At 67.0% G+C, this 112,402-nt stretch carries 105 protein-coding genes, 1 tRNA gene, 1 pseudogene and 1 riboswitch (1 of these 108 cut by a window edge); of the genes and pseudogenes, 62 read left to right on the forward strand and 45 right to left on the reverse strand.

The genetic code is table 11. The features are described from left to right. The 3 genes from J3367_RS05725 to J3367_RS05735 all read left to right on the forward strand — a co-directional run. Nucleotides 1–630, forward strand: the 3' end of a protein-coding gene (locus tag J3367_RS05725; protein WP_024350957.1) for a TRAP transporter permease. It extends 1,572 nt beyond the left edge of the window; only the last 630 of its 2,202 coding nucleotides appear in the window; its start codon lies beyond the left edge, outside the window; the stop codon is at nt 628–630. Continuing rightward, on the forward strand, nt 627–1,043 hold the full coding sequence (locus tag J3367_RS05730; RefSeq protein ID WP_051141597.1) for a DUF1850 domain-containing protein: 417 nt from the start codon (nt 627–629) through the stop codon (nt 1,041–1,043). Before J3367_RS05725 ends, J3367_RS05730 begins: the two co-directional genes overlap by 4 nt. Before the next feature lie 486 nt (nt 1,044–1,529). Further along, entirely contained in the window at nt 1,530–1,931 is a 402-nt protein-coding gene (locus J3367_RS05735) for a DUF805 domain-containing protein (RefSeq protein ID WP_024350955.1), read from the forward strand. Nucleotides 1,932–2,428: 497 nt separating this feature from the next. On the opposite strand, the gene betA is transcribed toward J3367_RS05735, so the two are convergent. Both betA and betI read right to left on the reverse strand, forming a co-directional pair. Continuing rightward, complete coding sequence (gene betA, locus J3367_RS05740) at nt 2,429–4,132, reverse strand: choline dehydrogenase (RefSeq protein ID WP_024350954.1); 1,704 nt, start codon at nt 4,130–4,132, stop codon at nt 2,429–2,431. After that, complete coding sequence (gene betI / locus J3367_RS05745) at nt 4,129–4,734, reverse strand: choline-responsive transcriptional repressor BetI (RefSeq protein ID WP_024350953.1); 606 nt, start codon at nt 4,732–4,734, stop codon at nt 4,129–4,131. The genes betA and betI overlap by 4 nt, the downstream gene beginning before the upstream one ends. Before the next feature lie 205 nt (nt 4,735–4,939). Between betI and J3367_RS05750 the strand changes: the two genes are divergently transcribed. Continuing rightward, nucleotides 4,940–6,541 (forward strand): bifunctional metallophosphatase/5'-nucleotidase, encoded by a 1,602-nt coding sequence (locus J3367_RS05750; RefSeq protein ID WP_024350952.1) that lies wholly within the window; start codon nt 4,940–4,942, stop codon nt 6,539–6,541. Between the two features lie 71 nt (nt 6,542–6,612). Continuing rightward, a complete protein-coding gene (locus J3367_RS05755; protein ID WP_024350951.1) occupies nt 6,613–7,188 on the forward strand; it encodes a DUF2585 domain-containing protein in 576 nt (191 codons plus the stop codon). Between the two features lie 81 nt (nt 7,189–7,269). Here the strand turns inward: J3367_RS05755 and J3367_RS05760 are convergent, their stop codons facing one another. Further along, nucleotides 7,270–8,334, reverse strand: a complete 1,065-nt coding sequence (locus tag J3367_RS05760; RefSeq protein WP_024350950.1) for a fatty acid desaturase — start codon at nt 8,332–8,334, stop codon at nt 7,270–7,272. Nucleotides 8,335–8,554: 220 nt separating this feature from the next. After that, the gene (locus tag J3367_RS05765) at nt 8,555–9,808 is read right to left on the reverse strand and encodes an ROK family transcriptional regulator (protein WP_024350949.1); all 1,254 of its coding nucleotides are present in this window, start codon (nt 9,806–9,808) and stop codon (nt 8,555–8,557) included. Between the two features lie 263 nt (nt 9,809–10,071). On the opposite strand from J3367_RS05765, the gene J3367_RS05770 reads away from it, so the two are divergent. The 3 genes from J3367_RS05770 to J3367_RS05780 all read left to right on the forward strand — a co-directional run bounded on the left by J3367_RS05770 (nt 10,072) and on the right by J3367_RS05780 (nt 13,069). Further along, nucleotides 10,072–11,100 carry a sugar ABC transporter substrate-binding protein gene (locus tag J3367_RS05770; protein WP_024350948.1) on the forward strand — a complete coding sequence of 343 codons (1,029 nt, stop codon included), beginning with the start codon at nt 10,072–10,074 and terminating at the stop codon, nt 11,098–11,100. Nucleotides 11,101–11,213: 113 nt separating this feature from the next. Beyond that, on the forward strand, nt 11,214–12,284 hold the full coding sequence (locus J3367_RS05775; protein WP_009211325.1) for an ABC transporter permease: 1,071 nt from the start codon (nt 11,214–11,216) through the stop codon (nt 12,282–12,284). Continuing rightward, the gene (locus J3367_RS05780) at nt 12,281–13,069 is read left to right on the forward strand and encodes an ATP-binding cassette domain-containing protein (RefSeq protein WP_024350947.1); all 789 of its coding nucleotides are present in this window, start codon (nt 12,281–12,283) and stop codon (nt 13,067–13,069) included. The genes J3367_RS05775 and J3367_RS05780 overlap by 4 nt, the downstream gene beginning before the upstream one ends. A gap of 30 nt (nt 13,070–13,099) precedes the next feature. Here J3367_RS05780 and J3367_RS05785 read toward each other — a convergent pair whose 3' ends face one another. The 6 genes from J3367_RS05785 to J3367_RS05810 form a co-directional block, all read right to left on the reverse strand. Beyond that, the gene (locus tag J3367_RS05785) at nt 13,100–13,912 is read right to left on the reverse strand and encodes a hypothetical protein (protein ID WP_421460414.1); all 813 of its coding nucleotides are present in this window, start codon (nt 13,910–13,912) and stop codon (nt 13,100–13,102) included. 63 nt (nt 13,913–13,975) lie between these two features. Beyond that, nucleotides 13,976–14,824: an ABC transporter permease gene (locus J3367_RS05790; protein WP_024350945.1), complete on the reverse strand. Its 849-nt coding sequence runs from the start codon at nt 14,822–14,824 to the stop codon at nt 13,976–13,978. Beyond that, entirely contained in the window at nt 14,821–15,609 is a 789-nt protein-coding gene (locus tag J3367_RS05795) for an ABC transporter ATP-binding protein (protein ID WP_024350944.1), read from the reverse strand. Before J3367_RS05795 ends, J3367_RS05790 begins: the two co-directional genes overlap by 4 nt. A gap of 133 nt (nt 15,610–15,742) precedes the next feature. Beyond that, a complete protein-coding gene (locus J3367_RS05800; protein ID WP_244495427.1) occupies nt 15,743–16,354 on the reverse strand; it encodes a hypothetical protein in 612 nt (203 codons plus the stop codon). 67 nt (nt 16,355–16,421) lie between these two features. Continuing rightward, a complete protein-coding gene (locus J3367_RS05805; protein WP_024350942.1) occupies nt 16,422–17,396 on the reverse strand; it encodes a YVTN family beta-propeller repeat protein in 975 nt (324 codons plus the stop codon). Between the two features lie 409 nt (nt 17,397–17,805). After that, complete coding sequence (locus J3367_RS05810; RefSeq protein WP_024350941.1) at nt 17,806–18,045, reverse strand: sulfurtransferase TusA family protein; 240 nt, start codon at nt 18,043–18,045, stop codon at nt 17,806–17,808. Nucleotides 18,046–18,214: 169 nt separating this feature from the next. Between J3367_RS05810 and J3367_RS05815 the strand changes: the two genes are divergently transcribed. Beyond that, nucleotides 18,215–19,516, forward strand: coding sequence for a GGDEF domain-containing protein (locus J3367_RS05815; protein ID WP_024350940.1), 1,302 nt, complete (start codon nt 18,215–18,217; stop codon nt 19,514–19,516). A gap of 51 nt (nt 19,517–19,567) precedes the next feature. Here J3367_RS05815 and J3367_RS05820 read toward each other — a convergent pair whose 3' ends face one another. Next, nucleotides 19,568–20,509 carry a hydroxymethylglutaryl-CoA lyase gene (locus J3367_RS05820; RefSeq protein WP_421460420.1) on the reverse strand — a complete coding sequence of 314 codons (942 nt, stop codon included), beginning with the start codon at nt 20,507–20,509 and terminating at the stop codon, nt 19,568–19,570. 309 nt (nt 20,510–20,818) lie between these two features. Here J3367_RS05820 and J3367_RS05825 point away from each other — a divergent pair, with 309 nt between their 5' ends. From J3367_RS05825 to J3367_RS05835, 3 genes are read left to right on the forward strand one after another with little or no spacing between them, the layout of a single operon-like run. Further along, complete coding sequence (locus J3367_RS05825; protein ID WP_024350938.1) at nt 20,819–21,589, forward strand: DeoR/GlpR family DNA-binding transcription regulator; 771 nt, start codon at nt 20,819–20,821, stop codon at nt 21,587–21,589. Continuing rightward, nucleotides 21,589–22,353, forward strand: coding sequence for a triose-phosphate isomerase (locus J3367_RS05830; protein WP_024350937.1), 765 nt, complete (start codon nt 21,589–21,591; stop codon nt 22,351–22,353). Before J3367_RS05825 ends, J3367_RS05830 begins: the two co-directional genes overlap by 1 nt. 14 nt (nt 22,354–22,367) lie before the next feature. Continuing rightward, nucleotides 22,368–22,829, forward strand: a complete 462-nt coding sequence (locus J3367_RS05835; RefSeq protein ID WP_024350936.1) for an RpiB/LacA/LacB family sugar-phosphate isomerase — start codon at nt 22,368–22,370, stop codon at nt 22,827–22,829. Nucleotides 22,830–22,874: 45 nt separating this feature from the next. On the opposite strand, the gene J3367_RS05840 is transcribed toward J3367_RS05835, so the two are convergent. From J3367_RS05840 to J3367_RS05880, 9 genes are all read right to left on the reverse strand, one after another. Further along, a complete protein-coding gene (locus tag J3367_RS05840) occupies nt 22,875–24,620 on the reverse strand; it encodes a glycerol-3-phosphate dehydrogenase/oxidase (protein ID WP_024350935.1) in 1,746 nt (581 codons plus the stop codon). A gap of 165 nt (nt 24,621–24,785) precedes the next feature. After that, nucleotides 24,786–25,247: a 6,7-dimethyl-8-ribityllumazine synthase gene (locus J3367_RS05845; RefSeq protein ID WP_421460425.1), complete on the reverse strand. Its 462-nt coding sequence runs from the start codon at nt 25,245–25,247 to the stop codon at nt 24,786–24,788. 83 nt (nt 25,248–25,330) lie between these two features. Beyond that, nucleotides 25,331–25,477, reverse strand: a riboswitch (FMN riboswitch). Between the two features lie 140 nt (nt 25,478–25,617). After that, complete coding sequence (locus J3367_RS05850) at nt 25,618–26,571, reverse strand: carbohydrate kinase family protein (protein ID WP_024350933.1); 954 nt, start codon at nt 26,569–26,571, stop codon at nt 25,618–25,620. Between the two features lie 16 nt (nt 26,572–26,587). Continuing rightward, the gene (locus J3367_RS05855; protein ID WP_024350932.1) at nt 26,588–27,649 is read right to left on the reverse strand and encodes an ABC transporter ATP-binding protein; all 1,062 of its coding nucleotides are present in this window, start codon (nt 27,647–27,649) and stop codon (nt 26,588–26,590) included. Between the two features lie 42 nt (nt 27,650–27,691). After that, nucleotides 27,692–28,762: an ABC transporter ATP-binding protein gene (locus J3367_RS05860; protein WP_024350931.1), complete on the reverse strand. Its 1,071-nt coding sequence runs from the start codon at nt 28,760–28,762 to the stop codon at nt 27,692–27,694. Nucleotides 28,763–28,767: 5 nt separating this feature from the next. Beyond that, nucleotides 28,768–29,052, reverse strand: a complete 285-nt coding sequence (locus J3367_RS05865) for a hypothetical protein (protein WP_024350930.1) — start codon at nt 29,050–29,052, stop codon at nt 28,768–28,770. 2 nt (nt 29,053–29,054) lie between these two features. Beyond that, nucleotides 29,055–29,882, reverse strand: coding sequence for a carbohydrate ABC transporter permease (locus tag J3367_RS05870; RefSeq protein ID WP_024350929.1), 828 nt, complete (start codon nt 29,880–29,882; stop codon nt 29,055–29,057). Further along, nucleotides 29,879–30,814 carry a carbohydrate ABC transporter permease gene (locus J3367_RS05875; protein ID WP_009211305.1) on the reverse strand — a complete coding sequence of 312 codons (936 nt, stop codon included), beginning with the start codon at nt 30,812–30,814 and terminating at the stop codon, nt 29,879–29,881. Before J3367_RS05875 ends, J3367_RS05870 begins: the two co-directional genes overlap by 4 nt. Nucleotides 30,815–30,889: 75 nt before the next feature. After that, nucleotides 30,890–32,383, reverse strand: coding sequence for an ABC transporter substrate-binding protein (locus tag J3367_RS05880; RefSeq protein WP_024350928.1), 1,494 nt, complete (start codon nt 32,381–32,383; stop codon nt 30,890–30,892). Nucleotides 32,384–32,549: 166 nt separating this feature from the next. Between J3367_RS05880 and J3367_RS05885 the strand changes: the two genes are divergently transcribed. Together J3367_RS05885 and dhaL are read left to right on the forward strand one after the other, a co-directional pair. Beyond that, entirely contained in the window at nt 32,550–34,631 is a 2,082-nt protein-coding gene (locus J3367_RS05885) for a bifunctional sugar-binding transcriptional regulator/dihydroxyacetone kinase subunit DhaK (protein WP_081651922.1), read from the forward strand. A gap of 39 nt (nt 34,632–34,670) precedes the next feature. Continuing rightward, nucleotides 34,671–35,309: a dihydroxyacetone kinase subunit DhaL gene (gene dhaL, locus J3367_RS05890; protein WP_024350927.1), complete on the forward strand. Its 639-nt coding sequence runs from the start codon at nt 34,671–34,673 to the stop codon at nt 35,307–35,309. A gap of 30 nt (nt 35,310–35,339) precedes the next feature. Here dhaL and J3367_RS05895 read toward each other — a convergent pair whose 3' ends face one another. After that, nucleotides 35,340–35,978, reverse strand: a complete 639-nt coding sequence (locus tag J3367_RS05895) for a response regulator (RefSeq protein WP_024350926.1) — start codon at nt 35,976–35,978, stop codon at nt 35,340–35,342. After that, on the reverse strand, nt 35,975–37,330 hold the full coding sequence (locus J3367_RS05900; RefSeq protein WP_024350925.1) for an ATP-binding protein: 1,356 nt from the start codon (nt 37,328–37,330) through the stop codon (nt 35,975–35,977). Before J3367_RS05900 ends, J3367_RS05895 begins: the two co-directional genes overlap by 4 nt. 205 nt (nt 37,331–37,535) lie before the next feature. On the opposite strand from J3367_RS05900, the gene J3367_RS05905 reads away from it, so the two are divergent. From J3367_RS05905 to J3367_RS05935, 7 genes are read left to right on the forward strand one after another with little or no spacing between them, the layout of a single operon-like run. Next, nucleotides 37,536–38,555, forward strand: a complete 1,020-nt coding sequence (locus J3367_RS05905; RefSeq protein ID WP_051141596.1) for an AAA family ATPase — start codon at nt 37,536–37,538, stop codon at nt 38,553–38,555. Beyond that, nucleotides 38,555–39,493, forward strand: coding sequence for a DUF58 domain-containing protein (locus J3367_RS05910; RefSeq protein WP_024350923.1), 939 nt, complete (start codon nt 38,555–38,557; stop codon nt 39,491–39,493). The genes J3367_RS05905 and J3367_RS05910 overlap by 1 nt, the downstream gene beginning before the upstream one ends. Further along, entirely contained in the window at nt 39,477–39,908 is a 432-nt protein-coding gene (locus J3367_RS05915) for a hypothetical protein (RefSeq protein WP_024350922.1), read from the forward strand. Before J3367_RS05910 ends, J3367_RS05915 begins: the two co-directional genes overlap by 17 nt. Further along, on the forward strand, nt 39,905–40,867 hold the full coding sequence (locus tag J3367_RS05920) for a VWA domain-containing protein (RefSeq protein WP_155898477.1): 963 nt from the start codon (nt 39,905–39,907) through the stop codon (nt 40,865–40,867). The genes J3367_RS05915 and J3367_RS05920 overlap by 4 nt, the downstream gene beginning before the upstream one ends. Beyond that, complete coding sequence (locus J3367_RS05925) at nt 40,864–41,790, forward strand: vWA domain-containing protein (protein ID WP_024350920.1); 927 nt, start codon at nt 40,864–40,866, stop codon at nt 41,788–41,790. The genes J3367_RS05920 and J3367_RS05925 overlap by 4 nt, the downstream gene beginning before the upstream one ends. Continuing rightward, nucleotides 41,790–42,431 carry a tetratricopeptide repeat protein gene (locus J3367_RS05930; protein ID WP_024350919.1) on the forward strand — a complete coding sequence of 214 codons (642 nt, stop codon included), beginning with the start codon at nt 41,790–41,792 and terminating at the stop codon, nt 42,429–42,431. The genes J3367_RS05925 and J3367_RS05930 overlap by 1 nt, the downstream gene beginning before the upstream one ends. Further along, nucleotides 42,425–43,645, forward strand: coding sequence for a BatD family protein (locus tag J3367_RS05935; RefSeq protein WP_024350918.1), 1,221 nt, complete (start codon nt 42,425–42,427; stop codon nt 43,643–43,645). The genes J3367_RS05930 and J3367_RS05935 overlap by 7 nt, the downstream gene beginning before the upstream one ends. 90 nt (nt 43,646–43,735) lie before the next feature. Here J3367_RS05935 and J3367_RS05940 read toward each other — a convergent pair whose 3' ends face one another. From J3367_RS05940 to J3367_RS05980, 9 genes are all read right to left on the reverse strand, one after another. Continuing rightward, nucleotides 43,736–44,911 (reverse strand): class I SAM-dependent methyltransferase, encoded by a 1,176-nt coding sequence (locus J3367_RS05940; protein ID WP_155898476.1) that lies wholly within the window; start codon nt 44,909–44,911, stop codon nt 43,736–43,738. Between the two features lie 242 nt (nt 44,912–45,153). After that, nucleotides 45,154–46,497 (reverse strand): MFS transporter, encoded by a 1,344-nt coding sequence (locus tag J3367_RS05945; protein WP_081651919.1) that lies wholly within the window; start codon nt 46,495–46,497, stop codon nt 45,154–45,156. Further along, on the reverse strand, nt 46,494–47,543 hold the full coding sequence (locus tag J3367_RS05950; protein WP_024350915.1) for a helix-turn-helix domain-containing protein: 1,050 nt from the start codon (nt 47,541–47,543) through the stop codon (nt 46,494–46,496). Before J3367_RS05950 ends, J3367_RS05945 begins: the two co-directional genes overlap by 4 nt. A gap of 150 nt (nt 47,544–47,693) precedes the next feature. Next, nucleotides 47,694–48,119: a hypothetical protein gene (locus J3367_RS05955; RefSeq protein WP_155898475.1), complete on the reverse strand. Its 426-nt coding sequence runs from the start codon at nt 48,117–48,119 to the stop codon at nt 47,694–47,696. 49 nt (nt 48,120–48,168) lie between these two features. Next, nucleotides 48,169–48,591, reverse strand: a complete 423-nt coding sequence (locus J3367_RS05960; RefSeq protein ID WP_024350913.1) for a hypothetical protein — start codon at nt 48,589–48,591, stop codon at nt 48,169–48,171. 64 nt (nt 48,592–48,655) lie between these two features. Next, the gene (locus J3367_RS05965; protein WP_024350912.1) at nt 48,656–49,168 is read right to left on the reverse strand and encodes an SH3 domain-containing protein; all 513 of its coding nucleotides are present in this window, start codon (nt 49,166–49,168) and stop codon (nt 48,656–48,658) included. A 59-nt stretch (nt 49,169–49,227) separates the two neighbouring features. Further along, nucleotides 49,228–49,599 (reverse strand): hypothetical protein, encoded by a 372-nt coding sequence (locus J3367_RS05970; RefSeq protein WP_024350911.1) that lies wholly within the window; start codon nt 49,597–49,599, stop codon nt 49,228–49,230. 169 nt (nt 49,600–49,768) lie between these two features. After that, entirely contained in the window at nt 49,769–50,200 is a 432-nt protein-coding gene (locus J3367_RS05975; protein ID WP_155898474.1) for a hypothetical protein, read from the reverse strand. Between the two features lie 93 nt (nt 50,201–50,293). Continuing rightward, nucleotides 50,294–50,758, reverse strand: a complete 465-nt coding sequence (locus J3367_RS05980; RefSeq protein WP_051141595.1) for a DUF4087 domain-containing protein — start codon at nt 50,756–50,758, stop codon at nt 50,294–50,296. Nucleotides 50,759–51,083: 325 nt separating this feature from the next. On the opposite strand from J3367_RS05980, the gene J3367_RS05985 reads away from it, so the two are divergent. After that, nucleotides 51,084–52,361, forward strand: coding sequence for an adenylate/guanylate cyclase domain-containing protein (locus J3367_RS05985; RefSeq protein WP_024350908.1), 1,278 nt, complete (start codon nt 51,084–51,086; stop codon nt 52,359–52,361). 32 nt (nt 52,362–52,393) lie between these two features. Here the strand turns inward: J3367_RS05985 and J3367_RS05990 are convergent, their stop codons facing one another. After that, complete coding sequence (locus J3367_RS05990; protein WP_024350907.1) at nt 52,394–53,197, reverse strand: DUF2189 domain-containing protein; 804 nt, start codon at nt 53,195–53,197, stop codon at nt 52,394–52,396. Here J3367_RS05990 and J3367_RS05995 point away from each other — a divergent pair. From J3367_RS05995 to J3367_RS06020, 6 genes are all read left to right on the forward strand, one after another. Next, nucleotides 53,185–53,928 carry an Hpt domain-containing protein gene (locus J3367_RS05995; RefSeq protein ID WP_155898473.1) on the forward strand — a complete coding sequence of 248 codons (744 nt, stop codon included), beginning with the start codon at nt 53,185–53,187 and terminating at the stop codon, nt 53,926–53,928. The genes J3367_RS05990 and J3367_RS05995 overlap by 13 nt on opposite strands. Then, on the forward strand, nt 53,925–55,976 hold the full coding sequence (locus J3367_RS06000; protein WP_024350905.1) for a hypothetical protein: 2,052 nt from the start codon (nt 53,925–53,927) through the stop codon (nt 55,974–55,976). Before J3367_RS05995 ends, J3367_RS06000 begins: the two co-directional genes overlap by 4 nt. A gap of 5 nt (nt 55,977–55,981) precedes the next feature. After that, nucleotides 55,982–57,892, forward strand: coding sequence for a glycosyltransferase family 2 protein (locus J3367_RS06005; RefSeq protein WP_024350904.1), 1,911 nt, complete (start codon nt 55,982–55,984; stop codon nt 57,890–57,892). Then, entirely contained in the window at nt 57,889–59,364 is a 1,476-nt protein-coding gene (locus J3367_RS06010) for a hypothetical protein (RefSeq protein ID WP_024350903.1), read from the forward strand. The genes J3367_RS06005 and J3367_RS06010 overlap by 4 nt, the downstream gene beginning before the upstream one ends. Before the next feature lie 82 nt (nt 59,365–59,446). Continuing rightward, nucleotides 59,447–60,391, forward strand: coding sequence for a response regulator (locus J3367_RS06015; RefSeq protein WP_024350902.1), 945 nt, complete (start codon nt 59,447–59,449; stop codon nt 60,389–60,391). Next, nucleotides 60,388–61,191 (forward strand): hypothetical protein, encoded by an 804-nt coding sequence (locus tag J3367_RS06020; RefSeq protein WP_024350901.1) that lies wholly within the window; start codon nt 60,388–60,390, stop codon nt 61,189–61,191. The genes J3367_RS06015 and J3367_RS06020 overlap by 4 nt, the downstream gene beginning before the upstream one ends. 13 nt (nt 61,192–61,204) lie before the next feature. On the opposite strand, the gene J3367_RS06025 is transcribed toward J3367_RS06020, so the two are convergent. Next, nucleotides 61,205–62,131 carry a glycoside hydrolase family 113 gene (locus J3367_RS06025; RefSeq protein ID WP_024350900.1) on the reverse strand — a complete coding sequence of 309 codons (927 nt, stop codon included), beginning with the start codon at nt 62,129–62,131 and terminating at the stop codon, nt 61,205–61,207. A 467-nt stretch (nt 62,132–62,598) separates the two neighbouring features. Between J3367_RS06025 and J3367_RS06030 the strand changes: the two genes are divergently transcribed. The 22 genes and pseudogenes from J3367_RS06030 to J3367_RS06135 all read left to right on the forward strand — a co-directional run bounded on the left by J3367_RS06030 (nt 62,599) and on the right by J3367_RS06135 (nt 87,845). Then, complete coding sequence (locus tag J3367_RS06030) at nt 62,599–63,111, forward strand: hypothetical protein (RefSeq protein ID WP_421460448.1); 513 nt, start codon at nt 62,599–62,601, stop codon at nt 63,109–63,111. Nucleotides 63,112–63,256: 145 nt separating this feature from the next. Continuing rightward, nucleotides 63,257–64,525: an ABC transporter substrate-binding protein gene (locus J3367_RS06035; protein ID WP_024350898.1), complete on the forward strand. Its 1,269-nt coding sequence runs from the start codon at nt 63,257–63,259 to the stop codon at nt 64,523–64,525. A gap of 73 nt (nt 64,526–64,598) precedes the next feature. Then, nucleotides 64,599–65,630, forward strand: coding sequence for an iron-containing alcohol dehydrogenase (locus J3367_RS06040; protein WP_024350897.1), 1,032 nt, complete (start codon nt 64,599–64,601; stop codon nt 65,628–65,630). Then, on the forward strand, nt 65,627–67,057 hold the full coding sequence (locus J3367_RS06045; protein WP_024350896.1) for an aldehyde dehydrogenase family protein: 1,431 nt from the start codon (nt 65,627–65,629) through the stop codon (nt 67,055–67,057). The genes J3367_RS06040 and J3367_RS06045 overlap by 4 nt, the downstream gene beginning before the upstream one ends. Nucleotides 67,058–67,216: 159 nt before the next feature. Further along, on the forward strand, nt 67,217–68,104 hold the full coding sequence (locus tag J3367_RS06050; protein ID WP_024350895.1) for a helix-turn-helix transcriptional regulator: 888 nt from the start codon (nt 67,217–67,219) through the stop codon (nt 68,102–68,104). A 100-nt stretch (nt 68,105–68,204) separates the two neighbouring features. Beyond that, nucleotides 68,205–69,215, forward strand: coding sequence for a branched-chain amino acid ABC transporter permease (locus J3367_RS06055; protein WP_024350894.1), 1,011 nt, complete (start codon nt 68,205–68,207; stop codon nt 69,213–69,215). After that, complete coding sequence (locus tag J3367_RS06060) at nt 69,216–70,271, forward strand: branched-chain amino acid ABC transporter permease (RefSeq protein ID WP_024350893.1); 1,056 nt, start codon at nt 69,216–69,218, stop codon at nt 70,269–70,271. Continuing rightward, nucleotides 70,268–71,047 (forward strand): ABC transporter ATP-binding protein, encoded by a 780-nt coding sequence (locus J3367_RS06065; protein WP_024350892.1) that lies wholly within the window; start codon nt 70,268–70,270, stop codon nt 71,045–71,047. Before J3367_RS06060 ends, J3367_RS06065 begins: the two co-directional genes overlap by 4 nt. Continuing rightward, entirely contained in the window at nt 71,040–73,205 is a 2,166-nt protein-coding gene (locus J3367_RS06070; protein WP_024350891.1) for an ABC transporter permease, read from the forward strand. The genes J3367_RS06065 and J3367_RS06070 overlap by 8 nt, the downstream gene beginning before the upstream one ends. A gap of 2 nt (nt 73,206–73,207) precedes the next feature. Further along, nucleotides 73,208–74,056, forward strand: a complete 849-nt coding sequence (locus J3367_RS06075; RefSeq protein ID WP_029703199.1) for a phosphoenolpyruvate hydrolase family protein — start codon at nt 73,208–73,210, stop codon at nt 74,054–74,056. Continuing rightward, on the forward strand, nt 74,056–77,274 hold the full coding sequence (locus tag J3367_RS06080) for a flotillin family protein (protein ID WP_024350889.1): 3,219 nt from the start codon (nt 74,056–74,058) through the stop codon (nt 77,272–77,274). Before J3367_RS06075 ends, J3367_RS06080 begins: the two co-directional genes overlap by 1 nt. A 1-nt stretch (nt 77,275) precedes the next feature. After that, on the forward strand, nt 77,276–77,713 hold the full coding sequence (locus tag J3367_RS06085; protein ID WP_024350888.1) for an SRPBCC family protein: 438 nt from the start codon (nt 77,276–77,278) through the stop codon (nt 77,711–77,713). 9 nt (nt 77,714–77,722) lie between these two features. After that, a complete protein-coding gene (locus tag J3367_RS06090) occupies nt 77,723–78,160 on the forward strand; it encodes an SRPBCC family protein (RefSeq protein WP_024350887.1) in 438 nt (145 codons plus the stop codon). 1 nt (nt 78,161) lies between these two features. Next, on the forward strand, nt 78,162–78,953 hold the full coding sequence (locus J3367_RS06095; RefSeq protein ID WP_024350886.1) for an FAD binding domain-containing protein: 792 nt from the start codon (nt 78,162–78,164) through the stop codon (nt 78,951–78,953). Next, nucleotides 78,953–79,432 (forward strand): (2Fe-2S)-binding protein, encoded by a 480-nt coding sequence (locus J3367_RS06100; RefSeq protein WP_024350885.1) that lies wholly within the window; start codon nt 78,953–78,955, stop codon nt 79,430–79,432. The genes J3367_RS06095 and J3367_RS06100 overlap by 1 nt, the downstream gene beginning before the upstream one ends. Beyond that, nucleotides 79,429–80,973: pseudogene (locus J3367_RS06105) on the forward strand (xanthine dehydrogenase family protein molybdopterin-binding subunit); the annotation flags it as partial. The gene J3367_RS06100 and the pseudogene J3367_RS06105, both read left to right, overlap by 4 nt. A 394-nt stretch (nt 80,974–81,367) precedes the next feature. After that, nucleotides 81,368–82,405, forward strand: a complete 1,038-nt coding sequence (locus J3367_RS06110; RefSeq protein WP_024350883.1) for a xanthine dehydrogenase family protein molybdopterin-binding subunit — start codon at nt 81,368–81,370, stop codon at nt 82,403–82,405. Continuing rightward, entirely contained in the window at nt 82,405–83,286 is an 882-nt protein-coding gene (locus J3367_RS06115) for an AAA family ATPase (protein ID WP_024350882.1), read from the forward strand. The genes J3367_RS06110 and J3367_RS06115 overlap by 1 nt, the downstream gene beginning before the upstream one ends. Then, nucleotides 83,283–84,374 (forward strand): vWA domain-containing protein, encoded by a 1,092-nt coding sequence (locus J3367_RS06120; protein ID WP_421460460.1) that lies wholly within the window; start codon nt 83,283–83,285, stop codon nt 84,372–84,374. Before J3367_RS06115 ends, J3367_RS06120 begins: the two co-directional genes overlap by 4 nt. Then, entirely contained in the window at nt 84,371–85,246 is an 876-nt protein-coding gene (locus J3367_RS06125; protein WP_024350880.1) for an amidohydrolase family protein, read from the forward strand. Before J3367_RS06120 ends, J3367_RS06125 begins: the two co-directional genes overlap by 4 nt. 23 nt (nt 85,247–85,269) lie before the next feature. Next, nucleotides 85,270–86,118: an N-acyl homoserine lactonase family protein gene (locus J3367_RS06130; protein WP_024350879.1), complete on the forward strand. Its 849-nt coding sequence runs from the start codon at nt 85,270–85,272 to the stop codon at nt 86,116–86,118. A 104-nt stretch (nt 86,119–86,222) separates the two neighbouring features. Beyond that, nucleotides 86,223–87,845: an isochorismatase family protein gene (locus J3367_RS06135; RefSeq protein ID WP_024350878.1), complete on the forward strand. Its 1,623-nt coding sequence runs from the start codon at nt 86,223–86,225 to the stop codon at nt 87,843–87,845. A 32-nt stretch (nt 87,846–87,877) separates the two neighbouring features. On the opposite strand, the gene J3367_RS06140 is transcribed toward J3367_RS06135, so the two are convergent. Further along, complete coding sequence (locus J3367_RS06140) at nt 87,878–89,503, reverse strand: pyridoxamine 5'-phosphate oxidase family protein (protein ID WP_024350877.1); 1,626 nt, start codon at nt 89,501–89,503, stop codon at nt 87,878–87,880. A 55-nt stretch (nt 89,504–89,558) separates the two neighbouring features. Continuing rightward, nucleotides 89,559–90,200: a glutathione S-transferase gene (locus J3367_RS06145; RefSeq protein WP_024350876.1), complete on the reverse strand. Its 642-nt coding sequence runs from the start codon at nt 90,198–90,200 to the stop codon at nt 89,559–89,561. A 124-nt stretch (nt 90,201–90,324) separates the two neighbouring features. Between J3367_RS06145 and J3367_RS06150 the strand changes: the two genes are divergently transcribed. Then, entirely contained in the window at nt 90,325–91,221 is an 897-nt protein-coding gene (locus J3367_RS06150; protein WP_024350875.1) for a LysR family transcriptional regulator, read from the forward strand. A 175-nt stretch (nt 91,222–91,396) separates the two neighbouring features. Here J3367_RS06150 and J3367_RS06155 read toward each other — a convergent pair whose 3' ends face one another. Further along, nucleotides 91,397–91,612 (reverse strand): hypothetical protein, encoded by a 216-nt coding sequence (locus J3367_RS06155; protein WP_024350874.1) that lies wholly within the window; start codon nt 91,610–91,612, stop codon nt 91,397–91,399. Between the two features lie 205 nt (nt 91,613–91,817). Here J3367_RS06155 and J3367_RS06160 point away from each other — a divergent pair, with 205 nt between their 5' ends. Both J3367_RS06160 and J3367_RS06165 read left to right on the forward strand, forming a co-directional pair. Next, nucleotides 91,818–92,027 (forward strand): DUF2945 domain-containing protein, encoded by a 210-nt coding sequence (locus tag J3367_RS06160; protein WP_024350873.1) that lies wholly within the window; start codon nt 91,818–91,820, stop codon nt 92,025–92,027. Further along, nucleotides 92,027–92,578, forward strand: coding sequence for a DUF488 family protein (locus J3367_RS06165; RefSeq protein WP_024350872.1), 552 nt, complete (start codon nt 92,027–92,029; stop codon nt 92,576–92,578). Before J3367_RS06160 ends, J3367_RS06165 begins: the two co-directional genes overlap by 1 nt. 235 nt (nt 92,579–92,813) lie before the next feature. Here the strand turns inward: J3367_RS06165 and J3367_RS06170 are convergent. Further along, a tRNA-Arg gene (locus J3367_RS06170) sits at nt 92,814–92,890 on the reverse strand. Between the two features lie 443 nt (nt 92,891–93,333). On the opposite strand from J3367_RS06170, the gene J3367_RS06175 reads away from it, so the two are divergent. From J3367_RS06175 to J3367_RS06185, 3 genes are all read left to right on the forward strand, one after another. Further along, a complete protein-coding gene (locus J3367_RS06175; protein ID WP_421460468.1) occupies nt 93,334–94,071 on the forward strand; it encodes a Crp/Fnr family transcriptional regulator in 738 nt (245 codons plus the stop codon). A gap of 88 nt (nt 94,072–94,159) precedes the next feature. Then, nucleotides 94,160–94,402: a DUF6894 family protein gene (locus J3367_RS06180; protein WP_421460471.1), complete on the forward strand. Its 243-nt coding sequence runs from the start codon at nt 94,160–94,162 to the stop codon at nt 94,400–94,402. 212 nt (nt 94,403–94,614) lie between these two features. Continuing rightward, complete coding sequence (locus J3367_RS06185; protein WP_421460474.1) at nt 94,615–96,321, forward strand: MHYT domain-containing protein; 1,707 nt, start codon at nt 94,615–94,617, stop codon at nt 96,319–96,321. 521 nt (nt 96,322–96,842) lie between these two features. On the opposite strand, the gene J3367_RS06190 is transcribed toward J3367_RS06185, so the two are convergent. Then, nucleotides 96,843–97,976 (reverse strand): PRC-barrel domain-containing protein, encoded by a 1,134-nt coding sequence (locus J3367_RS06190; RefSeq protein WP_421460477.1) that lies wholly within the window; start codon nt 97,974–97,976, stop codon nt 96,843–96,845. 606 nt (nt 97,977–98,582) lie between these two features. Here J3367_RS06190 and J3367_RS06195 point away from each other — a divergent pair. The 3 genes from J3367_RS06195 to J3367_RS06205 all read left to right on the forward strand — a co-directional run bounded on the left by J3367_RS06195 (nt 98,583) and on the right by J3367_RS06205 (nt 99,807). Then, on the forward strand, nt 98,583–98,975 hold the full coding sequence (locus J3367_RS06195; protein WP_421460479.1) for a PRC-barrel domain-containing protein: 393 nt from the start codon (nt 98,583–98,585) through the stop codon (nt 98,973–98,975). A gap of 83 nt (nt 98,976–99,058) precedes the next feature. Further along, entirely contained in the window at nt 99,059–99,469 is a 411-nt protein-coding gene (locus tag J3367_RS06200) for a hypothetical protein (RefSeq protein ID WP_421460481.1), read from the forward strand. Next, a complete protein-coding gene (locus J3367_RS06205) occupies nt 99,466–99,807 on the forward strand; it encodes a TSUP family transporter (protein ID WP_421460482.1) in 342 nt (113 codons plus the stop codon). Before J3367_RS06200 ends, J3367_RS06205 begins: the two co-directional genes overlap by 4 nt. A 98-nt stretch (nt 99,808–99,905) precedes the next feature. Here the strand turns inward: J3367_RS06205 and J3367_RS06210 are convergent, their stop codons facing one another. After that, nucleotides 99,906–100,688: a short-chain dehydrogenase/reductase gene (locus J3367_RS06210; protein WP_421460484.1), complete on the reverse strand. Its 783-nt coding sequence runs from the start codon at nt 100,686–100,688 to the stop codon at nt 99,906–99,908. A gap of 1,332 nt (nt 100,689–102,020) precedes the next feature. Here J3367_RS06210 and minD point away from each other — a divergent pair. Together minD and minE are read left to right on the forward strand one after the other, a co-directional pair. Continuing rightward, nucleotides 102,021–102,836 carry a septum site-determining protein MinD gene (gene minD / locus J3367_RS06215; protein ID WP_421460487.1) on the forward strand — a complete coding sequence of 272 codons (816 nt, stop codon included), beginning with the start codon at nt 102,021–102,023 and terminating at the stop codon, nt 102,834–102,836. Nucleotides 102,837–102,904: 68 nt separating this feature from the next. Next, nucleotides 102,905–103,186: a cell division topological specificity factor MinE gene (gene minE / locus J3367_RS06220; protein WP_421460816.1), complete on the forward strand. Its 282-nt coding sequence runs from the start codon at nt 102,905–102,907 to the stop codon at nt 103,184–103,186. Between the two features lie 259 nt (nt 103,187–103,445). On the opposite strand, the gene J3367_RS06225 is transcribed toward minE, so the two are convergent. The 4 genes from J3367_RS06225 to J3367_RS06240 all read right to left on the reverse strand — a co-directional run bounded on the left by J3367_RS06225 (nt 103,446) and on the right by J3367_RS06240 (nt 109,894). Continuing rightward, nucleotides 103,446–104,639 carry a GIY-YIG nuclease family protein gene (locus tag J3367_RS06225; RefSeq protein ID WP_421460489.1) on the reverse strand — a complete coding sequence of 398 codons (1,194 nt, stop codon included), beginning with the start codon at nt 104,637–104,639 and terminating at the stop codon, nt 103,446–103,448. Then, complete coding sequence (locus J3367_RS06230; RefSeq protein WP_421460491.1) at nt 104,632–106,824, reverse strand: DEAD/DEAH box helicase; 2,193 nt, start codon at nt 106,822–106,824, stop codon at nt 104,632–104,634. Before J3367_RS06230 ends, J3367_RS06225 begins: the two co-directional genes overlap by 8 nt. Further along, a complete protein-coding gene (locus J3367_RS06235) occupies nt 106,808–107,086 on the reverse strand; it encodes a BrnT family toxin (protein WP_421460494.1) in 279 nt (92 codons plus the stop codon). Before J3367_RS06235 ends, J3367_RS06230 begins: the two co-directional genes overlap by 17 nt. Nucleotides 107,087–107,161: 75 nt before the next feature. Beyond that, nucleotides 107,162–109,894 (reverse strand): class I SAM-dependent DNA methyltransferase, encoded by a 2,733-nt coding sequence (locus J3367_RS06240; protein ID WP_421460497.1) that lies wholly within the window; start codon nt 109,892–109,894, stop codon nt 107,162–107,164. A gap of 124 nt (nt 109,895–110,018) precedes the next feature. On the opposite strand from J3367_RS06240, the gene J3367_RS06245 reads away from it, so the two are divergent. After that, nucleotides 110,019–111,140 (forward strand): hypothetical protein, encoded by a 1,122-nt coding sequence (locus J3367_RS06245; RefSeq protein ID WP_421460499.1) that lies wholly within the window; start codon nt 110,019–110,021, stop codon nt 111,138–111,140. A 61-nt stretch (nt 111,141–111,201) separates the two neighbouring features. Here the strand turns inward: J3367_RS06245 and J3367_RS06250 are convergent, their stop codons facing one another. Together J3367_RS06250 and J3367_RS06255 are read right to left on the reverse strand one after the other, a co-directional pair. Beyond that, entirely contained in the window at nt 111,202–111,558 is a 357-nt protein-coding gene (locus tag J3367_RS06250) for an excalibur calcium-binding domain-containing protein (protein WP_421460500.1), read from the reverse strand. A gap of 280 nt (nt 111,559–111,838) precedes the next feature. Further along, on the reverse strand, nt 111,839–112,084 hold the full coding sequence (locus J3367_RS06255) for a hypothetical protein (RefSeq protein ID WP_421460502.1): 246 nt from the start codon (nt 112,082–112,084) through the stop codon (nt 111,839–111,841). Between the last annotated feature and the right edge of the window lie 318 nt (nt 112,085–112,402).

Consider the following 112,402-nt stretch of genomic DNA (forward strand, 5'->3'; position numbering starts at 1 on the left):
GGCATGGGCATCCCGACCATCCCCAACTACATCATCACCTCCTCAATCGCAGGCCCGGCGCTGCTCGCCCTCGGCGTGCCGCTGATCGTCTCCCACATGTTCGTCTTCTATTTCGGCATCCTTGCCGACCTGACGCCGCCGGTGGCGCTGGCCTGCTTTGCGGCCGCGCCCATCGCCAAGGCGCCGGGGCTGAAGATCTCCTTCGAGGCGGTGAAGGTCGCGCTGGCCGGCTTCGTCATCCCCTTCATGGCGGTCTACACGCCCGCTTTGATGCTGCAGGATGGCGGCCCGCTGGCCGAATCCATCGGCTACTGGCCGGCTGTCGCCTACATCGTCTTCAAGGCGTGCCTGGCCATCGGCCTGTGGGGCGCCGCGGCGATCGGCTACCTGGTCGCGCCGCTGAAATGGTGGGAGCGGGCGGTGGCGACCGTCGCGGCCTTTACGCTGATCGCCGCAATGCCCATCACCGACGAGATCGGCTTCGCCCTGGCGGCGCTGATCCTCGGCTGGCATGCGCTGCAGATCCGCCGGCACGGGCGGCCCGAGGCGGTCAACCGCACCGGCGGTGGCAGCGGGCCGGCCAAAGCCGGTGCCGCGCCCCGCGACGAGACGGTGTCGCCGGCCGAATGATCTGCATCGCCGCCGGCGCCAAGACGCTGACCCTGGCCACCACCGCCTTCTCGCTCTCCTGGACCCATTCGGTCGAGAAGACCCGCTGGGAGGAGCGCTGGGTGGCGGGGCCGCAGGGGCTGACGGTCGTCGAAGGCCGCGTCGAGGGCTCCGGCGCCGGCATGGAGCCACCGCCGGACGCCGTCCTGCGCGACGGCGCCTATGTCTACACGCCGCATCTGGCGCCGGTCCCCGAACTCGTCCTCGCCGCCTCCGGCGCCACCGGCTCCGGCTGGACGCTTTGCCCTCTCGGCGATGTCGCGGACACCCCGGACACCGACGCCTGCCTCACCCTCGGCAAAACCGCCGCCGCCCCGGTGCGGATCTCGGTGTGTCCGGCGGCCGGTGGTGAAGGCGCCGCCACGCACCGCTGACGCAGCTGCTGGAATGACGCGAACCGCCGTTTGCGGGGACAGCTTGGCGGCAAGCCGGCAGATGCCACGCCCACCATCCGCACGACGTCCTACACACGGCCCCCAACTATAACGCGCGTCATCCTCGGGCTTGACCCGAGGACCCATTCCTCTGCGGTTCGGTGTCCACTCCGTCTGAGAATAGCGATGCGGCACCGGGAACGGCATGGGTCCTCGGGTCAAGCCCGAGGATGACGACCTTGTTTGATGGAGCAGCTCTTCCGGCGAGGTCGGCAGTTGCTCGGCGCCACCACCACGCGACGCCCGACCCGAGGCGCACCAACCCCCGACGCGCGTCATCCTCGGGCTTGACCCGAGGACCCATGCCTCCGCGCTTCAGTGCCCCCTCCCTCGAAGACCAGCCCAGCGCCCAAGGTGGCGTCCCGCGTCGGGATCGGGCAGGCTGGCGATGCCGGCAACCGGCCGGCAGACGCAAGGGGGCACGCCATGTCGTTCACCGAAGCCATCCGTTCGGTCTTTGCAAATTACGCCACCTTCCGGGGCCGCGCGCCACGCTCGGAATTCTGGTGGTTCGCGCTGTTCACGCTGCTCGGCAATTTCGTCCTGGGTATCCTCGATGCGATTCTCGTCGGCCCGGCCATGGGCCTCGCGCCCTTCTCGGGCGAGGGTTACCAGCCGCTCGGTTCGATCTTCTCGCTGGCGATCTTCATCCCGTCGCTGGCCGTCTCGGTGCGCCGCCTGCACGACACCGGCCGCAGCGGCTGGTGGTTCCTAGTCAATCTGGTGCCGCTGATCGGCTGGCTGGTGTTCCTCTACTTCGCCGTCCAGCCCAGCGACGCCACCAACCGCCACGGTCCGCCGCCGTCGACCGGCGCGGTCGTGCGTTGAGGCGTGGCGATGCTTTGATGCGGTGTGTTTTGTGGATAGGGGATCTTCCGTCGAAGGATCTGGCGGCGCCACCGGGGACGGCATGGGTCCTCGGGTCGAGCCCGAGGATGACGACCTTGATTGATGAAGGCGCTCTTCTGCTGAGGTTGGCAGCTGCTCGACGCGACCACCCACGCGACGCCCGACCCAAGGCGCACCCCACCCCCGACGCGCGTCATCCTCGGGCTTGACCCGAGGACCCATTCCTCTGCGGTTCGGTGCCCACTCCGTCGGAGAATAGCGACGCGTCACCGGTGCCGGCATGGGTCCTCGGGTCAGGCCCGAGGATGACGACCTTGATTGATGAAGGCGCTCTTCCGGCGAGGTTGGCAGCAGCTCGACGCTGCCACCCGCACCACGTCAAACACGCGCACCCCACCCTCGACGACGACCTTGTTAGACGAGGTCACGGCCTCGCCGGCGCTCTCCGCACGAACATCGCCCGCCAGCCGCCCGCCCTACCGCTGGCGTTCGCGCCAGTGGGGGTCGATCCAGGGCTGCTTGTCGGGCTCGGGGGCCAGCATGCCGTCACCGAGAATGTGGTCGGCGGCCTTCTCGCCGACCATGATCGAGGGGCCGTTGAGATTGCCGTAGGGGATGCGCGGGAAGATCGAGGAATCGGCCAGCCGCAGGTTCTCGGTGCCGATCACCCGGCAGGCGGGATCGACCACCGCGTCCGGATCGTCCGGCGCGCCGAGGCGGCAGGTGCCGCAGGGGTGATAGGCGCTCTCGGCATGTTCGGCGATGAAGGCGTCGAGCTCGGCATCGCTCTGCACCGCCGCGCCGGGCTGGATTTCCGGCCCGCGATAATCGTCGAAGGCGGCCTGGGCGAAGAGCTCGCGGGTCAGCCGGATCGCCTGGCGGAACTCGGGAAAGTCGTCCGGATGCGTCATGTAGTTGAAGCGGATCGAGGGCGCAGCGCCCGGATCGTCGCTCTTCAGCCGAATCCGGCCGCGCGACTTGGAGCGCATCGGTCCGACATGGGCCTGGAAGCCGTGGCCGGGGGCCGCGGCCTGGCCGTCATAGCGGATCGCGCCGGGCAGGAAATGATACTGGATGTCGGGATATTCGATCCCCGGTGCCGAACGGATGAAGCCCGCCGCCTCGAAATGGTTGGTGGCGCCGTAACCGGTGTGCATCAGCATCCATTCCAGCCCGACGCGGCCCTTGGCGAAGAGATGCAGATAGCCGTTGAGGGTGATCGGCTGGGTGCAGGATTGCTGGATATAGACCTCCAGATGGTCCTGCAGGTTCTGGCCGACGCCGGGCCGCGCCACCCGGGTGCGGATGCCGACGCGCGACAATTCGGCCGGATCGCCGATGCCCGAATGCATGAGGATGGTCGGGGAATTGATGGCGCCGGCCGCCAGCACCACCTCGCGCCGGGCCCGCACGATGCCGGTGCGCCGGCCCCGCCGGCCGATCTCGACGCCGACGGCGCGGGTGCCCTCGAAGGCGATGCGCGCGACATTGCCATGCACCAGCCGGCAATTGCCGCGGGCCATGGCGGGACGCAGATAGGCATTGGCGGCCGACCAGCGCCGGCCGCGCCAGATCGTCTGCTGCATCGGGCCGAAGCCCTCCGGCTTTTCGCCGTTGTAATCGTCGGTCAGCGGATAGCCGGCCTGTCTGCCGGCCTCGATGAAGGCACCGTAGAGCGGGTTCTCCATGGCGCCGCGCTGGACATTGAGCGGGCCGGACATGCCGCGCCACGCCGGATCGCCGGCCGGCAGCCCGTCGGCACGGGGCTCGGTGCCGCCGCCCTCGAAGCATTCCATCCGCTTGAAATAGGGCAGGACGTCGCCGTAGCCCCAGCCCGCCGCGCCGCTCTCGGCCCAATGGTCGAAATCCTTGGCGTGGCCGCGCACATAGACCATGCCGTTGATCGAGGACGAGCCGCCGATGACGCGGCCGCGGGGCGTCGCCAGCCGGCGGCCGGCCAGCGTCTCTTCCGGCTCGGCCCGGTAGCCCCAGTCGTAGCGCGCCATGTTCATCGGGAAGGACAGCGCGCCCGGCATCTGGATGAAGGGGCCCGCATCGGTACCGCCGGCCTCGACCACGACGACGTCGTAGCGTCCGGATTCCGACAGGCGGTAGGCCAGCGCCGAACCGGCCGAGCCGGAGCCGACGACGACGTAGTCGGCTTCGTCGAGGGTCTTCATGGGGCAATCTCCGCATCGATGACCCGCTCGATCATCCGCACGGCGGCGGCGCGATCGGGCGCGGTGAGGGGTGTCAGGGCCTGGCGCAGCCAGACGCCGTCGATCATGGCGCCGGCGGCAGCGGCGACGGAGACCGCGGCGACCGGGCCGACCAGCGGCTCCAGGCCCGAGATGAGATTGGTCTCCAGCCGCCGGAAATAGACGCGCAGCAGGCGCGCCGCTTCCGAGGAGCGCCGGGCGTAGACGTAGAAGACCAGCCAGGCGCTGATCGCCTCGCGGCGGAACTGGCTTTCGTCGAAGGCCGCCTCGATCACCGCCGAGACGCGCTCGCGCGGCGTGCGCGAGGCGATCAGCCGCCGGGTGACCTCGGCGCGGAACTCGCGCAGCAGCTGGCGCATGGCGGCGATCAGCAGATCGTCCTTGGCGCCGAAATAATGGTGGGCGAGGGCGGGCGAGACGCCGGCCCGCGCCGCGATGTCGGCCATGGTCACTTCGATCGAGCCGGCCTGCTCGACGGCGCCGATCACGGCACCGATCAGCGCCTGGCGACGCTCGGTCTCGATTCCGCCACGGCCGAGGCGGGGCGTTTTCAACTGGGTCATGCCGTAAAGATAATGATGTTGATTGATCAGTCAATCAATTGTGGCGAGGTCCTTGCCCCAGAGGTGGGGGAAGCGGCTGCGGAGCCTGTCCGCCACCCTGTTCAAACCGCCTCTCCTCTGCCTATCATCACGGATGCGCGGCACGCCCTGCGATCCGCCCGGCCTACTTCGGGATCCTGGCATCCCCCAGCGAAAGAGATGTGACATGAGGCTACTGACAGGGGTCGCGGCGATCGCGCTGACGGCGGCAATGGCGGGCCCGGCGCTCGCCGATTACACGCTGACGATCCTGCACACCAACGACATGCACAGCCGGATCGAGCCGATCAACAAGTACGATTCCACCTGTTCGGCCGACGAACTGGCGGAAGCCAAGTGCTTCGGCGGGTCGGCGCGGCTCCTGTCGGGCATCCGGGCGGCGCGCGAAGCCCATCCCAACACGCTGCTCGTCGACGGCGGCGACCAGTTCCAGGGCACGCTGTTCTACACCCGCTACAAGGGCAAGGCCGCCGCCGAGATGATGAACACGCTCGGCTATGACGCGATGACCGTCGGCAACCACGAGTTCGACGACGGTCCGAAGGTGCTGCGGGCCTTCATGGAAGAGGTCGAGTTCCCGATCCTGCTCGCCAATGCCGACATCTCGGCCGAGCCGGAACTGGCCGATACGCTGAAGCCCTCGGCGGTGATCGAGAAGGACGGCGAGACGATCGGCCTGATCGGCGTGACGCCGGCCGACACCGGTGAGTTGTCGAGCGCCGGCCCCAATGTGCGCTTTTCCGATCCCATCGAGGCGGTCCGCGCCGAGGTCGACCGGCTGACCGGCGAGGGCGTGACGAAGATCGTGCTCCTCAGCCATTCCGGCTACGCCGTCGACCAGCGCATCGCCGCGGCCGTCAGCGGCATCGACGTCATTGTCGGCGGCCACTCCAACACACTCTTGTCCAACACCGACGAGAAGGCCGCCGGTCCCTATCCGACCATGGTGCCGAACCCGGACGGCGTCGACGTGCCGATCGTCCAGGCCTACGCCTATGGCAAGTATCTCGGCGAACTGACCGTGACCTTCGACGATTCCGGCGTGGTCACCGCCGCGGTCGGCAATCCGGTGATCATGGATGGCGAGATCGCCGAGGACAGCGATCTCAAGACGCGCATCGAGGAATTGGCCAAGCCCCTGCAGGAGATCCGCGAGAAGGTCGTCGGCCGCACCGAGGACCCCATCGACGGGTCGCGCGACACCTGCCGGGCGCAGGAATGCGAAATGGGCAATCTCGTCGCCGACGCCATGCTGGCCCGTGTCGCCGACCAGGGCACGGCGGTCGCCATCGTCAATGGCGGCGGCCTGCGCGCCTCGATCGACGCGGGCGAGATCACCATGGGCGACGTGCTGACGGTGCTGCCCTTCCAGAACACCCTGTCGACCTTCAAGCTGACCGGCGCCGACATCAAGGCGGCGCTCGAGAACGGCGTCTCCGAGGTCGAGGAGGGCGGCGGCCGCTTCCCGCAGGTGGCGGGTCTCAGATACAGCTGGTCGCGGGCCGGCACGCCGGGCGAGGACCGCATCCGCTCGATCGAGATCCGCGAGGGCGACGGCTACGTGCCGCTCGATCCGGAGAAGACCTATCTCGTCGTCTCCAACAATTTCATGCGCGGCGGCGGCGACGGCTATGGCGTCTTCGCCGAGAAGGGTACCGAGGCCTATGATTTCGGCCCGGCGCTGGAAGAGGTGGTGGTCGAGTATCTCGCCCGCGACAACGCCGCCTATGCCCCCTTCACCGAGGGCCGCATCACCGAGATGCAGTAGGCGCGTCCCGCGCGCCGCGCTATGGGGAAAGGGCCGGCGCCAGCGCCGGCCTTTTTGCGTGAGGGGCGTCGATGACCGAGAGACTGAACAGGATCGGCTGGATCGAGGGACTGGCCGCGCTGGCGATCGTCGTCGCCACGGCGGCGATCCTTCTGGCCATGGGCCGCACGCCGATCTGCGAATGCGGCACGATCAAGCTGTGGCACGGCGTCGTGGTCAGTTCGGAAAATTCCCAGCATCTGTCCGACTGGTACTCGCCGTCGCACCTGATCCACGGCTTCCTGTTCTTCTTCGCCGCCTGGCTGGTCCTGCGCCGCGCCAGCTTCGGCACGCGGCTCATCCTGGCGCTGGTGGTGGAATGCGCCTGGGAGATCGCCGAGAACACCGATGCGGTGATCCAGCGCTACCGCGAGGCGACGATCGCCCTCGACTATTACGGCGACAGCGTCCTGAACTCGGTGGCCGACATCGGCTTCATGGTGCTGGGGTTCTGGCTGGCGAGCCGGCTGCCGATCTGGCTGGCCGTGACCATCGCTTTGGGGCTGGAGATCTTCGTCGGCTGGATGATCCGCGACAATCTCACCCTCAATGTCCTGATGCTGCTGTGGCCGCTGGACGCGGTGAAGGCCTGGCAGGGCGGCGCCTAGGCGCGGCCGGGCAAAAGGCAGCAGTTCAGATAAGTCGGGCAGCGGCGCGTCCCTCGAACGCGCCGCTGCCATCCGTTCGTCTCAGGCCGCGGTGGCGGGTGCCGGTTCGAGCCGTGCGCCGAGCGACTTGGCGGCATCGCGGAACGACACCAGCCGGCGGGCGCTCTCGTCCCACAGGACCAGCTTCACGCAGTTGAAGCTCTGGCGAATGGTGATGCGGCCGAGCCCGTGCAGCTCGGGAAATTCGCGCAGCACCTCCGGCAGGCGGTAGAACGGCACCGTGCTCGACAGGTGATGCACGTGATGGATGCCGATATTGCCGGTGAACCAGCGCAGCACCGGCGGCAGGTCGTAATGCGACGAGCCGTGCAGGGCGGCGTGCTGGAACTTCCACTCGTCGCTCTCCGACCAGTGGGTCTCCTCGAACTGGTGCTGCACGTAGAACAGCCAGACGCCTGCCGTGGCGGCCATGAGGGTGATCGGCAGCTGCACCGCCAGGAAGGGGACGAGGCCCATCGCCCAGATCAGCAGCGCCGCCGGAATGGCAATGCCGAGATTGGTGGCGAGCGTCGAGGTCCAGGGCTGCACGCCGGCGCGCATCAGGCCGACCGGCAGGCGGTACTGGCAGATGAACAGCCATGCGGGCCCGAGGCCGAACATCACCGCCGGGTGGCGGTAGAGCCGGTAGCGGATGCGGCCCCATTTGGTCAGGGCATTATACTCGGCGACCGTCAGCGTATCGACGTCGCCGATGCCGCGCTGGTCGAGATTGCCGGTGGTGGCGTGGTGCACGGCATGGGTGCGGCGCCAGTAATCATAGGGCGTGAAGGTGACGACGCCGATGACCCGGCCGGTCCAGTCGTTGACCGCGCGGCGGGCGAACAGCGAGCCATGGCCGCAATCGTGCTGCAGCATGAACAGCCGCACCAGGAATCCGGCGGCCGGCACGGTGAGGATCAGCCCCCACCAGTGGCCGTGGGTGACCGCGACGGCGGTCAGGGCCCACAGGGCCACAAAGGGGATGGCGGTGACGGCGATCTCCCAGACGCTGCGCGCGGTATCCGGCTTGCGGTACCGTGCAAGCGCTTTGGTCCAGGAGATGGTCTTGGCGTCGGCTGCGGTGCCGACCGTATCGGTGGAGGTCAAGGAGTATCCAAGCTGGGGTGCCCTCGCCGACCGAGCGCCATCGACCGATCGCGGATCGGGCGGCTGGCGGGAAAACGAGGAGAGATGCGGGAGCGAACCGGCTCGCGCTCCTCCGAGGGCAGGGGGTATTCCCTGCTGACGTGTCTATCATCATGGCGCATTGAGGCAAGGTTGCGACGCGTCCGGCCGATCAATTTCCCCGTGACTCGTGTTGCCGCCCTCACGCTGCCTCGGCGGACAGCCCCCGGTGGTCGAGCAGGAACCGCGCGAAGAACGGCAGGCTCGCCGAGCCGATCTCGCGGGCGCTGGCGCCCATCGTCCCGGCGCGGATATCGAGGGGCGTCAGGCCCTGGCGCCTGAGCCGCACCATGGCCCGCCGGGTCGCCTCGACCAGCCGTGCCCGCACGTTCTCGGGAAAGCCGCCGTCGATGACGGCGCATTCGAAATCATAGACCGCGCTGGCGGAGACGATGGCATAGGCGAGGCCGCGCGCGGCGATGCCCAGCCAGTGGTCGAGGACGGTGCCGAGTTCGTCCCAGGCGCCGGCATCCTTCCACAGGACCAGCGGATCGCCGCCCTCGGCCGCGATCATCTTCTCCAGGACATGGATCGAGGCAAAATTGATCAGCTGCTCGAAGCCGTCCAGCCGGACGCCGGCCACCCCTTCGCGGGCGGCGCGCGGCACCGGCATCGAGCCCAGCGCGCCGGCATTGCCGGTGCGTCCCGTGACGAGGTCGCCGCCCATGACGATCCCGCCGCCGACGAAGGCGCCGACGAAGAAATAGACATAGTCCAGCGACGTCGTTGCGCCGAAGACGTTCTCGGCGGCGCAGGCCGCCGTCGCGTCATTGGCCAGATTGACCGGCAGGCCGGTGATCGCCACGAGTTCGGCGACGATGTCGACCCGGCGCCAGGCGTCCATCCGTTCGGCCGGCGCGCCGATCTCCTCGGCCCAGGACCACATTTCGTAGGGCATGGCGACGCCGAGGCCGACGATCCGCAGGCGCAGCCGGGCGTCGATCGCGCTGGCGACCCGCGGCTGCGCCGCGCGCACGAAATCGAGGACGAGGTCGACGTCCGGGTAGGCATAGGTCAACCGTTCGCGCGCCCGCACCACGCCGAGGAAATCCATCAGCACGAGTTCGACCGAGCGGCGGCCGATCTTCAGGCCGAAGGCGAAGGCCCCGGAGGGATTGAGCCGCATCGGGATCGAAGGCTGGCCGACCCGGCCGCGCCGCGGCATGTCCCGCAGCACCAGTTCCTCCGCCTCGAGCGCCCGCATGATGACCGATGCAGTCTGCGCCGAAAGGCCGGTGCGGCGGGCGATCTCGGCCTTGGCGAGCTCGCCGTGCTGGCGGATCAGGCTGAGGACGGTGCGCTCGTTATGGGCGCGCAGCCCGGACTGGTTGGATCCCCGCATGCGGCCGGAGATCGGCGGAAAGTCGGCGGGAACGCCGTCGGCCTGGGGGTCCATGCATCCTCCCTGCGTGCGCTGCGATGGCGCCGCCCGGTCGACGCGACCGTACGGCGACCCATATTCCCACATGGCGCGCAACGGCCGGAGCGTTGCATCGATCCATGCCGCCGTCAATAAATAAATCAACGTGATTTATTATCGTTGACAGCGTTCTCGGCTTGGTGTTTCGTAAGGTCGACGGGGCTGGCGAGGAGGCCGGCCCGCCGCGTTTCACGGCGCGCAATGTCGGCATCGGCCGACGGTTCTGGGAGGTTCTCAACGTGACATTCCGTACGCTACTCGCATCCACCGCCATTGTCGGCCTCGCGGCCCTCGCCACGCCGGCCGCCGCGCAGGACGCCAAGACCAGCGCCTGCCTGATCACCAAGACCGACATCAACCCGTTCTTCGTCAAGATGAAGGAAGGCGCCTCGGCCAAGGCCGAGGAACTCGGCATCGAGCTGTCCAGCTATGCCGGCAAGGTCGATGGCGACCATGAGACCCAGGTCCAGGCGGTCGAGAGCTGCATCGCGGCCGGCGCCAAGGGCATCCTGATCGCCGCCTCCGACACCAAGGCGATCACCGACGTGGTCAAGCGGGCTCGTGACAACGGCGTTCTGGTGATCGCCCTCGACACGCCGCTGGAGCCGATCGACGCGGCCGACGCGACCTTCGCCACCGACAATTTCAAGGCCGGCCTGCTGATCGGCCAGTGGGCCAAGGCGACGATGGGCGACAAGGCCGCCGACGCCAAGATCGCGCTGCTCGACCTTTCGCCGGCCGCGCCGTCGGTCGACGTTCTGCGTGACCAGGGCTTCCTCAAGGGCTTCGGCGTCGACGTGAAGGACGAGGCGACGATCGGCGACGAGGACGACCCGCGCATCGTCGGCCACGACGTGACCGCCGGCAACGAGGAAGGCGGCCGCACCGCGATGGAGAGCCTGCTCCAGAAGGATTCGGGCATCAACGTCGTCTACACGATCAACGAACCGGCCGCGGCCGGCGCTTATGAGGCGCTGAAGTCCTTCGGCATGGAGGAGAACGTCCTGATCGTTTCCGTCGACGGCGGCTGCCCGGGCGTCAAGAACGTCGAAGAGGGCGTCATCGGCGCCACCTCCCAGCAATATCCGCTGGACATGGCGGCCAAGGGCATCGAGGCGATTGCCCAGTATGCCAAGGACGGCACCGTGCCGCAGCCGACCGAAGGGCTCGACTTCTTCGACACCGGCGTCAACCTGGTGACCGATGCGCCGGTGGACGGCGTGGAGTCGATCAGCGTGGCGGAAGGCCTCGATCGCTGCTGGGGATGATGGACGAGCGGGCGGCCTTCGGGCCGCCCCTTTCCATCCCTGCAAACCCGCTTCCACCTTCGCCGAGCCGGCCCGATGCAGGGGCATGGCAGGGCCGACCGGAGTGAGACGACATGAGTGATCCGACCAGCCGGGGAGCGGATTTCGAATCCTCCCTGAAGGACAGCGACGTGACGGTCGCCGCCTTCGAGCGCCGCTCGCGCGGCCCGCTCGACGCGGCCCAGCATTTCCTTCACGGCGCACCGACCATGGTGCCGGTGATCGTGCTGCTCCTGTCGGTCGCCGTCTTCGGCGTGGTCTCCAACAATTTCTTCTCCGCCTTCAACCTGTCGCTGATCATGCAGCAGGTGGCGATCGTCGGCATTCTCGCCGCCGCCCAGAGCCTCGTCATCCTGACCGCCGGCATCGACCTGTCGGTCGCCGCGGTGATGGTGATGATCTCGGTGATCATGGGACGGCTCAGTGTCGAGGCCGGGCTGCCGGTGCCGCTCGCCATCCTCTCCGGCTTCGTCGTCGGCACGCTGACCGGCCTTCTGAACGGCATCCTGGTGACCAAGGTGCGGCTGCCGCCCTTCATCACCACCCTCGGCACCTGGAACGTCTTCCTGGCGCTGAACTATTATTTCTCCAATCGCGAGACGATCCGCAGCCAGACGCTGGATGCCGAGGCCCCGCTGCTGAAGCTGTTCGGCGAGCGCTTCAACATCGGCGGCGCGGTCCTGACCTGGGGCGTCGTCCTGATGGTCGTGATCTTCGTGGTGCTCTGGTTCGTCCTCAACCGCACCGCCTGGGGCCGGCATGTCTACGCCATCGGCGACGACAAGGAAGCGGCGGAACTGTCGGGCATCCGCACCGACCGAACGCTGATCTCGGTCTACATGGTCTCGGGCTTCATCTGCGCCCTGGCGGCCTGGGCCTCGATCGGCCGCGTCGGCTCGGTCAGCCCGACCTCCTTCTTCGAGGCCAATCTGGAATCCATCACCGCCGTGGTGATCGGCGGCATCTCGCTCTTCGGCGGACGTGGCTCGATCATCGGACCGATGATCGGCGCCCTGATCGTCGGCGTCTTCAATTCCGGCCTGCGCCTCGCCGGCGTCGACGTCCTGTGGCAGCTCTTCGCCACGGGCTGGCTGATCATTCTCGCGGTCGCGATCGACCAGTGGATCAGGAAGGTCTCCGCATGAGCACGTCCCAGACACCCGTCCTCTCGGCCCGCGGCATCGTCAAGAACTACGGCCGCGTCACCGCCCTCGATCACGCCGATTTCGATCTCTATCCCGGCGAGATCCTCGCCGTGATCGGCGACAACGGAGCCGGCAAGTCCTCGCTGATCAAGGCGATCTCGGGGGCCGTCAGCATCGACGAGGGCGAGATCCGCCTGAACGGCGAGCCGGTGCGCTTCACCTCGCCCATGCAGGCGCGCGATGCCGGCATCGAGACCGTGTACCAGAACCTCGCACTCTCGCCGGCGCTGTCGATCGCCGACAACATGTTCCTCGGCCGCGAGATCCGCAAACCCGGCTTCATGGGCAAATATCTGCGCATGCTCGACCGCACCGCCATGGAGCGGATCGCCCGCGACAAGCTCTCCGAACTCGGCCTGATGACCATCCAGAACATCGGCCAGGCGGTCGAGACCCTGTCGGGCGGCCAGCGCCAGGGCGTCGCGGTGGCGCGCGCCGCCGCCTTCGGGTCCAAGGTGCTGATCCTCGATGAGCCGACGGCGGCCCTTGGCGTGAAGGAATCGCGCAAGGTGCTGGAGCTGATCCAGGACGTGCGCTCGCGCGGCATGCCGATCGTCCTGATCTCGCACAACATGCCGCATGTTTTCGAGGTCGCCGACCGGATCCATGTCCACCGTCTCGGCAAGCGGCTCTGCGTCATCGACCCGAAGACGGCCTCGATGAACGACGCCGTGGCGCTGATGACCGGCGCCAAGACTCCGGAATCCGACATGATCGCGGCCTGACGGCCGCTACCCTCGTCGGGACGTGCAGCCCTACAGCGCGCCGGCGATGGCCCGCGCCAGCCCGAAGGCCCGCTGTTCGATCAGGATCGGCACCTCGCAGACATAGGTCAGCGACTCCCGGCGCTCGTTGAAGATGCGCGTGTCCCACAGCAGCGCCTGCCGGGCGTTCTCGATGTCGTTGTTGCTGGATGCGGGATCGCGCTGCACCTCGGCGAAGTCGGCCGACTGCGCCCGCAGCTTGGCCGCCAGCGCCTTCTGCTTGGCGCCGTAGCGCTCGATGCCGCCCATCACCTCGCTGCGCTCGTTGTTCAGCCGCGCCAGCATGTCGACGAACAGCGCGGTGGCGACGGCCTCGCGCTCGGCCTCCGGCAGGTCGGCGACATGCGCCCGGACCAGCGCTTCGGCCTCGTCCAGCGGCAGGCGGCGGGCCACCACCCGGTCGATCAGCGCCCGCATCTCGGTTGTCCGTTCGACCGTGTCGGCCAAAGCGAGATCGGGTCCCGCCCAGATCTGCGCCGGGGTGATCGATTCCACCCGCCGCTGGACGCAGGGCCAGTCGGTGGTGCCCTTCTCGCCGCCGCGCGCAAAGCTCATCGGATCGGCCGGCGCGCCGTCGCCGGCAGCCGGCTCCCCGTCCGTCTCCGCGGCGTTACCCTCCGGCGCCGCTGCATCGGCCGGCGGGGCATTGGTGGGGGCGGGGCCGGGCACGACGAAGCCCTCCGGCACGGCGCGCGGCGATGCGCCGTCCTGCGCCGCTGCGGTGCCGGCGCCGATGGCGGTCGCGAGGGCCAGCAGCGACACGGTGGCAATCGCGAAGTGACGGGCGGTGAGACGGACGAACATGGGGATCCTCCCTTTATCGCGGCGCGCAATGGCGGCCCGGCATCGGCGGCCGCCGGATGCTGCCTATTGCTGGCGCTTGCGGCTGATCAGCCCGCGCTGTGGGTCGTAGGAGATGATCGCGCCGCCGAGGAAGACGATCGTGCAGCCGACGACGATCGCCAGCGCCGGGGCGTTGAGCTGGCCGTACAGCGCGAAGCGCACCAGCTCGACGGCGTGGGTGAACGGGTTGAACAGGCAGATCTGGTAGAGCAGCGGGCTCGATTCCTGCACCCGCCACAGCGGGTAGAGCGCCGAGGAGGCGAAATACATCGGGAAGATCACGAAGTTCATCACCCCGGCGAAATTCTCCAGCTGCTGCACCAGCGACGACAGGAGCATGCCCAGCGAGCCGAGCATCAGGCCGCTGATGATCAGCGCCGGCAGCACGTAGAGATAGCCCGACCAGTGAGGCTGCACCTCCCAGAACCAGGCGATGGCGAAGAACACGTAGACCTGCAGAATGCCGACGGCGACGCCGGCGCCGAGCTTGGCGACCAGCAGGAACCAGCGCGGCAGCGGCGACACCAAGAGCGTCTTCATCGTCCCGGTCTCGCGGTCGTAGACCATCGAGAGCGACGATTGCATGCCGTTGAACAGGAGGATCATGCCGACCAGTCCCGGCGTGATGTAGACCTCGTAGAGAATATAGGTCTGGTAGGGCGCGGTGATCGACACGCCGAGCACCTGCCGGAAGCCGGCGGCGAAGATGAACAGCCACAGGAGCGGGCGCACCAGGGCCGAGACGAAGCGTTCGCGCTGATGCAGGAAGCGCAGCGCCTCGCGCCCGACGATGCCGCGCAGGCAGATCGCATAGGCCGCGAGCGGAAAGCCGCGGGCCGGCTCGCGGCCGGCCATGTCGGGCGTGGCGCTCATGGCATCGTCTCCGGTTCCACCTTCGGCGTCGCCAGCCCGGTGAGCCGCGAGAAGGCGTCGCGGATCGAGCCGGCGCTTTCCGCCGCCACGACGTCCGGCACCCGGCCTTCGGCCAGCGCCTTGCCGTGATGCAGAACGACAACCCGGTCGCTTTCGTCGATCTCGTCGATCAGATGGGTCGCCCACAGGACGCTGACGCCCTCGTCGGCGACGAGCCGGCGGACCTCGGCGACGATCTCGGCGCGCGAGCGGATGTCGAGCCCGACCGTCGGCTCGTCGAGCAGGATCAGGCGGGGCCGATGCATGAAGGCGCGCACGATCTCGACGCGGCGCAGCTGGCCGCCGGACAGGCTGCGGGCCTTGTCGCCGAGCCGGTCGATCAGCTCCGAGCCCTGCAGGATCTCCGCGATGCGCTGCCGGGCGGCGGCGCGGGACATGCCGTGCAGCGCGGCGTGATAGGTCAGGTTCTGGCCGATCGACAGTTCCAGATCGAGGGTGCGCGCCTGGAATACCACGCCGAGACGGCGCAGCGCCTCGCCGGGATGGCGGTCGAGCGGCCAGCCGAGAATGTCGATCCGGCCCTCGCGCACGTTGAACAGGCGCGTCACCAGCGAGAACAGCGTCGACTTGCCGGCGCCATTGGGGCCGAGCAGCGCGGTGAAGGAACCCTGCGGCACCGTGAAGGACACGTCCTCGAGCGCCTTGCGGGCGCCATAGGCATGGCTGACATGGGCGACGGAAAGGGCAGCGACCCCTGGCTCATGCGGCTTGGTGGCTGAAACCATCGTCATCCGTTGCAATCTGTGCGCCCGCCCGACCTTACCGCGAGGGCTCGGAGAAAACACCCGCCAAAACACCGGCAACCCGCCCGCCGGACCGGCGGGGCGGGCTGCCCGTGATCGTTTGGAAAGTTGCGGATCAGGGAACGACCGTGATCGTGCCCTTCATGCCTTCCTTCTCGTCCAGCCCCTCGACATACCAGTCGTAGCGGCCAGGACGGATGGTCTGGAACTGCACGGTGATCGGGCCCTTGGCGTCGAATTCCAGCCAGGCCGGCGCGCCGTTCATGTGGATCTCGCGATCCTCGATGACGATCTGGTTGTTCCAGACGCTCCGGAAGAAGGCCGGGGCATGGAACTTGTACTCGACGCCGCCATCCGAGACGATGTCCCAGCGATAGGGCTGGCCCGCGCGCAGGACGAAATCCTTGGCGCTGACCGCATAGGGATCGTCACTGGAGCCGATCGTCAGGGGCGTGATGATCTGCGAGGAGAGCGACAGCGGCGGCAGGCCGATCTGGTCGCCGTTGAGGGCGCTGGCCGGCATCATTTCCGAGCCCGGCATCATCTCCAGTTCGCTGGCCGGCGGCACCATGGCGCCGCCATGGGCGTCGTCATCGTCATCGTCGTCATCATCATCATCGTCGTCATCGGCGGTGACGGACGCATTGCCGCTGTCCTGCGCGGCGGCGACGGTCGCCGGCGCAAAGGCCAGGAAGGCCGCCATCAGCGATAGCCAGACTGGTTTCATTCTCTCTCTCCCCAAAACACGGCTGCGGGACGCAGCCCTTCAGATCCTCCCCGCGACGCGCGGCCGGCTATTCGTCCCCCGCCACGGCCACGCCCCAGGGCTCGCGTCCCACCTGCACCGACTTGATGACCTTGTCGGCTGCCACGTCGATGATCGAGATGTCGTTGGAAATGCCGTTGGTGGTGAACAGATGCGTCTGGTCCGGCGAGAAGGCGAGCTGCCACACCCGCTGGCCGACCAGCAGATAGTCCAGCACCTCGTAGGTGTTGCCGTCGATCACCGCGATCCGGTTGGCGGGTCCGAGCGCCACATAGGCCTTGGAGCCGTCGTCGGTGATCCGCACGCCCACCGGCTGGATCGCCTCGGAGCGGATGCCGGGAATCTCGAAGGTGATCTTCTTCTTGATCTCCTTGGTGTCGGCGTCGATCACGCTGACCGTGCCGCCGATCTCGGCGGTCACCCAGACCTCCGACCCGTCGCTCTTGTACTGGGCGAAGCGCGGCCGCGAATCCACCAGCACATTGGCGACGATGCGGTGGGTCTCCCGATCGATGAAATGCGCCATGTTGGTGGTTTCGGAGGTGTTCACGATGATCGCGCCGTCGGGCGAGATCCCCATGCCTTCCGGCTCGACGCCGACCGGGATCTCGGCCAGCCTTGCCCCGGTTTCCAGATCGATGACGGTGACGAGATTGTCGTCCTCATTGGCCGCATAGAGCCGGTCGCCGGTCGCCGAAACGACCAGGAGCTCCGGGTCGGGGCCCGACGGCAGGGTGCGGATGAATTCGTAGGTCTCGGTGTCGTAGACCTGGATCGTGTCGCTGTCGCTGGCGCAGACATAGAGATGCTTGCCGTCGGGGCTGACGGCGATGCCGCGCGGCCGCTGGCCGACCTCGAAGGTGTCGACGACGGCGAAATCGGCCGAGTCGAGCACCGTGATGTCGTTGCCCTTCTCGTTCGACACGAAGATCTTGTAGGCAAAGGCGGGGCTCGCCGACAGAGCGAGCGTGGCGGCGAGCGCCGTCAGGGTCAGTCGTCTCATCTTTCCTCCCGGCGGGGCTGGCCCCGTCTGCGTCTGTCTCGGCGGCCCTCAGGGGCGGCCGACCATACGCCATGCCGACCCGTCCTCGCGAGCCGTGTTTTTCCCGTCGCCCGCCGATCCGTGCCCGTCTGACCGGGCCGTCGCAACCGGCGATGGACGGATGACCCGCGGATCGGCCTCCATTCCGGGACCGCGGGAAAACTGGACCCGGTCGCCCCGGCCCCGCTGCCTTTGGGAGGGGCAGGAAGCCGGGAGACGACCGTTGCAGTGACGCTAGCCCGGCGTCCTTACGGTCGGCAACGGGACAAGTTCCCGTCTTTGTCGCAGGCGGCTTTTACGGTCTTCATGGGGCGTTGGACGATGCCATCCATTGCCGCCTGTCACTGCGGGTCAGCGTTCGGCAGGCCGGTCAGGTGGCGGCGGTCGGGGCCGATTTCTCGATCACGAAGACACTGCGCTCGCCCTCGCGTTCGGTGGTCGCGAGCCGGTAGCCCATCTCGGCGACCAGATTGGGAATGTCGATCACCGCCAGCGGATCGGTGCAGCGCACCTCCAAGAGCTCGCCCGGCGCGATGCCGCCGAGCGCCTTGCGGGTCTTCAGGGCCGGAAGCGGGCATTTCAGCCCGGTGAGATCGAGGATCGTGGTCATGCGGGCGACGATGGGCGAGCGGCGACGGCCCGTCAATCGCCGCGATGGCGCCCGGCGCCGATGACCCCAGCCGGGCCGGGCAAAGAGGCTGATCCGGTATGATATGGCAATCTTGCTTTTACGCTTGTCTGCGAAGCTCGGCGCAGGAGACATCACCAATGTGCCGCGCATGACCGTTCCGCCCGCGTCCGTTCCGAAGCGACGATCCGGCCCGCTTGCGCGCGTCCGGTTCTACGGCTCGCGGCCCGTGATCACCGATGTCGAGCAATTGCTGGCCATGCGGACGCGCGACATCCGCCTGGACGGCGAGATCGGCAAGCTCTTTCGCGATCGCATCTGGTCCCAGTCCGCCAAGATCATCCGGGCCTGGATGATCTGGGTCGCTCTCCTCAACGTCCTGATGCTGACGCTGTCCTGGTTGACGCTGCCGCCGGCGGTGACCCTGTCGATGCTCGTGCCCGGCGCGGTCCTGTCGCCAGTGGCCATCGCGGTCTTCCTGATCTGGCGCAAGCCCCGCGCCCAGCGCCTACAGCGCGTCGCCCTGGTCGTCGGGATGGGGGTCATCCTCCTGGGCGTCGCGCTGATCGGCGAGGCGGCGGGCGGCGGCTATCACGAACGCTATCTGAACATCATGATGGTGGTGGCGATCTCGGCCATCATCATCTTCGGCATCCCGCTGCGCTGGACGGCGGCGATCGCGGCCATCACCGTCTGTCTCTACTGCATCTTCCAGCTCCGCAATCCGGATCTGGGAACCGGCAGTGCCCTCGCGTGGACGCTGTTCTTCGCCTGCGGCATCGGCGCGACCGTGGTGGCCCGGCGCAGCATGACGCTTCTGGCCCAGAAGGCGTTTCTCCTCGACCTGCGCGACAAGACCCGCGTGGCGGAACTCGCCGCCGCGAACGACCGACTCGAGGAACTCGCCCGGACCGATCCCCTGACCGGCGTGGCCAACCGGCGCTGGATGACGGAGATCCTCGACGCGCTGTGGAGCGCGCCGCGGAGCCGCGTGTCCGGCGCTTTGCTGATGTGCGACATCGACGACTTCAAGAACCTCAACGACCGTCTCGGCCATGGCGAGGGCGATCGCTGCCTGATCGAAGTGGCCAGGCTCATCGGCGATTGCGTGCGGCGGGACGGCGACAAGGTCGCCCGTTACGGCGGCGAGGAGTTCCTGGTTCTCCTGCGCGGCGTCGATACGCAGGCGGCACTCGCCACCGCCGAGCGGATCCGTCGCAGCATCGCCGATGCCGGGCTCGCCAATCCGGGGTCGCAGGTCTCGCCCCAGGTGACGATCAGCATCGGTGTCGCGGCATTGGAGCCGGGTGACGGCGACGTCACGCCGCAACAATTGCAGAAACGCGCCGACGAGGCGCTCTATCTGGCCAAGCAGTCCGGCCGCAACCGCGTCGTGCTCTACGGCGCCGATGCGGCCTGCCCGGAACGATCACGGCTGACCGAGGACGCCTGACGGCCTCCCGCAGCCCTCCGCTCGGCCGTCAAATCCGTTTCCGGCAGACGTTCAGGCGGTGGCGCGGGCCGCCGGGGTTCCGCAGGCCGCGCCGCCGGACCGGGCGATCCGCCAGGCGGCGCTGTCGAGCGGCGTGTCGCGCCAGTCGGCCAGAAGGGCCGCCGCGTCGAGGAGACCTGCCGGATCGACATCGGTCGCCACATCCATGGCATGCAGCATCGCCACCACGTCCTCGGTCGCCGAATTGCCGGTCGCGCCCGGCGCGTAGGGACAACCGCCGAGGCCGCCGACCGCCGCGTCGAAGGACCGGATGCCCGCCTGCAGTCCGGCCAGCGTGTTGGCCAGCGCCTGGCCGCGCGTGTCGTGCAGATGCAGCTCGAACTCGGTGTCGGGAAACCGGCTCAGCATCAGCGTCGACAGGGCATGGACCTGCTTGGGATTGGCAACGCCGATCGTGTCGCAAAGGCCGATGCGCGGCGCCCCGGCCTCGACGAAGCGGCTGGCGATCTCGGCCACATGCTCCGGCGCGACGGCGCCGTCGAAGGGGCAGCCGAACACCACCGACAGCGAGACGCGGGTCTTCAGGCCGGCCTGCCGGGCCTCGGCCTCCAGCTCCAGCAATTCGGTGACCGAGGCTTCGGTGGTGCGGTTGAGATTGGCGGTGTTGTGGGCGTCGGTCACCGAGACGACCAGCGTGACGCCCCCGGCCCCGGCGGCCATCGCCCGGTCGAGACCGCGGCGGTTGGGGATCAGCGCGAAGGGCGTGATGGGCAGGTCGGCGACGGCGCGCGTCACCTCTTCCGCGTCGGCAAGGTTCGGGATCCATTTGGGATGGGTGAAGGACGTCACCTCGATCTCGGTCAGGCCGGCCGCCGCCAGGCGCCGCACGAGTTCGATCTTCTGGTCGGTCGGCAGGTATTTCGGCTCGTTCTGCAGGCCGTCGCGGGGGCCGACCTCGACGATGCGGACCTTGGCGGGCAGGGACATGGTCATGGCGATACGCTCCTCGAGGTCCATCATGCGCCGCCTGGAAGGGCGCGGGGGTCGGCCGATCCGGCTGCGTCAAGCACACGGTCCGGATCGCTGCGGTTCTACGCCGAAGGCCGCCCGCCTGCCAAGCATCCGCCGGGATGCCGGCGGGTTCGCCCGCGGTGGCGATCGCTGACCCGGCTATGTCATGGCGCCACGACCTCACCGCGCCACAATCGAACATAACAAAATCACATAGGGTGTGTTGCGAATTCCCTGCGGCCTGTTACATCGAGGCGGGATCGCGCGGGCGGTCGGGAAGGGCAGGTCATCGTGAAGCGGGACGATCGCAGGCGCGGCATCGTCGATATCCTCGTCGAGGAAGGCGCGGCGACGCTGGATCGCCTGGCGCTGCATTTCGGCGTCTCGAAGATGACCATCCACCGCGATCTCGACGAACTGGAGGCGGACGGTCTCCTGCGCCGCACGCGCGGTGGCGCAACGATCGAGGCCAGCGGCCAGTTCGAGAGCGATTTCCGCTACCGGGCGCGCATGGCCGCGGCGGAAAAGCGGGCCATCGCGGCGCGGGCGGCGGATTTCGTCCAGCCCGGCATGTGCGTCATGGTCGATGACGGCTCGACGGCGGGAAGCCTGGTGCCGTTCCTGCGCGAGAAGCGGCCGCTGACCGTGGTCACCAACAACATGGCGGTGATCGCCGGCCTTGCCGGCGAGGCGGGGATCGAACTGATTGCGCTGGGCGGAAATTATTCGAAGAAGTTCAACGGCTTCTTCGGCGTGGTGACGGAGACGGCGCTGGCCTCGCTACGGGCCGATATCGTGCTGCTGTCGAGCTCCTCGATCAAGGGCCGGACGGCGTTCCACCAGGACCAGGAGGTGCTGGCCGTCAAGCGGCGGATGATCGCCTCGTCGGCTGAGAGCTATCTGATGGTCGATCATTTCAAGTTCGGGCGCACCGCCCTGCATCTGTTCACCGATCTCGGCGTCTTCGACGGGGTGGTGACGTCGCAGGCCCTGCCCCGCGAAAAGGCCGCCGCGCTCGAAGAGGACGGCATTCGATTGTATCTGGCAGAGGAAGACGCGTGATGGCCGAAGCGCCGCAAGTCTGGATCGGCACGAGCTGGAAGATGAACAAGACGCTGGGCGCGGCACGGCATTTCGCCGAACAGCTCGCGCGAGCGCCCGGCGACGGCCGCATCCAGCGTTTCGTCATTCCGCCCTTCACCGCCCTGCGCGAGGTGAAGGCGATCCTCGCCGGCACCGACGTCAAGGTCGGCGCCCAGAACATGCACTGGGCGGAGGAGGGCGCCTGGACCGGCGAGGTCTCCGCGCCGATGCTCACCGATTGCGGAGCCGACATGGTCGAGCTCGGCCATTCGGAGCGCCGGGCGCATTTCGGCGAGACCGACGAGACGGTGGGGCTGAAGACCGAGGCCGCCATCCGCCATGGCCTGATCCCGCTGATCTGCATCGGCGAAAGCGCCGAGGACAAGGCCTCGGGCCGTGCCGACGCGGTGCTGCGGCGCGAGGTGGAGGCCGCGCTGTCGAAGCTCTCAGAGGCCCAGATGGCCGCGCCGATCCTGTTCGCCTACGAGCCGGTCTGGGCGATCGGCGAGGGCGGCACGCCCGCCGCGCCCGACTATGCCGACGAACGCCAGGCGCGCATCATCGCGGCGACCGAGGAGATCACCGGACGCCGGCTGCCATGCCTTTACGGCGGCAGCGTCAATTCCGGCAATTGCGCCGAACTCATTGCCTGTCCCCATATCGACGGGCTGTTCATCGGGCGGTCGGCCTGGAACGTCGAGGGGTATCTCGACATCCTGTCCCGCTGCGCCGCCACCATCTGAAGAAAGGACGTCCCATGAAACTCGCGATCGCCGGCGACAGCGCCGGAGCCCCCCTCGCCAAGGCCCTTGCCGAGCACCTGACCGGCAAGGCCGGCCTCGAGGTCTCCGAGGTCAGCAATCCACCCGAAGGCGCCGAGAAATTCTATGCCGATCTGTCCGACCGGGTCGCCAGCGGCATTCTCGACGGCACCTATGACCGGGCCATCCTGTGCTGCGGCACCGGCATCGGCGTCTGCCTGTCGGCCAACAAGGTGCCGGGCATCCGCGCAGCCCAGACGCACGACACCTATTCGGCCGAGCGCGCGGCCCTGTCCAACAACGCCCAGATCATCACCATGGGCGCCCGCGTGGTCGGCTCCGAGCTCGCCAAGAGCATCGCCGAGGCGTATCTGGCCTGCGAATTCGATCCCAACGGCCGCTCGGCCGACAATGTGAAGGCGATCGACGCCCTCGACGCCAAATATCACGGCGCCTGACCGGCTCGACCTGCGCGGCGCGTCCCGGATGCGCCGCGCAGGTCCTCAGATCCGCATGCGGCGCGTGTCGCGAAGCAGCGTCGTCACCGCCTCGATCTCCGCCGCCCGCCGTTCCGGCGACCATTTCAGCGCGCTCGCCGCGACAATGGCGATGGCCTCGATGTCGCGCGCCGTGAACAGGCCGGCGACACCGAGATTCAGGCGGCGCAGGACGATGTCCTCCAGCCGCACCACATCCTCGTTGCGGGCGATCCAGTCGATCTCGCGCAGGCTCACCGAGCGGGCGTCCGGCAGCCGGTCGGCATCGACATGGTCACAGATATGGTGGGCGATGGAGAGCGCCGTCGTACCGTAACGCTCCAGCAGGGTCTCCAACCGCGGCTCGTCGAGCCATGTCGCCACGGAGGCCTCGGCGAGCCACACCGAGCGCGCCAGGGGATTGCCCGGATAGTTGCGACCGCCGCCGATCGCCATGTGCTCGGTCGACTGGATGCGGCTGCGCTGAAGACGCCGAAGAACCGCGTCGCTCGCCGTTTCGGCGAACTGGCGATAGGTGGTGAACCGGCCGCCCACCAGCGACAGGATCGGGAAGGGCCGGTCCTCGTCGGCCTCCATGACGGGTATGGACCCGCCGGGGCGCGGCGTCTGGCCGGCCGCGTCGTCCGGCGCCGGCGACGGAACGGTCCTTGCATAGGTGCAGACCGCCTGATCGGCCGCAAAGTCGAGATCCGGCAGGACGGCGCGCAGGGCATCGAGCAGCGCCGCGATGTCCTCGTCCGGACAACGCGCCTCGTCCGGATCGTCGGTGGGGGCGTCCGTCGCCCCGACAAGCACCCGGCCGAGATAGTCCTGCGCGGTCAGGACCCGGCCATCGCCCGTCATCTCGAAACGCAACACCCGGCCATCGAGCTGCCGGCGCAGCGCCTCGTGGTCGAGCAGGATGTGGCTCTGCCGCCGCCCGGCGACTTGCGCCGCGGGCGCGCCGAGAGCGGCGTTGACCTCGTCGATCCACGGTCCCGCCGCATTGACCACCAGCGTCGGGCGCACGGCGAAATCCGTGCCGTCCTCGCTCTCGAAGGAGAGGCCTCCGCCGAAACAGGAGACGAGGCGCGTCCAGTTGGCGGCCCGGGAATCGGGGCAGGCCTCCAGCCCGTCCTTCACCAGCTCGTAGACCAGCCGCTCGGGCGCGGTGATCCGCGCATCCTGGTAGAGGCCGGCGGCGGTGATGTCCGTCGAAAGCTCAGGAAACGTTGCCCCCGCCGCCTGCCGGCTCAGGAGCTGGTGGCGCGGCGTGTCGACGGGCGCCGCGGCAAAGCGGTCGTGAAGGGCAAGGCCGAGCCGGGCGAGGATCGCACCGCGCTGCCGCGGGGCGGTGGGCGTGCCGAAAAGCGTCGCCAGTGCCGCACCCACTCCGCCGAGCCAGGAGAAGACTGGAAACACCACCGGCAGCATGTCGACGAAATGCGGCGCGTTCTTCAGAAGGCGGTTGCGCTCGCTGGCGGCCTGTCTCGCGCCGGCGAGATCGCCGATCTCCAGCTCGGCAAGCCCGCCCTCGATCAGCCGCGAGCCGGCCGCGCTGGCGCCACCGCCGAAATCGCCCCGATCCACGATCAGGCAGCTGACGCCTTGGGCGCAGAGATCGCGGAAGAGCCCGGCGCCGTTCACCCCGGCGCCGAGAATGACGACATCCACGGGATCGCCTTCGACGAGGGGAGGCAGGTCGAAGGGGAACGCAGCGTCGAGATCGTCCGGGGCATCGGGCACGTCGGCCGGAAAGTCCGTGGCATTCATTCCTGCGTCCGGTCCCCCTGTGCCGCCGGTGCGCGACCCGCCGCCCGGCAATCGGCGGGGCCGGAACAGGATAGCCACGCCGGCGCCCCGACTGCAATCGTCCGCGCGCCGTGGCGCGAGCCTTCCGGTCGCAGGATCATCGTCCGAGGCCGGCCACCGCCCCGATCAGGCGACGCGGTGGATGGCGGCGGCGGGCGTTTCGATCGCCTGCCGCGTCTTGACGATCATCAGCGCCGCCTCGGCGGCCTCGCGGCCCTTGGTGACGAAATGCTCGCGGAAGATCGCCTCGTGATGGGCCGTCTCCTGGTAGTGATGCGGCGTCAGCGACACCGTCAGGACCGGCACGCCGCTGTCGAGGCCGGCGCGCATCAACCCATCGATCACGGCCTGGGCGACAAAATCATGCCGGTAGATGCCGCCATCGACGACGAGGGCCGCGGCGGCCACCGCCTTGTAGCGGCCGGTCATCGCGAGATCGCGGGCCATCAGCGGCATCTCGAAGGCGCCGGGCACGTCGAAGACGTCGACCTGGTCGGCGGGAATGATCTGGGTGAAGCCTTCGAGGGCGCGCGAGACGATGTCGGCGTGCCAGTTGGCCTTGATGAATGCGTATCGGGTGGGTGCCATGGTGTGATCTCCTTCGCAACGGACACGTCACCCAAGGCGATCACGGACGCGAATACGCGAGGCGTTCGCCTGGCGCGCATTGCGTACGTTCTCTCTCATCCGGACTATGACCGTCGGCTCAGGCATCGCACCTGATCTGCTGACCCCTTCGAAGCCGAAGGGCGCTCGCGGGCTCGCGGCAAGCGCCGCATACCGCCGGTGGGGACTTTCACCCCGCCCTGAGAACGGGTGGAGATAAAGCACCGCCGACGCGTGCGCGCAAGCCGCATGGCACGGGAACGGGCAGGATGTCAGGGCGGATCTCGCGCGATGCGATCATCCCTGCGGGGGCGAAGCAGCGCCACAATCGGGCCAGTCCTGCGGCGCGCTGTCAGCCCTTGCGGCGCCCCGCCTGCAGCGCCGCGACCCGCTCCTTCGTATGGTCGAAGGACACGACGCCGGCATCCGAGCCGAGGCCACTGGCCACCAGCGACGCGACGCCCTGGGCGAAATCGATGGCGGCTTCCGGGTCCATACGGTGGGTCAGCGCGGTGATGAAGCCGGCGTCGAAGGCATCGCCGCAGCCGGTCGTGTCGACCACGTCGATGTCGTAGGCCGGCACATGCAGGCGCGTGCCGTCGGCGGCGGCGTAATAGGCGCCCTCGCCGCCGAGGGTGAAGACGCAGGTTTGCGCGCCCCGGTCGAGATAGAATGCGGCGCAGTCGGCCGGCGTCGTCTGGCCCGACATGTCGCGGGCCTCCTCGATCGAGGGCATGAAATAGTCGATGGACGGCAACAGCGGCAGCACCAGACCGGCGGTCTCCGCACTGGCGGCGATCAGGTCGAAGGTCACCGTGCAGCCGCGGCGCTTTGCTTCTTCCAGGAGCAGCCTGCTGCGCTCGCCGTCGAGGGTCTTCAGGAGGCCGGTGCCGCCCAGATGCAGGATCGGCGCGTCGAAGATCTGGTCGTGGAGGCGCGGCGGGACGTCGAAATGGTCCGAGGCGCCGCGCATGTGCAGGGCCGGGCGTTCGCCATTCGGCCGGATGTTCAGGATCGTCGCCGAGGTCGGAATGCCATCGAGCCGCTGCATGGCGGAGATGTCGATGCCCAGCCGGTCCATCGCGCCGAGGACGAAATCGGCCTTCTCGTCATTGCCGACGGCGCCGACCGCCAGGCTGTTCAGGCCGAGCTTGGCGGTGTTGACCACCACGCCCCCGGCGGTGCCGGCGACGGTCAGGCGGATCTCGTCGATGAACTCGACATTGCCGCGATCCGGGATGCGGCTGACGGGGCGCCCGAGAATGTCGAGGATGTAGAGCCCGACGACGGAGACATCGTAGCGCATGGTCGGCCCTTCCCTGTCAGGAGACGCGGTTGCCGTCGGCAAACAGCATCAGCCGGTCGCGCGGCACCGACAGATGCACGGCGCCGCCGAGCGCCGCCGGCGGCCGGCCGTCGGTGTTCACCTTGACCACCGTCTCGCCGATCTTCGCCTTGGTCAGGTAGCGGCCGGCAATGCCGATCGCCTGGTCGACGAGGATGGCGCCGACGCTGCCCTCGGTGGGCTCGCCGGTCATGCGCACGAGTTCCGGCCGGATGCCGAGGGTCAGCTGGCCGCGCGGCGGGCTGGCCGGCGCCGGCAGCGGTTCGGCGAGGATCGGCGCGTGGATGCCGCGGCTGTCGAGTTCGGCGGGAATGAAGTTCATGCCGGGATTGCCGAGGAACCAGCCGCCGAACTCGGTGGTCGGCTGGCCGTAGAGCACCTGCGGGCGGTCGTATTGCATGATCCGGCCGTCCTTCATCAGGGCGATCCGGTCGGCCAGCGTCATCGCCTCGGTCTGGTCGTGGGTCACGTAGACGATGGTCTGCTTCAGCCGCTTGGTGACCCGCTTGAAGGCGCGGATCAGCTGCAGCTTGGCATTGACCTCGACATTGGTGGTGGGCTCGTCGAACAGGACGATCTCGGACTGGCGCGCCACGGCCCGGCCGACGGCGACCTTCTGGCGGCTGCCGGCGTCGAGCTGCTCGATGAAGGCACCGGCCAGCGGTCGCAGGTCGAGGACGTCCAGAACCTCGTCGACGCGGCGCTTGCGCTCGGCAGTCGAGACGCTGCGGTCGTGGCGCATCGGCAGTTCCAGGTTCTCGGCCACCGACAGGGTCGGGTACATGACCGGATACTGGAAGACCATGCCGACATTGCGCTTGCGCGGCGGCAGCCGGGTCACGTCGCGCCCGCCGAAGAGGACGCGGCCTTCGCTCGGGCGCTCCAGCCCCGCCAGCATGCGCATCAGCGTGGTCTTGCCGCAGCCGGACGGGCCGAGCAGGCAGGCGACCTCGCCGTCGGCGAAGGTCATGTGGACGTCGTCGACGGCGGTGAAGCTGCCGAAACGCTTGGTGACGTGCTCGATGACGATTTCAGCCATGGATGTTCTGTCCCGTTCGAACGCGTTGGGCCTGCGACACGGTCATGGCGCTGCCGCCAGGCGCTGCCCGCTGGTGCCGTCGAACAGCAAGATGTCGGCCGGGTCGATCCGCACGCCGACCGTGCTGTCGAATTCGGGCGGGGCGCGATCGAACAGCGGGATCGCGCTGGTCAGGGAGTGGCCGTCGAGATCGAGATAGACCACCGCCTCGCCGCCGAGATTTTCCACCAGCGTCACCCGCGCCGGCTGTGTGCCGATCGCCGGGCCTTCGGGGTTCAGCCTCACATGCTCGGGCCGGATGCCGGCGATCACCGCGCTGCCCTCTTCAAGGCCGGCGGCGGGATGGCGCAGCGGCCCGGCCGTCACCGTGCCGTCGGTGACGCTGCCGGAATAGAGATTGGCGTTGGGAAAACCGATGAGGTCCAGCGAGCGGGCCCGGGAGGGCTGGTGATAGACCGCGGTTACCTCGCCATCCTGGATCACACGGCCCTGGTCGATGACGGCCAGCCGCTGCGCCATGGTCAGCGCCTCCAGCGAATCCGAGGTGGCATAGAGGAAGGTGGCGTTCAGCTCCTCGCGCAGCGATTTCAGCTCGTCCATCAGCCGCTCGCGCAATTTGTAGTCGAGCCCGACCAGCGGGTCGTCGAGGACGAAGATCTGGGCGTCCTTCAGAAGGCCGCGCGCCACGGCGACGCGCTGCTTCTCGCCGCCCGAGAGCTGGTCCGGCGTCTTGGCCAGAAGATGGGTGATCGACAGGATGCCGGCGGTCCGGTCGACCCGGGCCGCGATCTCGTCCTTGGGAAAGCGCGCCAGCGTCAGCGGATAGGCCATGTTCTGGGCCACCGTCTGGTGCGGGTAGAGCGCGAAGTTCTGCGGCACGTAGCCGATCGGCCGCTCGGCCGGCGGATCGCCGACGATATCGCGGCCCGACAGAAGGATCTGCCCGGCATCGGGCTTTTCCAGCCCGACGAGGATGCGGAACAGGGTCGACTTGCCGGACTGGGGCGGGCCGCACAGGACGGTGAAGCTCTGCGGCGCGACGTCGAGGGTCAGCGCGTCGAGAGCGACGGTCTTGCCGTAGCTCTTGGTGATGCCTTGGAACTGCAGCGACATGGAGATCAGCGACCGAGTTGCGAGAATGTCGGGACCATCAGGATGCCGACCGAGAACACGGCCGCGATGACCAGGAGGACCTTGAGGATGAAGAACAGGCTGGCCCCGGCCGAGGCGTCCTTGCGCAGATTGCCGACGGCGATCTGCAGGAGGGTGGAGGCGACCAGCACGCACAGGCCGACCTTGTAGACCATCAGATTGTAGCGCTGGGCGATCATCAGGATGCCGGCCAGGAGGCCGAAGATCAGGATCGTTTCCAGCCGTTCGGGAAAGGTGCGGGTGGCTTTCATGGTCAGACCTCTCCCCGCACGGTGCCGAAGGTCATCCCGACCAGCAGATATTTCTGGAAGATGTAGATGAAGACCACCGGCACGATGATGTAGACCGAGGTCATGGTCGAGATGAACGTCCAGTTGACGCCGCCGTCGGAATAGGTGCCGACCGACAGGGCATAGGGAATGTTCTGGGTGTTCACGCCGCCGATGATGAAGTTGAAGAGATATTCGTTCCACACGAAGATCAGGTTGAAGATGAAGGCGGCGATCAGGCCGGGCCGGACCTGCGGCATCACCACCTTGAAGATCACGTGGAACCACGAGCCGCCATTGACGATGCCGGTCTCGTCGAAGCGCGTCGAGACGCCGTCGAGGAAGCCCTTCAGGATCCACACCGAGAAGGGGATCGAGAACATCGCGTAGAACAGCATCAGCCAGAGATGCGAATCCTTCCAGCCGAAGGCGACATACATCAGGAAGACCGGCAGGATCACCGCCGGCCCCGGCAGCATGCGGATCGACAGCAGCAGGAACATCAGGAAGTCGGTGCCCTTCGGCCGGAACCGCGAGAAGCAGAAGGCCGCGAGGAACGAGACGACCACGGCGATCAGCACGGCGCCGATCGACAGCACCACCGAATTGGCGATCTGCAGGAAGATCTCGCCACGATTGAACAGGTCGACGTAATTGTCGAGCGTCGGCTTGAAGAACAGCTTCGGCGGCACCGCCAGGATGTCGCTGCGGGTCTTGAAGGACGACATGACGATCCAGGCGATCGGCGCGAAGAAGATCAGCGCGATCAGCCACAGGGCGGCGTAGTACAGCCATTCGCGCAGGCGGCTCATGCTCCGTTCTCCCGGCGGCGACGCAGGCTGAGGACGAAGATGAAGGCGCTGGTCATGGCGATCGATATCAGGAGGAGAAGGACGGCATAGGCCGACGACCAGCCCATGTTGAAGCTTTCGAAGGCCTGCTTGTTCAGCTCCAGCGCCACCAGCCGCGTGGTCTGGCCCGGCCCGCCCTTGGTCATCGGGATGATCAGGTCGAGGGTCTTGAAGCTGTCGATGGTGCGCAGGAGGATGCCGAGCATCATGATGAACTTGCCGTGGTGCCAGATGACCAGGGTCAGACGCCTCAGGAACGGCACGCGGTCGATCTCGGCGGCCTCCAGTTCGGCCTTGGGCACCGAGCCGAGAGCGGCCAGCGTCATCAGCGTCATGAACGGCGTCCACATCCAGCAATCCACCGCCAGCACCGCCCAGAAGGCGAGCTCGGGATTGCCGAGGAAGTCGATCGGCCCGCTGTCGAACAGCGCCCGGCCGAGATAGTTCAGCACGCCGAAGGTCGGGTCGTAGATGAAGCGGAAGAAGGTGCCCGAGGCCACCGGCGTCAGTACCATCGGCGCGAACAGGAGGGTCAGGGCGATGCGCCGGCCCGGCATGTCCTTCGACCCCCAGAACAGGAAGCCGAGCATCGCGCCGAGAAGGGTCTGGATGGTGACGCCGCACAGGACGAATGTGAAGGTCCGCGACAGGTCGAACCAGATGCCGTTCTTGCTGGCGAGGATGGCGAAGAAATTGCGGAAGCCGACGAAGTCCGGCGGCATGCCGCTGGTCAGCGAGAAATTGTAGAAGGACAGGCCGAGCAGCCACAGCGTCGGGATCGTGTTGAACACGATGAAGAAGATCATCACCGGCGCCAGCAGCGTGAGGATCAGCGTGGCGCGGTTGTCGAACAGGCGGGCAAAGGGCCGCCGACGCTGCTGGACGGGGGGCATTATCGGGCCTCGAGCTTGGGACTGGATGGCCGGACGCGGAGGATTTGTCCGCGTCCGGCCGATCGGTGGACCTGCTTACAGCGAGGTCATCGCGCAGCTGTCGGACGGCGCTTCTTTCGCCGTGCCGGAATCGTAGAGGATCTGCTGCTGGGCGCAGGCGATGTAGTCCATCACCGCCTGGGCGTCGGTCGACTGGCCGGTCACGAAGGAGGAATAGCCCTCCTGCTGGACCGACAGCATCTCCGAATATTTCGGGTCATGCCAGAAATCCTGCGAGCGACCGTCCTCGAGCATGAACTTGTAGGTGCGGTTCCACGGGTTGATGTCGTCGAAATCGTCCCGCGACAGGGTCGCCTTGTCGCACGGATTGCCGCCGCGCTTGGCGAATTCCAGCGCCGTCTCGGGCTGGTACCACCAGTTCATGAAGTCGATGGCGACGCGCATCTTCTGCTCGTCGTTGAAGGCGTTGATCACCCAGGGCTGGCCGCCCATGGAATAGATCCGCTTGGGCTCGGCGCCCGGCGCCTGATGCTTGGGCGGCGGCACGACCAGCACCTTGCCCTGCAGTTCCTCGGTGATCATCGCGGGGCCGACGGCGGCCCACTGGATGGTGGCGAAGACCTTGCCCTGGGTGAAGACGTCGATGCCCTCGGCGATGCCGATATTGGTGGCGCCCGGCGGGCAGTATTTCAGCCAGCGCTTGTATTCTTCCAGCGAGGCCGCGTTCTCCGGCGTGTTGAGGACGCCCTCGACCTGGCCGGTCTCGGCGTTCCACAATTCGCCGCCGCGGCTCCACAGGAAGTTGTTGAAGGCGCAGGTCGCGAAGTCGTAGACGCGGCTGTACTGCTGGGCAAAGCCCCAGCGCTGCTCGTCCGGCCGGGTGAAGAAGTCGGCGACCTTCTCGAACTCGTCCATCGTCAGGTTCTCGAAGTCCTCGAAGGTCGAGGGCAGCTCGACGTCGTACTTTGCCTTGAACGCCTCGCGCTCCTTCGGGTCGTCGAGCCAGTCCTTGCGAACGAACAGCGCTTCGACGTCGCCCTCCTGGGGCAGGCCCCAGATGTTCTGGCTGCCGTCGGGATAGGTCATGTAGGTGTCAACGACGGTCTTCGAGTACCAGTCGATGTCGAGCGCCGGGTTCTGCGCGATGACGTCGTTCAGCTGCAGGATCCAGCCCGGCTGGGCGAGTGCGCCGAGCCACTGGCTGTCGGAAATGATGATGTTGAATTCCTGGCTGCGCGTGACCAGCGAGGTCGCGGCCTTCTGGAACAGGTCGGCGAAGGGCGCTTCCTGGAAGTTGAAGGAGACGTCGTAGCCGTATTTCTCCTTCACATATTCGGCGAAGAGCGGCGACATCTTCACGCCCAGCGACGACGGCACCCAGCCGGCGATGCCGAGAATGTTCATCTCGATCGACTGGCCGGCGAGCGGATGGCTCTCCTGGGCGTGCAGCCGGTTGATGAAGGGCGCGCCGAGGACGGTCGACAGCCCGAGGGCGGCGCCGCCTTTCAGAAGGCTGCGGCGCGGGACCATCAGTCCGGAGCCGGCCCGTTTGTCGAATGAATTCGTCATGCCTGTTTCCTCCCAGTTGCAATAGTGGCCGCCGGCGACCCGTGGCGTTCCGGCGCTGCTGTGCAACCGCGTGGCATCGACGGCTGAATCCCTCCCAGGACCGTCGGATCGCGATTGGCAAACCCTATTGGCGACAATATTCAAATCCTATAAGACAAATGTCAAGATGGCTTCCTTGAACACCTCCACAGCGCGCAAGAGCGCCTCCGGTCGGCCCACTGCCGGCGCCACTCCGGTCCCGCTGCCGTTCCGCGACGATCCGCTGCTGTGGGCCGGCTGGCTCTATGCCCGCGACGGCATGACCCAGAACGAGATCGCCAAGGCGATGGGCGTCTCGCGGGCTACCGTGAACGGCTATCTGGCCGAGGCGCGCACCCGCGGCATCGTCACCCTGTCGATGGAGACGTCGCGGCTCAGCGAGCTGATGATCGCCCAGGCGATGAAGGACCGCTTCAATCTCAGCGACTGCATCGTCATTCCCAGCGCCGAGACCGACCAGGGCCTCGACGAGCGGCTGGGCGAGACCGGCGCGCGGGTGCTGCAGCGGCTGATCCGCCCCGGCGACACGCTGGGCATCGCCTGGGGCCGCACGATGATCGCGCTGGCACGGCGCATGGGGCCGGGCCGGGTTCCGGACCTGTCGGTGATCCAGCTCACCGGCGGCACCTCGGCGCCGGTGGATTTCACCCCCGAACTCTGCGCCTCGCAACTGGCGACGGCGCTCGGCGCGCGCTCGATCAACATCACCGCGCCGGCCGTCGTCTCCAGCGCCGCGGTCCGCGACGTGCTGATGGACGAGCCGCAGCTGCGCGAGCAGTTCGACATGGCGCGCCGGGCCGACAAGGTGGTCTTCGGCATCTGCTCGACTAGGCCCGACAGCACGATCCACGCCAGCGGGCTGGTGCGCCAGGAGGAGCTGGCGCATCCGGCCTTTCACCGGGCGACGGCGGTCGTTGCCGGCCGCTTCATCGACGATCGCGGCGTGCCGGTGCGCGCGCCGCTGGATGCGCGCACCATCGGGCTGACGCTGGAGGAGATCAGCGCGATCAAGGTGCGCATCGCGGTGGCCGGCGGGGCGCGCAAGGTGCCGGCGATCCTGGCGGCTTTGCGCGGGGGCTATGCGAACATCCTGATCACCGACGCGGCCACGGCGCACAGCATTCTGCAGGCGGAGGGGGTGCCCGAGTCGCTCGGCGCCCTGCGAGGAACCAGACGCACACAGCTACAGGGAGGCAATCCAGTGAAGACCAAGAAGCTCATCAACGACCCGAAGAACATCATCGAGGAGATGCTGGACGGGATCGTGAAGGCGCATCCCAACCATGTGCGCCAGCTCGAACACAGCCCGCGCTCGGTGATCGCCGTCGACGGCCCGCGCAAGGACAAGGTGGCGATCGTCATCGGCGGCGGCTCGGGCCACGAGCCGTCCTTCGTCGGCTTCGTCGGCAAGGGCATCGCCGATGCCTGCGCCATCGGCAACGTCTTCGCCTCGCCGCCGCCGGACCCGATCCTGGAATGCACCAAGGCCGTCGATGGCGGCGCCGGCGTCCTCTACATGTACGGCAACTACGCCGGCGACGTGATGAATTTCGACATGGCGGCCGAGATGGCGGCGATGGAGGACATCGAGGTCCGCACGGTGCTCTCCACCGACGACGTCGCCTCGGCGCCGCTCGACCAGAAGGAGAAGCGCCGCGGCGTCGCCGGCAATTTCTTCATCTTCAAGATCGCCGGTGCGGCCGCCGATCACATGTGGTCGCTGGACGAGTGCGAGCGTGTCGCCCGCAAGGCCAACGACCACACCTTCACCGTCGGCGTGGCACTGGCGCCGTGCTCGCTGCCCCAGACCCTGCGGCACAATTTCGAGATCGGCCCGGACGAGATGGAAATCGGCATGGGCATCCATGGCGAGCCGGGCGTGACGCGCGAGCCGCTGCGCACCGCCGACGACGTGACCGACGACATGCTGGAGCGGATCTTCGCCGAGATGCCGGCCAGGAAGGGCTCGAAGGTCGCGGTGCTGATCAACTCGCTCGGCTCGACGCCGCTGATGGAGCTCTACGTGATCAACCGGCGGGTGCACGAGCGCCTCGAGCGCAAGGGCATCGACGTGCACGCCACCTGGGTCGGCACCTATTGCTCGTCGCTTGAAATGGCCGGCATGTCGGTGACGCTGATCCTGCTCGACGACGAGCTGACCGAGCTCCTCGACCATCCTTGCGATTGCGCGATGTTCCGTGCTGGCTAAGCCTCGCCGGACCCCGCCAACCCGATACGGACCATGCCCATGACCATCACCACCCAGCATCTCGTCGCGATGTTCGTCGCGATCGCCGATGCCATCGAGGAACACAAGGATCATCTGTCGGAGCTGGACGGCGTCATCGGCGACGCCGACCACGGCGTCACCATGGGGATCGGCTTCACCGCCGTCCGCGAGGCGCTGGGCCAGCTCGACACCGCCGAGAACGAGCCGGCCGTCGTCTTCAACACCGCCGCCAAGACCTTCCTCAACGCCGTCGGCGCCTCGTCCGGGCCGCTCTATGCCACGGCCTTCATGCGGGCCGGCGCGGCGGCCAAGGGCAAGCCCGAGCTCGACCGCGACGCCATGGTCGAGGCGTTCTGCGCCATGGCCAAGGGGATCCAGGATCGCGGCAAGGCCGAGCGGGGCGACAAGACCATGGTCGATGCCTGGCTGCCGGCCGCCGAGGCGATCGGCGAGGCGGCCGGGCGCGGCGACGATCTGGCCGCGTGCTTCCAGGCGGCCGCCCGGGCCGCCGAGGAGGGCGCCGAGGCGACCAAGGCGATGCGGGCGTCCAAGGGCCGCGCCGCCCGGCTCGGCGACCGCTCGCTCGGCCATATCGATCCCGGCGCCGCCTCGACGGCGCTCATCGTCGGCGTCATGGCGACCCAGCTGACCGGCTGAGCCCGGCTTTACGGCGATCGGGGTATTGCGCTAGCGGCGGACCAGCCCGGCCTCGATCGCCACCCAGACCAGATGGGCGTCGGTGCGCGCGCCGAGCTTGGCCTTGATCTGGTAGTGGTTGTTCTGGACCGTCTTGACGCTGAGGCAGAGCCCGGCGGCGATCTCGTCGGAGGTCATGCCCGAGGCGAGCATGCGCAGGATCTCGGTCTCGCGCGGGCTGAGATCGGCGATCGCCGTCGCACGGCCCTCGACCCGTTCCTCGGCGATCTCCTGGGCAATGTCCGGGCTCATCGCCCGCCGGCCGGCGAGGATCGCCTCGATGGCCTGCACCAGTTCGGCCGGATCGCTGCTCTTCGTCACATAGCCGGACGCGCCGGCCTCGAAGGCCTTCAGCGCGAAGGCCGCGCCCTGGTGCATGGTGAAGATCAGGATGCGGGCGGCGCCGTCCCATTGCCGGATATGCCGCGTCGCCTCGATCCCGCCGGGGCCCGGCAGGGTCAGATCCATCACCACGATGTCGGGCGTCGTCTCGCGGTAGAGGCGATAGGCCTCGCCGGCATCCGCCGCTTCGGCGACCACCGCATAGCCCGGCCGCCGCTCGATCAGCCGGCGATAGCCCTCGCGCACGATCGGATGGTCGTCGACCAGCATGATCCGGGCGGCGCTCATGGCCGCAGCGCCCCGGTGGGGATGGTCGCCGCCACGCGGATGCCGCCCTGTGCCTCGCCGATGGAGAGCGTGCCGCCCAGCGCCGCGATGCGCTCGCGGATGCCGGCGATGCCGAAGCCGGTGCCCCTCTCCAGCGCCTCGGGCCGTCCGCCGCCATCGTCCATGACGGTCAGCTCGACGCCCGGCGCGCCGCCGGCGCTGTCGCGGACGACGCGGACGACAATCCGCCGGGCCGAGCCGTGCCGGGCGGCATTGGTCAGGCATTCCTGCACGATCCGGTAGAGGTTCAGCGCCGCCGCGTCGTCGAGGCCGGTGAGGTCGCCCTCGGTTTCCAGAACGAAGCGGGTTCGCCCGCCAAGGCTCGCCTCCCAGCCATGCAGCATGGTGCGCAGGCTCGGCTCGAGGCCGAGCTGGTCGAGGTCGGGCGGCCGCAGCCGGACGAAGGCACCGCGCAGCGTCGCCATCATCCGCTTGACCATGCGGCCGATCGCGCGGGCGTCCTCGGCGATGTCGTCGCGCCCCTGCGGCGAGGCCGCCTCCAGCGACGCAGCCATGGCGCCGGCGGCGGTCAGGCACTGGCCGAACTCGTCGTGCAGTTCGCGGGCCAGCGTGCGGCGCTCATCCTCCTGCACTTCGAACAGCTTGCGCATCAAGACCGCGCGCTCGGCGGTGGAGCGTTCCAGCCGGCTGGCGAGGCGATTGACGGCGATGGCGAGGCGGCGGAACTCGGCGGTGCGGAAGGAGGGCAGCCGGCTGCCGATGTCGCCCATCTCCAGCCGTTTCAGCCCGTCGACGATCGCCTGCACGGGAAGCAGCGCATGGGCGATGGCAAGGCTCGACAGGGCGATCATCGCGGCCGCCAGCGCCAGGGCAAGCGCCGCCGCGATCCGCACCTGCTGCCAGATCCGCGTGGCCGCGGCGACCGGATCGAAGCTGGTGCGCAGCCGCCGCCCGTCCTCGCCGAAGATGCGCACCTCGCGTTCGACCGCCGCCGGATGCCGGAAGCCTGCGGCCAGCGCGGCGCGAAACCAGCCCGGCGCGACCGAGCCGAAGGCGTTCCAGCCCGAGCACAAGCGACGCGTCCCGCCGTCGCGCTCGGTGAAGGCGACGCAGGTGCCGGGGGTCATCACCGAGACGATCTCGATGGAGCGCCGCGCGATATGGGTCGATTCCACGCCGCCGCTGCCCAGCATGTAGATGCGCTCGAGCTGGAAGGCGACGCGGGTCTCGGTGGCCTTCAGCTCGGTCCGGATCGCCGCCTGGGTATCGGCGACGACATAGACGATCGCGCCGGCGAGGCACACGCAGGCGACGCCGAAGAGCCGCAGGATCAGCCCCATCATCAGGCTCATGGCGATCGCTCCCCCTGTCGATCCGACGATCAGGCCCAAGCTGGAGCCCCGCCGCAAGGGGGGCGCGACCGATCGGGCAAATTGCCTGTGTGCGGCCGGGCGTGATGCCCTACCCAAGACCCGATGCATCCGACATAGTGCCGGCGTCCGGGTGGAGTGGCACCGGCCCGCGGCGCCGACGTGAATCTATCGGGATATGAGTGCCATGCAGGATGCAACCGCGGTCTCGCGCGACGCCGAACCCGCTCTGTCGAATGACGGGCCGGATGGCGGCGACGCCCATGCCCTCTCGGCCCTGCAGCGGGCCGTCGAGACCGGCCTGATCGGCCACCAGCCCCTTGTCGAACGCCTGATGATCGGGCTCCTGACCGGCGGCCATCTGCTCATCGAGGGCGCCCCGGGCCTTGCCAAGACCCGCGCCGTCAAGCGGCTGGCCGACGGGCTGGAATCCTCCTTCTCGCGCATCCAGTGCACGCCCGACCTGATGCCGGCCGACCTGACCGGCACCCAGGTCTTCCGCCCCGAAAAGGGCGTCTTCGAATTCGTCCAGGGCCCGGTGTTCCACTCCCTCGTTCTCGTCGACGAGATCAACCGCGCCCCGCCCAAGGTGCAGTCGGCCCTGCTCGAGGCGATGGCCGAGGGGCAGGTGACCGCCGGCGGCACGACCTATGCGCTGCCCGATCCCTTCATGGTGGTGGCCACCCAGAACTCGATCGAGCACGAGGGCACCTTCCCGCTGCCCGAGGCCCAGCTCGACCGCTTCCTGATGCATGTCCTCGTCGACATGCCCGACGCCCGCTCCGAGCTCGCCATCCTCGACCTCGTCGAGCGCGAGGCGAGCGGCAGCGAGGCGGCCATGCCGCATCCGGTGACCAGCGCGGCGATCGTCGCCGCCCGGCAGGCCGCCGCGAAGGTGCATCTGGCGCCCGCCCTGAAGGACTACATTGTGCGCCTCGTCATGGCGACGCGCGAGGACCGGCCGGCCCCCGACATCCGCAAGGCGATCGAGCATCCGGTGTCGCCGCGCGGTACGCTGGCGCTGGCAGCCTCGGCCAAGGCCCGTGCCTATCTGCGCGGCCGCGACTACGCCGTGCCGGAGGATGTGAGCGAACTCGCGCCGGACATTCTCGCCCACCGCATCGTGCCGACCTGGCGGGCCGCGGCAGACGGCGTCACGGCGCGCAGCCTCGTCGCCCGGCTCGTCGACCTCGTCCAGCCCCTCTGATGAGCCGCATCGTCCCGCCGGCGGACCAGGCTGGCATCGCCGTCGATGCCGACGCGCTGTTCCGGCTGCGCCATTACGTCCGCCACATCCCCGAGCAGCGGCTGGCCCCGACCGGCCGGCCCGGCGGCTTTGCCGGCAAGCGCCGCGGCAACGGGCTGGAGATCGTCGACGTGCGGCCCTTCTCGGAGGGCGACGACAGCCGCCATCTCGACGCCGCGACAACGGCCCGCACCGGCCGGCCGCATGTGCGCACCTTCCGCGACGAACGCGAGAAGACAGCGCTGCTGGTCGCTGATTTCCGCCCGGCCATGCTCTGGGGCACCCGCCGGCGACTGCGCTCGGTCGCGGCCGCCGACGCCCTGATGCTGGCCGGATGGCGTGTCGTGCAGGCGGGCGGCCGTGTGGGACTGCTGGCCCTCGGCCTCGGTGAGCCGGCTTATGTCGCGCCCCAGGCCCGCGAGAAGGGCATGGCGGCGATCGCCGGCGGTCTCGCCCGCGCCCATGCCATCGCGCTCGAACGGGCGGCCGCCGGCCATCTCGACGACGCGCCGCTCGACCGGCTGCTGGAACCCGCCGGCCGGCTTGTGCCGCGGGGCGGCACGCTGTTCCTCGCCACCGGCCTCGACGTGCCGGGCACGGATTTCGACGGTCTGGCGCTGGCCCTGCGCCGCCGGGCGCGGATCGTCACGATCCTGGTGCGCGACGCTTTCGAGGAGGTCCCGCCGCGCGGTGCCTATCCGTTCCTGTCCGGCGATGCGCCGGCCGGGCTGACAGGCCTGCGCTGGGCCTTCGTGTCGGGCGCGGACACGGCCGCGAGGTCCGATCCGCGCCGCGAGCGGCTGGAACGGCTCGGCGCGGAGGTGCGCATCGTGGCGGCCGATGCCGAATACGACAGGATGGCCGAGGCTCTGGAGCGCGACGATGTCGACCGATCCTGATCTCGTCGCCCGGCTGCGCCCGGTGCGGCTGCCGGCCGATTTTGCCGCCTTCGACGGGTCCGAAGTGCTGGCCGCCGCGGCGCTCGGCATCCTCGCCGGGCTTCTGCTCCTGGCGCTGCTGCATCTCGTCACCCGCCGGCGCGACACTGCGCTGACCATGGCCCGGCGCGAGATCGCCGCCGCGCGCCTTTTGCCGGCCGAGGATCGCCTGTTCCGGCAGGCGGCGCTGATCGACCGGCTGCGCCGCGACGCCGCGCCGGCAAGGCCTGGCACCAGGCCCGATTCCGGCGCAATCCTGCGCGAAGACATCGGTGCCTCCCTCTACCGGCCGGGCACCACGCCCGATCTCGACGCCATCGACGCGGCGATCCTGACGATGGCCCGCGGCCGCCGGCGTCTGCGGGCGAGGGCATGACCATGTGGAGCTTCGCCACCCCCTACGCGCTGCTTCTCTTGCCGCTGCCCTTCGCCGCGCTGCTGCTCCTGCCGCCGCGCCAGGCCGCGACCGGCGCGCTGGTCGTGCCCGGCTCCATCGCGGCGCGCTTGGCCACCGGGGCGGCGGACGGCATGCGCGCCCGCGTCCGCCAGCTCCTGCCGGCGCTCACCTGGATCGCGCTGGTCGTGGCGCTGGCCGGCCCGCAGCAGCTCGAAGCGGTCGAGGCCCTGCCGGCCAGCGGCCGCGACCTCGTCCTCGCCATCGACCTGTCCGGCAGCATGGAGCAGGAGGATTTCGTCCTCGACGGCAAGACCGTCTCCCGGCTCGACGCGGTGAAGGCGGTGGCTCGTGATTTCGTGCGCGCCCGAGCCGGCGACCGTGTCGGGCTGGTGATCTTCGCGGAGACCGCCTATTTCGCCGCACCGCTGACCTTCGACGTCGAGGCGGTGGGCCACCTCATCGACCAGGCGACGATCGGCATTTCCGGCCGGTCCACCGCGATCAGCGACGGGCTGGGCCTCGCCCTGAAACGGCTCGCCCGCTCCGATGCACGCTCGCGCGTCGTCGTCCTTCTGTCCGACGGCGTCAACAATGCCGGCGCCGTCCAGCCGCGCGATGCCGGATCGCTGGCCGAGCGGCTCGGCATCCGCGTACACACCATCGCCCTCGGCCCTGCCGATCTGGAGACCGACCCCAAATCCCGCGACGCCGTCGATACCGCGACCCTGCGGGCCATTGCCGAAACCAGCGGCGGCGAGACCTTCCGGGTCCGCACCACCGACGATCTGCGGCAGGTGGCGCGCGCCATCGACGCGCTGGAGACCAGCGCCTTCGAGCGGCCTGCGGCCGAAATCTACAGTTCCTACTGGATCTGGCCGGCCGGTTTCGGCTTCCTCTGCGCCCTCGGCCTCGTCATCGGATGGAGGCGCGGCGCATGAGCCTGCCGGGCGATCTTCTGTTGCTGCGGCCCTGGTGGCTGGCGGTCCTGGTGCTGACCCTCGTGGCCGGCGTCGTCTTCGCCCGCCGATCGCGGGGTCTCGCCGGCTGGGAGCGCGCCGTCGACCCCGCCCTGATGGCGGCGCTGTCGCGGCTGGGCCGGCTGGTGCCAGGCAGTGCCCGCCACGCCTTTTTGGCCATCGCCGTCGCCGGCCTGGTGGCGCTGGCCCTCGTCGGCCCTGCCCAGCGCGATAGCGGCGCGCCCACCTTCCGCAATCTCGACGGCATCGTCGTGGCGATGGACCTGTCGCGCTCCATCGCGGAAGGCGGCAGCCTCGACGACGCCGAGGCCGCCGCGCAGCTTGTCCTGCAGCGGGTCGGCACCCGCCCCGTCAGCCTCATCGTCTATGCCGGCGAAGCCTATGTGGCGACGGCCTTCACCACCGATCCGGCGGCGCTCGGCTCCATCGTCGCCGTCCTCGACGGCGAGACGGTGCCCGACCCCGGCAGCCGCAGCGACCGGGCGCTGGCGCTGGCCCGCCGCACGCTGGCGGAAGCGCAGATCCTGCGCGCCGACGTCGTGCTGGTCACCGACGGGGAGGGGCTCGGCCCCGCCGCCTTCGACGAGGTGGCGGCCTTGCGCGCCGACGGCGCTTTCGTCTCGGCGATCCATGTCGCGCCGAGCCAGCGCCCCGGTGACATGCCGCCCCCCGATCCGGCGGGGCTGGAGCGTCTGGCCGCCGCCGGTGAGGGCTTCTTTGCCGACGCCACCACGCCGCTCGCCGTCGCGGACGGGATCGGCCGGCGCCGTTCCGATGCTCTGGCGGAAGGCGACTACGCGGTGCTGCACTACACCGATTATGGCCGTTATCTCCTCGTGCTGGCGCTGTTTCCGGCGCTCGCCCTGTTCCGCAGGAGCGTGTGATGCGGCGCTGGGTTCTGCCATTCCTCGCGCTGGTCGTGGCCGCATGCGCTACGCTCGCCGCCGGTCCCGCCGCCTTCGGCCGGCTGGCGCTCTCCACCGGTCTGCCGGGATTGGCCGCCAGCCTGACCACCGAGCCGGCGGTGCGCGGGGTCGCACTCTACCGTGCGGGCCGATACGCCGAAGCCGACCTGGCGTTTCGCGAGGCCGGCTCCGAGGCCACCTACAATCGCGGCGTCGGGCTTGCCGCGCTCGGCCGCTACGCGGAAGCCGTCGCCTATTTCGACGCCGTGCTGTTCGCCGATCCGTCCGATGCCGACGCCCGCTTCAACCGCGCCCTCGTCGCGGCCCGCATCGACCCGTTGGTCGGTGAATCCAACGACATCGACGGCATCGCCGCCAATATCGAGGCCGAGGACGCCGCCGCCCAGCCGACCAAGCGCGACGTGCCCAAGGCGCTCACACTGGCCGAGCAGCGCTCCGTCGTGCGGCCGCGCACCGGCCAGGGGGTCGTCGCCAGCGAGGACTGGCTGACGACGCTGCCCGACGATCCCGGCGCCTTCCTGAAGCTGCGGCTGCGCGCCGAGCATCAGCGCCGGCAGGATCTTGGCATCGCCAACCCGCCGGAGGACACCGCATGGTAGGACGGCTCCTGCTCACGCTGTCACTGCTCCTCTTTGCCGCGGCTGGCCCCGCCGGAGCGGCGCCGCAGGTGTCGGCGCGCGACGCGCGGCTGGCCGTGGTGGTCGATGCGATGCCGGCGGACCCCTATGAGGACGAGATGGTGCTGGTCACCATTCGCGGCCTCTACGACGTGACCATCGCGCTGGAGACGCTGGTCCAGCCGGATCTGCGCAATTTCTCCTGGATGCAGCTTGGCCGCGACAGCTGGACGACACAGCGCATCGACGGCCGCCAGCTGACCGTCTTCGAGCGGCGGCTGGCAATCTTCCCCGAACGCGGCGGCGACCTGACCGTCGGGGCCTTTACCCACCGGCTGACGCTGGTCGCCAACAATGGCGAGCGCTTCGTCCACAATGTCGTCTCCGAGCACGTCACCATCACCGCCATCCCGCGCCCGGCCACAGAGGGCGGCTGGTGGCTTCCGGCCCGCTCGCTGAGCTACAGCGACGAATGGGACATGGACCCGGCCATGCTGGCCAATGGCGAGACCGCGACGCGCACCGTGACGATCGTTGCCGAAGGGGTGCCGCCCGGCTCGCTGCCACCGCCGCCCCGGATGATCGCGCCCTGGCTGATCTCCTTCATCGCGCCCGAACGGCGCAGCGTCGAACTGACCGAGAACGGGCCGGTGTCCACCGTCGTCTGGCAATGGCGCATGCGGCCGGTCTCCTCGCAGCCAGGCCGGCTGGAGGCCTTCCACATTCCCTGGTTCGATACCACGACGCGGGAAATGCGCGACGCGGTGCTGAAATCCCAACGCATCGCCTTCGCCGCGATCGCCGAGGAGCCCGAGGCCAGCGGCTGGTCAGGCCTCATCGCCCGCAGTGCACCGCTTCTGGCAGGGCTCGGAAGCTGCTTGCTCGTCTTGCTCCTGGCACTGCCGGGCCGGCGCCTGGTCGCGCCCGCCGAGATCGGCCGCCGCCTGCGCCGGTTCCTGCCGGACCGCAACGCCGTGGCGCTTCGCCGGGCCGCCGCCCGCAACGATCCCCGGGCCACCCGCGCCGCCGCCGCCGGCCTGTCGGGAGCGCGCGGCGAACTGCCCGCCGACGCCCGGACGGCCTTCGCCCGCCTCGACCGTCACCTCTACGGCCCGCAGCCATCTCCGGCGGTCGACCTCAAGGGTTTCGCACGCCAGATTTTTCTCGCGCAAAGGCTGCGCCGCCAGCGGGGATGACCCCGCTGGAAGTCAACTCATAAGTGGCCTGGCGCTCCCTGCCTGTATAGCGCCTGAGTGGCAGTGCCGAGTTGCGCGCCCGTGGCCTACTTACTTACCCGCGAGCCGGAACAAGGCGCTGCGGGCCCGCGACAGAAATCGCCGGGGCATCGGAGAAGCCGCGCTTCTCCCCGGCGCCAACACAGAATACTCGTAGAGTTGTCGCGATAGGCGCTGCGCTTCTTCGTAGACGCGGTCCGATAGCTGCGACGTGCGGCTTCCTGCCTCGGCCGCCAGAAGCCGCGCCTCGAGCCGGGCAAGCCGGGTATCAGTCCCGATCTGGTCGAGCCTCCTGAAAATCGCGTCCGGCAGGCTGATCGTGCTGGGCGTGCCGAACCGCGCCACCGGCCGGACCGTGATCTGATCGCTGATCGGCGGCATGTCGGGGACCTCGGCGCCCGGCAGCGAGAATGCCGGTTGGGTCGAATCATGGAAACGCTTCGCCGACGTCAGATACGGCTCCACGTCCTGTCCGCGATAATGCTTCTGCACGGCCATGCGGTGATGCGTCGTGGCTACGCCCTTTTCGGCGATGCAATAGGTCGATCCGTAGCCCGGAACGCGCACATAGGCCGCTTCCGCCACCGGCCCGTTCGGCGTGTCGATATAGGGATGGTAGTGGAAGAGATCGACGCTCTGCCCGAGCTTCGGGTCGTCGAAGGGCATGTCGCAGCGCGACGCATAGACCTTGGCGTCGGCGAACTCGTTCACCAGGCAATAATCCATGATCCAGTCGGGCGTGATCTTCACATAGGCCGACGGGAAACCGTTCGACCAGGCGAAGATGAACATCCGGCCGCCCGGGCGCAGCATCTTCGTCATGTTGCGGACCATCGACAGGGGATCGAAGACGTTGTCGAGCGAGCCGCCATCGATGATGAAGTCGAACCGGCCGATCAGCTCTTCCGGCACCTCGCCGCAGACGTCGAAGATGTAGTCGGCGCCTTCATACGGGCTGATGTCCGCGACGAAGTACGTGTCATTGCCCATGGCCCGGAACAGCGAGGCGTCGAGGATCGGATGCTCGCCCTCGCCATGATGCGTGTTCAACGTGTCGGGTTCGAAATCGGTGCGGACGGGCGTCACGCCGTGCCGCGCCATCATCGCGAGAATCTCGTCCGGGCTCGGTGAGATATGTTGTCGCCCGACCGCCAGCACTTCGCCGGTGATCGGCTTGTGCGCGTGTTCGTGGATCAGCAGCTCGACCTCGATATGCCCCATACCCATGGACGTTCCACCTTATTGTTTTGAGATGTCGGTCCGGTCGCCGCACATGGAGCGGCCCGCAACTGGGGCGGGAGCACTGCACCGCCCGGTTGAGATAGACATGTAAGGGACACTTACGTCAATGACGGCTTCAGCCGGGAGCGTGATCACCCCGACCACCATATTCGGTAGGCCCGAGGTCCCCGGTGTTTTGCCATAAGAGTCAGGAGCTTGCGCCACAGGAGACTTTTCGCCGGGACGGTTCAGGCGCGAAGTTTTCGCGCGCCGTTCGGGACGCCGGCACGGGCGCCGGCATCGCCCGGCAGGTCCGGTCCCGCCAACCGCTCGAGCCTGGCGGCCTGAAGCGCCGAGAGCGTTCCGAGCAAGGCGCCGAGGGCGAGGACGGCGAGGATCGCCTGGCGCAGGCCGGCGGGGCCGGTAAAGACATGGTCGCTGAACCATCCGACCGTCAGCGGCCCGAGCCCCAGCGAGACCATCGTGACGATGAGGACGAAGAGGCCCGTGGCCCGGCCACGCAAGCCCGGTGGCGTCATCCGCTGGATCGCCACGAGCCCCGCCGGCGTCGTGAAACCGAGGCAGAAGGTGATCGCCGCAAGGGCGCAGAGCGCGACAACGAGGTCGGCCGAGAGGCAGAAGACCGCGCCGGCGAACAGCGCCGCGGGCAGGGCGACGATTGCGGCCCAGGCCGACGGGGCACGCACCCCCCGCCGTGTCAGCGCATCGATCGCCCAGCCCCCGAAGACGTTTCCCGCCGGGCCGAAGCCGACCACGATCGGGCCGAACAGGAGACCGCTGGCGGCCGGGGTCAGGTCGAAGCCCCTGACCAGCAATGTTGGGCCCCATGCCGCCGTGACCTGGACCAGCAGGATCGCCGCCGCCGAGGCCCCGAGATAGGCCAGATACGTTCCCCAGCGGCCGGCGGCGGCGGCGAACATGCCCGGCGGGCGGGGCGCGTTGCCCTGGCTGCGCGGTGTTTCGTCCATGGCCGAAAGCCAAGCGAAGGCGACGAGGTTGAGGATCAGCGAGAGGAGCAGCAGGGTGCGCCAGGGCGCAAGGCTCGCCAGGGGACTGCCCGGCCCCCACAGGCCGATCCAGCCGAGCGCCACGCCACCGCCGAGGAGCGCCAGTCCCCGGCCGAACGTCGCGGCGGAGGTGAAGACGGCGATCGGCTTGCCGATCCCGCGGCCGGCGAAGCTGTCGGCGAGGAGGCTGGTCGCGGCCGGCACGAGCGCCGCCTGGCCGAGGCCCACCAGCATGCGCGCCAGCACCAGTTGCGGATAGGATTGCGCCAGCGCGCAGGCGACCGTTCCCACGGTCCAGGCGAGGATGCCCGCCTGGATGATGCGGCGCCGGTCGAACCGGTCGACCAGATAGCCGAGCGGGACGATCGCGGCGGCATAGAGCAGGACATAGGCCGTGCCGTGCAGGAACCCGAGCTGGGTGTCGCTTAGTCCGAGCTCTGTCTTGATCGGACTGAGGACGAGGCTGAGGAGATGCCGGTCGAGCGAGGAGACCAGATGCACCATGGCCAGGGCGAGCGCCAGGTTCCACGCCGCGTTCGGCCCCGCCCGCATGACAGGCTTCATGAAGTTGAGGCTTGCGCCCGCATGTTGAGCGAACTGACCCAGGGCGCGAAGCCGTCGCGTCCCGGCACCGCCATCACCGCAGCCGGCGAGGCGGGGCCACCCTGGCGTCGCCGGAATTGTCCGGGCGGCATGGCGAAGACCTCGCGAAAGGTCCGGCTGGCATGGCTTTCGCTGGCAAAACCGCAGGCGAAGGCGAGTTCGGCGATGCTGCGCATGTCGCGCCGTTGGCTGAGCAGCGCGCGAAAGCGATGCACCCGGCGCCGCCGGATGTAGCTCGCGACACCGCCATGGGGCTTGAACATCTCGTAGAGCCGCGAGCGGGAAATGCCGGCCTTCGCGGCGATCACGGCCGGGTCGAGATCGTGCCGCGACAGCCCCTCCTCGATCAGCTCCTGGGCGAGCTTCAGCTTGCCCCGCGCCTCGGCGCTGGCGGTGCCGTCGTCCTGGCGTAGCGTGATCATCAGGAGCTCGGAGAAGATGCCGACCATGCCGTTGACGGCGTCGGCCGACAGCGTGCGGGCATTGCGGGTCAGCGACGCCATGAAGTCCGCCAGGAGCGCACCGCGCTCGGCGCCCAGGACGCGGCCGTGCAGATCCTGGCCACCCAGATAGGCGCGCTCGACGACGTATCGCGCCACCGAGAAGGTCAGGACATGGGCGTTCCCGCAGCGATTGCCGTAGGGCCGCCCGGTATCGAGGATGATGATCTCGCCGGGCCTGACGGTCGCAGCCCCGTCGGCGGTCTCGACGACCAGCACGCCGGAGAGGTTGAGCTGCATGACAAAATGTTCGAAACCGTCCTGCCGGATCCGCTGCGCCGACCGTTCATGGGCGACGTCGTTCAGCCAGCGCTCGAAAATGACCAGCTCGCCCAGCGGTCGCGCCTCGAACTGCGCGGCAAAGCCGGCGCCGAGACGGGTCACTTCGGTGCCGCCGGCATAGAGATCGCGATAGGCTTCGAAACGGTCTTTCAGGGCGAAGGTGTCGCTGGAAAAACGCAGGACGGGAACGTCGGGTCGTGCGCGCCCATCCTCACTCGTCGACACCGGTCACTCCCCGCCACATGCAACGTCCCCAATCGTGTCTAAGGGGAAAATCCGTTCAATCGCAATGGCTCAGAGGCGAAATGCCGAAGGGGTGACCGGCCTGCACCGATCGGGACGTGGAGGGGCGCCGGGGACCGCCCGCCGGAACGCTCAGCGCGCGGCCGCGGACCGGCGACGCGTAACGCGCCGAATGACCAGCGCCGCGGCGCCGGCGAGGATCAGGACGACGAATTGCCAGACGGCCACCATGGCGACGACGATGGCGTTCTGGCCATCCGGCGCCGCGAAATGCAGGGCATGGGCGTCGAGTGCGGCGCCACCGGCCGTGCAGATCAGGAGAAGGGCGAGAAGAACGCTGCGAAACCGGCCGGATGTTGCGAAGACCAGCCCGGCAAGGCCGGCGACCGGCGCGATGCAGGCAGGCAGCATCAGCGCGCTGAAGCCGATGTCGGACGCCATGGTCAGGGCGCCGGCGACAAGGAACTCGCCGGTCAGATAGAGGCTGTAGAGCGCCAGCGTCGTCAGCGCCAACGGCCGGGCGAGGGCCCGGCGCGCTGGTGAATTGTTCGGACCCATCAACTGGGCCGGACCGGGGGGCGCAAGGCGAAGGGCGGCACCGGCAAGCCTAGTTGGGGTAGGTATAATAATAGAGGGCGCACATGTCGGCGTCGCTGCCCGGAATGTCCTGGGTGTCGAAGACGGCAACCGCGACGTCGCTGTCGCTGCCCCAGCTTGCGACATAGGTCACCGGTCCCGAGCCGCAGAGCCGGTTCCCGTTGAGCAGCACCGGATCCATGGGCGCCGCGACGGAATAGACCGAGGCGTTGACGGTTTCGCCGTCCACCACGAAGCTGTCGCCCACCAGTTCATCGAAATCGAGACGGGTCCCGTCGGCGAAGACCATGCTGAAATCGTCCATCTCGACATCGCCGGTGATCGCCATCGCCGTGGTGCTGGTGGCGAGTAGAGTCTCGGCCAGGACGATCGACGTGGCGCCGACGAGGAGCGCGAAGCCGACGGAGCCGGCAATCAGAACGGGGCGGTTCATGCGGATTTCCTCGAGGTAGGGGGATGATTGGCGGCTCGAATGGCCCCGCGCCGGATGTCGCGGTTCAGTTGCAGCTCGACAGGATGCCGTCGACGCTGACGCCGCCTTCGTGACAGAAGATGCCGCCCCAATGGAAACCGGTGCCGCGCGCCGTGGCGACCCGGAACCATTTGTAGCCGTCGAACCAGATCCCGGTGTCTTCCAGGATTTCGATCTCGTCGCCGTCTCGCAGCGAGGCGATCCTGCGGAAATCCATCCCGGGCCCTTCGCGCAGGATGCCGCCATAGGAAAAGCCGAGCATCATGCCGGAGGGCAGGGATGCCGACCCGCCGCCGACGCCGGCTTCACGCTCCATCTCCACCATGGTCTGCAGGTCGCCGACGCATTCGTTCGGAATACCGGACCAGAAATCCGGCTCGCTGCTGCAGTCGGTCATGCTCAGGACACCGTCCCGGTCGCCGCAGGTCAGCCGGGCCTGCTGCTCGCACCACGGATCGAGCGCCTGTGCGGCAGCGGGACCGCTCGCATGGAAGGTCGATGCCAGCATGACGGCCGCGCAGAGTGTGACGAATTTCATCGGCTGGATACCTGTCGGAACGTGGACGTCCGGCGCCACCGGTCGGCGCGTTGCGCGCGTCAATTGACGTAGACGTAGAGGTAGCCGGGATAGACCTCGACGCAGATGCGCGGCGTTCCCCGGACGATGGCCCGCAGAACGCTGGGGTCGGTCTGGCCATTGTCGAGCATGGCCGGAATCTGGGCGCGGGCACTGCTCGAGCCGAACGTGCTGTCACCCTGATCGCCGCGGTCGCGATAGCCGAATTTGTGGAAATTGGCCCGATCCTGACGCAGGATCGAGGCCGCATCCGTCAACTGGAAGCCATCGGAGGCCGACTTGTCGTTCTCGGTGATCGTCGTGCAGAATTCGTCGACGATGCCTTGCGCGGCCGCGGGCGACGCCAGCGCCAGGCCGGCGACCACGAGAATACCGCGGATGGTTGAGGTCATGGTCGTCGCCTCGTTCGGGTGGGGGCTGGACATGAATGCCGCGCCGAGCGGCACGGAACAGTCGAAGCCGGTGTCCGGTATCAGGCAAGTCTAGGCGGGGCGCCGCACCTGCGGAATGCCTGTCCATCCCGCTCTTTGGCCTGTGCGTCCATCCTCGGAGCGCATCGCCTCAGTTGCGCGGCACGACGATCTGGTTGCCGTAGATCGCATCCGCCCGCATCTCATCCGAAGGCGGGTCGAAACACTGGCCGATCAGCACGAACCATCCGGACGGAAAGCTGGGCTGGTCAAAGGTGATGATGGCCTGGCCGAAAGCCGCCGACCGGGTCCCGTCGGGGCCGGTCAGCGTTGCGGCGCAGTCGGAATCGCCGCTGGGACCGATCCAGTAGCCGTGGAATGTGCCGCGATCGTCGATCGCCGCAGACAGCCCCGGAACATACAGGCGCACCCGCTGCCGCGAGCGGCCGACGGGATAGCTGAGCACCGAGACGCCGTTGACATCGTCGTCCCAGGTGACCTCGCCGCCACCGGGCAGGACCCAGGCTTCGTCGGCGAGTGCCGGCGCCCCGCAAAGGGCCGCGCCGATGAGCGCGGCGAACACTCTCTTCTGCATGGGAACGCTCCGTTCGAGAGGGGACCTGCTGTCGCTGCACTGGACCGGAACCCGCCATGGCGGCGAACCGGTGCCGGATCGTCAGTTGATCGAGGGCAGGGCGGGATCGGCGAGGCAGGCGTTCAGCGGGCGCGGCTGCAGCCGGTCGATCCGCACCACGTTGGCGCTGCGGTGATCGACGACCCCGTCGAAACAGGCGCACCCATAGCCGTAGGAGCCATTGGTCTCGACCCATTGGTCGGCGGCGAATTCCGGCCAGGAGATGTCGTGGAACCGGTTGCCGAGATCGCGGCCCTGTTCGGAGAGGGTCCAGGTGCCGTCGGCATCCGTCAGCCAGAAATTTGCCGGTGTCGGATTGGCCAGCCAGCCGCAGCGACGCTCGGCCATCTCGCGCACCCCGTTGGCGGCCATGCGGACCGGGGTGTCCGCCGAAACAGGCGCGGCCACCGTCAGCGGGGTCTGGCCGGCCGGCGCGGAGACGGAGGATCCGGCAAGCATGACGGTGCAGAGGGCAAGGCGGAGGGCCCCGCGACGAAATTCGGACACGCGTTGTCACTCCCGGTTTCCGGTGCGCCGGCAGGATTGCCGCGACCGGAGAATCTGTGCGCGGCGGGCGACGGTTCGTTCACCGCATTCCCGTCTCGCGCTGCGCCGCCATCATCGGCAGTGGCGGCGGTCGCGGCAATGCCTCCGCGTCCCGCATCCATGCCCCAGAATTTCAGGGCCTCGAGCCGCCGCACCGTGGAGCGGCCTGCGCGACAGAGGCCGCCGGTGCTGGCCGGCAACACTGCCGGCGGCGGCGTCCTGTCACTCTTGCGCTGCGACGCCGGCATCCCCATTCCAAGGGGATCAGCGCCAGACATTCGAGGATATGACGATGGAGCCCACTCGCTCTGCAGGCCGGGTCGATTCCTGCGACACCGGGACCTGGCCGCTCCATCGCACGCGGCTCCTCGACTGGCTGGTGCGCGAGACCCAGGACGAGCGGTTCATCGACGACATCTTCCAGCAGCTCTGCGACCGCCTGCGGGCGGGCGGGCTGCCGGTGGCCCGCGCCACGGTGCATTTCCGCATCCACCATCCGCAATGGCTGGGCGCGCGCATCCTGTGGCGCCACAATACGCCCGACGCCGATATCCAGACCTATCAGCACGGCGCGCTGGAAACGGCGGAATATCTCGAAAGCCCGATCGCCGCGGTGCATGGCGGCGCCAGCGAAGTGCGCCTGCGCCTCGCCCGGGAGCCGGCGGCCGCCGACGAATACTCGCTGTTCGGCGAGCTTCGCGCCGAGGGCATGACCGACTATGTCGCCTGGCCGCTGGAGCACACGTTCGGCCGGCGCCATGTGGTGTCCTTTGCCAGCGATGCGCCGGAGGGCTTTTCCGACGCCGAGCTCGCCTTCCTCGCCGACCTCCTGCCGGCTTTCGCCTTGGTCAGCGAGATCCGGCTGAAGAACCGGCTCGCGCGCACCCTCCTGGAGACCTATGTCGGCCCCCATGCCAGCGACCAGATCCTCGCCGGCGCCATCACCCGGGGCAGCGGCACCACGGTCGCAGGCGCGATCATGGTCTGCGACCTTCGCGACTTCACCCGGATCTCCGAGCTGTGGCCGCGCGACGACGTGATCGAGCTCCTGAACGGCTATTTCGACGCGATCTGCGAGCCGGTCGAGCGCCATGGCGGCGAGATCCTGAAATTCATCGGCGACGGCCTGCTGGCGATCTTCCCCCTCGACCGGCCGACCGCCTGCGACGACCTTTTGAAGGCCCTGGCCGAAGCGCAGCAGGCGATGGATGTCCTCAATGCCGGCCATGTCGCGGCCGGCCGGGAGCCGTTGCGCTATGGCGTCGGCATCCATGTCGGCGACGTGATGTACGGCAATATCGGCTCGCGCAACCGTCTGGACTTCACCGTCATCGGCCCGGCGGTCAACGCCGCCGCGCGCCTGGAAAACCTGACCAAGACGGTGCAGCGGCCGGTGCTCCTGTCGCGGGCCTTCGCCGAGCGGGCGAGCTGCAGTTCGGCCCTCGAAAGCCTCGGCAGCTTCCCGCTGCGCGGCGTCGGCGAGGACATGGAGGTCTTCGCCTTCTCCGGCGCCGGATGCGATTCGGCTGTCATCACCGAAACGGCCGTCGCAGCGGCGTCGTAGCGCTGCCGCACGTCGCCCGCCGCCCGGCGCGTTCAGCCGCCGGCTGGCGCCACCGCGCGGCGGTAGAGGTGCCAGCTGGCGTGGCCCAGCACCGGCAGCACGACGGGCAGGCCGATCAGCAGCGGCAGCGAGGCCGCGAAGACCAGCCCCGCCACCATCAGGCCCCACAGAAGCACCGTCCCGGGATTGTGCAGCATCACCCGCACGGAGGTCGCCATCGCTTCGGCGACGCCGCCATGGCGGTCGAGCAGCAGCGGAAACGAGACGACGGTGATGGCCAGCGTCACGAGCGCGAAGCCGAGGCCGACCAGATTGCCGACGCCGATCAGCGTCCAGCCGCGCGTGGTGGTGGGCAGCTCGCCGAGAAACGCGCCGTAGGACGTCGTCACGAACAGGCTGCCATAGAGCCAGATATAGATCGCCTGGGCCGCATAGAGCCAGGCCGCGAAGATCAGCAGCAGCAGGCTCGCCAGACCGAGGATCGACGGCAGCGCCGGCGAACGCAGCACCTCGAAGGCGTCCGACCAGCTTGCGTCGAGCCCGCGCTCGCGCCGCCGGCTGATCTCGTAAAGCGGGATCGCCGCCACCGGGCCGATGAGGGCAAAGCCTGCGACCAGCGGGAAGATCAGCGGCAGGACGTCCTGATCCGCCGCCCAGACGCCGATCGCCAGGCCCATCAGCGGATAGACCAGGCACAGGAAGGCGTAATGGGTCGGCCGCGCCGTGAAATCGGCGATGCCGGCCTTCAGGCAGGCGACGAGATCGGCCGCGCCGATCCGCCGGATGTCCGGGCCGATTGTCTCTGCGGAATGCGGGATGCTTGGTGCGGTCGTCATCGTCCAGCTCCTTTCAGAAGTGGTCGAATGAAGCGAAACGGCCGGGCCTGAGCGCCTGCCGGCCCGTCGCCGCCGCTCGTGCCGCAAGGGTACACCCGAAGGCGAAAACGGTCCATCGCGATCCGGATTGTGAGGCAATCGCGCATCACGTTTTCGTTCACGTCACACGCCCGTTTGCGGTGGATGCGACCGGTGCGCAGCCGGCACAAGTCAATCCCCAGATTTACGGACTTGCCGATCCCGCCATATCCGATAGCTCCGAAAACGTGCTGACGGAGGCTGCAGGGATTCGCGCGAATTCTGCGGTGATGCCAGCAACGGGCCGCATCGTGGCTGGATCAGCCAGGAGTTCACACGATATTTGTGATCGAAAGGCGAGGTTATACTGCGACATGGGCACGGATGACTTCCGCAGCAGGATATTCGCGCTTGGCCAGCGGTTCCATGCCCGCTTTCCGGGGCAGATGACCGAGATCGAGACGACCCTGGCGACCGCGACCGCCGACCCCGCGGCCGTGGTCTCCCTGCGCATGGCGCTGCACGCCATGGCCGGTAATGCGCCGACCCTCGGCTTTCCGCAGATCGGCGCGGAGGCCCGGCGGCTCGAAGCCGTGATCGCCCCGGCCGCCGAAACGAACCGCAGCCTGACGGACGATGAGATGCGACAGGTCGAGGACGGCCTCGAAACCCTTCGCGCGCTTCGGGACGAACAGAACGAGACCTATTCATGATGCTTGCCCGCAAGACGGTCGCAGTCGCGATCTCGGTCATGGCCTGTGCGGCCGCCTCCGGAACCGCGATGGCCCAGACCGCACCGGGGGGGCAGACGGACCAGAGCGGGCAGGCCGTGCAGGGCGCACCGGCGACGACGCCGACCGGGACCGCGGCCTCCACGAACGACCCGGCGACGCGCGCAGCGGGCGTGCGGCGCGTCATCGGCCTCGGCGAACTCGGTTTCGACGAGGGTTTGCAGTTTTCCGGGCTGAACGGCGAGCGCGAACTGTTCTTCCCGGTCGTGGCGGAGGCCGCGAAGGACATGGTCCTGCGCCTGTCGCTGCGCTCGCAGAGTGCGTTTGCCAGCCGGCGCAGCATGCAGGTGCTGGTCGGCGACCGGATAGTCTTCGCGCGCGGGCTCGGCAACGAGGACGAGAGCTTCACCGTCGAGAAGGCCATCGATCCGGCCAGCGTCGAGAACGGCTTCGTCAAGGTGACCCTGCGCTATAGCGGGGCGATCACCGAGGATCGCTGCGTCGACCAGCGCGTCGCCGGCGACTTTCTGTCGGTCTTGCCGGATTCGGCTTTGGAAGTGGCGCTCGATCCGGCAGCGCTCGACACAATCGACCGCGTCCTGGCGATGATGCCGGACGACGTCGTCATCCGCATGCCCGAACGCGACCTGCGCGAAGCCGAGATGGCGGCGCTGATCCGCATCAACGCGGCGCTCGTCGCCCGCAACGCCCGTGTCACCTTCGACCGCGCGGCCGATCCGGCGGCGGCGGACGGCTCCGGGGACGCGCTGTGGACGACCGGCACGATCGCGCTGGGCTTCGAACCGCCGGCCGACGCCGGCCCCGCGCTCGCCGGCGCGGGCGGCCTGTCCGTGCTGTCTCTCGGCAGCGCGCCCGGCCTGCTGGTCAGCGGCGACCGTCCCCAGGCCGCCGCCGAGCTGCTGTCGTCGCGCTGGCAGGCCCTGGCGCTCGGATCGTCCCTGTCGGTCGCGGCGGCAAACGATGGCGAGGACGCGGCTTCGGCGACCAGCTTTGCCGATCTCGGCATCCCGCTCACCAGCGCCAGCCTGGTCGATCAGGTCGTCTTCGACGCCGCCTTCCTCGGCTCGCAACTGCCGGCCGGCACGCGCCCGTCCCGGCTCGATCTCGATCTGGCGGTGGCGACCGACACCCGCGGCTCGAACGTCACCATCGCCGCCTTCCTCAACAACTACCTCTTGGCCAGCACCACCTCGCCGGGCGGCAATCCGGTGACCCTGTCGGCATCGATCCCCGCCGGGCTCGCCGGCCGCGAGAACGCGCTGCGGGTTCTGGCCCAGCGCCAGCCCGATACCGGCGATTGCGCCAACCCGCCGCAGGGCTTTCCCGTGCAGCTTCTGCCGACGAGCAGCATCGAGACGACCGCGCTCGGCCGGCCAGCGGCGGAGTTCTTCGAGGCGACCTCGGCCTTCGGTTCCGGCGTCACGGTCTTCATGCCCGAGGCCGCCGCCGGCTCGCTGAAGGGAGCCGCCGCCGCCTCGCTGGTCGCCGGCATGATCTCGGCAGAGACGCCCTTCGATCTGCGCTACGGCCCGGTCGGTGACGCGCCGCAGGCGCCGTTCATCCTCGTGGCGGACACGCTGCCGGAAGGGATCGACAGCCCCGTCCGCTTCGACGAGGGGCGCGTCCGCCTGACCGATGCCGGGGGCGATCCGCTGCTCGATATCGGCGGTCTCGACGACTACACCATCGTGCAGATCGTGCGGGCCGGCGATGTCACGGGGCTCTGGATCCGGCCCGACGCCGATGCGGCGTCCGGCGACGCGGCCGCGCCGATCGTGCCGGTCGCCCTCGACCGGGGTGACGTCGCCCTCGTCGACGAAGCCGGCCTGGCCTTCGCCTTCTCGACCACGCGCGACCAGCTGGTGCAGGTCACCTATCCCGATCGCCTGTCGCTGACGGATCTGGCGCGGCAATACTGGCCGTGGATCATCGGCGCGCTCTGGATCGTCGGCACGCTTGTCTTCGTCACCCTCCTGTCGCGCATCTACCGGCGTCGCCGGGCCGGCTGACAGCGATGGCGTTGAGCGCAACCGACGTCGCGATCGGCAACCGTCTCGTCCAGAAGCGGCTCATCACGCTGGCCCAGCTGGACGAGACGCGCACCCGCGCCGAAGCCTGGAATGTCAGCCTGATCGACGTTCTGTTGACGCGCACCTGGGCCCGGCCGCTCGAACTCTACCGGACCGTCGCCGAGCATTTCGATCTGCCCTTCGTGAACCTGATCGACGAGCCGCCGGACGACGCGCTGCTCGATCCGGCCGACCATGACGACTGCGCCCGCAACCTCGTCCTGCCGTGGCGCCGCGTGAACGGCCGGCTGCAGATCGCGACGGCCCGGCCGGGTCCGGAGGTCATTCTCTTCCTGCGCCGCAAGTTCGGCCCGGCCTTCGACCTCGTCGTCACGTCGAAATTCGACATCGTCTGGTCGCTGCAACGGGTGTTCCGCGAGGACCTGTCTCACCGGGCGGTCTACGAGCTCGCCGAGATCGACCCGGAAATGTCGGCCCAGCGGGTCATTACGACTAACCAGATCGTCGGCGCCTATGGCCTGTTCACGCTGCTGGCCGTCGGCTTCTATCTCGCGCCGCTCGGCACGCTGATCGCCATCAACTGCCTGGTGACGCTGTTCTATCTCGGCAATTTTGCCTTCAAGGCCGGCCTCGTCTGGTATGGCGGCTTCGGCCAGTCCCGCCGCCGCCGCACCATCGAGGTCGACGCGCGGCTGCTGCGCGAGGCGGACCTGCCAGTCTACACGATCCTGGTGCCGATGTTCCGGGAGCCCGAAGTGCTGCCGATCCTCGCCCACGCCCTGCGCAATCTCGACTATCCGCTGGCCAAGCTCGACATCAAGATCGTCCTGGAGGAGACCGACGACGAGACGATCGATGCGGCCAAGGCCCTCGGGCTGGAAGGCATCTTCGAGATCGTCCGGGTGCCGGCCTCGATGCCGCAGACCAAGCCGAAGGCCTGCAATTACGCGCTGAAATTCGCCCGCGGCGATCTCCTCGTGATCTTCGACGCCGAGGACAAGCCGGAGCCCGACCAGCTGCGCAAGGTCGTCGCCGCCTTCCGCCGGAGCGAGCCGAACACCGCCTGCATCCAGTGCCGCCTGAACTACTACAATGCGCAGGAAAACTGGCTGACGCGCATGTTCACGCTGGACTACGCGCTGTGGTTCGACCTGATGCTGCCGGGCCTCGAACGTCTCGGTGTGCCGATCCCGCTCGGCGGCACCTCGAACCATTTCAAGATCGACGTCCTGCGCGAACTGCACGCCTGGGACCCGTTCAACGTCACCGAGGACGCCGATCTCGGCATCCGCATGACCCAGAAGGGCTACCGGGTCCGGGTGATCGATTCCACCACCTTCGAGGAAGCCAACTGCAACACCGGCAACTGGATCCGGCAGCGCTCGCGCTGGATCAAGGGCTACATGCAGACCTTCCTTGTCCACACCCGGCGGCCGCTGCATCTGATCCGCACCATCGGCCCGCTCGGCGTCGCCGGCTTCGTCTTCTTCATCGGCGGCACCATGCTGTCGGGGCTGCTCAACCCGATCTTCTGGCTGATCTTCGCCGGCTGGCTCCTGACCGAGACCACCGGCTTCGACGCGCTGTTTCCGCAGACGATCCTGTATTTCGCCCTGCTGAACCTCCTCGCCGGCAATGGCCTGTTCATCTACCTGACGATGATCGCGCCCTTCCGCCGCGGCTGGCTCGAACTCGCCCCCTACGGCATCACCGTCGTCTGGTACTGGGTGCTGACCTCGATCGCCGCCTACAAGGGATTGTGGCAGCTCATCGTCAATCCGTTCTACTGGGAGAAGACCCAGCACGGCATTTCCAAGTTCACCGCCAACGAGCTGGAACAGGCCAAGAGCGCCGACGGGGAGAAGCCCAAAGCGGCGACGGCGGTGGCGGCATGATCGCCGCCCTGCGCCTCCTTGCCATCTGGGCCGTCTTCTTCCTGGTCTGCCTCGCCGCGCTGCTCTGGACCGCCGCCCATGGCTATGTCTCGTCCGGCGTTCTGGCCTCCTCGGGGCAGGCGATCCTCGCCGCCGAGGGGCGCGACAGCTTCGGCGCGGTCGCCACGGCCTATCCGCCGCTGCCCTATCTCCTGTCGCTGGGCACCGCGCTGGTCGGCGATGCGTCGCAACTGCCGGCGCTGACGGCTGCCGCGCTGGCCGGCGGCCTGTTCGCGGTCGTCGTCGCGTCGAGCCTCGGCAGCGCCGGCATCGGGCGGGTTACCACCGCCATCATCACCCTGCTTCTGGTCGCCAACCCGCTGTTCCTGCGGGCACTGGCGGACGGGCCAGGCCTGGTGCTGCTGATCACCTCCGTCTTCATGTTCGCCGCCGGCTTCATCGGCCTGCGGGCGGACGGGACCGCCTCGAACGTGATGACGCTGGCCTTCGCCCTGGCGCTGATGGCCTTCTCGCATCCCTATGGCATCGCGCTCGCGCTGGCCGCCCTGCCGCTCCTGGCGCTGGCCTCCGCACCGCATCTCATCGAGCGCACGCCGGGCAGCCTCTACCTCTCGCTGCTCTTCCCGCTCGGCTTCGCCTTCCTCGCCTTCGCCTATGTCGGGCAGGTCTTCGCCGACGCGCCCTGGGCGTTTCTCGGCACGCTGGCCGCGCCTTTTGACGCCTATGCGCTGCCGCAGACACCGGGCGCGGCGGCCCTGCGCATGATCGGCGGGCTGGTGCTGTGCGCTCCGGTCCTGATCTTCGCCACCGTGCGGGCCGGCCGCAATCCGGCGCTGTTCGTGCCGATGATCGCGCTTTTGAGCCTGCCGATCCTCGGTTTCGCCCTGTCGGGCCTCCTGGGTGCCCGCTTCGATCCGACGGTGGCGCTGGCGCCGGTGCTCGGCCTTGCCGCCGCCTTCACCATCTTTGCCTCGGGCAACAGCCGGCGCATGATGCGCACCAGCCTGTTTCTCGCCGCCGGCCTCGTCGGCAGCGTTTTCTGGCTCGCCGACAATCCGACCGCCGACACCGCCGCGTGGCGCGATGCGGCACTCGGACGGTCCGAGGCCGCGCCGACCCCGCTCGGGCAGCTCGCCGGCTTCCTCGCCTCCCGGTCGGAGATCCTCGTCGACACCAATGCCTATCCCGAACTGGTGGCGCTGCGCGGCACCGGTGCCGGCCTTGTCGTGCCGGGCTCGACGCGCTTCGAACTCGATCTCCTGGCGGCCCGGCTGCAGACGCGTTTCGTCGCGGTCCGCGACCCGGCGGCCGACATCGTGGTGCGCGATCGCATCAACCAGGCGTTTCCGCGACTCTTCCGCAACGGTGCCCGCGATTATGGGCTCGTTTACCATTTCGAGGGATGGCGGGTGTATGAAAGACTGGTCCGCGATGCACGCCGGCCGGAACCGGAGCCGCAGCCTGCCGGATGAGACAGGGGCGGCCGCGGCGGCCCGCACCGCGCCCGCGCTGTAGCGGGGACGGGACGGGCCGGGCGCGTTCAAGGGGGAAGTGATGCGCATACTGGTGGTCGACGATTCCGAGGATGCCCGGGACATCATGGCCGTCACCCTGTCCTCCGGCGGCTACGAGGATCTGACCTTCGCCACCTCCGGGCAGGAGGGGCTGGATCGGCTAGTGCAGGGCGGCAGCGGGCCGGATGGCGCCTTCGACCTCGTGCTGCTCGACGTGATGATGCCGGGCATGGACGGCATCGAGGTCTGCGCGCGCATTCGCGCCGACGCCCGGCACCAGGATCTGCCGATCCTGATGGTCAGCTCCCTCAGCGATTCCGAATCCCTCTCCCAGGCCTTCATCGCCGGCGCCAACGATTACGTCACCAAGCCGATCCATCGGCTCGAGCTCCTGGCGCGGGTGCGCAGCATCGCCCGCCTTCGCGGCGAGCGCGATCTGCGCCAGGCCCGCGAGGCCGAGCTTCTGGAAACCGGGCGCAAGCCAGAAGCCGGCAGTCGCGCCGGCAACATGACCCTCGTCGATCCGCTGACCGGTCTTCTCGGCTGGGAAACCTTCGAGGCGCTGGCCCAGCGGGCCCCCGCCGCCGACGCGCCCCGCTTCGGGGCGCTGGCCTGGCAGATCGACGATCTGGACCGGCTGCGCGTTCGCGATGGCGACCAGGCGGCGCGCGATCTGATCAAGAGCACCGCACGCGTCCTGCAGGCGCTGCCGGCCCGCATCGGCGATCATCTGGCACATTACGACGACGGCATCTTCGTCGCCTTTGCAAGGAACTGCACCGAAGCCGAACTGGCGGAGCTCGCCGCGCGCGCGCGCTCCGGCGTCGCCGGCACCGGCACGACCTTGAGCGTCGGCACGGTCATCTCCGACGGGCGCGAGCGGACCCCGCGCGACGTGGTCGCGGACGCGATCGCCGCGGCCGAGCGCGCCGCCGAGGATGGCGGCGACCGCGTCGTCACCCGCACCGCGCTGCTCGTCCCATGATCGGCGCGGTCGCCCTGCGGGCGCTGCTCGCCGCCGCGGTTGTTGGAGCCGGTACGGCCGCGGCGCATGCCGGCGCCTGGACCCAGGCGAAGGGCCACGGTCAAATCATCGTCTCGGGCACCTATACGGATTCGCCCAAGGGCTTCGACGACGATGGCAACGCCGTCGATATTCCCGACTATCGCAAGTTCGAGCTGAACACGCTGATCGAATACGGCATCACCGACGCGGTGACGGCAATCCTGCAGCCGCAGATCCAGTCGGTCGATATCGGCCAGCCCACGGACGCCGCGCGCTTCGGGCTCGGCTATTCCGAGCTGGGCGGCCGCGTCCGGCTGTGGTCCGACGACGTCTCGGTGCTGTCGGGACAGGTCGTCGCCCGCATTCCGGGCACCTATGATGACGACGATCCGGCCTCCATCGGCAACACCGATCCCGAACTCGACATGCGGATGCTCTACGGCCGCTCCTTCGGCATCGGAAGCTGGTCGTCCTTCCTCGACGTCCAGCTCGGCTATCGCGCCCGCTTCGGCGACCCGCCGAGCGAGTTCAAGGCCGACGTGACCTTCGGCACCCGCCCCGCCGACGATCTCCTGCTTCTGGTCCAGTCGTTCAATTCGATTGGCGACGGCAGCGAGAAATCGTTCTTCGTCAGCGGCAGCGAACACAAGCTGCAGCTCAGCGGCGTCTGGGACGTCAATGAAAGCTGGTCGCTGCAGCTCGGCGGCGTCGCCACCATCGCCGGCGAGAACGCCCTGCGCGAACGCGGCCTCGTTGCCGCGGTCTGGCACCGGTTCTGAGCCGTCCGGCGGCTCAGCAGCCGCCGCGCCACTGGCAGAACAGCACGCCTTCGGCCAGTTTCCCCTGCACCGTGAAATCGGTGTCGGTCCGCCCGCCGGCGTCGGGATCGGTGAACCACCGCCAGACCCAGGCGCCTTCGACGACGGCCGGGTCGAACTGGCAGTGCCATTCGGCGATCACTGCCGCCTGCAGGACGTCGTCGGGCGCCGCGTCGCGTTCCTCGGCGCTCTCCCAGGGCTTGGCCGCAGCGCCCACGGCCGACCGCAACCCGTACTCCGCCACCCAGACCTTCCGCCCGCTCTTCCGTGACACGGCCGCGATGCGGTCCAGCTGATCGGCCATCGCTGCCGCCCAGTCCTGACGTGCGTCGTCGGCGCCGAGCGGCGGATAGAGGCTGACGCCGATCCGGTCGAGCTGCGCCCAGAAGGGCACCGTCTCGGCCTCGTCGGCATTGTGGGCGACATAGACGAGCGTGCCGGGGAAGATCGCCCTGATCTCCGCAATCAGCCCCGGCCATTCCGGCCGGCCTGTGGATTGCACCAGCTCGGTGCCGACGGCGAGGGAGGTGGCGCCCGCATCCGCCGCCACCTGCGCAATGTCGATCAGCGCCGTGCGGTAATGGCCGAACCAGGTGGCCCACGCCGCATCGTCGGGCATGGCGATGGCGCCGGCCCATGTCTCAGGCACCCACACATGCGGCTTGACGAAGGCGTCGAGCCCCGCCGCCTGGGCCGCCGCGATCGCCACGCGCAGCTCGTCGAGGCTCATGTCGGACCCGAGCCCGATTTGCGGATCGCCCGGCCCCGGCTGCCAGAGGAACGGCACGATCGCCACGTTGTCGGCGCCGAGCTTTGCCAGCCGGGCGAGGCTCTCGCGGCTGGCCGGCGATCCGAAGGGCGCATTCTCGGTGCGGATCAGATTGACGCCGTTGGTCTGCAAGCGCGGCTCCCCGGAACAGGCCGGCGCTGAAACAGCGGCCCCTGTCGTCATCGTCAGCGCGATCCCTGCCGCGAGCAGGCGGCATCCCCAGGCGCCGGCCGGAGCCAGCCAGCCTGTCGCGCACCGCGCCGGGCGCCTGCCGATACCCTCCGCGCAGCGGCGTCCCGCATCTGTCGTCGCTCGCAAGCCCAAACCGGCACCACTCCCTCGATCGCAGCCCGCCGATGTGCGGCGACCGCGTCCCGATCATTATGCCCGCCGAACCCTCCGCCGGACCAGCGCCGATACCGCTGATCGCGCGATCGTGTGGCGCGATGCCGGGACGCGGAGGCGTGCCGGTCTTCCCGCCCACTAGCCAAACGGAGGCGATTTATCAGACGCCTGGGTACGGCATGCCGCGCGCCGGGCTTGAGCCTATGCGACCGGGCGAGGACGCTTGGCCGGTATCAGGACGGAGGGGCGAAAGCATGCAGGACGAGCGGTGGCGCGACGACGAGCGCGACGTGGAACCCCGCCAGGCCACGCCGGCGGCCCTGTCGCTCTATCGCGCCTTTGAGCGCCCGGCCCAGATCGTCCTCGTGGTGTGCCAGATGCTCCTGGGGCTGGGCCTTGCCATCGCGCTGATCCTCAAGCTCTACATGCTGCTGTTCACCGACAGCGTCTGCGTCGTGGATGCCGCGAGCCTCGGCAACATGATCCGCTGCACGCCGGCGCTGGCGCTGCTGGGGCAGACGCTGATGCTGGTCGCCGCCTTCCGCGTCGCCGCCCTGTTGTTCTCGCGGCGTCTCGACGGGCTGTTCGAGGCGCTCGCGCTGGGCGTTGCGGGCGCCCTGATCCGCATCGTCTCGACCCTGCCGTCGGACGGGCCGGTCTGGCAGCAGACGCTGATGATCGCCGCTCTCGTCGCGGTCGGCGGCGCGCTGGTGCTCGGCCTGCGCCTCGGCGGCCTGTCGCAGCGTGACCCGGCGGACCGACAGTAAGCGCCAGGGTGCAAAAAAAAGATCGCAGGATACGCCAGCGCACTTCCGGTGATCGGTCTTTCGGCCGGCTCGGTCAGGCTTGGCATTCGGGCGGCCCGTCTCAGGAGCGGCGTGGTGCGGACCGAAGTCTATGGGAGGATAACAGATGAAAACTACATGGATGTGCGGTTTATCGACACTCGCCCTGCTTGCCGCCGGCGCAACGCAGGCTGTGGCGCAGGATAGTTCCGACCCGGTCAAGATCGGCGTGCTGGTGACGCTGGAAGGGACCTATACCGTACCGGGCCAGGACGGCGTGCGCGGCCTGGAGGCGGCGCTGAAGGCGGCCGACTACCAAGCCGGTGGCCGCAAGATCGAGGTCATCACCCAGTCCACCGACACCACGCCGGACAGCGCCACCCGCGGCGCCCGCAAGCTGGTCGACCAGGACGGCGTCGACATCGTCATCGGGCCGTTGTCCGGCTCCGAGGGCATCGCGATCCGCGACTATTCCAAGACCCGGCCGGACGTCACCTTCATCAACGGCATCTCCGGCGCCATGGAGACCACCTACGTCACGCCGTCCGAGAATTTCTTCCGCTTCAACATCGACGGCGCGCAGTGGTCGGCGGGTCTCGGCGAATACGTCTTCAACGAGAAGGACTACAAATACGTCGCCACCATCGGCGAGGACTATTCCTTCATCTACACCCAGGTCTTCGGCTTCGTGACCGAGTTCTGCCGGGCCGGCGGCGAGATCACCGACCGGTTCTGGGTGCCGCTGGGCACTAAGGATTTCGGCTCGATCATCGCGGCGCTGCCCGATGACGTGGACGCCATCTATCTGGGCCTGGGCGGCGGCGACGCCGTCAATTTCCTCAACCAGTATCAGCAGGCCGGTGGCCAGGCGAACCTCATCGGCGGCTCGATCATGGTCGACGGATCGGTGCTGTCGTCGGAAGGCAGCGCCAAGCAGGCCCTGATCGGGGTGCCGTCCTCGGGCCCGCAGGCCGACACCTGGGACGATCCGCGCTGGCAGGAATGGGTGAAGCTCTATCAGGACAGCTTCCCCGAGAGCGATCGCTTTCCGACCCCGTCGCTGTTTGCGACCGGCTACTACAACGCGACCAGCGCGGCGCTCCAGTGCCTGAGCACGGTGGAGGGCGACCTCTCCGACGGCCAGACGAAGTTCCGCGACTGCCTGTCGAACCTCAAGCTCGAGGCGCCGAACGGCGACATCACCCTCGACGAGAACCGCCAGGCGATCGGTGCGAACTTCGTAACCGAAGTGGTGGAACTCGACGACGGCACGCTGGCCAACAAGATGGTCCGCAAGGTCGACGACGTGAACCAGACGCTGGGCATCGAGAAGGCCGCCTTCGATGCCATCGGCCTGCCGAGCCGCGACGTTCCGGCCTGTCAGAAGTCCTACTGACGCGAAAGCCAGCGGCCCGGGTGCGCATGCGCCCGGGCCGCCGTCTTCCCGACATATCGCATCGGCCGGGGCAATGACGCTCATCACCTATCCCACGCGCGTGCACTTTGCCGACGCCGTTCTCGCCGAGGCGCTGCATTCGGAGATCGAGAGCATGGCGCTGCTCGCACCGCTGCTGATCGTCCCCGACGCGCCCGACGCCGCCGAGAGCCGCGAGGTCATCCTGTCCGGCCTGCCGGTCGCAACCGACATCCTGTCCTTCGATCTCGCCGAAACGGCCGATCTGTCGACCGCCGCGGTGGCGCTGTGCGAGCAGTTCGCCGGCCAGCGCGTCGACACCATCATCGCCTTCGGGGCCGCGCGGGCGATCGAGCTCGGCCGCAAGGCCCGCAAGATGCTGTCGCAATTCGGGCCGCGGCCCAAGCTCTATGCCGTACCGGGCATCGACGGCCTGCCCGACCCCTGCCGGCGCAATGTGGAAAGCTGGCGCAGCGGCCTGCCCGACGTCCTGATCTGCGACCCGACGCTGATCCTTTCCGCCGGTCCCGAGGACAATCTGCGCTCAGCCCTGCGCAGCCTCGTGCGCAGTCTCGAATCCTATCTGGCCTCCACCTACAATCCGACCGCCGACGGCATGGCGCTCGACGCCTTCAGCCGCAGCGTCGCCAATTTGCCGCGGCTCGCGGCGGCCCCCGACGTCACGGTCAGCCGCGAGCTGATGGCCGCCGGCCTCAATGCCGCGCTGAGCCAGCAGAAGGGGCTGGGCCCGGCCCAGATGCTGGCGGTGGTGCTGGCCGCCCAGCATTCCGGCCTCGATGCGCTGGCCGCCGCGCGGCTGCTCCTGCCGGGAACGCTGGCGGCGATGGAGGCCGAAGTCGAGCGCACCGATCTCCTCGGCCGGATGATCGGTGCCGGCGCGGATCGGCGCGAGGGCGCCGCGACGGAGCGGCTGTCGGCCTATCTCGGCGCGATCCCCAGCCTTGCGCCGCGCCTGTCGGATCTCGGGCTGACGCCGGACGATCTCGACGAGGCGGTGTCCGAGGCCGAGCGCGCCGACATCCTGCCGAAGGGCGCTGCCCGCACGGTGCTGGAGGGGGTCTTTTGAAGCCGTTGCTGATCGCCGGGGAATGGGTCACGACCTCCCACGCCGTGCCCAATGTGAACCCGTCCGACGTCTCCGACATCGTCGATGTCCATGCCCAGGCCGGCCGGTCCGAGGCGGAGGCCGCCATTGCCGCGGCGAGCGCCGCCGCTCCCGCCTGGGGTCGCACCGATCCGCAGACCCGGTCCGACATCCTGCACCGGGCCGGCGAGGAGGTGCTGCGCCGGTCCGACGAACTCGGCCGCCTGCTGGCCCGCGAAGAGGGCAAGGTGCTGCGCGATGCGATCGCCGAAGTGGCGCGGGCCGGTCGCATCCTGCGCTATTTCGCCGGCGAGCCGCTGCGCACCGGCGGGCAGTTCCTGCCGTCGGTCCGTCCCGGCGTGAATATCGAGATCACCCGCGAGCCGGTCGGCGTCGTCGGCATCATCACGCCGTGGAACTTCCCGATGGCGATCCCGGCCTGGAAGATCGCGCCGGCGCTCGCCTGGGGCAACACGGTGGTGTTCAAGCCCGCCGAACTGGCGCCCGGCTGCGCCTGGGCGCTGGCCGATATCCTGCAACGCGCCGGATTGCCGGCCGGCGTCCTCAACCTGTTGACCGGTCCGGGCTCGGTCGTCGGGCAGGCGATGCTGGACGACGCCCGTGTCGATGCGATCAGCTTCACCGGCTCGCAGGCGACCGGTGCGCGGGTCATGGCCGCCAGCGCGCCGTTGCAGCGCAAGGTGCAGCTGGAAATGGGCGGCAAGAACCCGCTCGTCGTCCTCGACGACGCCGATCTCGACCGCGCCGTCGCCGCGGCGGTGGACGGCGCCTATTTCTCCACCGGGCAGCGCTGTACCGCCTCGTCGCGGCTGATCGTGACCGAGCGCATCCACGACCGCTTCGTCAGCGCCGTCGCCGAGCGCCTTGCCGGGCTGCGGACCGGCCACGCGCTGGAGGAAGGCACCGACATCGGTCCGGTCGTCGACGCAGCGCAGCTTCGCATCGACGAGGCGGCCATCGCCCGCGCCCGCGCCCAGGGCGGCAGCCTGCGGGTCGGAGGAGACCGCGTGACGCAGGCGACCAAGGGCTTCTTCCTGTCGCCGGCCCTGATCACCGAAACGACCAGCGACATGGCCATCAATCGCGAGGAGGTGTTCGGCCCCGTCGCCTCCGTCATCCGGGTGCGCGACTATGACGAGGCGCTGGCCACCGCCAACGATACCGATTTCGGCCTGTGCGCCGGCATCTGTACCGAGAGCCTGAAATACGCCAGCGATTTCAAGCGCAACGCACGCGCCGGGATGGTCATGGTCAATTTGCCGACCGCCGGCGTCGACTATCATGTGCCGTTCGGCGGGACGCGGGCCTCGAGCTTCGGGCCGCGCGAGCAGGGGGCCTTCGCAGCGGAATTCTACAGCACCGTGAAGACGGCCTACACCGCCTCTTAGGCACGTTTGAAGCACTCGCGACCGTCCTGCGCTGTATACCGCAAAGTCTGTTTCTTTGTTCTTCGAACTTGTCTGGCCGCGCGGAACATGGCCCGATAATTGGCCGGTCGAAGCGGAGGGAGAAGCCGCGCGGCCGTCGTTGATCGGGAGGATCACGAAATGAGCCATGCTATCGCGGTGTGTCACGGCGCCTTCGGCCGTGCCGCGCTGTACGAGCTTGATCGCACCATCACCACCCATGCCCATCGCGAGGGGCATCTGGTGTTCTATGTCGGCGGCGATGCCGCCAGCCTGATGGTGCACAATGCGCGCAGCGACCTGACACCCGGCCATGCCGTCGCGGTCAGCCCGTGGGAGCCGCACTCCTTCCACGTGCCGGAAGGCCGGATCAACATCTGCCTCGTTCTCTACATCAAGCCGATGTGGTTCCTGGAAAACAGCGACATGGCGGAGTTCTCGCTGTCCTTCGGTCGGTCGCGGCTGACCCTCAACCAGAGGCAGCGCGAATTGCTGACCCGGATCACCGTCCTGTTGATGGGCAACGAGAACGCCATGGCGTTCGACGAATTGCTGTTCACCCTGACGCAGGAGTGCTTCAGCCTGTCCTGGGACCAGCGCCACGGACGCCGCCCCTCGGCCCTGCGCCGGTTCTCCGACTTTCGCGTGCGCCGCTCGCTGCGGCTGATCCAGGAGAAGGTCGGCGAGGAGATGCCGATCGACGAGGTCGCCCGCTCCGTCGGCCTGTCGCGCCCCCATTTCTTCAAACTGTTCAAGCAGTTCATGGGTGTGACGCCGAATGTCTACATCAACACGCTGCGCTCCGAAAACGCCATTTCGGACCTTCTGAGCACGCCCAAATCGGTGACCGACATCGCCTTCGATCTCGGATTTTCCAGCCAGGCGAGCTTCACCCGGTTCTTTTCCTCCAATGTCGGCATCGCGCCGAGCGAATACCGCCGGGTGGCGCATGTGACGTCGGGCGCTTTTCCGATGATGGGGGACCGCACCAGACTATCGGGTATGCCGCCGAGCCCCCGCCCGAACTAGCATCTGTCCCTGAAGAGCCATTGGCTCGGGGGAGATGAGCCGTGATCTTTGTGACGCGACCTGAGGTTTGCCAGGCACGGACCGGCCGGAGGGCCGAGACGTGAGGGTCTTTGCGACCCGGCATCCGATCTGGACCGCGATCCTGGCGATCCTGGCGGTCGTCCTCCTGTGGGCGATCTTCGCCGTCTGGCCCGAGGGCCTCGAAGACGTCATCGGTCGCAAGAAGATCTTCCTCAACGCGCTGTTCAACGGCGTCACCCTCGGCGGGCTCTACTTCCTCGTCGCGTCGGGCTTCACCCTGATCTTCGGCCTGATGCGCAACGTCAATCTCGCCCATGGCTCGCTCTACCTGATCGGCGGCTATGTCGGCTTCTACACCGCCGACATCACCGGCTGGTGGCTGCTGGCCTTCCCGGTGGCCTTCATCATCGTCGGCCTGATCGGCGTTCTCATGCAGATCTTCGTCTTCCGCCGGATGGAGGGGGAGGATCTGCGCCAGACCCTCGTGACCATCGGCATCTCGATCGTTCTGGCAGACCTGATGCTGTGGAGTTTCGGCGGCGATTTCTACAACATCACCCCGCCGCAATGGCTGTCGGGGCCGCTCGATACCTTCTTCACCACCGGCTACGACCGGCGCGGCGAGCTGATCTTCCTGCGCTATCCGTCCGTGCGCATCGTCATCTTCCTCGCCGCCGTGGTCGTCGGCCTCGCCATGTGGCTGATGCTCAACCGGACCCGGATCGGCATGCTGGTGCGCGCCGGCGTCGACGATCGCGACATGCTGTCGGCGACCGGCGTACGCATCCAGCTCGTTTTCGCTTGTGTCTTCGCCTTCGGGGCCGGCCTTGCCGGGGTCGCCGGGGTGGTGGGCGGCACCTTCCAGTCGGTCGCGCCGGGCGAGGATACGCGGTTTCTCCTCGCCTCCCTCGTCGTCGTTATCGTCGGTGGTATGGGCTCGATCCCCGGCGCGGCGCTCGGGGCCCTGTTGATTGGCATGGCCGAGCAGTTCGGCTCGGTCTACTTTCCGACCTACGCGGTGGTGCTGACCTTCCTGATCATGGTCGTGGTGCTGGCCTTCCGGCCCTACGGCCTCCTGGGGCGCGCCTAGATGGTGGCGATCGACAGGCCCTCCGTCACGGCGCGGCCCTCGGGCCTCGAGCGGGTGCCCGCGGCCTACTGGGTGGTCGGGCTGCTGCTTCTGGTGATGCCGGCCTTCGCCTCGGGCTTCTTCCTGTTCCAGATCATGGGCTGGGCCTTCGTCCTCGGCCTCATCGCCCTGAGCCTGATGTTCCTCGCCGGCTATGGCGGCATGGTCAGCCTGGCGCAGATGTCCTTCGCCGGACTGGCCGGATACCTCGTCGCGATCTTCGGCGTGAGCGGCGTCAGCGCGGTCTCGCAGGGCTGGCCTTGGTGGCTGGTGATCCCGCTGTCGCTGGCGATCACCATGCTGTTCTCCACCGCCGTCGGCTGGCTCGCCGTGCGGACCGAGGGCATCTACACGATCATGATCACCCTCGCCATCGCGGCGGCGTTCTTCTACTTCACCCGCCAGAACTACGACGTCTTCAACGGCTTCTCGGGTTTCAACTCGGTGCTGCCGCCGCAGCTGTTCGGGGTGAACTGGCGCGAGTCGGTGCCGTTCTACTATCTGTCGCTGTTCTGGGCGGCGGTGGGTTATTTCGCCGTCCTCTACATCAGCCGCGCGCCCTTCGGCCTGGCGCTGCAGGGCGTGCGTGACAATCCGCGCCGGATGGCGGCACTGGGCTACAACGTCACCGCGCACCGGGTGGCGGCCTATGCCTTCGCGGGACTGATCGCCGGTGTCGGCGGCATCCTCCTGACCTGGCAGAGCCAGCAGATCTCGCCCGGCACCGTCGGCATCCAGCCGGCCATCGACATTCTCGTCATCGCCGTCGTCGGCGGGTTGCGCCATCCGATCGGGGCCTTCATCGGCGCGCTGATCTACGTGCTTCTGAAGACCTTCTCCACCGACGTCCTGATCTCGCTCGGACTGTCGGGCGAGCGCTTCCAGCTCCTGGTCGGTATCGGCTTCCTGGTCGTCGTGTTCTTCTCGCCCGACGGCTTTCTCGGCATGTGGGACAAGTTCCGTGAGAGCCGCAATCGCGATCCGCTGACCGGCACCGACCGGAGGCAGGCGCCATGAGCGCCGCCGCACCCTCGCGCGGCGCCAGCGCCGACTACGCCCTCGAACTGCGCGGCGTCTCGAAACGCTTCGGCGCCCTGGAGGCGCTGGGCGGCATCGACCTGAAGGTGCGCCCCGGCGAGCGCCACGCGGTGCTCGGCTCGAACGGCGCCGGCAAGACCACCCTGTTCAACTGCATCACCGGCGATTTTCCGCCGACCACCGGCGCGATCCGCTTCTTCGGAGAGGACGTGACCGAGTTTCCTGCCCAGGAGCGGATCCGGCGCGGCCTGCGGCGCACCTACCAGATATCGCTGCTATTCAGCGGGCTGAGCGTCCGCGACAATGTCTATCTGGCCTGCCGCGGCGTCTCGCGCGGCCGGTTCTCGTTCCGCCGGCCGGGCAATCGCGACGCGCTGGTCGCCACCGCCGAAGATCTCGTGCGCACGGTCAATCTGGGCGACGTGATGGACCAGACCGTGGCCGATCTCAGCTACGGGCAGCAGCGCCAGCTGGAGATTGCCATGGCGCTGTCGGGGGCACCGCGCTTCATCCTGTTCGACGAGCCCGCCGCCGGCCTGTCGCCGACCGAGCGGCGCGAACTGATCGGCATCCTGACCGGCCTGCCGGGCCATGTCGGCTTCATCATCATCGAGCACGACATGGACGTGGCCCTCAGGGTCAGCGAGCGGGTCACGATGATGCACAACGGCCGTGTCTTCAAGGAAGGCAAGCCGGCCGAGATCGAGGACGATCCCGAGGTCCAGGCGCTGTATCTGGGAGGTGGGCATGGCTGAGGGTACGCCCATCCTCGAGGTCCGCGACCTCAACGTCTATTACGGCCACAGCCACGCCCTGCAGGGCGTGAACCTGCGCATCGGCGGCGGCATCCTGTCGGTCGTCGGCCGCAACGGCATGGGCAAGACCACCCTGTGCAAGGCGATCATGGGCCTGGTGCCGGTGCGCGCCGGGTCGATCGCGCTGGCCGGGCAGGCCATTGCCGGACGCACTCCGGCCGAGATCGCGCGCATGGGGGTCGGCTACGTCCCGCAGGGGCGCCGCCTGTGGCGCTCGCTGACGGTCGACGAACATCTGCAGCTCGTCGCCACCAAGGGCGGCGCCTGGACGCCGGAGCGCATCTATTCGGTGTTTCCGCGCCTGGCCGAGCGCCGCAGCAATGGCGGCGGGCAATTGTCCGGCGGCGAACAGCAGATGCTCGCCATCGGCCGGGCGCTGCTGCTCAATCCGCGTCTTCTGGTGATGGACGAGCCGACCGAGGGCCTTGCCCCGGTGATCGTCAACCAGGTCGCCGAAATGCTGGTCCGTCTGGGCGAGGAAGGCGACATCGACGTCCTGGTGATCGAGCAGAATATCGGCGTCGCCTGTTCCGTCGCCGACCGCGTCGCGATCATGATCAACGGCAAGGTCGACCGGGTGATGGAGGCGAGCGTTCTCGCCGCCGACCGTGACTTGCAGCAGGCGCTTCTCGGCGTCGGACGCCACGCCCATGACGAGACGCCGGGGCCCGATGCGCCGCGCCGCGAGGCCGCGACGCCGGCCGAGAGCGGCCCGGTCCGCATCTATCTGTCCAATCCGAAGCTCCCGACCCGCTGGTCGGCGAACGTGCCTGTCCATGTCATCGAACGCGCCGCGCGCACCGTCACGACGCCGGCCGAGACCCCGGCCACGGCAGGCCGGCCGATGGCGCCCGCGGCGACGCGGGGCGGCACCGTCTATGTCTGCGGAACGCTCGACACCAAGGGTGCCGAGCTGCGCTACATGCGCGACATCGTCAAGGCCGCCGGCCTGCGCGTCGCCATGGTCGACCTGTCCACCAGCGGCAAGCCGTCGGGCGCCGATATGCCGCCCAATGTCGTGGCGGGTCACCATCCGCGCGGCGCCGCCGGCGTCTTCACCGGCGACCGCGGCAGTGCGGTGGCGGGCATGACCCTCGCCTTCGAGCGCTGGATGCGGGCCCAGACCGATGTCGCGGGGCTTCTGGCAGCCGGCGGGTCGGGTGGCACGGCCCTGGTGGCGCCGGCCTTCCGCAGCCTTCCCGTCGGCGTGCCCAAGCTCGTCGTCTCGACCGTCGCCTCCGGCAACACCGCGCAATATGTCGGCGCCTCCGACATCACGCTGATGCCGTCCGTCGCCGACGTGCAGGGGCTCAACACCATCACCCGGCAGGTCCTGGCCAATGCCGCCAATGCCGTCGCCGGCATGGTGAAGACGCGGGCGAGCGCGGCCCCGGCAGCCGACCGCCCGACGGTGGGCCTGACCATGTTCGGGGTCACCACGACCTGCGTCCAGGCCGTCGTGAAGGAGCTGGAGGCAGATTATGACTGCCTCGTCTTCCACGCCACCGGCACCGGCGGGCGAGCGATGGAAAAGCTCGTGGCGAGCGGCATGCTCGGCGCGGTCCTTGACCTGACCACCACCGAGATCTGCGACATGGTCGCCGGAGGCGTCTTTGCGGCCGATGAGACCCGGTTCGATGCGATGATCGCCAGCGGGCAGCCCTATATCGGCGCCTGCGGCGCCCTCGACATGGTCAATTTCAACGCCCCCGAAACGGTGCCCGAGCGCTATCGCGACCGTCTCTTCTACGAGCACAATCCGCAGATCACCCTGATGCGGACGACGCCGGCGGAAAACGCCGAGATGGGCCGCTTCATCGGCGAGAAGCTCAACCGCATGAACGGTCCGGTGCGGTTCTACCTGCCCGAGGGCGGCGTCTCGGCGCTCGATGCGCCGGGCCAGCCCTTCTGGGACCCGGCCGCCGATCGCGCGCTGTTCGCCGCGCTGGAAGAGACGGTGCGCCAGACCGCGTCCCGCAAGCTCGTTCGCGTCCCCCACAACATCAACGACCCGGCCTTCGCGGCGGAGATCCTGCGCAGCTTCCGCAGCCTGCATTCGCGCCCGCAAAGCCCGTCGAAACTGTCCCGGAGAGCCTGACCATGCACGACCGCCAGACCCTGATGACGAGATTTCGCGCCATGCGCGACGCGGGCGAGCCCATCGTCGGCGGCGGTGCCGGCACCGGGCTGTCGGCCAAATGCGAGGAGGCCGGCGGCATCGACCTCATCGTCATCTACAATTCCGGCCGGTTCCGCATGGCCGGGCGCGGCTCGCTGGCCGGCCTGATGCCCTATGGCGACGCCAATGCCATCGTCATGGAGATGGGCAACGAGGTCCTGCCGGTGGTCAAGCGCACGCCGGTCCTGGCCGGCGTCTGCGCCACCGACCCGTTCCGGATGATGGATCGCTTCCTCGACGAGGTGAAGGCGGCGGGCTTTTCCGGCGTCCAGAACTTTCCGACCGTCGGCCTGATCGACGGCAGCTTCCGCGCCAATCTCGAAGAGACCGGCATGTCCTACGCGCTGGAGGTCGAGATGATCCGCCTCGCCAATGCGCGGGACATGCTGACGACCCCTTACGTGTTCTGCGAGGACGACGCCCGCGCCATGGCGGCGGCCGGCGCCGACATCATCGTCGTGCATCTGGGCCTGACCACCGGCGGCGCGATCGGCGCGGCAACCGGGGTGGCGCTGCAGGATGCGCCGGCGGTGACCGACCGGCTGGCGCATGCCGCGCTGGAGGTCAATCCGGACGTGCTGGTCCTCGTCCATGGCGGCCCGGTCGCCCAGCCCGAGGACGCCGAATACGTCCTCGCCAACACCACCAATTGCCACGGCTTCTACGGCGCCTCCTCGATGGAGCGGCTGCCGACGGAAATCGCGCTCACCGAACAGACGCGACGGTTCAAGATGATCGGCCGCAAGGCCGAAGCGGGGAGGGATCAGTAATGACCGGCGAACTCATCGGACAACTCATCCTGTGGCTCATCCTGGCCGTCATCGTCGTGTTCATCCTCTACTGGGTGATGAACTGGCTCTACCGGCGGTCGACCAAGGAAATCGCCTTCGTGCGGACCGGTTTCCTCGGCGAGAAGGTGGTCATCGACGGCGGCGCCTTCGTCTGGCCGATCGTCCACGACATCACTCCCGTCAACATGAACTCGATGGACCTCAACGTCACGCGCGAGCGTGAGCGGGCCCTGATCACCAAGGACCGGATGCGGATCGACGTGGAGGCGTCCTTCTATGTCCGCGTCGCCCAGACCAGGGAGGGCGTGACCCTGGCCGCCTCGACGCTCGGTCGCCGCACGCTGGAGCCCGAACGCATCCACCAGCTTCTGGAGGGCAAGTTCGTCTCGGCGCTGCGCACCGTCGCGGCGGAGATGACGATCGAGGAACTGCACGAGCATCGCGGCGACTATGTGCGCCGGGTCATCGCCACCGCGCAGGAGGGGCTCGACAAGAACGGGCTCGAACTGGAAAGCGTCGCGATCCTCGACATCGACCAGACCGAGATCGAGTTCTTCAATCCCTCGAACCGCTTCGATGCCGAGGGCCTGACGAGCGTCATCGAGGCGATCGAGAGCCGGCGCAAGATGCGCAACGACATCGAGCAGGAAACCTCCCTCCTGATCCGCGCCCGCAATCTGGAGGCCGAGAAGCAGTCGCTGGGGATCGAGCGCGACAGCGAGAACGCCCGGCTGGAGCAGGAGCGCGAGATCGAGTTCCGCCGCGCCCAGCAGCGCGCCGACCTGGCCCGTGAACGCTCCGAACGCGAGAAGGAGGGCGAGGAGGCCACCCTCCTGAACCGCGAGGCCATCGAGAAGGCCCGCATCTCCAACGAGCGCAGCATCGCCGAGGCGCGCATCGCGTCCGAACAGACGATCCGCCAGCACGAGATCGAGCGGGCCCGCATCATCGATGAAGCGGAGATCACGACCCGCGAGGCCATCGAGAAGGCCCGCATCCAGCAGGAGCGCGTCCTGTCGGAAACCCGCATCACCTCGACGCGCGACACCGACGCCGCCGAGATCGCCGCGCGCGAAGCGATCGAGAAGGCGCGCATCGCCCAGGAGCGCGAGCTGACCCGCGCCCGCATCGAGAAGGACCAGGACACCCAGTCCAACGAGATCGCCCGCAAGCGCGCCGTGGACGAAGCCGAGATCAGCGCGAAGGAGAGCGTCGAGAAGGCCCGTATCGCTCAGGAGAACGAGGTCAGCGAGGCCCGCATCTCGCTGGAGCGTGCGACGCGGGAACGCGAGATCGCCCGCAATCTGGCGATCGAGGAGGCCGAGATCGCCGCCCGCGAAGCGGCCGAGAAGCTGCGCATCATCCAGGAACGCGCCGTCAGCGCCGCCCGCATCGCCTCCGACCGCGAGACCCGCTCGCTGGAGATCGAGCGCAAGAAGGCGCTGGAAGAGGCGGAGATCGCGTCGCAGCAGGCGACCGAGGCCGCGAAGATTGCCCGCGAGAAGACCCTTGCCGCCGAGCGGATCGCCTCCGAACAGGAGACCCGCGCGCTGGAGATTGCCCGCCGCCGCCTGCTCGACGCCGCCGAGATCGAGGCCGCCGAGGCCACGGCCAAGGAGCGTATCGGACAGGAGGAACGGGTCCGCGGTCTGGAGATCGCCCGCAACCGCGCCATCGACGAAGCCGAGATCGCGTCGCGCGAGGCGGTGGAGAAGGCCCGGATCGCCACCGAGGCCCGCACCTCGGTCGAGCGGATCGAGAGCGAGGAGCGCACCAAGGAGCGCGATCTGGCCCGCGAACAGGCGGTGGCCTTCGCCGACACTGCCAAGCAGGAGGCCGTCGAGGCCAAGCGCATCGCCAAGGAGAAGAAGCTCGCGGCCGAGCGCATCGCCTACGAGCAGGACATGCGCGAGCGCGAAATCGCTCGCAACCGCGCCGTGGACGTTGCCAGCGTGACGGCGCAGGAGGCGATCGCCACGGCCCGGATCGCCGAGGAGAAGCGCACCCGCGCTGCCGCCATCGACCGCGACACGGAAATCCGCTCCCGCGAGATCGAGCACCAGGAGGCCATCGAGGCCGCCGAGATCAGTTCGCGCCGTCTGGTCGAGGGCCAGCGGATCGAGAAGGAGGCGGAGACCACGGCCGAGAAGATCGCCCGCGACCGCCGCATCCGCGAGCTGGAGATCGAGCGCAACAAGGCGATGGATGCCGCGCAGATCGCCGCCGACGAGGCGATCGAGGCGGCCCGCGTCTCCAAGGCCAAGACGGTCGATGCCGAGAAGATCCTCGCCGAGCAGGATCTCGATTCCCGCAAGCTCGAGCGCCGCAAGGTGCTGGAGCAGCTCGAGATCGCCCGCATGCAGGCGCTGCGCGAGGCCGAGATCGCCAGCCAGGAAGAGGTCGAACGCGCCAAGATCGCCTCGGAGCGCGGTCTCGACGACGCCCGCATCGGCCATCAGGCCGAGCGTCGCAAGCTGGAGATCGCCCGCGAACGGGCTGTCGAGGAAGCGACGATGGAAAAGACCATCGCGCTCTATCGCAAGTCGCTGGATGAAAGCGCCGCCGCGGTCGAGGCCGAGAACGCCCGCGCCCGTGCCGTCGAGGCCAGCGAGAAGGTCAAGACCACGGCCGAAAGCGAGGTGGCACGACGCGCCAAGACGGTCGGCGTGACCGGCGCCGAGCTGGAAGCCGAGCGCAAGCGGATCGGCGCCGAGGCCGAGAAGATCCGTGCCGCGGTCGAGGCCGAGGCGCAGAAGCTGATCAACGAGGCCGAGAACGTCCTGACCGACGGCGCCCGCGCCAGCCTGTTCAAACGCAAGATGCTGGAGCATGTGGAGGGCATCGTGGCGGCCAGCGTCAAGCCGCTGGAGAAGATCAACGACATCCGCATCATGCAGCTCGGCGGGTCGGGGACACAGGGCCTCGACTGGGCGAATGGCGGCGGCAGCGGCAATGGCGCCAGCGGTGGTGGCGGCGGGCAGGGTCCAAGCCCGACGGACGAGGTGATGAACTCGGCCCTGCGCTACCGCGTCCAGGCGCCCTTCGTCGACAGCCTCCTCTCCGACATCGGCATCGACGGGGCGAACATCGCCAAGTCCGACATCTTCCGCAACGCCTCCGACATGACCCGCGCGGCGTCGGAAGCGGCGCGGGCCAAGGCGCCGAAGGTCGCCGCCGACAAGAAGGAGGGCCGCTGACATGGCAAGGGTCTATGTCAGCTCGGTCATTCCGGCCGAGGCGTCCCGCGTCTGGGAGCGGATCCGCGACTTCAACGCGCTGCCGAAATGGCATCCGCGCATTCGCGACAGCCGCATCGAGGACGCCCTGCCCTCCGACAAGATCGGCTGCATCCGCAGCTTCCACCTGCAGAGCGGCGACAACATCAGGGAGCAGCTCGTCGGCATGTCGGATTACGACCTGTTCGTCACCTACGTCATGCTCGACGGCCCGCAGCCCTGGTCCGACTACATGGCGACGCTGCGCCTGACGCCGGTCACCGACACGGGGCACTGCTTCGCCGAATGGTCGGCCGAATTCAGCTGCGATCCCAAGGACGAGAGCGATCTCGTCACCGGCACCGGCCGCAACGTGTTCCAGGGCGGTTTCGACGCGCTCAAGCGGCATTTCGGGGGCTAGGCGGCGCTCATGGTTCACGTCGTTCGCAGCACCGTTCTGGAGGCGCCGGTCGAGGCGGTCTGGGAGATCGTGCGCGATTTCAACGGCCACGACCGCTGGCACCCGGCGGTCGCCACCAGCCAGGTCGAGCGCGGCCGCGTGACCGACCAGGTGGGGGCCGTGCGCCGCTTCCGGCTCGAGACCGGCGAGGAGCTGCGCGAGCAATTGCTGACCCTGTCGGATGCCGAGATGTCGATGACCTACTGCCTGCTCGATACGCCGATCCCGCTGCTCAACTACGTCGCCCACATAAGGCTGTCCCCGGTCACCGATGGCGACGCCACCTTCTGGCACTGGGAAAGCCGCTTCGACACGCCGAAGGGCCGGGAGGCCGAGTTGGGGGCCGCGGTCGGCGACGGCATCTATGTCGCCGGCTTCGAGGCGATCCGAACCGAGCTGGGGGCCTGACATGCTGAGCGTTCAGACCTGCGCGACACTTGAAGAGGCGGCCCGGCAGATGGGCGATCGCACCCGCTTCCTGGCCGGCGGCACGCTGGTGATGCGCGGCGTGAATTACGCCGATCCGTCCTTCGACCGGATCGTGCGGGCCCGCACCATGCCCCGCGAGATCCGCTCCGACGGCACCGGCCTGAGGATCGGCGCCGGCGCGACCATGGCCGATCTTCTCGCCGCGCGCGACGCCGAGATCCTGCATCCGGTAGCCCGGATGATCGGCGGGCCGGCCGTCCGCAACATGGCGACGGTCGGTGGCAATCTCTTCGCGGCGCATCCCTATGGCGACCTGGCCACCGCGCTGCTGGCGCTGGATGCGCGGGTCGAGATGGCCGGTGGTGCCACCGAGCCGATGGAAACCTTCCTTGCCGGCCGCGACCGCCAGCGCGGACTGGTGACGGCGGTCATCCTGCCGCGCGCCACGGCCTCGGAATTCCGCTGGGCCAAGATCAGCCGGGTCAAGCCGAAGGGCGTGTCGATGCTGTCCATCGCCGCCTGGCTGCAGGGCGGCAGTCGCATCACCGACGCGCGGATCGCCTTCGGCGGCATGGGGCCGACCCCGCTGCGCGCCAAGGCGGCGGAACGCGCGTTGCGGGACCGCACACTGGACCCGGCCGGCATCGAGGGCGCGCTCGCCGCCTGCCTCGACGGGCTGGCCCCCGCCGACGACGCCCTGGCGAGCGAATGGTACCGGCGCGAGGTCGCCCCGGTGCATCTGCGGCGCCTGTTGCTGAGGGAGGCGCGCTGATGGCCAAGACACCCGTCCGATTCACGTTGAACGACGCCGAGACCGCGCTGTTTGTCGACGAAGGCGCCAACCTGATCGACGTCCTGCGGCGCGGCGCCGGCGATCTGTCGCCCAAGCAGGGCTGCGCCCAGGGCACCTGCGGCGCCTGCACCGTGCTGATCGACGGCCAGCCGCATCTGGCCTGCCTGACACTGGCCGAAACCGTCGAGGGGCGACGCATCGACACGACCGGCGGGCTGGCCGGCGGGCCGCAGCTCCACCCGCTCCAGACGGCCTTCATGGAAGAGTTCGCTGCCCAGTGCGGCTTCTGCACCAGCGGCATGCTGATGGCCGCCAAGGCGCTGCTCGACCGGCAGCCCAGCCCCAGCCGCGACGAGGTGGCCGAGGCGATCTCCGGCAATCTGTGCCGCTGCACCGGCTACGAACCCATCATCGACGCGGTCATGAGGGCGAGCCAGCGGATGAGGGGCGCGGCATGACCAGCATCGAGTTCCGCAAGGACCTGTTCGCCGACGAACGCGACGACACGCTGAAGGAGATCGGCCAGCCGACCATCCGGCAGGACATTCTCGGCCATGTCACCGGGCGCACGCCCTATTACGACGACCATCTGTTCGACGGCCTGTTGCACATGCGCGCCGTCCGTTCGCCCCACCACCATGCGCGCATCCGCTCGATCGACACGCGCGAGGCCGAGCGGATGCCGGGCGTGCGCCGGGTGGCGACCGCCAGGGATGTGCCGAACAACCTCAACACGCTGCTGTCGCTGATCAATTTCGGCAAGGACGACGAGCCCCTCTGCGCCCATGACAAGGTTCGCTACAAGGGCGAGACGGTGGCCTGGGTGATCGCCGACACCGAACGCCTGGCGCGCGAGGCGGTGGCGCAGGTGCGGGTGGACTACGAGGTGCTGCCCCATGTCCTCGACCCCGAGGAGGCGCTGAAGCCCGGCGCGCCGGTAGTCAACGAAGTCTATCCCAACAACAGCTTCGACTATCACGAGCGCTACGATCACCAGAAGCTGCGCTTCGGCGACGTGAACGCGGCCTTCGCCCGCGCCGACCATATCGTCGAGGCCGAGTACCAGATGTCGCCGATCGAGCAGGCGCCGATCGAGACCTGCGGGGCCATCGCGGCGCCCGAGCAGAACGACCGCTATGTCTGCTACACCAACACGCAGGCGCTGTTCTTCTCGCTCGGCACCACGGCCAAGCTCCTCGACATCCCGTCCTCGCGGCTGCATTTCATCGGCGGCACGGCCGGCGGCGGCTTTGGCGGCAAGGTCGACAGCATCGTCGAGCCGACCGCCGTTCTCGGCGCGATCCTGACCGGGCGGCCGGTGCGCTTTGCCTGGGACCGGGAAGAGGAGATGCAGGTCGGCGCGCCGCGCGGCGCCGAGCGCTGGCGGCTCAAGGACGGCGTGATGGCCGACGGGCGCATCGTCGCGCGCGAATTCACCGGCTTCTTCGACAGCGGCGCCTATACGCGCCTGTCCTCCTACGCCATCGTCAAGGGCACCGGCCATCTGCCGGGCCCCTATTTCATCCCCAATGTGGCGTCCAACGTCTATTGCTGCGTCACCAATCGCACCCCGGCGACGGCGATGCGGGGCTTCGGCATCACGGCGGTGGATTTTGCCATCGAATGCCAGATGGACCGTGTCGCCGAGGCCGTCGGCATGGACCCGATCGAGCTGCGCATCCTCAACGCCTATCGCGACGGCGACATGAAGGCGCATCGGCGCAAGGCCAAGAACACCGCGCTGATCGAATGCTGCCAGGTGGCGGCGGGCAAGGCGCAATGGCCGCTGTCCGGGGAGGCGATGGCGCAATCGTCGCTGACGGGCGGCGGCACGCCGGAGCGGGTGGCGATCCCCGAGACGGTGACCGACGACGAGGGCCGGATCGGCGAGCGCCGGGCCGGGCGCACGGCCTCGACCGCCCCTTCGAAAAACGGCCGCGGCCGGGTGCCGGCCGGCCAGCATGGCGCGACCATCGTCGCGGCGCCGCCGCAGAACCCCGACATGCAGATCGAGGCGGACCGCATCGGCCACCGGATGGGTAGCGAGACGCCGCCTGCCGCAATGGGCCCGGCCTCCGGCGCCGCACAGCCTTCCGCGCCCTATCGGCCGGCGTCCCAGACCGGCGGCGGTATCGTGCCGCCCCGGCCGACACCGCCCCCAGCCGCGCCGTCCCCGGCCGCGCGATCTGCTCCGCCGCCCGCGTCACCATCCTACGGCACGCAGCCGGCGCCGGGCTCGCCGCCCGCCTCGACAACCGGGGCGCCGCACGATGCGCATTACCAGCGGCCGGCACCGACCGAACCCGAGCCCTATCGGCCCGACAAGCCGTTCTCCCGCGGTACGCGCCGTCCCGGCAGTTCGCCCTTCCTGTCCGGCACGCGGAGGCGATGACATGACCATTCACAAGGGCAGGGGCTTTGCCTGCATCAATTATCCGATCGGCATGAATCTCGGCGGCGACCCGTCGCAGGCGCTGGTTCATTCGACGCCCGACGGCAAGTTCATGGTGGCGCTGTCCGCCATCGATCTCGGCCAGGGAATGAAATCCGTGTCGCGCCAGATCGCCGCCGAAACCCTCGGCGTGCCGATCGAGGACGTCTATGTCGACACCGCCGACAGTGACACCGGCCCGCACGACATGGGCTCCTTCGCCTCGCGCGGTACGCACCGGGTCGGCAATGCGGTGATCCGGGCGAGCGCCGAGGCGCGCCGGCAGATGCTGGAGGCGGCGGCCGAGGAGATGGAGGTCGATGCCGGCGACCTGACGACCGACGGCAAGGGCAACATCCACGTCAAGGGCGCGCCGGGCCGCGCGATCACCGTCGCCGAAACGGCCATCGCCGCGCAGTTCAAGCAGGGCCGCACCCTGTCAGGACGCGGCATCTTCCTGATTCCGCCGTCGAGCGCCGACCCCGAGACCGGTGAGATGACGCCGGTGACCTGTTTCGCCCATGCGGCCCTCATCATCGACCTGGAGGTGGACGACGAGACCGGCGAGGTCGAGGTGAAGGAGATCAACTCCGCCTATGAGGTGGGGCGGGCGCTCAATCCGAAACTGGTCGAGCAGCAGCTGATCGGCGGGGCGTGGATGGGCGTCAGCCACACGCTCTACGAGACCACCGAGCCCTATTATCCCGATCGCCGGCACGGGGCGACGGACTTCAACCACTATCTGATGCCGGGGCCGGCCCAGGTCGTGCCGCACCACATCGCCGTCCTGGAACGCCCGGCCGAGGATGCGCCCTTCGGCGGCAAGGGGCCGGGCGAAATGTGCGCCAACCCCGTGCTGCCGGGCATCGCCAATGCCATCTACGACGCGATCGGCCTGCGCTGCGACACGCTGCCGATCACGCCGGAGAAGATCCTGCGCGGCCTGCGCGAGATGGGCGGCGCCCGGCCGCCGGCCCGCTCGAAAGGACGCGCCGCCTGATGGTGACCCGGGCGACCATAGCCGGCATCTCGTCTCCCGCGGAGCTGCAGACGGCGCTCGACGGCGCCCAGTACATCGCCGACGACGCGCTGGCGACGGCCGCCTATCTGGCGCTGGCGCTCGGCAAGCCGCTGCTTCTGGAAGGCGCGCCGGGGGTCGGCAAGACCGAGGCCGCCAAGGCGCTCGGCGGCGTCCTCGGCCGCAGCGTCATCCGGCTGCAATGCTACGAGGGCATCGACGCGGCCTCGGCGCTCTACGAATGGAACTATCCAAGGCAGATGCTGGCCATCCGGCAGGCGGGTCAGGACTACGTCAATCTCTATTCCGAAGATTACCTGCTCGAACGGCCGCTGCTGGCGGCGCTGCGCAATCCCACCGGCACGCTGCTGCTGATCGACGAGATCGACCGGGCGGATCACGAGTTCGAGGCGTTCCTCCTGGAGTTCCTCTCCGACTTCACGATCTCGATCCCCGAGACCGGCACGGTGCGCGCGGCGCAGCCGCCGGTCGTGGCGTTGACGTCGAACCGCACCCGCGACCTGCACGAGGCGCTGCGGCGCCGCTGCGTCTATCACTGGATCGACTATCCCTCGCCGGAGCTCGAAGCCCGGATCGTCATGACCCGCGCCTCGCGCGTCGCCGAAGCGACGGCCCGGGCCGTGGTGGCCTCGGTGGGCCTCTTGCGACAGGAGCCGCTGGCCAAGCCGCCAGGTGTCGCCGAAACCGTCGAATGGGCCGAGGCCGCGACGCTTCTGAATTCGCAGGGCGCTCGCTGGCCCGACGCCTTCGCGCGCGCGATCGGGGTGGCGCTGAAGGACCATGACGACCTCTCCTACGTGCGGGACCGGCTGGCGGCGATCCTGCCGGGCGAGGCGGCATGACCCCGCGCGCGCTCGATCCGTTCCTGCGCTTCGCGCCGTCCCTGCGGCAGGCCGGTTTTGCGGTGTCGCCCGACCAGACCGTGGACTTCATCGCGGCGGTTGGCGTTCTCGGCCCGCGGGACATGACCGACATCTGGCGCGCCGGGCGGGCGCTGTTTTCCGTGCCGCCCGAACGCGTGGCCGAATACGACGCGATCTTCCGCGCCGTGTTTCTCGATCAGGTCATCCGGGCCCCGACGGAGACCGAGGACGAGGAATCGGAAGCCCACGAGCCGACCGGCGGAACGCAGGACATCGAAGCCGGGGACGAGGAGAGCGAGGCGGGGGCGGATGCGACCGAGGCCGAGCGCCTGACGTCGCGCAGCATCGCCAGCCGCGACGACGCGGCCGCAGCGCGGCTCCTGCGGCAGGCGCCGGCCGCGCTGCCGCGCCGCCTGTCCTATCGCCGGCGCGCAACCCGGCACGGTGACCGGATGGATCTGCGCCGGACCCTGCGCGAGGCCGCCCGCCGCGACGGCGAGGTGCTGCGCCTGCACGAGACGCGCCGCAAGTTGCGCCAGCGCCGGGTTCTGCTGCTGATCGACGTCTCCGGCTCGATGAAGGCGCAGAGCGAGGGCATGATCCGCCTCGGCCATGCGCTGGTGCAGGCCGCCGACCGGGCGGAAGTGTTCACGCTGGGCACCCGCCTCACCCGGGTCACCGCGGCCCTGAAGCCGGCCGACGCCGAACAGGCGCTGCCCCGCGCCGCTGCGGCCGTTGCCGATTTCGATGGCGGCACGCGGATCGGCGAAGCGCTGCAGGCCTTTCTCGCGGTGCCGCGCTACGCCGGCTTCGCGCGCGGCGCGGCGGTGACCGTGGTGTCGGACGGGCTCGAGCGCGGCTCGCCGGCGGCCATGGTCGACGCAGTCAACCGCCTCTCCCGCATCGCCTGGCGGGTCGACTGGCTGTCGCCGCTGGCCGCCGATCCGCACTACGCCCCGCGCACCGCGGGGCTGCAGATGATCCTACCCGTCCTCGATCATCTCGGCGACGGCGCCTCGCCCGGCCGGGTGGCCGATCACTTCCTCGAATATGCGAGACGAAAATGATCGACGCGCATCATCACATCTGGCGCCAGGTGGACCTGCCCTGGCTGATCGGCCCGGAACAGCCGCGCATCTTCGGACCCTACCGCGCGATCATGCGCGACTATTCGATCCGCGAATACCAGGCCGACCTCGCCGGCACGGGCATTGCGAAATCGGTCTATGTGCAGGCCAACTGGGCCCCGAACTGGGCCGCCGACGAGGTCGCCTGGGTGCAGGAAATCGCCGAGGAGCACGGCACCATCGCCGGCATCGTCGGCTATGCGGACTTCACCGAACGCGACGTGACCGCCCAGCTCGACAAGCTCAAGCGCCACGACCGGATGCGCGGCATCCGCCAGCAGCTCCACTGGCACGAGAACCCGCTCTACCGCTTCGCCAGGACCCCCGATCTGGCCCGCGACGAGACCGTGCAGAAGAACGTCGCCCGGCTCGCCGACTATGGCTGGAGCTTCGACCTGCAGGTGTTTGCGGGCCAGATGGAAGGCGCCGCCGAGCTCGCCCGGGCCTGTCCCGAGGTGACCTTCATCCTGCAGCACGCCGGCATGAAGGAGGACCGGTCGGAGGCGGGCGACGCGGCCTGGCGCGACGGCATGAAACGGCTGGCCGACTGCCCGAACGTCGTCACCAAGCTCAGCGCCTTCGGCACCTTCATTCATCGCAACGATCCGGCCTTCATCGAGGAGATGATCCTCGCGACCGAAAAGCTCTTCGGCGCCGAGCGCTGCATGTACGGGTCGAACTTCCCCATCGAGAAGCTCTGGACCTCCTACACCGAGCTGTTCAACGCCTTTCGCGCCGGGGCGAAGTCCCTGTCCGCGAAGAAGCAATCCGCGATCTTCAACGACACCGCAGCCCGCATCTACCGGCTGTAGACGACACAAGGGGGGAGACCATCATGGCCTTGCAGATCCACATCCTCGACTATGGCGACATCGAGCTGGAGACGAGCTTCCTCGTCCTCGGGCACGAATGCGGCCGCACCCGCCGGGTGCCGGTCTACGGCTTTCTCATCACCGGCGGCGAATATCCGATCGTGGTGGACACCGGCTACCGCGACAACGCCATCATGGAGAGCCTCGGCATGCGCGGCCTCCAGTTCCACGAGAACATGATCGAGAACCAGCTCGCCCGGCACGGTCTGAAGCTCGGCGACATCCGCTACGTGCTGCACACCCATCTGCATATCGACCATGCCGGCAAGGACGATCTGTTCCCGATGAACACGACCGTGGTCATCAACCGGCGCGAGATGGAGTTCTCGGTGTCGGGGATCATGTTCCCGCAATATCCCAAGCCCGACATCAAGCATCTGGTCGACCGCATCTACGAACCCGAGGCGATGCGCTTCCTCGACCTCGACATCACCGGAGCCGAGGAGATCATCCCGGGCGTCTGGTGCGAGCCGGCGGGGGCCCATACGGAAGGCTCGATGAACGTCATCGTCGAGACCGCCGAGGGCCTCGCCTGCATCTGCGGCGACGTCATCTACGACTTCAACGACCAGATCGTGAACCACGTCCACACCAACAACTGGATGGAGCCGCGCGTCACCGGCAACCATTCCGAATCGAAGCGGGCCGAGAAGGGCGCGATCAAGAAGCTGCTGAACAACTACACCTTCCTGCTGCCCATCCACGACCGGCCGGCGAAGATCGAGCGCCAGAAGGTGGTCGGGCGGCTCGGCATGACGGTGCCCGGCCCGATGACCGAGACCCTGCCGAACCGTCCCTGGTTCCCGGTCTGACTTTGCCGGCTCACCGGAGTGCAGGGGCATGAACCGCGCCGCCGGTCCGGCGCGACCGGCCGGTGCCGAGAGCGGCATTCATTCGCGACGAGAGGGGCAAGGCCATGGCACATGAAGCGATCTCGGACGGCTTCTTCCGCGACATCGTCGAGGAACACGCCCCCGTCCGCCTGCTGGGGACCGGCTTCACCTTCACCGAGGGGCCGCTGTGGCATCCGGTGAACGGCAACCTCATCTTCTCCGACATGCCCGCCGATACCCGCCGCCAGTGGACGCCGGGGCAGGGCGTTGCCGTTATCCAGAAGCCGACCAACAAGGCCAACGGGATGACCTACGACGCCGAGCTGAACCTTCTGGTCTGCGAGCATTCCACCTCTTCCGTCGCGCGCATCGCGCCCGACGGGACCCGCACCGTCCTCTGCTCGCATTATCAGGGGCGCGAGCTGAACAGCCCCAACGACATCGTCGTCGGCAATGACGGCGCGATCTGGTTCACCGACCCGACCTATGGCCGCCGGGAGCATTTCGGCGTGCCGCGCCCGCTGCAGCTCGGCTTTCAGGGCGTCTATCGCCTCGCGCCAGGACATGTTCCGGGGGACGAGCCCGAACTGGTCGTGGACCGCTATCTGTTCAGCCAGCCCAACGGCCTCACCTTTTCGCCCTGCCAGCGCTGGATGTGGGTGAACGACACCGAGCAGGCCAATATCCGCCTGTTCGACGTGACGGCGAAGGGGCTGGAGAATGGCCGGCTCTTCGCCGGCGGCATCCAGGACCGGCTGAAGCCCGGCCTGCCCGACGGGATGAAGGCGGACAAGGACGGCAACATCTACGTCACCGCCCCCGGCGGCGTCTGGGTCTACTCGTTCCATGGCGAACTGATCGGCAAGATCAACTGCCCCGAGATGGTCGCGAACCTGCACTGGGGCGGCGACGATTGGTCGACGCTGTTCCTGTGCGCGACCTCGTCGCTTTATTCGGTCCAGACCCTGACCCGTGGCCGCGATGAACCCTTCATGTATCCGCGCACCACGCCGCGGCGTGCCACGCCGGCCCCGACACCATCCCCCGCGCCGTCGTCCGCGCGGGTGGCTGCTCCGGCGCTGAACCTTCGTCCGCGGCTCGATGCCCGGATCGACCCGGCGCGTACCGCCCTGATCCTGCAGGACCTGCAGAACGACGTGATCATCGACGGCGGCGCCTTCGCGGCTTCCGGCGCGCCCGACCATGCCCGTGCCCAGAACGCCGTCGCCAACGCCGCGCGGCTGGCCGAGGTGGCGCGCCGGCGCGGCATCATGGTGCTGCATGTCTGGATGCTGATCGAGCCGGGCGCGCCCTATCTCGCGCAGCATGCCGAACTGATGAAGGGTCTGAAGCGCGAGAATGCCCTGGTGCGCGGCACCTGGGGCGCAGCGCCGGTCGATGGTCTCGCCCCGCAGGCCGGTGATCTGGTGGTCGAGAAGATGAGCATGAGCGCCTGGGAGACGTCGCGGCTGGAAGCCTATCTGCGCCATGGCGGCCGCGACACGATCATCAATTGCGGCGCCTGGACCAACATGAGCGTCGAGCACACCGCCCGCACCGGGGCAGACAAGGGCTTCCACATGATCGTGCCGCAGGATGCCTGTTCGACCATGAATGCCGACTGGCACCAGGCCTCGATCAACTACGCCATGCAGAACGTCGCTACAGTGACGACGACCCAAGGCGTCATTGACGCACTGGGGTAGAACGGCGCGGATACGGCTGTCCGATCCGCGTCTCATCCGCCGGGACCGAAGGTCTCGAAGTGGATTCGGCCGGGATCGACGCCGCCGGCTTCGAGGCCCGCATGAATGTCCGCGAGAAAGCGCTCGGGACCGCAGAGCATGTAGTCGGCATCCGCACCTGCATGGAGGGCGATGAGGTCCGCGGCCGTGATCCGCCCCGCTTTGTCGAAGTGAACGCCCGGCGCGTCCGCGGCCTCCGGGGCGCTGTAATAGACAAGCCGCTCGATGGGCGCGCTCGTCGCGGCCAGCGCGTCGATTTCGGCAGCAAAGGCGTGGCTGCGCCGGTTTCGGGCGCCGTGGACGAACCGGATCGGCCGGCCCGATCGGCGTTCCACGGCGGCATGCAGCATCGAGAGCATCGGCGTCACACCGACCCCGGCGCTGACCAGCACCAGCGGGCTGTTGCCGGGCGGAGCCTGGAAGGCACCCGCCGGCGGCCCCGTCATGATCGTGTCGCCCACAGCGACCTGATCGTGGAGGAAGCGCGAGGCGATCCCCCGGTCCTCCCGCTTGACGCTGATGCGGTGATGATCGGCCGCTGGGCTGCCGGACAGCGAATAGCTGCGCCGCACCGGGCCCGCCTGTCCGGGAACCCTCAGTGCGACCGGCAGATGCATGCCCGGCTGGAACGGCGCCCGCGGCCCGCCGTCCCTCGGGGCGAGATGAAACGAGGTGATGGCATCGCTTTCGACGACCCTGTCGATCACCGTCATTCCCAGCGTCTCGACGCCGTCCCGGCGCCAGCGCAGCGACAGGGCACCTTGACGCTCCACCACGCGATCGATCGCGACGCGGATCATGCGCTGCGCCTGCGGATCGTCGCTGCCGGCCGCATCCCACTCGATCTGCGCCCGCCCGGCGATATGCAAAAGGCTGCCGGTCTCGAAGGCCACGAACAGCAGCCCGACCCGCGGATCGCGGATGAGATTGCCGATCGTGTTGAAGAAATTGTTGCCCGGATAGTCCGGGATCTGCAGGGAGCCGTCCGTCGCGACCTGCACGAAACCCGGCTCGCCGCCGCGATGCGAGGCATCGAAGCCGCCTGCCGTGCGGCGTTTGTCGGCCCCGACGCCCGAGCCGATGAAGAGCGTATCCGCCGCCGCGATCCAGGCCGCGTGGGATGGCTGCAGCCGGTCGAAGTGTCGGGCGGGAGGGGCCTGGCGGGCGTCGACCCGGTGCCATTCCCGCGCGTGGATATATTGCGGGCAATTGCCGAAGCTCTGGTGGACCTCGACGACATAGCCCGTCCCGTCGGGGTGGATGAACCCGTTCAGGCGGTTGCGCCGGCGACTGGCCAGCGCGATGCCGAGCATGCCGATCTCGCTGCCGGAGGCGAGGGTGGCGGCCAGCGGGTCCGCCCGGTCGAGGGTGGCCGCCAGCCGCAACTGGCGCGGGTTCGGCGAGGTGGCAAAGCCTTCCGGCCCCTCCATGATCGACACCCAGGGCTGGCCGGTTTCGTCGCCGCCCGCAATGACAAGGAACGGCAGCGAGGCGAAGAAGGCCCGATGCTGCTCGGGCATCCGGTCGCGGATGAAGCCAGCGGCCGCGGCCGCGACGTCACCGACGCCGGCCCGGCGCTGCGCTTCCAGTTCGCCTGCGTGGAAGGTGGGGAACGCCATCGGGCTCCTCCTGGGGTTTGCAGCGGATCGTGTACGGGCGGCCTGCCTGTCGGTGTCAGGCGAGCGCCGGCGACCGGGCCATGCCGATGAAGTCCGGGAGCGCCTCGATCCGGGCGAGCCAGGCGCGAATCTGGGGGTAGGGCGCGAGGCTGACGCCGCCCTCCGGCGCATGGGCGATGTAGCTGTAGCCCGCCACGTCGGCGAGGGTCGGGCGATCGGCGGCCAGCCAGTCGCGGCCGTCGAGATGGTTTTCCATCACGGCGAAGAGCGCATGCGCCCGCGCTTTCGCCAAATCGTGGTCGAGCCTGGCGCCGAAGAGGGTCACCAATCGCGCCGCGCAGGGGCCGGAGGCGATCTCGCCGGCGGCAATGGACAGCCAGCGCTGAACCTCCGCCGCCTCGACCGGCGTACGGCCGCCCCACGCCGGGCCGTCGCCGTAGCGCAAGGCGAGATAGGTGATGATGGCGTTCGAATCCGCCAGCGTGACGCCATTGTCCTCGATCGCCGGCACCTGTCCGAGCGGGCTGAGCGCCAGGAAATCCGGCTGCTTGTGGGCGCCATTGGCCATGTCGAGGTCGACCGTCACATAGGGCCGCCCGAGGAAGCGGAGCATCAGCTCCACCCTGTGGCAATGGCCGGATTTCGGGTTGCGATAGAGGGTCACCGGTCGGGTGGCGGAAGAGCTGTCCTGGCGCATGGATCGCGTTCCTTCGGAAGGGCGTGGCTTGCGTCTCGCCGACAAGCTAGCGATGCTCGTCTTCCGCAAGAATAGGCGAAGTCTGCAGCGCACTGTTGCAGTTCTCGAAGCAATGGAGCCCGGGGTGGATCGGCTGCAGTCTCTCCGGATGTTCGTTGCCGTCGCCGAGGCGGAGAGCTTTGCCGGTGGTGCCCGGACCCTGGGCCTGAGCAGCCCGTCGGCCACGCGGGGCGTCAACGCCCTAGAGACGAGGCTCGGCGCCCGGCTGTTCACCCGCACGACGCGCAAGGTTCGGCTGACGGATGTGGGGCGGCGATATCTGGGGGAGGTGCGGGAAATCCTCGCCCATCTGCAGGCCGCCGACGAGGCTGCGTCCGGCGCAGCCGGCAAGCCGGTCGGGCAACTTCGCATCACCTGTCCGCAGGAGTTCGGGCGGATCTACATCGCGCCGTTGCTGACCGGGTTCCTGGACGCCTTTCCGGGGATGAGCGCCGAGGTGCTGATGCTCGACCGGGTCGTGAATCTGGTCGAGGAAGGGATCGATGTCGCCCTGCGGATCGGTCCCCTGGCGTCCTCCGATCTCGCCGCGGTGCGGATCGGCCAGGTCCGCCGGGTGGTCTGCGGGGCGCCGGCCTATTTTGCCGAGCACGGAATTCCGCAGGACCCGGCCGATCTGGCGCGCCACCGCCTCGTCGCGACCATGCCCGATGGTCCGGCCCGGGCGTGGCGGTTCGGCCCGAACGGAACCCGGATCGTCAGGGTGGAGCCGCGCCTGACGGTCAGCAGCGTGGCCGCCTCGATCGCCATCGTGCGCAGCGGCTGGGGCCTGTGCCGGGTGCTGTCCTACCAGATCGGGCCCGATCTGGAGGGCGGAACCCTGCAGACGGTGCTCGCCGATCACGAGCCCGAACCGCTGCCGATCCATCTCGTCCACGTCGAGGGCCGCCGGGCCGCCGCAAAGGTCCGCGCCTTCGTCGACTTCGCCGCCGACCGCCTGCGTCAGGTCGCGGTGCTGAGATGATTCAGGCCGTCGCCCAACCGCATCTGCTCGCATGGAGAGAAAGCGAGGCGGGCTGATCCGCCTCCGTGAGTGACACGCCGATCAGACCCAGCCTGCGAACGCGGAACTGCCGGGCCGCCCCACTCGAAATGAGGCAAATGCTGCGGACGACTGCCGCGTCAGTCCGTGCGAGCCGTCAGAGCCACTCCCGCGCCTGCTCTTCGGTCGGGAAGGTCGGATGCGCCGGGGCAGCCACTTCGCCGGCCTGAACGTCATGAATGGTATCCTGCCCCCAAAACATGGGCGTCCAGATGCCGTCGGGCTTCCTGATCTCGAATCTGTAGATCGCGCGCTCGCCGTTCTCGGCGATCAGCGTGTCGTTCCGCGTCTGCTCGACTTCGTGTTCTGCCATGGTCATCTCCGCGTTGCGTCGGAGGTTATATGAGTCTGCGACAGCGACGAGGCCAGCCGCGTCGAGACGACTGGCACCGCAATGTTGATCGCCACCGCCGCCGCTCTGCGCGGACCATCGCGCCGGATCCGGGATCCCCGCGCGGTTCGCCAGCCGATCGGAACAATGCGGAACAGGAGGAATTTCGCTGCAGAAGGAGGACGAGATGGCGAAGTTTTCCGAAGGCGACCATGTCAGCTGGAATTCCGAAGCCGGTCATGTGACCGGGAGGATCCTCAGGGTTCACCATGCCGATTTCGACTACAAGGGCCACCGTCGCCGTGCGTCGAAAGATGACGCCCAATACGAGATCGAGAGCGACAAGACCGACCACATCGCGGCGCATAGGGAGAGTGCGCTGACGAAGGTGGATTGATGGTCGCGCAGTTCACGACCATCGGTCATTCGAACCGCAAGCTCGAGGAGACCATCCGGATGCTGCGGGAGGCCCGGATCGGCCTCCTCGTGGACGTTCGCTCCTTCCCACGCTCCCGCAGCAATCCGGTCTACAATATCGACAACTTCGCGGATGAGCTCGGACGGGTTCAGATCGGCTATCTGCACGCGCCCGACCTTGGCGGTCGACGTCGCAAACAATCCGGCGTCGATAAATGCTGCAATGCCATGTGGCGCCTCCAGAGCTTCCACAATTACGCGGACTACGCCCTCGGCGAAGCATTCGCGTCTGCGTTCGAGGACCTTGTGAGCCGTGGTCGTGATCAGCGGATCGCCATGATGTGCTCGGAGGCGGTCTGGTGGCGCTGCCACCGCCGGATCATCACGGACTATCTCCTGCTCAACGGACACTCTGTCGATCACCTGATGGCCCCCGGCCGCATCGACCCCGCCACCCCCACGCCGGGAGCGGAGAAGACGGGAGACGGAAGAATCGTCTATCCGGCCCAGGTACCTCAGGATCAGCGATGAATCCCGTCACGGAACCCCGATCCGATCGGCCGGGCCATGCGCGAGAACACCCCACCGGTGACGTCTTGCTCTCCGAGGCGTACCCGCGCGCCCTCTCTGAGCAGGTCGAGGCGAACGACGCGACGATCCGCATCGTCGGCGAGGCGGCGATACTCGAGCAGGTGATGTTCGGGACGGCGAGCCGTGCAGAAAGCAAAGCCGCTGGCGCTTCGATGTTCGCAGATCTGTACGGAAGTGGTGCACCCGACAGGATTCGAACCTGTGACCTCTGCCTTCGGAGGGCAGCGCTCTATCCAGCTGAGCTACGGGTGCCCGGGTCGCGGGCGGGATCCGGTGAACGGATCGGCATGACCGAAATCTCCCTAACCGATCCGGGGGCGCACGGCAAGAAGCGATGATCGTTGGGATGCGGAGCTTGCGCTCCTCTCCGAAGGCGGAGGTCACAGGTTCGAATCCTGTCGGGTGTATCGTCGTCGGGGTTGGCGCTCTGCGGCGTGGCGGTCGCGAGCCGATGAGAAACGGTGCAGGAGAAGGGTGCCGAGGGTGTGGCTTGCGCTGGCGCGTGTATCAAGCGACGGCGGTCCGGTAGACAAGCAGCATCTGCGCTGCAGCGTGCTGCACCTTACCGAGACGTCCACGGGGAGCCGGGATGGTGGTAGGCGGAACCCGGTATTGCGTTCGCGCATATTGGTGCGAAGAGAAGTGGCGTAGCAGGAGGGCGAGATCGCTCATGGTCGTCAGCACCCGGAGGCAAGATGAATAGTCAGACCGAACCGATCGAACTTCTCATCGACCGGCTGCACCGTGCCTCAGGCCTTGACTACGAGACTCTTGCGCCGTTGCGGACCCTGCCGGTGTCGATCAAGGAATTCAGCAAGAATGAGACGATCGCGCATGAGGGCGAACGCCTTGATCAGTGCATGCTGCTTCTGGATGGTTTCCTTGTCCGAAGCTTAGATACGCGGGAGGGAGACCGACAGATCCTGTCATTCTACGTTCCCGGCGATATTCCGGATCTGCTGACGCTTGAGTTGCCAACGATGGACCATAGCGTCGCCTGCATATCGGACGCAAAGGTGGCTGTCATACCCCATGCGCCTCTTCGCGAAATCTGCGACCGCAGTTCAGCGATTACGTTCGCGTTGTGGCGAGAAACTTTGATCGATGGAGCGATCACGCGGCGTTGGGTTCGGAACCTGGGACGATTGCAGGCTCGTGAGCGAATAGCCCACGTTCTATGCGAACTCTACATCCGGCTGGACGCGGTGGGGCTAGCAAGCCAACCTATCCATCTGCCTGTCACGCAGTCGGATTTTGCGGACGCGATGGGGCTTACCGCAGTCTCCATCAATCGAGCCTTCAAGGAGTTACGGGAAGAGGGCGTTGTCACGGTTTCCAGACGCGAATTGGTGATCCACAATTGGCCGCGTCTCCAGCACATTGCTCAGTTCGATCCGCTCTACCTGCATCTCCCTTCCACAGCCGGATCGTAGCCAGCAAAGAAAGAGATCTTGCGGCGTGCGGAGCGAAAACCACCTCTGCAACGTCTACCGACCATCATCGACCAGTCTGGAACCGCCGATGCCGGTCTACTTTTTCGATATTCAGGATGGGGACGAATTCATCGAGGATGAGGTCGGGTTGGAGTGTGAAACATACGCGACCGTGCGCAAGGCCGCGATAGCAGCACTTCCCGACATGGCTCAAGCGGTCATGCCCGACAGTGACCATCATGCCATTACAGTTACCGTCCGTGATGAAGCGGGCAGTAGGATATTCACTGCGTCGTTGACGCTGAACGCTCAATGGTCGGATTCCAACTGAAGCGCGGCCCTTCCTGCTGCTTTTCGTCTATGCACCGGAATACCCGCGGCCCTCTCGAAGCTCCCTTCGAAAGGCGGTTCGGTTTCGGCTGTGTCGACGTGCTTCGTGCAGGAGCAGGCGGCAAGATCAGCATGAAAATGCTGGACAAATTCGATAATCGCGTCCTTTTGCAAGGGTAGCCGACAAAGCGCCGTCGAATAGAGCAGAACATCATGCAACCGCACCACGATCTCGTGTTCGTTCTCCTGTCCTCGGTGGTGGCGGTTCTGGGATCATGGACAGCGCTGGATCTTTTTCGTCGTGTGAGAACCCACCTTGGACAGGCAAGGCGGGTCTGGCTGGCAATCGCGGCTCTCGCCATGGGGCTCAGCATCTGGTCCATGCACTTCGTTGCCATGCTTGGCTTCGATCCGGGCTCGGCCGTGCGATACGATCCGCTGCTGACCTTCGTCTCGCTGGTCCTGGCCATCGGCGCCACAGGCGGAGCATTCTTCTTTGTGGCACGGGAACGTGCTGGGCCTAGGCATGTCTACGCCGCAGGCATCGCGATGGGCATCGGCATCTGCTTGATGCACTATGTCGGCATGGCAGCGCTCCGTAGCGCGATATCGCTGGGCTATGACGCGAGCTTGGTGATCCTCTCGCTAGTCATCGCCATCGCAGCTTCTACCGCTGCTCTTTTTGCAGCGGATCGAGAAAGGGCGTTCAGTTGGCGCATGATCGCGGCCTTCACGCTCGGCGCTGCGATCGTCGGAATGCACTATACAGCCATGGCCGCTTTAGAGCTTATCCCGACTGACGAAGTGCGTATGGAGCCCTCCGGCGCGCCACCTTACATGCTAGCCGTATCGGTTGCGGGCGGGACGCTGGTGATCCTGCTGCTTGCACTATTGGCTTCCCTCTACGATCAACGCGGCAATGTATTATCGGCCCTGGAAGCGGGCGGTGTCGGCTATTGGGAATTGGATCTCCGCTCTCAAACTCTGCATATCTCACCGAGAGGGAAAGAGATCTTCGGGCTGACGCGCGATGCCGGCTTCACACACGAGCAGTTCCTCGCCCGCCTGTCGCCGGAGGAGCGCGCAAAACGTGACCAGGCATTTGCAAGTGCTGTGCTTACGGGATCAGAATACGACGTCGAATATCGCTTGGCCGATGAGGCTCGATGGGTGAACCTGAGAGGGCGCGCCGTTGCTGACGGACGAGGGCGACCTCGCCGTATGATCGGTGTTGTGCTCGATGTCACGGAGCGACACATGGCCTTCGCTGCAGTCTCCGAGAGCGAGCGGCGCCAACGTCTGATGATCAACGAATTAAACCATCGCGTGAAGAACACGTTGGCGACCATCCAATCGATCGCATCTCAAACTGCCAGACGCGCCCAAACGCCTGAGGACTTCCGCAAGAGCTTCGAGGGGCGCCTCGTTGCCTTGTCCGAAACGCATAATGCGCTGACCCGAGGTGGATGGGAGGCTGCTTGCCTGCGCGAGCTCTTCGAGCATGAACTCAGACCGTATTCCACGGAGCAGATACGTCTCGATGGTCCTGTATTCCCCCTTAATCCTCGTGAGGCTCTAGCACTCGGGATGGTCATCCACGAACTCGCCACCAATGCCGCAAAATACGGCGCGCTCTCCGTGCCTGCCGGCTGTGTTCGTGTCTCGTGGGAGGTTGAGCCAACAGACGGTGACGCCCGCCCGTTGACCTTGTCGATCGCATGGACGGAACTTGGAGGCCCCACTGTTGCAGTCCCAGCGCGCAAGGGATTCGGGTCGCGGCTACTTCATCTCAGCATTGAGAAGGAATTGGGTGGGAAGGTCGAGCTCCGGTATGACCCAGAGGGCTACGCGTGCTCTTTGACCATTCCTCTTGCTCAGATGGCCAAAACAGAGTTCGAGGTGCCCAACTTTGCTTCTTGAGCCAAGCCAGCGCCTGTCCGCCGCATCAGCACGCTGTTTGCTGGCGGCTCTGCTCGCCGTGGAGTAGGTGCCGCATGGAGCGGTAGGCAAGAGGAGCGCGGGAAGGTCGGCACCCCAATATCAGCGACTAATGCGCTGGATGACTACGGGCACGTTTGATCCGTTCAACATAGCCGATTGAGTGTGGCTGAAGGCACGGAAGGACAGAGGCCGGAGGCGAGGCAGCTCCATCCAGCGTATGCCGCATTTCGAGTGCGGTGCATTCGACCACTCTGCCACCTCTCCGGCCGTTGCCCCGTCGGTCGGGACCATCTTGTTCGAAGATATCGCGCCGGATGTGGACGACGGATGTCCGGACGATGCGGTCTCAAGTCAACCGAGGCATTGGTCATTGCGAGCGCGCAGGTCTCTTATCAAAGTCGGGTGCGGAGATCGCGAATGCGTGACGACGGCATGTTGGTTGAAGAGAAATGGGCCGCCGGTTGAACCGACAGCCCATCACGGTGCCTGCACCAGGATGTTTACTGCTGGCCGACAGTGATACGCATCTCGTTCTCGAGGCTCGGATACTGCTCAGGATCGAACTCGTCCAACGCGTCGATCTGGCCTTCCGAAACGCCCGGCGCGATCATTCCGCGGTCAGTGGCGACAAGCGAAGACAGCGGAATAGCTACCTGCTTCTCCCCCAGCCCAAGGAAGCCGCCCGAACCGATGACTGCATAGAGACGGCCATTCCCTTCCACGATCTGCTCGATATCACCGAGGGTGTCGCCGTCGGCACTGATGACATCGTAATCCGTCAGTTCCTGAACGGTCAGCTCGCGCTGGCTCGTCGATGACGGATTGATGGCCATGGTCGCGTTGTCGGTATCAGACACAGCTGACGGCTGATCGCCGGCCACGGGCGCGGCACTTTGCTGATTTTCAGGCGTCGTGGTCAGCTCACCGCCGGCTGCGGGGCTCGTCGGCTGCTGTTGAGTTGCTGCTGGATCAGTGGCCTCGGTCCTGCGCTCCTGAGCGGGGTCAGCGGCGTTGGCACCCTCCGAGCCGTCCATCGGCGAGCCATCTGCGTTCTGATAGATGATCTTTGGCTCGCCCTTCTCCTGATTGACGGTCACCTTGGCGTCTTCGCTCTGATAACTGATCTTCGGGCGCTGGTCAGACTGGCGGACCTGCACGTTCGCGTTCGCTTGGTCGACGGTCACGTTGGCCTGTTCGGAATCCTTCGCCGTCTCAACTGCGGCATTGCCTGCCTCGCCGACAGAGACCTTCGGCTCGCCTTGGCTGACCGAAACTTCCGGCTGCGCCATGTCGACGTTGACGTTCGGCTCCGGCATGCGGACGGTGATGGTTGGCTGGGGAATGTCGACAGTGATTGTCGGCGCCGGCTGGTTCACCGTGATCGTCGGCTGCGGCTGGGAGACGGTCACGTTCGGGTCGGCCTGGTTCACCTTAACATCTGGCTCGGGAACGTCGACCTTGACCGCCGGCGCGTCCGGCTGGACAACCACATCGGCTTCTACTTCGGCATCGACGTTCGCTGCCGGGGCCGCTGCCTCCGCATTTGCGGGTTTCTCGACGTTATCAGTCTGGGCGAAGGCGGCACCGCTCAGTGCGGAACCAGCCAATAGGGTAGCGATAAAGATTTCGCGCATTTCGTAGTCACCTTCTGGTCAGATGGAAGCTGATGACCAAACGAAGTCATAGGCGAACTGTTCCCCCGAAAGACCGCCCGGCTGCGATGACCGAGCGAATCGCAGCTATATGCCCTGGGAGACGATCGACTGTGCACGCGTAGAAGAAGCGACGAGTTCAGACCATGGCGACATAACTGGCCGAAAACTCTTTGGACCCGGACCTGCATAAACCCTGAAGGTCGATTGCTAACCGGCGCCGGTTTGGCCCTGGCGTTTGAGATCGGGGCTTGATCCGAAGTCGTCGCAAAGTTCCAACGAAAACCCGCGGCGGCTCAGCCGACTTCTGAACTGCGGCTGAACGGCACATTCAGGTCGAACTCAAAGTCAAAGGGCTAAAATCCCAGCGAAGGTTGATGCGCCCCATGGTCGCCAACGTGGACCTAGACTTCCAAGAAGCAGGCGGCATCCAAAGAAACCAGCAGCGGCGTCACGTCTTTCCGCTGCTGCCGCTGGACCGGGAGTCTGCGGGGGGCGGTCACCTTCTAGGTTTGTTCAGTCGAGGCTTATGCCAGGGCATCCGTAGCGTAAGGAACGAAACCAAGGTTGGACGGCAATATGAGGAGAATGCTTCAGATCCCGGCTCTTCTACTGATGCTGGCGTTTATGCTCGCACCGGTCTCCGCGACTGACATCCCGATTGCTGCTCCCGCCGAGGGCGCCGGCAGCAACGCTATGTTCGTTCCGTCGGACCTGATCGGCAAGCCATTGTCCACGGATAATGGCGTGAGGGTTGGAACGGTGTCGAAGGTGGTTGCGCTGGCCGTTGGACACTTCCTGATCGTTGCCGAGCTCAATGACGAAGGTGGCGGCGGGCAAAGAACAGTGCAGATCTCCAGCAAAGCTGCCTCATTCACCGAGAATGGGGTGCGGCTGGAAACGACGGCAGACGCATTCTGGAAGTCTCTCCCGCCGCAGAAGCTGAATCCTCGGGATCCTCCGGGCGGTCGCAATGACTGATACAAAGGCGGACTGTGGCGATCGCGCAGGGATGCGGTAGTCCGCCGAATATCGCTACTTGGGAACCCCCGGGGGACGGCTTCATGGATCTTTCTCTGGTCTTGATCGCGGTCGGCGCATTCCTACTCGGCGGCGCGGTCAAGGGTATCGTCGGGCTGGGCCCGCCGACCGTTGTGCTGGCCCTGCTCGGCACGGCGCTTGGTCTGCGTGAAGCGGTGTTTCTGCTTGTGGCGCCGGCGTTCCTGACCAATGTCTGGCAAGCAGCCACTGGCGGCTTTTTGGCGGAGCTGCTCAGGCGGCTGTGGCCGATGTTGCTGGCGACTGTGCCCGGAATATTCCTGGGGACAACGGTGCTCTTGCGCGCCGAGCAAGGCACCCTCGACATCCTGCTCGGGACGGCGCTCAGTGGCTTCGCTGTGCTCGGGCTTGCCGGTGCTAGCTTTGCGGCGCCGGGTGGTCACGAGCGAGTTCTTGGACCTGCGATCGGCTCATGACGGGCCTGACAGCTGGCGCAACTGGCACGCTGGTGCTTCCGGTCGTGCCCTATCTGAATGCCCTGGGGCTCCAGCGCGACGCACTTGTCCAGGCGATGGGACTGTCGTTCGCCCTGTCCAGCTTTACGATTGGAGCGATCCTGTCCGCTCAGAATGCTGCGGCGATCGAAGGGATTCTTACGTCGGTTCTGCTAGTCGTGCCGGCGCTGGCCGGGATGGCCGCTGGGCAACGCCTCCGACAACGGATACCGCCAGCGCGCTTCAGGGTATGGCTGTTCCTCAGCCTTCTCATTCTGGGAGTAAACCTCGTCTGGCGCGGGATGGCAGCGATGTTCTAACCCATAATCGATCCAAGGCCCCGTGGCAGCGTCCGCGGGGCATCGTGTCAGTCGGGTCAAGCCGCGTGGCCCAGTTCGGATTGCGGCGATGAGCCTCCCTAGATAACGGCTCGCCGAGCGCTTACGCCCCCGTCGATGGTCAGCACCACGCCGCTGACATATCCGGCGCGAGGACTAGCAAGAAAAGCGATCGCGTTTGCCATATCCGCATCAACTGCCGCCTTGCCGCCGGGCAGGTGTGCCATCGCTTCCTCCCACCGTTCGGCGTCACCGAACTCTTCGACCGCGTAACGGCGCATGAACATCAGGCCGCGCTCGTTGACCATATCGCCCGGGTTGATACCAACCACGCGCACACCATCGTCAAGGCTTACCCCTCCCATAGCGCGGGTCAGCGTGATGAGAGCTGAATTGGCCACTATACCTGGCAAATGGTTTGACGGAGGCTGATCGCCTGCTGTGCCACAAACGTTGACGATCACTCCGCTGCCACGTTCAACCATCTGAGCATAGATGAGCCGTGTGAGGTTGATGTAGCCATAAACTTTCAGGTCCCACCCGCTGCGCCAAGTGTCTTCGTCGACCGTTCTTATCGTTCCGCCAGGGATTGCCCCAGCATTGTTTACAAGGATGTCAATGTCCGCACAGCTCGAGGCCAGCCTGCTGATCTCCTCCGAGCGAGAAAGATCGACAGAATAAACAGACACATCAACTCCGCAGCCGGACCTGATGGCGGATCGAGCTTGTTCGAGAGTATGGGGATCTCGCGCGGCCAGATGCAACGAGACGCCTTCCGCAGCGAGCACTTTCGCCGTTTCCAAACCAATCCCTTTTGAGCCGCCTGTAATCAGCGCCGTCTTGCCTGCTAGGTCCAGATCCATGCTTGCCTCGATTACATAATCACGAAGTGCAATTGGCATATACGTCCGATTTCGCCAGTGTCTGACAACAGCTTCGTCGGCGGCTCGGTCTCCGTGCTTGGCGTCTCGAGAGACCTGCAGAAGCCACTCGGCGACAGTTCGCCGGTGCAGACGGTGGGTTGAGCCCACACGGGGGCACTTCTTCACCGATGCTCCCACATGCTGCTCTATCCGCCGCGCTCAAATGAGCCGTGTGCCGCATTCCCGAGTGTGGTGCATTCGATCACTCTGCCACCTCTCCGGCCGCCGTCCCGTGTCGGGACCATCCTGTTCGAAGGTGTCGCGCCGGGCGGGGAGGTTGGGGAGCCCGGACGATGCGGCTTCAAATCAATCAAGCATTGGTCCTTGCGAGCGCGCCGGTCTCTCTTATCAAAGCCGCATTCGTATCGGGGAGACTTCAGCGCGTGCCGGCAACGTGACGGCATTTCACGCCGGCCAGCGAACGCGCTTCATCGGCAGGAGCTGTTCCGTTTTCATGTCGAGCTTGTCGTAGTTCTCGACCAGCGACTCGACGAGTTCGTCGATCGTCATCAGCGCCAGCGGGATGTTGGCGCGCTCGGCCTCGTAATTGGCTTCCTTGGTGAAGCTGCCGGTTGAACGCAGAGGGCTTCGTCGTGCGGGTGGCGACCGCCGAGGAAGCTGCGGATCTTCCGCGATCCCGATGCTCCGTCAGGAAGATGGGAGCATGAAAGGACGAGTCGGGAGGTTCTTCGACGTCCCAAGCTTGTTAGCGATACGCCGCAGGTTTGAAGACACACGACAAAAATCCGTGCTACGATCATGACGCTGCGGTAAGCCGACCCTGACTGCAGCGGGGCCCGATGGTTAAATCCCCAGATTTCATAGCTGTCGGGCCACCACCACCCCTAATGCAGTTCCGCTCCCACATTGTGGGTCAGGATCATCCTATGGAGGCGAATGCAACTATCTGATATGCCTGAATGTCGTGACCCCCCACGGTGTCAAGGGCGGAGAGTCGGCGCACCGGAGCATGCATCCTTCCTACCGAGGGGCAAGCCCGAGTGTGGTTGACGGCCCGAAGGCTCTAGACTGATCGTCCGCGCGGACTCTGCAAATCCTTAAAACCTTCTCATGGGGACGATGCTCCCGGGCTTCCAAATCTCAACGTAGGTTTCGCGCAAGATCGGCGACGTATTATGTAGCATTAGGTTGAGGAAGCCGTCGCCACGAAGCGAGTTCTACATCCGATCCGTCCACATTTGTCACCATAGCTCCCTGAATGGATGTAGATAACCGGACGTAGCCTCTGACCGCTCGAAGGAGGAATGCGCAATGGCCAAGGTGCTCGTGGTGACTTCGGGAAAGGGCGGGGTTGGCAAGACCACCTCTACGGCAGCGCTCGGTGCAGCCCTCGCCAAAAACGGGCAGAAAGTCGTGGTCGTTGACTTCGATGTCGGTCTGCGGAACTTGGATCTGGTGATGGGCGCCGAGCGGCGCGTTGTCTACGATTTCATCAACGTCGTGCAGGGCGACGCCAATCTCAGCCAAGCACTGATCCGCGACAAGCGCGTAGACACGCTGTCGCTGCTGCCTGCCTCGCAAACACGAGACAAAGACCACCTGTCTCCCGACGGCGTTGAGCGCGTGATTGGTCAGTTGCGCGAGATGTTTGATTGGATCGTCTGCGATAGCCCTGCCGGGATTGAACGCGGCGCCACCCTGGCAATGCGCCATGCGGACGTGGCTGTCGTCGTGACAAATCCAGAGGTGTCGTCAGTGCGCGACTCCGACCGGATCATTGGGCTTCTCGATTCCAAGACAAAGAAGGCGGAAGAGGGGGGGCAGGTCGAGAAGCATCTGCTTCTTACGCGCTACGACCCCGCCAGAGCCGCCCGCGGCGAAATGCTGAAGGTCGAGGATGTCTTGGAAATCTTGGCCCTGCCTCTTCTCGGTATTATCCCGGAAAGCCAAGAGGTGCTGCGGGCATCAAACACGGGCACGCCGGTGACTTTGAGCAATGCGACGAGCGCGCCTGCGCGGGCCTATTGCGACGCCGCCAGGCGGCTCTGCGGCGAGAGTATCCCGATCATGATGACAAGCGAGTCCAAAGGGTTCTTCGGCAAGTTCTTCGCCAGGAGAGCGGCATGAACTTGCTGGCACTCTTCAGACCCCGCGACAGCTCGGCGTCCCAGGCGCGCGCCAGACTGAGATACCTTCTGTCGGACGAGCCCATTGGCGGGCCTTGCACGAGTTCGGCTCAACAGGCCCGCGAACGCCTTCAGCTTCTGCTTTCGCATGAGCGTGAGACGACGAACCCATCCGATCTCGTTGCCCTACTGCGGGAAGAGATCCTAGCTGTGATCGCCAAACACTGCTCGGTCGACCGGGAGCAGATGCGGGTCAAGGTTGATCGCGGCGCCTCGGTCTCCATGCTTGGCGTCTCGATGGACCTGCCGAAGTCGCTCGGAAGTCGTTCGCCGGTGCAGACGGTCACCTGAGCCGACGCGCGCTCTCTTTCACCGATGTTCCAACAGGCTCCTTGACGCACCGCGTTCGAATGAGCCGTATGCCGCATTTCGAGTGCGGTGCATTCGACCACTCTGCCACCTCTCCGGCCGTTGCCCCGTGGGTCGGCGGCATCGTGTCTTCGGAGGCTGGACCGGTGCGGCCGAGGCCGCCCGCATCCGCCGCCGAACTGTCAAGGCATGGTCGGCGCCTTCCAGCGCGCCGCAGACGTGGCGCGTCAAGCTCGCCTGGCTACAGAGCTGCATCACGGAGAACCAGCTTCGCCTCCGTCGGCGCATACTCGTAACGATGCAGATGACCGCCCTGCAGATGCTCGACTGCCTCTCGGATGACCGTGAGCGGAACGATGAACCATTCCCGAGGACGGATCGGGTTTCCGAAGCGATCGGAGATCTTCAGGTCGAGGGCTCCCGGCGCAAAGAAGCGATGGAGGAGGTTTTCGAGCGCCGTCCGGTTGATGTCGATCAGCCGAAACGTCGCTACGATCTCGACCGGGGCCATGAGAAAAGTCGGGTCGAACTCGGCCCTGGCGACGCGCTTGTCGACAGATCCGCCGGTCACGCCGATCTTGTGCAGAACATCCCGCATCTCCGCAATCCTCGGATCGCCGGAAAGGCTGCGGAGCACATAGATTGTGCCGGTCTCCGTGCCTTCGAGCTCGGCTTCAGCGTGGAACAAGGGCCCGGCATCGGGTTCGATGATCCGTCGGCCGGCCGGGTCCTGCGTCAACGCCTTTTGAAGCGAACGCGCCAGAAGGTTGTTCTCAGTGCCGTTGTCGTAGACGACCCTCAGGCGCCGGTCGCGATTGCCGGAATCGTTGAGGAACTCCTCGCCCGCCTCGGCGACATAGGCCAGCAGCCCCTCAACAATAAACAACCGCCCCTGTTCGATCTCCGACCTTCGCTCGAACCGGCGAGACTGCCGAGTGCCCCTCTCCAGGTCTTGCTTCACGGCCTGGAACAGTGGCGCAAACGTCTCGAAATCGGCGCAGGGCTGGCGGACCGCAATCTCCTCAGCTGCCCGCCTTTCCGCGGGAGAGCGCACATGCCGGAGCTCGGTTAAATCTGAGCCGACCACCCCTCCTACACCTAGGGTCGCTAGGATAATGTCGTCGTCGAGTTCCGACAGCAACGTCGGTTGGTCGTCCGCTGCTTCCTTAAGCAAGCCCTCAAGGTCGAGATCGCGCAGCAGCGCCACGCAGTCCGCCTGGCTCCGCAGCCGATCGAGCCGCACGGCATAGATCCGCTCGAAGATATCCCGATCCGCACCATGCTCAGGCACGCGTCCATGCTCCTCGACGAACTTTTGAATGTCCTCAAAGCCGGCTATGATGCGGACATCGCGGGCGCCTAGTTCAGTCTTCGTCTTCCGGATTGGCTCGACGCCGAGCTCCTCGAGAATTTCAAGATCGCTCAGCTCAGCCATTCTCTGCCGCTCTCATTTGCAGGAAGGCGACCCCTTCGGCCATCTTCTTCTCATATGGGTCCGGGGAGGTAAGAGACGGCAAGCGACCGCGCTCCTTCTTGAACTGGATCGCGCGCTTTGCCAACTCGCGGGCCTCTTCATAGGTCAGCTTGATCTGTTTCCTCGCGATGATCTCCTGAATCTGCCCAAAGACCTCAGTGTCCATGGACTTGGAGATGATGGCACGCGACGTCTGAAATGGGTTTATCCGATCAATCAGATCGATCTGCAGATCCTTCACCTGCAGCACGAACTTGCGCACGCCGTCGATGAAGGAGGTATTGGTTCGCACCTCAGCGCCGGCTTCGTGGGCTGCTGTTTGCTGCTTAGCCTGCTGCGTGATGGTGAGGGCGGCAATGGCATGCTGGCGCACGGCCTCGCGGTCTTCCTCGGCGAGCTCGGGGAAACGATCAGCGATGATCCGACCCATTCGCACCTGCGTCAGCTCCTCGGCCGGCATCTCATCGTCGAAAAGCCCCCGCTCGACTGTCTGGCGGTCCTGAACGAAAGCAGCGAGCACCTCGTTGATGTCCTGCTCACAGATTCGCCTGGCCTCGGTGCTCTTCGGCTCGACCAGCCCGCCGATCTCCAGATGAAAGTGGCCGGACGCCTCATTGAAGCCGATATTCGTGCCACCGGCCTGATATCCGCCCTCGCCGTAGTCAAAGCCAACCTTATCGCCGGCATTTTTGATCGTGAAGGTGAAGCGCGGCGCCAGCACCTGCTCCATCAAGAGGCTCGCCGCGATCGCCTTCAGCGTGTCGTTGACCGCCTCGTTGACCGCTTCGTCCGAGCCGTCGGGCTCGGCGATCAAATTGGTGAAGCGCGTCGACGTCTTGCCCGGCGCGTCACGCGTCGCCCGACCAATGATCTGCACGATCTCGGTCAGCGATGAGCGATAGCCAACGGTCAGCGCGTGCTCGCACCAGATCCAGTCGAAGCCTTCCTTAGCCATGCCGAGCGCGATGATGATGTCGACGTAGTCGCGGTCGTCCGCGTGGGCCGGATTCTTCAGTGCGCTGATCACCCGGTCGCGCCGCGCGCCGTCGTCGTCCACCAGATCGGCGACCTTCAGCATTCGGCCATCTGGCCGCTCAACGAGCTGGAAGCCGGTCTCAGGGTCCGTCCCCTTCCAACTGCCGAGCGCCTGCATGATGTCCTCGGCTTCCTTGATCTTGTCGCCCAGGCTTTCGCGCGCGTTTACGCTTGGAATGTGGACGATCGTCTTCTTGACTGGATCCAAGACCTCGCGGATAGCCCCCATGTAAGGGCCAGAATAGAAGTAATAGCCGATGTCGAGCGACTTCAAATAGTCGTAGCCGTTGAGCTGCTCGTAATAGGTATAGACGGCGGTTTCGAAGCGCGCCTCGTCCTCCGGCATCAGCACGGCCACGGCATCGCCGCGGAAATAGGAGCCGGTCATTGCGACGATGTGCACTCGGTCGCGCTCCATGAAGGCGCGCAGATGGCTGCCGAGTTTATTGTCGGGATTGGCGCTGACGTGGTGGAACTCGTCGACAGCGATCAGCCGATCGTCGAAGGCCTCCACCCCGAGTTCATCCACCGCAAAGCGGAAGGTCGCATGGGTGCAGACGAGAATATTGTCGCTCGATGCCAGGAACGCCTTTACCGAGGCGATTTTGCCCCTGGCCGCGCGCGCATCGTCGGCGCCGGGTGCGTTGCAGAGGTTCCATTGCGGCGCAACCCGCCAGTCCGCCCAGAAACCATATTTCGACAGCGGCGTGTCGCGGAAGGAAGCGCCGATGGAGCGCTCAGGCACGACGATCAACGCCTGCTTCCGGCCCTGGTTTTCCAGCTTGTCGAGGGCGACGAACATCAGAGCGCGCGACTTGCCTGAAGCCGGTGGCGACTTGATCAGCAAATACTGCTCGCCGCGTTTCTGATAGGCGCGCTCCTGCATGGCGCGCATACCGAGCTCGTTGGATTTCTTCGACGCCCCGGTTGCCGCATAACGGGTGGAGACCGACGGCGCCGGTCGCACGCGATGGGTCGTCACACTGCCCCCCGGCTGCTTCAATTTTGCGCCTGAAAACCAACCCTCAGTGGCTTCGGGAATGTCGCTGGTGTCGATCGCCTCGTCAGCGATCGCAGCGATCGCCGCCAAGCGCTCAGGTGAGATGGACATTGAACATCTTCCTTTCGCCTCGGGTCGCTTTTCGCGCCGTGATGATCCTGATCTTTCCATGTCTGTCCGTGTGCACCACGCACACCACAATAGTGCCGCCGAGCAGGCCGTAACTGCGCTCGCGGACCTCATTGATGTGGTCCGGATCGGTCCGCGTCACAACAGGCCCGTCGAAGATGGTCGCCGCTTCCTCGAAGCGGATGCCATGCTTCTTCAGATTGCTCGCGTTCTTCGCCTCGTCCCACTCGAACTGGTCAGCCACGACGCGCGCCTTGGGCACCCATGAGCTCCAAAGCGTGGACCGCCCCTGACCGTCGATCGTCCTTCCCCTGCTCCCTCATGCCGACTTGCGGTCCCCGTCCGTCATCGTCGTCATCTTGGTATACATGTCGAACAGCTTTTCCAGCCGCTCGGTGTCGTTCCTGAAGCGGCGGCCAATATAGATGCGCTCCACAGTCTCATCGTTGCGATCGTGGGCGGCGCGCAGGTCGGCGGGCATGGCTTCCGGGTCGTAGAGATCGGCGATGGTGGCGGGAAAATGCGCCTCTCGGGTGAGCAGGATGTCCTCGGCGCAGCGGGTCAAATCCGACTTGTTCTGCTCGGTAAGTCGAGGGACAGGAAAGGTGTTCCATCCAAGCGTGTTCGAGTAAGAAAAGTCGGTTCTCATTCGCACACATACCGTAGAGATCCAGACTAAATGAATACGTGACGCTATAAGTGAGAGGTTCATCAGTTCTGAGTCATATAATGCGAAGCATTTGTTAGAAATGACGGTATCGTATCCAAGAAGATCGACAGGAAGGTATTCCCTTCTCTCTGAAGACACGACCGGAACAACTAGCATATGATTTTTTGGGTAGTTCATCTCGCGGAATTGATGCGGTCTTGCGAGCATTCCATTCTTAACACAGTCGGCTGACTCAGCTCGGTCTTTTCTTCCGCGCTCCATACGATTGGCAATGTCTCTAATCGATAACTCCTTATCAGTGGGCTCGGTCTCAAACCAGAGCGTGCCTCTCGGAGCGCCGCTAATAGTTTCGGCGGACCCGTAAAACTTTCGAAGCCGTGTTGCTGATAATCCTGCCCGCCGAAATGGAGTTATTTCTTCAACAGGAAATAGCAAGTGATGGGACTTTGCGTAATAATTTCCTTTTGTCATACGTTCTCGTCCAAAAAGTGGGACTCTAGACTCAACAACGTAAATATCCTTCATCGGCAGAAGGTATGCATTAATATTATCTACGTTCCGTCGTTCATCGCCCGAATATAGCCACCGCTCAGATCGAAAATCGGTCACCCCCACGCATACTACTGTGACGCCAGCCTCGTTAGACGCTAGATTAGTCCACTTGAAAGACTGAACTCCGAACGTAATGCGCATTCCTTTCTGCCTTAATGGCTTCCAAAAATTTCCAACGTGCTGACCTTGCACTAACGTATTTGTCGAAACGAAAGCAAAACCGGACTTGCATGTCTTTGAATACTGGTAAGAGAGGAATATCCATCCGGTAACGTAATCGAAAAGTCCCCACTTGTCTAATACTCCATCAAACAGCCATTTCAGATCTTCCTTTTCAGAAGCTGCTTTTTTAGCGCTACCGCGGTATGGTGGGTTTCCGCAAATATACGTCTCCCAATCGTCCCCGGCGTCCTCCAGGTTTAGTCGTCCGGTCGGTCCGCCCAAATCCTCTTCGGCAACCGACGTCTTGGTCGGCGGACAGACATCTCCCCAATTGATTCGAAGCGCATTGTGACAGACGATTCGGCCGGTTGCATGCAGCGGTAGGACCAGCGCTCGCGCTTCAGTTTGGCCGATGAAGCGCACGTCACACTGGAACTCGGCGATCAGCAGCGATAGCCGGGCGATCTCCGCCGCGAAATTCTTGATCTCGATGCCAAAGAACTGTGTGAGTGCAATGATCGAGCGCTCCGGGATCTCGCCCCGGCGGCGCACGATCTCGTCCTCGATCTCGCGCATGCGGATATATGCGATGACTAGGAAGTTGCCGGAACCGCAGGCGGGGTCAAATACACGGATGCGCGACAGCCGCCTGCGCAGATTGCCGAGCATTCGCTTATTGGTGCCAGCTTTTTCCAGCTGCTCTCTGAGATCGTCAAGAAACAGCGGGTCGAGCACCTTCTGGATGTTCGGCACCGAGGTGTAATGCATACCGAGTTCGCCGCGCTCGTCGTCGTCGGCAACGGCCTGTATCATTGAGCCGAAAATGTCTGGGTTGATCGCCTTCCAGTCGAGCTCGCCGGCCCGTATCAGATAGGCGCGGGATGTGCGTGAAAAGACCGGGCAGCCGATCTCGTCCTTAAACAGGCCGCCGTTGACGAAGGGAAAGACGTCGGCATAGGGGCGCACGCCTTTCCGTTCGCCCTTGCGCGCGTCGAGGTTCATTGCCCGAAAGGATTCAGCGATCACTTCGGCGGTGTTCGAGCCGTCCGCTTCGCTCATCTGCTGGATGGTGGCGGTGAACAGCCTATCGCCGCTAAAAATGCCAGTGTCCTCAGCGAAGAAGCAGAATATCAGCCTCGCCATGAAGCGATTGAGATCGCTGCGCTTGTCCGCAAAACCCCAGTCCGCATTGTCCTTCAGAAGTTGAAGATACAGCCGGTTGAGCCGCCCCGTCGCCTTGATGTCGATCGGGTTGTTCTTGACCTCGCGCACCGTTGAGATGCCGGCGAGCGGCAGGAAGAAGCCGAACTGGTTGGCGAGATCGGCGAAGGGGAAGGAACGGACTTCGCCCGAGCTGATTTCCTCGGCTTCGATCTGGAAGCCGTCCGTCGACAGCACGAACTTCGCCTTCTGTCGCTCGGTCTGCGGACTGGCCCGAAGGGCGGCGACCGTCTCGACGGTCCGCCCAGGCTCTGCGACGGCGATATGGATGTTGCTGCGTTGAAGCACGCCTCCCACGTCAGACCGGTTCGATGCCCCGGTCCTCAGCTTCTTGATTGTCGTTTCCTTGTTGCCGAAGGCCTGGAGGAAGGCAAAGGGAAACTCGTCCGCATTGAACGGTGCTTCCGCCAGCTGCGATGCCGCTTCCTCGATCTCGACTGCGTTCATGATTCCCACTTCCAAATATGCCCGTATAACAGCGAATGATTCTGCGGGCATTGACCCAGACGATCGCTATCGCGCTTCACTGTGGACGTGTAGCGCCTACGGGAATAGCTTTGTCAGGAACTCCGTGCAGTCGCTTTTCCATATCGCCGTCGATGGCTCGTTCTCCGAGATGCGAGCCCATCCCTACGATAACGAGGATCACATCCAGCGTCTCCTCGCCGACTATCCGAACATCCTAGGCGGTGACGCCTATACCGGAGCGATGCCGCGCCGCTGGGCTTTGATCAGCCGAGAGATGCCAGTTCCAGATCCGGAGTCGTCGGATCGCCGCTGGTCGTTGGATCACCTCTATGTCGATCAGGACGCGATCCCGACGCTGGTCGAGGTGAAGCGCGGCCGCGACACCAGGAGCCGACACGAGGTCGTCGGCCAGATGTTCGACTACGCCGCCAATGGCCCCGCCCTCTGGTCACTCGAGGATCTGCGGTCTTCCTTTGCACTGACGCATCGCGGCATCAGCGAGGATCCGGCAGAGGCTCTTACGCACCTCCTTGGCGATGACATCGACGTCGCCACCTTCTGGGAGCGCGTCGAGAGCGATATGCGAGACGGCCGGATACGGATGATCTTCCTGGTCGATGAGATGCCGCCGGAGCTCCTTCGCATTGTGGAGTTCCTCGCTCGCCAACTGAAGGACGCGGAGGTCTACGCGGTCGAGGTTCGCCAGCATATCGGATCGACAGGCAGCGTCTTGGCTACACGGGTGCTCGGCCAGACGCAGAACGTCGGCGCCAAGGTCGCGCGGAACCGGGACGTCGAAGAGGTCACAGAGGGCGAATGGTTCAATAGGTTTCGGCAGGCCCATGGCGATGTCGCTTGGCAGCTAGCTCAACGGGTCGCCGGCTGGGCTGGAGATCGTGACCTGAAGAGCTTCACTACCACCGCGCAGACACCATCACTCGGCTTTTCGGTTCTCCAGCAGGGCAGGGATCGCTATCCGCTGTTCATCACCGGTAATGGAAAGATCTACACGTCGCTGAGCTATCTAGCCGGATCGCCGACCTTCGAATCTGACAATGCTCGTGAACAGGTGGCCAATGAGTTTCGATCGACCGGCACCCCTTTCAGCCTGACATCCCTGATGGGCGACATTCGAATTCCGATACTGTCGCTTCAGGATGAGGGCAAACTGGACGCCTGGCTCGATGTCGTCGGCCGCGTTGTCGACCGAATGGGCACAGGGTAACGATCGAACAATCAGAAAGCGGCTAAAGGTGCGGCCCGCACTGCTCTCAAGGCGCATGCTATTACCTGCCAAACCATGGTTCACACGCGATTCCGTCATCGTCGCGGTCCAGATGGCGAGCATAACCCGGCTGCCCTCGCCTTAGCGGCGCCTTCCCTGCGGCGCGCACAGCGTCGCAGTTCCGATACCCGAAGATAGGCTTCGTCGTGATCCTGGACCCTGTGCCTGTTCGGTCCGGAGCGACATACATGGCTGCGCTGCCAACGCCGACGATTGCAACGATCTTGAACAGCAGGACCGACAGGTCCCGCAGCCACCGTGATCGCTGGCCACGTCGCGGGACGCGTTCAAATCGACGCCGCAACCGGGCGGCACTGTCGAGACGTTCGTGTCGCTTCCACGGGCTGACTGTGGACATGGCGCACACCTCCGGCGGCGAGTATCCGCCGCTCGTCTGAGCGATCCGCTAATCAAATCATGACAATTGTCGGCGGGTGCGGGATGGGATGGGCCGCCAAGACTCAGGGAGTCTCAGTGGCGCGCTCCATGGCCTCTTGATGTGGTTAGGTAGCAGCCGGCACGGAACGCTCGCTGGCGACCCCCTTATGCCGATCGGCACAGTCCGCCAGCCTACCTCTCTCCGTCAGATCCTATCAAGGGCGGCGACCGAACGATCTTCACCATCCTCATCGCCGGCGTCAGTCGCGCTCAGCCATCCGTGTCGCGGTGTCGGGCTGATGGAGATATCCAGTCTGTCGCTCGACCTCTCGCATCACAGCGTTCCAGCGGCGTGCGTCGTCCTGCGCATCGACTACCTCCGCCAAGCGGCGTTTGTCGCGGGCGGCAACCCATGCGCCTTGCGGCCCGTGCATGGTGACGAGGACCGTAGCCTCCCGTCGGATCTCCTTCGACGGACGGAACCGAGCGAGCAGCGCCGTCAGCATGCCCGTCAACCGCATTGGACTACGTCCACCTGGATCGTCTGCTGCCTTACCAGAGCGCACCGACGGCGTCGGAATTCGTGGGAGCGCTTCAATCTCTCCAAATGGATCAGATCGCTTGGACTGCGTTCAAGCAATGACCGTCGGACTGTGAACTTCATTCGTCCCTCCCGATCGCCAAGATCCCACGCTCGGCGCCCATACGATTTCTCCCAATCGTATTCCGTGCAGCAATGCCGGCTCTGCGCAAGATGTCCGAGTAGAGCTTCATCTACATGAAGAGCCCGGAGGCACACATCGCCGAAGCTGGGCATTGATTGG

The organism is Aurantimonas sp. NFXS3 (assembly GCF_049132005.1).
Taxonomy (GTDB): Bacteria; Pseudomonadota; Alphaproteobacteria; order Rhizobiales; family Rhizobiaceae; genus Aurantimonas; species Aurantimonas coralicida.

Excerpts from the sequence above, each read along its gene's own strand:
- J3367_RS05730 (WP_051141597.1), top strand. The coding sequence starts at position 627 with ATGATCTGCATCGCCGCCGGCGCCAAGACGCTGACCCTGGCCACCACC.
- J3367_RS05735 (WP_024350955.1), top strand. The coding sequence starts at position 1,530 with ATGTCGTTCACCGAAGCCATCCGTTCGGTCTTTGCAAATTACGCCACC.
- betA (WP_024350954.1), bottom strand. The coding sequence starts at position 4,132 with ATGAAGACCCTCGACGAAGCCGACTACGTCGTCGTCGGCTCCGGCTCG.
- betI (WP_024350953.1), bottom strand. The coding sequence starts at position 4,734 with ATGACCCAGTTGAAAACGCCCCGCCTCGGCCGTGGCGGAATCGAGACC.
- J3367_RS05750 (WP_024350952.1), top strand. The coding sequence starts at position 4,940 with ATGAGGCTACTGACAGGGGTCGCGGCGATCGCGCTGACGGCGGCAATG.
- J3367_RS05755 (WP_024350951.1), top strand. The coding sequence starts at position 6,613 with ATGACCGAGAGACTGAACAGGATCGGCTGGATCGAGGGACTGGCCGCG.
- J3367_RS05765 (WP_024350949.1), bottom strand. The coding sequence starts at position 9,808 with ATGGACCCCCAGGCCGACGGCGTTCCCGCCGACTTTCCGCCGATCTCC.
- J3367_RS05775 (WP_009211325.1), top strand. The coding sequence starts at position 11,214 with ATGAGTGATCCGACCAGCCGGGGAGCGGATTTCGAATCCTCCCTGAAG.
- J3367_RS05780 (WP_024350947.1), top strand. The coding sequence starts at position 12,281 with ATGAGCACGTCCCAGACACCCGTCCTCTCGGCCCGCGGCATCGTCAAG.
- J3367_RS05785 (WP_421460414.1), bottom strand. The coding sequence starts at position 13,912 with ATGTTCGTCCGTCTCACCGCCCGTCACTTCGCGATTGCCACCGTGTCG.
- J3367_RS05790 (WP_024350945.1), bottom strand. The coding sequence starts at position 14,824 with ATGAGCGCCACGCCCGACATGGCCGGCCGCGAGCCGGCCCGCGGCTTT.
- J3367_RS05795 (WP_024350944.1), bottom strand. The coding sequence starts at position 15,609 with ATGGTTTCAGCCACCAAGCCGCATGAGCCAGGGGTCGCTGCCCTTTCC.
- J3367_RS05800 (WP_244495427.1), bottom strand. The coding sequence starts at position 16,354 with ATGAAACCAGTCTGGCTATCGCTGATGGCGGCCTTCCTGGCCTTTGCG.
- J3367_RS05805 (WP_024350942.1), bottom strand. The coding sequence starts at position 17,396 with ATGAGACGACTGACCCTGACGGCGCTCGCCGCCACGCTCGCTCTGTCG.
- J3367_RS05810 (WP_024350941.1), bottom strand. The coding sequence starts at position 18,045 with ATGACCACGATCCTCGATCTCACCGGGCTGAAATGCCCGCTTCCGGCC.
- J3367_RS05815 (WP_024350940.1), top strand. The coding sequence starts at position 18,215 with ATGACCGTTCCGCCCGCGTCCGTTCCGAAGCGACGATCCGGCCCGCTT.
- J3367_RS05820 (WP_421460420.1), bottom strand. The coding sequence starts at position 20,509 with ATGACCATGTCCCTGCCCGCCAAGGTCCGCATCGTCGAGGTCGGCCCC.
- J3367_RS05830 (WP_024350937.1), top strand. The coding sequence starts at position 21,589 with ATGGCCGAAGCGCCGCAAGTCTGGATCGGCACGAGCTGGAAGATGAAC.
- J3367_RS05835 (WP_024350936.1), top strand. The coding sequence starts at position 22,368 with ATGAAACTCGCGATCGCCGGCGACAGCGCCGGAGCCCCCCTCGCCAAG.
- J3367_RS05840 (WP_024350935.1), bottom strand. The coding sequence starts at position 24,620 with ATGAATGCCACGGACTTTCCGGCCGACGTGCCCGATGCCCCGGACGAT.
- J3367_RS05845 (WP_421460425.1), bottom strand. The coding sequence starts at position 25,247 with ATGGCACCCACCCGATACGCATTCATCAAGGCCAACTGGCACGCCGAC.
- J3367_RS05850 (WP_024350933.1), bottom strand. The coding sequence starts at position 26,571 with ATGCGCTACGATGTCTCCGTCGTCGGGCTCTACATCCTCGACATTCTC.
- J3367_RS05855 (WP_024350932.1), bottom strand. The coding sequence starts at position 27,649 with ATGGCTGAAATCGTCATCGAGCACGTCACCAAGCGTTTCGGCAGCTTC.
- J3367_RS05860 (WP_024350931.1), bottom strand. The coding sequence starts at position 28,762 with ATGTCGCTGCAGTTCCAAGGCATCACCAAGAGCTACGGCAAGACCGTC.
- J3367_RS05865 (WP_024350930.1), bottom strand. The coding sequence starts at position 29,052 with ATGAAAGCCACCCGCACCTTTCCCGAACGGCTGGAAACGATCCTGATC.
- J3367_RS05870 (WP_024350929.1), bottom strand. The coding sequence starts at position 29,882 with ATGAGCCGCCTGCGCGAATGGCTGTACTACGCCGCCCTGTGGCTGATC.
- J3367_RS05875 (WP_009211305.1), bottom strand. The coding sequence starts at position 30,814 with ATGCCCCCCGTCCAGCAGCGTCGGCGGCCCTTTGCCCGCCTGTTCGAC.
- J3367_RS05880 (WP_024350928.1), bottom strand. The coding sequence starts at position 32,383 with ATGACGAATTCATTCGACAAACGGGCCGGCTCCGGACTGATGGTCCCG.
- J3367_RS05885 (WP_081651922.1), top strand. The coding sequence starts at position 32,550 with ATGGCTTCCTTGAACACCTCCACAGCGCGCAAGAGCGCCTCCGGTCGG.
- dhaL (WP_024350927.1), top strand. The coding sequence starts at position 34,671 with ATGACCATCACCACCCAGCATCTCGTCGCGATGTTCGTCGCGATCGCC.
- J3367_RS05895 (WP_024350926.1), bottom strand. The coding sequence starts at position 35,978 with ATGAGCGCCGCCCGGATCATGCTGGTCGACGACCATCCGATCGTGCGC.
- J3367_RS05900 (WP_024350925.1), bottom strand. The coding sequence starts at position 37,330 with ATGAGCCTGATGATGGGGCTGATCCTGCGGCTCTTCGGCGTCGCCTGC.
- J3367_RS05905 (WP_051141596.1), top strand. The coding sequence starts at position 37,536 with ATGCAGGATGCAACCGCGGTCTCGCGCGACGCCGAACCCGCTCTGTCG.
- J3367_RS05910 (WP_024350923.1), top strand. The coding sequence starts at position 38,555 with ATGAGCCGCATCGTCCCGCCGGCGGACCAGGCTGGCATCGCCGTCGAT.
- J3367_RS05915 (WP_024350922.1), top strand. The coding sequence starts at position 39,477 with ATGTCGACCGATCCTGATCTCGTCGCCCGGCTGCGCCCGGTGCGGCTG.
- J3367_RS05920 (WP_155898477.1), top strand. The coding sequence starts at position 39,905 with ATGACCATGTGGAGCTTCGCCACCCCCTACGCGCTGCTTCTCTTGCCG.
- J3367_RS05925 (WP_024350920.1), top strand. The coding sequence starts at position 40,864 with ATGAGCCTGCCGGGCGATCTTCTGTTGCTGCGGCCCTGGTGGCTGGCG.
- J3367_RS05930 (WP_024350919.1), top strand. The coding sequence starts at position 41,790 with ATGCGGCGCTGGGTTCTGCCATTCCTCGCGCTGGTCGTGGCCGCATGC.
- J3367_RS05935 (WP_024350918.1), top strand. The coding sequence starts at position 42,425 with ATGGTAGGACGGCTCCTGCTCACGCTGTCACTGCTCCTCTTTGCCGCG.
- J3367_RS05940 (WP_155898476.1), bottom strand. The coding sequence starts at position 44,911 with ATGGGTATGGGGCATATCGAGGTCGAGCTGCTGATCCACGAACACGCG.
- J3367_RS05945 (WP_081651919.1), bottom strand. The coding sequence starts at position 46,497 with ATGAAGCCTGTCATGCGGGCGGGGCCGAACGCGGCGTGGAACCTGGCG.
- J3367_RS05955 (WP_155898475.1), bottom strand. The coding sequence starts at position 48,119 with ATGGGTCCGAACAATTCACCAGCGCGCCGGGCCCTCGCCCGGCCGTTG.
- J3367_RS05960 (WP_024350913.1), bottom strand. The coding sequence starts at position 48,591 with ATGAACCGCCCCGTTCTGATTGCCGGCTCCGTCGGCTTCGCGCTCCTC.
- J3367_RS05965 (WP_024350912.1), bottom strand. The coding sequence starts at position 49,168 with ATGAAATTCGTCACACTCTGCGCGGCCGTCATGCTGGCATCGACCTTC.
- J3367_RS05970 (WP_024350911.1), bottom strand. The coding sequence starts at position 49,599 with ATGACCTCAACCATCCGCGGTATTCTCGTGGTCGCCGGCCTGGCGCTG.
- J3367_RS05985 (WP_024350908.1), top strand. The coding sequence starts at position 51,084 with ATGACGATGGAGCCCACTCGCTCTGCAGGCCGGGTCGATTCCTGCGAC.
- J3367_RS05990 (WP_024350907.1), bottom strand. The coding sequence starts at position 53,197 with ATGACGACCGCACCAAGCATCCCGCATTCCGCAGAGACAATCGGCCCG.
- J3367_RS06000 (WP_024350905.1), top strand. The coding sequence starts at position 53,925 with ATGATGCTTGCCCGCAAGACGGTCGCAGTCGCGATCTCGGTCATGGCC.
- J3367_RS06005 (WP_024350904.1), top strand. The coding sequence starts at position 55,982 with ATGGCGTTGAGCGCAACCGACGTCGCGATCGGCAACCGTCTCGTCCAG.
- J3367_RS06010 (WP_024350903.1), top strand. The coding sequence starts at position 57,889 with ATGATCGCCGCCCTGCGCCTCCTTGCCATCTGGGCCGTCTTCTTCCTG.
- J3367_RS06015 (WP_024350902.1), top strand. The coding sequence starts at position 59,447 with ATGCGCATACTGGTGGTCGACGATTCCGAGGATGCCCGGGACATCATG.
- J3367_RS06020 (WP_024350901.1), top strand. The coding sequence starts at position 60,388 with ATGATCGGCGCGGTCGCCCTGCGGGCGCTGCTCGCCGCCGCGGTTGTT.
- J3367_RS06030 (WP_421460448.1), top strand. The coding sequence starts at position 62,599 with ATGCAGGACGAGCGGTGGCGCGACGACGAGCGCGACGTGGAACCCCGC.
- J3367_RS06035 (WP_024350898.1), top strand. The coding sequence starts at position 63,257 with ATGAAAACTACATGGATGTGCGGTTTATCGACACTCGCCCTGCTTGCC.
- J3367_RS06040 (WP_024350897.1), top strand. The coding sequence starts at position 64,599 with ATGACGCTCATCACCTATCCCACGCGCGTGCACTTTGCCGACGCCGTT.
- J3367_RS06050 (WP_024350895.1), top strand. The coding sequence starts at position 67,217 with ATGAGCCATGCTATCGCGGTGTGTCACGGCGCCTTCGGCCGTGCCGCG.
- J3367_RS06060 (WP_024350893.1), top strand. The coding sequence starts at position 69,216 with ATGGTGGCGATCGACAGGCCCTCCGTCACGGCGCGGCCCTCGGGCCTC.
- J3367_RS06065 (WP_024350892.1), top strand. The coding sequence starts at position 70,268 with ATGAGCGCCGCCGCACCCTCGCGCGGCGCCAGCGCCGACTACGCCCTC.
- J3367_RS06070 (WP_024350891.1), top strand. The coding sequence starts at position 71,040 with ATGGCTGAGGGTACGCCCATCCTCGAGGTCCGCGACCTCAACGTCTAT.
- J3367_RS06075 (WP_029703199.1), top strand. The coding sequence starts at position 73,208 with ATGCACGACCGCCAGACCCTGATGACGAGATTTCGCGCCATGCGCGAC.
- J3367_RS06080 (WP_024350889.1), top strand. The coding sequence starts at position 74,056 with ATGACCGGCGAACTCATCGGACAACTCATCCTGTGGCTCATCCTGGCC.
- J3367_RS06085 (WP_024350888.1), top strand. The coding sequence starts at position 77,276 with ATGGCAAGGGTCTATGTCAGCTCGGTCATTCCGGCCGAGGCGTCCCGC.
- J3367_RS06090 (WP_024350887.1), top strand. The coding sequence starts at position 77,723 with ATGGTTCACGTCGTTCGCAGCACCGTTCTGGAGGCGCCGGTCGAGGCG.
- J3367_RS06095 (WP_024350886.1), top strand. The coding sequence starts at position 78,162 with ATGCTGAGCGTTCAGACCTGCGCGACACTTGAAGAGGCGGCCCGGCAG.
- J3367_RS06100 (WP_024350885.1), top strand. The coding sequence starts at position 78,953 with ATGGCCAAGACACCCGTCCGATTCACGTTGAACGACGCCGAGACCGCG.
- J3367_RS06110 (WP_024350883.1), top strand. The coding sequence starts at position 81,368 with ATGACCATTCACAAGGGCAGGGGCTTTGCCTGCATCAATTATCCGATC.
- J3367_RS06115 (WP_024350882.1), top strand. The coding sequence starts at position 82,405 with ATGGTGACCCGGGCGACCATAGCCGGCATCTCGTCTCCCGCGGAGCTG.
- J3367_RS06120 (WP_421460460.1), top strand. The coding sequence starts at position 83,283 with ATGACCCCGCGCGCGCTCGATCCGTTCCTGCGCTTCGCGCCGTCCCTG.
- J3367_RS06125 (WP_024350880.1), top strand. The coding sequence starts at position 84,371 with ATGATCGACGCGCATCATCACATCTGGCGCCAGGTGGACCTGCCCTGG.
- J3367_RS06130 (WP_024350879.1), top strand. The coding sequence starts at position 85,270 with ATGGCCTTGCAGATCCACATCCTCGACTATGGCGACATCGAGCTGGAG.
- J3367_RS06135 (WP_024350878.1), top strand. The coding sequence starts at position 86,223 with ATGGCACATGAAGCGATCTCGGACGGCTTCTTCCGCGACATCGTCGAG.
- J3367_RS06140 (WP_024350877.1), bottom strand. The coding sequence starts at position 89,503 with ATGGCGTTCCCCACCTTCCACGCAGGCGAACTGGAAGCGCAGCGCCGG.
- J3367_RS06145 (WP_024350876.1), bottom strand. The coding sequence starts at position 90,200 with ATGCGCCAGGACAGCTCTTCCGCCACCCGACCGGTGACCCTCTATCGC.
- J3367_RS06155 (WP_024350874.1), bottom strand. The coding sequence starts at position 91,612 with ATGGCAGAACACGAAGTCGAGCAGACGCGGAACGACACGCTGATCGCC.
- J3367_RS06160 (WP_024350873.1), top strand. The coding sequence starts at position 91,818 with ATGGCGAAGTTTTCCGAAGGCGACCATGTCAGCTGGAATTCCGAAGCC.
- J3367_RS06165 (WP_024350872.1), top strand. The coding sequence starts at position 92,027 with ATGGTCGCGCAGTTCACGACCATCGGTCATTCGAACCGCAAGCTCGAG.
- J3367_RS06175 (WP_421460468.1), top strand. The coding sequence starts at position 93,334 with ATGAATAGTCAGACCGAACCGATCGAACTTCTCATCGACCGGCTGCAC.
- J3367_RS06180 (WP_421460471.1), top strand. The coding sequence starts at position 94,160 with ATGCCGGTCTACTTTTTCGATATTCAGGATGGGGACGAATTCATCGAG.
- J3367_RS06185 (WP_421460474.1), top strand. The coding sequence starts at position 94,615 with ATGCAACCGCACCACGATCTCGTGTTCGTTCTCCTGTCCTCGGTGGTG.
- J3367_RS06190 (WP_421460477.1), bottom strand. The coding sequence starts at position 97,976 with ATGCGCGAAATCTTTATCGCTACCCTATTGGCTGGTTCCGCACTGAGC.
- J3367_RS06195 (WP_421460479.1), top strand. The coding sequence starts at position 98,583 with ATGCTTCAGATCCCGGCTCTTCTACTGATGCTGGCGTTTATGCTCGCA.
- J3367_RS06200 (WP_421460481.1), top strand. The coding sequence starts at position 99,059 with ATGGATCTTTCTCTGGTCTTGATCGCGGTCGGCGCATTCCTACTCGGC.
- J3367_RS06205 (WP_421460482.1), top strand. The coding sequence starts at position 99,466 with ATGACGGGCCTGACAGCTGGCGCAACTGGCACGCTGGTGCTTCCGGTC.
- J3367_RS06210 (WP_421460484.1), bottom strand. The coding sequence starts at position 100,688 with ATGGATCTGGACCTAGCAGGCAAGACGGCGCTGATTACAGGCGGCTCA.
- minD (WP_421460487.1), top strand. The coding sequence starts at position 102,021 with ATGGCCAAGGTGCTCGTGGTGACTTCGGGAAAGGGCGGGGTTGGCAAG.
- J3367_RS06225 (WP_421460489.1), bottom strand. The coding sequence starts at position 104,639 with ATGGCTGAGCTGAGCGATCTTGAAATTCTCGAGGAGCTCGGCGTCGAG.
- J3367_RS06230 (WP_421460491.1), bottom strand. The coding sequence starts at position 106,824 with ATGTCCATCTCACCTGAGCGCTTGGCGGCGATCGCTGCGATCGCTGAC.
- J3367_RS06240 (WP_421460497.1), bottom strand. The coding sequence starts at position 109,894 with ATGAACGCAGTCGAGATCGAGGAAGCGGCATCGCAGCTGGCGGAAGCA.
- J3367_RS06250 (WP_421460500.1), bottom strand. The coding sequence starts at position 111,558 with ATGTCCACAGTCAGCCCGTGGAAGCGACACGAACGTCTCGACAGTGCC.
- J3367_RS06255 (WP_421460502.1), bottom strand. The coding sequence starts at position 112,084 with ATGCTGACGGCGCTGCTCGCTCGGTTCCGTCCGTCGAAGGAGATCCGA.